Genomic DNA, 83,173 nt, shown 5'->3' with positions numbered 1-83,173 from the left:
CGGGACGGGAGAATGCCGGATCCATTGCGCTTCCTCTCGATGTCTTGCGCCCACAACGGCAGGTCGTCGGGCGTAGTCCCCAGCGCGGCGTGTTGCCGGTGGGCCTTCAGGCTGTGGCGGTTCATGCGGCTGCTGACCGCCAGGTAGCGCCGGGTGGTTTCGATCGACTCATGGCCCATCAGCACGCGAATGCGTTCGATGTCAGTTCCATCGTCGTAGAGCATCGTTGCGAACGTCACGCGGAACCGGTGCACACCCCACGTGCCCAGTCCGGCGCGGCGCGCCGTGCGGGTCACGGTGTTCTCCACTGCCCGCACGCCCAGCCCGGCACCCTTGCCGCCGCTGCGTGACAGGTTCACGAACACCGCGTCGGTGTGCAGCTCAGGCAAGCGGCTGCGCATGTCCAGCCACCGCAGCAGTTCCCGAACCACGGGCCCCTCGATCGGCACCGTGCGCTCCTTGGCGCCCTTGCCGAACACGTGCACCAGGCCCTTGCGATCGCTGGCCAGCTCCAGCTGGTCGACGCGCAGGGCGGACAGTTCCTCGCGCCGCAGGCCGGCGGTCAGCAGCACCAGCAGCATGGCCCGGTCGCGCTGGCGAACCTCCTCCGTGTCGCCCTCGTCGACCGCGGCAAACAGTGCACGCAGCTGTGCCGGCGTGTACTTCTTCGCCTGGCTGGTGACGCGCTTGGGCGCGGCATAGCCGCGGGTCACGTCCCTGCCCTCGCCGCGTGTGTCCAGGTAGCTGAACAGGCTGCGCACGGCCATCAGCGCCTGCCGCCGAGCAGAGGCGGACAGACGCCGCCGCACGTACAGCCACCGCTGCCAGCTGTCTAGGTCGCGCGTCTGCAGCTCGCGCCAGTTCAGCCCCTGCTCCTCGGTCCAGCTGACGAAACGCGCCACCGCCTCCACGTAGTCGGCCACGGTCGTCGCGCCCCGGAACCCGCGCACCACCACCAGGCACTGCACCCACAGCCAGCACGTGCACAACCACGTCGCATCACGCCACGCCCGAGCCTCCACGGCGCGCAGCGCACTCGCCAGCGGCCCGCCCTCGGCAAGGAGGGTCGCCCGCAGCTGCAGCTCCTGCGCCGGCAGGACCAGCCCGGCCGGGATCGGCGGCACCTCAGCCACGCAGCACCTCCCCCGCGCCCCCTCCGGCCAAAACCCGGGAGGCCTCCCATTTTTCGAGGGGCAAACAGGTAAGGCCCCCGGGGGCCGTGGGGCCTGCTTTCGGAGGGGGGTGTCCTGCCCCGACCCCAGCAGCACGCCCGCAGCCCGCACCACGCAAGGCTTTCGGGCCGTCGCCTTTCGGGTTCAGTCCAAACCCACGTAGCACCGAACCCTGAGTCGAGGGTGCAGCGGCTAGACCGCCACGGTTGAGGGCTTCCAGCCCTACCCCTGAGGTAAGTGTGGTGGTGGGTAGAACAACGGTAAGGCGAACCATCATGACGCGAGCCCCAGCAGACGCGCGGCCTTCGCCCGCGCAGCAGCCACCGCCGGCGGATCGGCGGCACCAGGTGGGATCCGCTTGCGCACCTCCGCCGGCAGCGACTTCGGCAGCGGCGCGCTCAAGTCAGCGCCCATCGCGTGCTGGTTCAGGGCCACGCGGTAGGCGCCATCGAACAGCTGCCGCACTCGGCTCGCACTCTCCGACCGCAAAGCCCAGGCGCTCACCGACCTTGCCGCGGCACCGATCGCCGGATGGCTGAACGTGAACTCGCCCTTCGTGTCCCTCGCCCAGTTGAGCGCCTCGCTCAACGCCGACTCGAGCGGCGGCGCATCCGGACTGCACAGCCGGATGAACTCCTCATCGCTCGGCGGCCAGCCGGTACCGACCTTCGACAGCATGGCCAGCCCGCGCTTGACCGCATCGGCCGTGATGCCAGCGGCGCGCAAGGATGCAAACCACACTGGCCGCGCCTGCGGATCCTCGAACTGCTCTCGCCAGCGATGGCCGTACTTGCGCTTGAACACGCAGAACAGCTCGGCCACGGCAACGCGCAGCGCCTCTTGGTCAGCCAACGCGAGCGAATTCGCGGCTGAGCTCGTCACCTCGCTCATTGCCACCTCCCGTTTGCTGGTTGGATCGGGGCTGTTCGCCGGACAGCACCTCGTCGACGAAGCACGCCAGGTAGCCGAGGTTGACCGGTGCCTGGCTGCCAGCCTTGGCTCGTGCTGCCTGTGCACGGCCGAGCGCATCGCCGAGCTGAGCGTCGGTGATGCCCTGGACGATCCAGTTGCTGAGGTTCCGGGCTTGGAACCGGCGAAGGCCGAATGTCGTGGGGATGCCGTGGGCCTCTGCCCACCCCCAGAACTCACCCGGATTAACGATCGCGCACCCGCGCTCGCGCACGGTGCGCGATGTATCTGACTTAAGCGAGGTGTTTGTATCTTGCCTAGAGCTATCGGAGAAAGAGCAGTTGCTCTGCTCTTTCTCCTCTGTGGTCGTTACTTCGCGTGACTCGTTACTCGTTACGCTCGTAACGCCGTTACGGGCGGGGCAGGCGGCGCCAGGAGCAGGCACTTGCCCCTCCGCCTTCTTGACCCTCTGGCGGTCCCGATAAGCCTGCTGGCGCGCGGCATTGGTGCGATCGTGCTTGACCGGCTGGAGGTCATCCCAGTTGGCGAGGTGGCCGTCCACGATGATCCCGCGCGCCTCGATCGCGGCCACGGTCGGCCGGATGATCGAGTCCAGCGACCACCCATAGAAGTCGCTGATCGCCTGGGCGTCGTAGCCGGCGACGGAGCCGCGAGGGCGTGCCTTGGAGGCGCACTCCTTGAGGGTCCACATGATCGCGGCGACGTGCCCAGGCGTTACGCTTGGGCCGGCCTCACGGGCGATGCCAAGCCAGCGCGGATCGCAGGCCTCACCGAAGTATTGGCGGCACCACTCCATCAGTGCTGCCCCGGCCATGAAAGCCGCGGGTCATGCACGCGCGCTGCACGTGCGCCAGCATCATCATGCGGCGTCTCGTGCCCTGCCAGGCCTTGTGCTGCAACGATTCCCACAATGACCCCCGTTCGGGGGTGGTGCGGTCGCTGAACCCGTCAAACTGTCTATTATGTAAAATCAAAGACGTGGCTGTTTCAGGCACGATCGGCATCCAGGCCGCCCCCTACTGCTGTCCCCTCAGTTGCCGCAGTTCTTCGGACTGGCGGTCACACAGGCTCTGAAGCCGATCGCGTTGCTGCAGCAGATCCGTGCGCAACGCATGGCTGTCCTGCAACTGGCTGTCCAGGGTTGCGCAGGCGTGTTCGGCCAGATCCCGCTCGGTTCTGGCCCGTGCGACCTCAGCGGCCGCTTCCTGCAATCGCGCTTTGCAGGAATCACGTTCCTGCGTCAGCTTTGCCGCGGAAGCCTCCAGCGCGGCACGCTCGCCCGCGAAGCGGTCGGTCAGCGCGCGCTCGGATTCCTCGATGGCCATTCGCCACAGCTCGGCCATGGCGTGGCTCACATGACCAGGCACCTCCGGTAAGGCGTTGACCTGACGCAACCGCCCCCCGACCTGGCTGCGCCACACGTCGAGCATACGGATGATCGTGTTGGGCGAGCCCGTACCCAGCGCCGCGCGGATCTTTTCGACCGTAGGGTTCTTGCCGGCGCCCAGAATCGCATCCGCCGCAGCATTGACCTGCTCTTGGGTGATGCCCCGGGGCATGCGCGTGTCTCCTGGGTCGGGCGGCCCTATCCGGCGTTTTCAGCCGCGATAAGTGATGATTATCGCGGGTATACGCCCCATTTCGTAGTATACATTACACGCTATGAAAGATATTTCCGCCCTTCCGACCCCTGCCCAACCCGCGGCCAGCTTGGCGCTTCCTGAGCAACTGGCCCAACAGGCCGCCGACGCGGTGCGTGAACTGCTCGCCGAAGCGGCTGCGGCCAACACCACCCGCAGCGGTGCCGGAAGCCACCGTGCTGCAGTTCGTGGTCGACCACGTGGTGCGCCGGTCGGCCGAGGGCGAATTGGCCTGGGAACTGCCGCCGGCGGTCGACCAAGCCTTGGTGGCCGCCGGCCTCAAGGCCAAACCCGGTCCGTGGACGCTGGCCACCGTGCGCCATCGGGTCGCCGTGCTCTCGACGGCTCACCGGCTCAAGCGGCTGCCGAACCCGTGCGAGCAGCCGGCGATCCGCACCGTGCTCAGCCGCGCCGCCCGCGCCGCGGTCAAACGCGGCGAGCGGCCGCGGAAGAAGACTGCGATCACCCTGGCGGAACTCGAGGCAATGCTGGCGACCTGCGACGATAGCCTGGAAGGAATCCGCGATCGCGCCCTGCTCTGCTTTGGCTTTGCCAGCGGTGGACGTCGGCGCAGCGAGATCGCCGCGGCGGATCTGCGCGACCTGCGCCGGATCGGCCCGCAGGCGTACATCTATCGCCTCGAGCACAGCAAGACCCAGCAAGGTGGCGTCACGGCCGGCTCGACGCCAGACAAGCCGGTGCTCAATCGGGCCGCCGCGGCGTTGGAAGCCTGGCTGAGCGCCGCCGGGATCACCGAGGGGGCGCTCTTTCGGCGGCTTTGGAAGGACCGCGTCGGCCCTCCCCTGTCCCCGGCGGCCGTGGGTGAGCTGGTGCAGCGCCGGGCCCGCCTGGCCGGACTGGAGGGCGACTTCGGCGGACACAGTCTGCGCTCGGGCTTCGTCACCGAGGCCAGCCGCCAGGGTGTGGCGCTGCCGGCGATCATGGCGATGACGGAGCACCGGGCCGTGTCCAGCGTGGTGGGGTATTTCCAGACAGGGAACGCTTCCGCGAATCCTGCCGCTCGTCTGCTCGAAGATAGCTAATGCTGCGCACGCGGTCGCTACGGGGTCGAGCATCGCGAGCCTATTGATTGGCCGCTCGATGACAGTCTTGAGCGACAGAAGTTGGGCCTATTCTGGGTACGATGCCAGAACTCTTCAGACGGTACGGATGTATGGGACAGGCGGTCATTGCCGACAACTGGTCATTGCAGATTGTGGCGGAGCTGCTAACCGAAGGGCTCGATCGCGATCAGTGTCAGTTGCTGCAGGTTACAGCCGACGGGGCGCCGCAGCTGAAGTCGGTGCCCGCGGCTGCCATCGCGCTGGAGTGCCTGTTTGACCTGCTCACAGACTTGGTGCTGCGCGACCAGATCCTGGTCGAGGCCGCCCACGTCGACGCGTGGCAGCGTGCCGGCCATCTGTTCGCTCCCGCCACGCAACAAGGTGCATTGCGCGGATACGACTTCCAGCCGCGCGACCCGGAGTTGGGTGCAGTGCGAGAGGCGTTTGTCGAGCGCTTGGCGTTCACTGCGCCGCTACGGGAACTTCATGAGCAATACAGGACCGCGTACCGTGAGCACGGGGTCAGCTCCCACCCGCTGGAATCACAGATCCTATGGGGCGGCGCCGGCATGCTGGCACGTGCGGTGAAGTTCGACACCCCTTATACGCCGCACCCGGCGCGCCGCCGCTTTTATCAGATCGCTGGCGTCGCACTCCCTGACGCCAGTGCAGCCGATCGCACCCTCGACATGGTGCGTACCAGCCGGACCAAGCTGCAGCGACGCGAGACGCGCAGCGAATCGCTGATGTCACTACGGCTGATGCTCGACCCGATTCCGTTACAGGTCATCCGTGAGGCCAGCAGCCCTGGGGCCCTGATTGCCGGTGCCGTGGCACTGCGCGATCGCTTCCGGTCGGTGCGCGACTGGCTCGGGTTATATCAGCAACACGTCAACAACCCGAGTGGCGGCCCTATCTCGACCTACGAGCGCACGCTGGTCGACATCGCCCGAGGAGTCGACGACGCTTTGGCTGGCGCCGGGCTCGCGCAGTCGTCGATGAGCGTGGGTTTTGATGGATTCAGCCTGTCATGGAATCCGGCCGCCAGTTGGCGCAAGTACCGCAATCGGCTCGGCGTGCGCGCGATGATCAACCAACTGGTGCTCGCGCCCGACGGCCGCGCTGAACTGAAGAAGCTGCTGGGCTGGTTCGATGCGCAAGGGACGGCGGTCGAGTTCGCCGTGTTCGAGCATTTCGGACACGCACACTAAGGGGCGTAACGAGGTCAGCGTCCATGGGTACGGAGCGTCCAGTTGCTCAGCCAAGGCTCGTCTAATCACCTTGGCGGGATGGCATAGATCCCCTTCGCCACCTTGCTCAGATGGCCACGCTTGTAGGCGACACCGCACGCAAGCGCGAAATCGCGCTGCCAGAGTTCCAGCGTCAAGCCCTGCGGTGGCAAATAGCGAACATAGAGCTCGGCCGCGATACGGCGTACCTCAAACGGTTTATGCGGCGGCAGCAAATTGATCAACGAATACATGAAGCCGACGGCGGCGTGATAGGCGACGCGGCCTCCGACAACCTGGCCACCTCCCACCAGATCATGGCCCCCATGGCGCTCGGCCAGCGACCACGCCGCGCCGGCGGCAAGCGATAGCGGCAACGACTTTTTCTCGGCCTCGCTCAGCGCCTTCGGGTCGGTCGCCATGACGAGGCGATCGAGTCTTTGAAGCTCAGGGACGGCTTGCGCAGGGAGTGGTGCCGGCCGTGCGTGGGCCTGGCTGCAGATGGAACAGGCCCTGGGCTCTTCTGGGGACAGCGGGTTAAGCCGGTGGGGCGTGACAAAGGCGCAGCGCGGACAAAGCCGCACGCTGTGCGGAGAGCCGCCGGGACTATCCGCCGCGACGTCGCGCACGGACGATGCCAGCCAAATGTCACGCAAGGAATCTTCGTGCCAATAGCAGATGGGCCACGAGTAGTAGGTCGCGAGATAGTCGATCCAGAACTGGGACAGATCCTCGTGTGCGACCATCAGCCAAGCTCCCCACTCGGGCAACCATGCGATCCGCGCGCTCCGCAAATCGAGCCATTTCAAATCGAAGTTCGCCTGCAGAATTTCGCCGGTATGGGCCCTCAGGCGCGCCGCCTCGGCTCGCGCGGTGTTGCCGGGCATGGCCAACAGCGTTTGCTGGAAAAGGCTGTCCACACCCTCAGCCCCTTTCACGCCCAACACTTCTGCGTCATACAATGCGATACATAGCGTCGTGGCACGGGAATACGCACAGAACAGCTCGGCATCGTCCATTTGTTCGGCGTGCAACACGATCACGACCGGCGCTTCCAACCCGCGGAAGCGTGAGACCGAGTAGAAGCGAACGGGTGCAGCTTGATCGCTCGCTGCAACCCATCCATATTTTTCCAACACCACAATGTCCGACGTCGGCACGCCCTTGTCCGCAAGCATGGCGAGGGTACGGTGCAGCGCCTCGGGCACGCCGACGACCAACACTTCTTGCAAGGTGTCTGACTCGATGTCGCGCGGCATAGTGAGCTGATAATCGGGTCGCCTAACCGCTCGGAGCCGCCGGTACACCGCGCTGGGTGCGCGAAGGGCGATCGTGAGGCCAAACGGCTGTGAGACGCCGAGGGATTGGCAAAGTTGCGGGACGGAGACGCGTTCTTCCTCGAAGGCGAACACTTGCGTTTCATCGCAGCACGCGACCAATTGGCGATCAGCATGCCAAGTGCTCAGCCAGTGGATCCATGCCGGCCGGAACGTTTGCGCCTCATCGATCAGGATGGCGTCGAAAGGTTCGAGGTCCCCATGCGCGGCGGCGTGCCGAATATCGTCGACACACCCCTGGTCCAGCCACGCGGTGTCTCGCTCCCCTCCCCCCTTCGGTCGCCCAGCAGCAGATCCGCAGAACGCGTGCCACGTGGCCACCTTGAGCCGCTTATGACGTCCGAGCTGCCTCTGAATGAACTGCGCAAGGAGCGCATTGAAGGTCAAGACCAACACCCTTTGGCCCTTCTGGAGCAGACGTCTGGCGCTACCAATCAGCAGGAGAGTTTTTCCGGTGCCTGGCCAGCCGGTGATCACCGTGGAATCGCCGCCCACAATGTCGTCGATCACGACGGATTGCTCGGGGGTCAGACGCAACCACGTTTTGTCGTCCCAGATCACCCGTGCGCCCCACGACGGAGTGCCATCGAAGGCCGGGCAGATGGCGTTGATCAATGCGCGCATCCGCTGCTCACCCAACGGCGGATTGCGCAGTGCCCCGCGCCAATAGGTCATGATCTCCACGATCCGCCGTCCCATATGCGGCAAACCGGGCCTGTCGATCACGATGGTTTGCGGAGGGTCTACGCTCAGATCCGTTAACCCCGGGCTCGTCACCTGACCCTCAAAGTCACTGTGCGGGAACGCCAGCGCGTAGCCCATCCGCAGGTAGATGCCAGGCTGGCCTCCCAGCCACCTCGCCAGGCCATGCGTACTCGCTCGGACTTGCTCGAGCGCCCGGGTTTGCGTCCCCGATTCGATGTGCACGAAGGCCACACCCTGCACGCTGTGCGCGCCGCCCTTCACCTCGATCGCGAGAACACCCAGGTCCGCGTGCACCACGAGAAAGTCGATTTCGCCGGTCACCGCTTTGACGTCGCTGATCTCGCGGACCGCGGCGCTCAGCCAAGGCAGGCTATGGATGACCGTGAAGTCATCTTGCAACTGATCCCGGATGAGGTAATAGACCTCCTGTTCCGCGTGGCTGGCCCTGGGAACCGGTCCACAGTTGGGAATCATCACCGCCACACTCGTTCTCCTGCGTCGTGCCAGAAGGAATGCACGTAAGGCAATCCCTCCTTCCATCGGATGCACTACCTCAGCGAAACAACGCGCCCTCATCACCGAAGAGCTTTGCAGTTGGCGCTCTTCCGCCACCGCCACCCACGGTGCGCGACAAAGGGGTCGAGGTTGCCGTGGCGGTGCGGCGTGTACGGGGGTGACGCTGCATGGGATCGGGTCAGCCGGCCTGATGGGCCAACTGAGGCACGTAGGGGATAAGGTCCTCGCGATTCACCAACACGATCTGCTGCTCCGTGGCAGGTAGCGCCGATGGCGTGGCCAGGCCCAGGCGCTTGAGAAGGTAGTAAGCCAGGGCCTGGCGTGTGGGAACAGTAAGCTGGTCGTCTTCCATGCCGTAGTCCAACGCAATGGCACGGCGGGGACCTTCGGCCAACGAAGGGTGCGGCGCAATCACCACATCCAGCATGCGATGCCAGGCTTCATCTTGGGCGAGGGTTCGGTCCGATCGGTCCCCGATCGTCATGCTCAGGATGCGAGCAAATACAAAGTCCCGGTACCCGTTGCGCAAGTGACAGTACCCACGCATGTGCCAGCGGTAGCCGTCGTAAGCAAAGACCGTAGGACTGACGACCCGCTCAGTCGGTTCCGGTCGGCTGACGGCTTGGTAGCTGATCACTAACTGGCGTCCCTCTCGTATGGCCATCAGCGCAAGCCGCAGATGGGGCGCGGCCACCGTTCGGGTCGGGTGCCGCACCACATCGGCCGGGGGTGCCGAGCCGATAAAGCTGACGTCAGGCAACAACACGCCGGTTGTCAGCGCATAGAGTTCGGCCAGGTAGCGCCCGCTGCTCGCATCGACAAAAAGCGGCCGAAAAGTCGGCAACGCCACGTAGGTCTTTTGAGAGAGGTCGTACTCAGTGTTGCCCGGGGCTAGCTCCATGTAGCGCGCCAGATCCAGCGATGCCTGGGGAATGGATATCCCGAAGAACTCGGTCAGGGCCGTTCGGTTCAGGCGTCCCTCCCAGGTAAGCCGGTGATCGATGAACTCCAGGCGCCTGTCCTGACCCCAGCGTCCCCTGCGGGCGGTCGGCTTGTCGATCGCTTTATTTTTCATTGGCTTATCGTGTGAACGTGATTTCACGTATAGTGACTATACGGATATAGAAATTAGCTGTATACTGGGCACACACCCTAGGGCCTGTCTCCCGGAAGGATCGCCAATGAGCGCCATGATCACCTTTTTCCCCGTCGGTTGTGGCGATATGGCGCTGGTCCGCCTCGCGGATGAGCCGGCCACTCACATCTTGATCGACGTGAACATCCGTGGCGCCGCGGATGATCCGGACGATCCCACCCGGGACGTGGCCGCGGATCTGCGCGCACGGCTCCCGCGTGATGGCCAGGGCCGGCCGTATGTGGATGCCTTTTTGCTCAGTCACCCGGACAAGGACCATTGCACTGGGCTGCAGAACCACTTCCATCTGGGCGCGATCGCGGATTACCCGGACGATAAGCTCCCCGATCACCTAAAGAAGATCGTCATCCGCGAAATCTGGTCCTCGCCGATGGTCTTCCGCCGCGCCTCGCGAACGCACACGTTGTGCGAGGACGCCAAGGCCTTCAACCGGGAAGCCAAGCGCCGTGTCCAGCGTTTCAAAGAGGGGCTGCCGCTGATCGATGGCGAGCGGGTGCTGATCCTGGGTGAGGACGAAAACGGCAAGACCGATGCGCTGACGGCAATTCTCGTGCGCACGGGCGACACCTTCAGGGCGGTCAACGGGAGGCCCAACAGCTTTTTCCAAGCGCAGTTGCTCGGGCCGCTGCCTCGGCAGCCGGAGGACGACGAAATACTCCTCTCGAAGAACCACTCCAGCACCGTACTCAACATGCGGCTGGCCTCGTCGCTGCTCCGGCAGGATAGCTGCCACTTCCTCACCGCCGGCGATGCCGAAGTGGCCATCTGGGAGCGCCTGTGGCGCCGCTATCAGGCCACTCCGGAGGTCCTCGCCTACGACGTCTTGTTGGCCCCCCATCATTGTTCATGGCATTCGCTGTCCTATGACAGCTGGTCGGCCTTGCGCGAACAGGCGAAGGTGGCCCCGGACGCCCGCTCGGCGCTGGCACAGGCCAAGTTTGGGGCGCTGATCATCGCCAGCGCCAAGCCCATCCAAGACGACGATTGCGACCCGCCGTGCATCCGCGCCAAGAGCGAATATCAGTCCATTTTGTCGCGCCCGGGTGGTCTGTTCCTATGTACCGGGGAAGAACCCAACCGGTCCGCCCCCGAACCGTTGGAGATCGAGATCACGGCGGCTGGCGCGAAGAAGAAGACCGCACGTGCGCGGGGCATCGCCGCCGTGGCCGCCGCCGCCGCCCCGCGAGCGGGGACGCATGTGCTTCGTTGAGTGGGGCGAGCTGATCCCGGGAGCGACCGCGGATCAGCGGCAAGAGCCGCAGCTGCAGGCTTTGCTGCGCGCCTGTGGCGAGCATCCCGATATGGAGGTGGTCGAGCTGCGGCGTGTGCCGGGCGATGCCCTCGGTCTCGCTATCGTGGTGGACGTCGGCGATGGCACGGTAGCGCCCGGCAACGCGGTCGGCATCCTGCGCCGCGAACGGCTGGCCTTGGTCTATCGACCGGCGGCCGCGATGCCATTCGAAGTGCGTCCGCTACGCCGCGACTTTCCTGAAACCTTGCACCAGCATTCGGTCGCTGCGGACGAGCCTCGCTCGCTCTGCCTGTATGACCAGCCATGGTCCGAGCTCGAGCGCTCCTGGACAGCGGGCAAGTTTCTGACCCGCGTGCTGCAGTGGCTTGAGCGAACGGCCGATGGCTCCCTCCATGCCGACGATCAAGCACTGGAACAGTTATTTTACGACGCCGGTGTCCACCTGGTTCTGCCCTCAGTCTTCCGTGGCGTGACCGCCCTTCCCAACCAACCCTTGCGGTTGCGCTTGGCCCATCAAGGGCCGCCGCACACGACTCTGATCGGGTCGTTTGGCTCGGACCCTGGACTTGCCTCGCCGGGGCTTCCGTTCGTACCGCTGCTCTGCGAGGTCCCGGGTGTTGCCCACCCGCCGATCCAATCCCCACCCCGTTCCCTGGGCGAGCTGCAGGCGCGGCTGGAACAAGCTGGCTCGTCCTTGTTTCCTGCCCTGACGGATGCTATCCGGCAGGCATCCAAGGGCGGACTCACGCCCGCCCGGGATAGCGCAAACGCACATGTACTGCTGCTCGTGCGTGTGCCCCGACTACGGGCGGGCGACGTGGAGCGCGTCGATGTGGTCGGGTTCCTGCTTCAAGGCGATATCGCCGGGCTGGGGCTTTGCTTGGGCGTCCTGCATCAGGTGCAGCCCGGGGGAGCGGCGTTTGCGTTCACGACGATGCAGTCCGAGCCGCAAGCGCCGGGAGCCACGGTCGAGGCTTGGCGATCGCTTGCCCTGGACCCCATCCATATCCGTTACCGCGTGGATAACCGAACGGCCCGCCTGTTGTCTGGCTTGGCCAGCTTGGACGAGGGGCCGCGGGGAGTGCTGGCTGGCCTTGGGGCCCTGGGGAGCGCGCTGGCCGAGCTCTGGGCCCGTGAAGGATGGGGACGCTGGGATCTGGTCGACCCTGACATCGTCGAGCCGCATAACGTGGTGCGCCACCTCGCCAGAGACCCGCACATCGGGTTGCCCAAAGTGGCCGTGGTCAAAGCCCTCACGCAGGACATCCTCGGGGAACCCTGCGATACCGAAGCCATTCAGGCGAGCGCCAACGCGCAAGACCACGCGGCCCTCCAGCGGGCCCTCGCAGGGGCCGATCTGCTCGTGGATGCCACCACCACACTGGACGTGCCACGGGATTGGTCAGCCACCGACATGCCACGTACTGCCTCGGTCTTCCTCACGCCTTCGGGGCGGGGATCGGTCTTGCTGCTGGAGGATCGCTTCCGTGCCATCCGTATGGCGGCCCTGGAAGCGCAGTATTACCGCGCCGTGCTGCGGGAACCCTGGGGCGCGGTACATCTGCGACCACAGGGCGCGGTGCGTGTCGGAGCGGGCTGCCGTGATCGTTCGTTCGTGATCTCTGCCGCGCAGATTGTCCTGCACGCGGCCTTGCTGGATCAGGCAATACAGCGCTCGGTAGCCAACGACGCGGCCAGCATCCACGCGTGGACGGTAGACCCGAACACCGGCGCGGTGGCATTCCACCAGGCGCCCGTGTTCGAGGTATGCCAGCAGACGCGGAGTGGATGGACCATCTACTGGGATCTGGGGTTGGAGTCGGATCTTGCGTCCATGCGCAACGGTGCCCTTCCGAGCGAAACAGGAGGCATCCTGTTGGGCGTGGTCGATCACAAGCTTCACACCATCCACTTGGTCGAGGCATGTCCTGCGCCCAGCGACAGCCAAGCCACCCCTCACGATTTCATTCGCGGCACGCAAGGCGTCGTTGAAACACGCCAGGCCTGCCTTGACCGCACCCAGGGGCAAGTCGACTACGTGGGCGAATGGCACTCCCATCCCCCAGGAGTTGGAGCTACCCCAAGTCCCACCGACGCCGAACTGCTCGGCCAGCTCGCTTGCGCGCTTGTGGCCGATGGCGTGCCCTCCGTCATGGTGATCGCTGGCGCGCATGGCGAGGTCAGCGTCTCCCTGGGCCAGGTGCTCTGATGCCGTGCCTGTGCGATGTCCAACCCTCTTTCGTGGGCAAGGTCTCCGTGAGACGTCTTGCCGGTTCAGAGGCGCTCGCCTCTACAGCAGCAGTATGAGACGGGACGATGACTTACGCTTTCGAAATCGATTTCCTCCCCGTCGGCGACGGTGAGCATTGTGGCGACGCGATCGCGATGCGATGGCGCGAGGGGGATATGCACCGCGTCTTGGTGTACGACGGCGGCACGGCGGAGTACGGCCGCAAGCTGGCTGAGCACATCGGCACGTACTACGGCACCGACCACATCGATTACCTGGTCAATTCCCATCCGGACAACGATCACGCCGCAGGGCTTGTCCACCTCGTGGAGAACCTCACCGTGGGCGAGGTTTGGATGCATCGCCCTTGGGAGTACTCCACGCAGATTCGGCAGTACTTCCACGATGGACGCATGACCGACACTAGCCTGCGAGAACGCCTGCAGAAGAAAATGAGCGCGGCGTACTGCTTGGAGTAGGCCGCGCTCAAGCGGAACATTCCCGTGTATGAGCCGTTCGCGGGCACCACGGTGGGAATCTTCAAGGTGCTATCGCCTGGCAGGGCCCGCTACATCCATGAGCTGGTGCCGGCATTTGAGAAAACGCCACAACGTAAGGTGGAAAGCGTGCTGGAGACGGCTGAACGCATCACCATGGAAGACCAGAACAGCGCCTGGGAATCGGAGTACCTGCCAAGCAACGTCAGCACGAGCGCAGAAAACGAGAGCAGCGCCATTCTCTACGCGCACTACGACCGACAGGGTTACCTCCTGACCGGAGACGCAGGGGTGGTATCACTCGCGGCCGCTGCGGATTTCGCGGCAGCGCAAGGCATCCAGTTGCCGGCGCAACTTACGTTTGTCCAGATCCCCCACCATGGTGGCCGCCATAACGTGTCGACCGATGTACTCAACCGCATTGTTGGCTACCCTGTGCCCGAGACTAGACAGCCCACCCGCATGGCCTTCGTGTCCGCGTCCAAGAAGGCACCCAAGCATCCGAAGCGCTCCGTGACCAACGCCTTCATCCGTCGCGGCTTCCAAGTCGCGCAAACGAAAGGCACCCACATACGATTCCGTGTTGGCATGCCTCCTCGTGAGGGCTACGGCGCGCTCAGATATGTGCCCTTCGCTCAGGAGGGTGACGAATGACTCCTCGCTTGCCCAGCAATTGGATGACCAAAGCCGCCCTGGTTCTCGATCCCTACGAGCGCCAGGCACGTCTGTCGCCGGCGTTCCTGTGCCTGGCGCCCGCCATGGTCATGGCCGTTTCCCTGTATTCAAGCCAGCTTTGGAGTCTTTGGAGCCTGGCCAGCCTCGCGGTAACCGTGGGCGTCATGTACCTGCTCGCGGATGTGGCGCGGAGCCTGGGCAAGGCGAAGGAAGAAAAATTGCGCGCGCGTTGGGGCGGTGTGCCAAGCACGCAGGTGCTGCGACACCGCAACGAGGTGTTCGACGCGATGACCAAGCGCCGCTATCACGCTTTTTTGGCGAAGAAAATCAAGGTCAACTTCCCCTCAGAAGCGGATGAGCGGGTCGACCCGACTGCTGCGGATGCTGTTTACGCGGCGGGCTGCACCTGGTTGAGGGAGGCAACACGAGACAAGAAGAAGTTTGCTCTTTTGTTTGGCGCCAACATCAACTACGGGTACCGCCGTAATGGTTACGGGTTGAGGTGGCTCGGGTTAGGAATCTGCGGCGCCGTCATTGCTTGGACCTTCCTTCGGCACGGTCTTGTGGCATTCGAACAGCGCGTTGCTGCGGCTCCCGATCTGGAATCCGTTCTGAGCGCCGGGGAAGTGGCGACTGTGCTCACCGCGGTGTGCATGGCCCTCCTCTGGCTGCTGTATTTCACCCAGGGCAGGGTACGGCAAGCGGCGTTCTTCTACGCTGAACGTCTCATTGTCGCGTGTGAAGTGCTTCCCGCCACAGCAAGAAAGGGGCTTGCTAGGAAGGCCAAACCGAAAACTATGGACGAGCGCGCCACAAGCAAAGGGAAGGACAGGTCCGTTTAGCCCGGACCTGCATAAAAGAACGGCCCTGCTGAGGAAGGGGCGCCACAAACCGCTGCCGCTGGGCGGTAGATTAGTGATGCCTCGAGAGCTCAACGGAGCATTTCCGATTGGAAACAGCACTACCTTCCCGCGTGCGAGGATTGCCAAAGTGCGGAACCGTTGCAATGGTGGCGGCTCGCCCTCGCTGGGACCTTGCCTGCCGGCCTATCTCTGTTCCGCACAAGTAAGTAGCGGAGACGCTTGATGAGCAAAATGAAGTCGGAGCGGCACCATTGGTGGCCGCAGTGCGTCTCTGAAAGATGGACCGACACAACAGGTGGTGTTCATTGGCTGCTCCCGACTGGAGAAGAGCGCCATGCGCGACCGGCATCGTTTGGCGTGATTGGCAATGGTCACTTCATAAAGCTTGGCCGGCAGCCAGGCCAATCCACGTCTTGGGACCAGAATTTTGAACCCGTCTTTCAACAGGCAGACGATCGATTTCCGGCTGTCATCGATTGGCTCGAATCTCTCGCGTTTGAGCCACGAATGGGGCAGCCCAAGCGAGAAAGGTATCTTCCACAAATCAGCTCGGACAAACTTTTCGGACATATGGTCGAATCTTTGACCTCACTGGCCGTTCGTAGCCCGATGACACGTGAAACATGTGTTTCCCTCGCGGAACACTTGCGCGGGCGCTTGCCCGAACGTGAGCGGAACAGCCTCATCGCATTAAACCTGCGAGACATTCATACCCGCGCCGTGAAGGCCTTTGGTGTAAGTGGCAAGGCTGCGGCCATCTTGTCTCCTGACCGTGAGTTCGTGTTTGGAGACGGCTTCTTTCACAACCTCAATTCGCTAACTGGCCCGCCAAGCCAGCCTCGCATCCTTGCGCCGCTCACCCCGCGGCTCGCAGTCCTTTACGCTATTCCTATGCGATATAGGGATGAGCCGCGCCTGTCGACGCTCCTCATCGACGCAGGCGAGGCCGACGTGCTCAATCAGGTAGTGCAGATCTACGCGCGCCAAGCTCTTTTTTACCGGTCCGAACGCCCTAGGGTAACGGACGAGTTTCGAGCCAGTCAGCATCGGCGATTTATTGCCCCGGGCCACGTTGTCGACGAGATGATTCACGCCATGCCCGGGGTCCCCGATCGTGACACGACCTTTGACCTATTCAGTTCGCCTGCATAAGACGTGCTCGAGCGATGTTGGCGGAGAGTGCCTTCTGGCGCTGCCCTCGGGCGGAATGGCGAAGTTCCTAGGCAACGGACATGTCCGCTTGGGTCTAAAGCAGACGCCCGCCCTACCCTCGATAACGCACCCTTATCGCCCTGCCCTGACGCCTGTTTTCGGCCGCCAGGAGAGATCCGGGGCCTCAGCGACATTAGTCTACTTGCAGTTCCCAGCCCTAAACCCTCATGAGTGCACGCAATTGATCGGGCGTTGCGCCTTATCTAAGTCATCAGGGCCGGCCAAAGTGTTCCGACGGAATTCACTAGTCCGCGTCCTGCAGCTGGTCCACTCGTGCGATAAACTCAATCATGTCCCGATGTGTACTTGCGGAATCCCACTCCTCCTGGCTCCGGGCTGCAGCCAGCGCATCCGCATCCTTTGCAAGCTGTTCCAGCTCATCCACTTCCTTATTCAACGTGCGCTGGTAGTAGCGCGCCCAACGCGCGAAACCCGCGATCCACAGCGACGTTGTCAGCGCGTCATACCATGCCGCCCAGTTGGTCGTGCTGGCAAGGGGTTGCTGGATGATGCGACGATTCTGACTCAAGATTCGTTCTATGCTGCGGAGATGGGCCTTCTGTCGTTCGGCGCTGCTTTGCGCAAAAAGCGCCGCGGCGACATTTGTCGTCTGACCCTCTCGAGACAGGTCGAAAAGGCGCGAGCTGCCGTCAGCCTTAGGGCCCAGCAAGGCAACTAGCTCCTGCATCCATATATTTCCCGCGGCATCTACGGATGCGCGACCGGTGCTGAGCAACGGGGCGATGACGTCATTAAACAGCCACGGCTCGACCCACGGCAGCGTTCGCATATGGCCACGCATAGCGTCGACCACGTCCCCTAGCCTCTTTGCAGGCACTTTGGGCGGCAGGGAATCCAGCAGCGTGGACACTAGACGGCGATATGCTTTGATCCCCTGCCGGTTTCCTGCTGCTCGTTGGACCATCCAGCCGAGGACTTGAGTACGCTTGCTTTCCGGCTCACTAGCAAGCCACTGAGTTACAGCCGCATCAGGATCCGGCGCATGCATCTCCTGCTCGGCCGCCTCCAAACCCATCCATTGGAACAAGCCGACAGAGCTTGCGAGCAGTCGGCGGCGCTGCGCGTTGTCGATCCCGATCGCGAGAGACAGGGCCATTTCGCTGAGAGACTGACTCAATATCGCGAGGGCCACATCACCCGCTACCGTCGATTGCGCATTCAGCGCCTCGATGTGTGCTTCAAGGACGTCGAGTAGGTCGGCCGGCGCACAGGTCCATAAGATCCGAATGGCGTAGTACTCCGGCCAAGTCAGCGACTTGTACTTGGTCGGGTAGTGATAGGTCTCACCTCGCTGTGCGCAGTGCAGTAGAGCGTCAAGCGTCTCTTGGAAAAGCTCCGCGGATACGGTCGGGCCGCGAGCATTGGAAGTATCGGGCGTACGGGCGAATGACGTTTGCAGGTACCGCTTCAGAAACGTCAGAAAACCCGCTTGCGTACTTAGCTCTTTAAAGGAGCTGTCGCCAGCTATTGAATGAGCGAGCAACTCGCCGAGCACCTCCCAACAGGCATCGAACGAACTAAAATCGCCACCGGGAGCCGCAAGCCACTTCTGGAGTCCGGACAAGTCCTCCAACTTCAGCGACCCGTCGCGGATCAGGCCTAGGGCGTGCATGCGATCGACCAGAGGCTCGCCGTGTAGCCCTTTTAAGGACGCCTCGTCCAGCCACCCGCTAAGCACGTCGCCGGCGCTTCCGTGCTTCAGGATGGCTAGGGGCTCATAAACAACCGATGCCTTTGGCACGATTGCCGAGTCATAGAGCAAACTGACTGGTGAAGCGGCGCTTTCAGGCGAATGGGTTGCGCACGCCTCTCTCATAAGATCCGCTTTGTACCGCTCGACCTCGAACAGCGTGTCGGCCGGAATCGGGGTAACCAGTAGCGGAAAGTTTTCCGAAGCCATCTGAAGTGAGTTGGAAAGGTTGTATCCGGCCACCGGCAGCCCGTCAGGCCCCATGATGAGAAGATAGCGGTCATGCAACCAGCCTTCTTTGAGGCCGTAAATGCGAAGGTTAAAATTATGGCCAAAGAGATGGGCATTGCTCTGGCAACTGGCCAGAAGAACCCTCAAGCGCTCTTGGCCCGCGCTATCGCCCTTGCGGCGCTGGGGTTTGCCCTTTGCAGGCTGCTTGGGCACGCTGGTGAAAACAAGGTAGTCTGCCGCATTGGGACGACCCAACAGCAGCAAGGCCAGCCCAGAGGCCTCGAAATAGGGATCGAAGATTGCGATCTGACTTTGTGGGTGTTTCGCTAAGACTGATCGCAGCCACTCGACGAACCTCAAGCGACCTTCGCCGTTGCTACAACCCCACCGGGGGAAGAAGCCGCCCGATGAGCTTGGCGGATCCAGTCGCCGTAGCAGCGCATCCAGATCGCGGTTGGCTGGTACCCATTGGTCAGTAATGCGGCCGCCGACACGGCTCGACAGCGCTTGGCCTCGGTTGAACGTCAATGCCTTCGCGGTACGCTCTGGCGCGACACCCCGCGTTGTCTTCTCGAGCCAGTCGAACCTGATGGGTGCGACGTTGCCAGGCGAAACATGGGTTTGAAAGCTAATCTCACGGACGTAGCCAATAGCCCATCGGCAACAGAGCTTGCTCGTACCCGGTGCATCATCCTGCTCGCCGAATATCTCGAGCTCCGCAGTGTCCGCGACGGCATACACGTACGAGCCCAACCGGAACTCGCACTCCGCACGCCCGCCCTCTGTCTGGTTCGTCGACGCAATGGCTGTATAAACCACTTCGCGGTCGTTTGTGATGCATAAACGAACCTGAAAGTGCGCGAACGCCGGAAGTTGCGCAGGATCAAAGCAGACCCGAATTCCATTGGATGCCGGGGTTCGCACCACCGAAAGTAAGTTGTGTTGGCCCTCGTCTAACGTCGGAAAGACTAGGCACTCTAGGTCGCCCAGCCGAGCGCTATCCGCGCCTCGAAAATCCATGCCAGTGTCTTCCTTGAGACGACGGCAGACCAACTGGGCCAACGTCCGCTCAAAGCACCCGTCGACACGCAGCAGTGCGATCTTATCCACCCGTGTGATCGATGCGCTCAGCGCACCCGCACTCTCATGCGGACTGGCCGGCGAATGCCGCCCCAGCGCCGCCCTATTCAGCAGATAGCTGACTGGGCGGAAGGCAATCACATCTGGAACTAGCGCTGTTGATCCGAAACGCTCTTCCAACGCAGGGGGAAGCATGAAGGCGAGCTCACGGCTGATCTCGGTGATCGTCCGTCCTGCGCTGAGCCCGCGGACGACATCGGCGCTACGCACCGCCGAGTGGTAGAGATTCAGGCGAACGACCTGGGCCTTGGCTTTGCCGACTGATTCAAAGCACTCTCGGTCGCTTGCTGACCACGCTTGGCTAGCATGGTTGTAAGGAAGAAGCCGCCCGTAGATCACCCGATTCTCTGTCGCCTGCTCCGCCTTGATCTGAAGGACCCAGAGTTGGAGTACACAAGCGCTGCCGCGATCGGAAAACAAGCGCGCCAATCGTTGATCGTCGAGCAGATCTTCTAGCACGGGTACTACGGCGGCAGTTACTTCGCGGGAAGCCATCTTGGTGAACCTTTTACGTTGTATCGGAATGCATAGCGAAAAGCTTGCGGTAGTGACCCGCTCTTTCAGCCACCTGCTTAGTGTGCCCGAGTTAAGTCGAAAGCAGACGCCCGTCTACCCCCGATAACTTGGCCTAATCGCCATCTCGACAAGCTCACCGACGGTATCGCTTTCTGGCCAAACAGAGACGGCCGCGCCCTAGATCAACGGGGACCAGCAGCCTAAGACCCCGTCGCGAGCCCCGAGCCATGGCCTCCCAAACATCGCCCGGCAGCTCCCGCACCGCTCGGCCTGACGCAATCGCTCCCCGACCGGCCACGCCACGGCATGCGGCGCTGGCGGGCAATACCTCTTCCGACGATCACATACCGGATGCCGGCAACGGTTCGCGGGCATAGCGTGCCGGCGGCATGCCGACGTGGCGGCTGAAGGCGACGCTGAACGTGCTTGCCGAGCCGTAGCCCACACGCTCGGCGACGTCGGTGATGGTGACGCCCCCCTTTCGCAGCAGTTTCTTGGCCAACGCCATGCGCCAGGCCAACAGGTACTCCATGGGCGTCAACCCCACGGCACGGCTGAAACGCTCGAAGAACGCCGAGCGCGACAGTGCGGCCTCTTTCGCCAGGTGGGCCACCGTCCACGGGTGTGTCGGCATCTCGTGCATGCGTCGTATCGCGACGGCAAGGCGTGCGTCGGCCAGGCCGCGCAGCAACCCAGGCGACGCAGCAGTGCCTGCGGTGGATCGCAGTGCCTCGATCAGCAGGACTTCCAGCAGACGCGTCAGGATCAGTTCGCGGGCGGGCCGCTGTCCACGCGATTCCTCGTTGACCAGTTGCACCAGCGTGGCGAGCCGCTGGTCGCCGCGTACGCACACCAGTTGCGGCAGCAGCGAAACCAGCATGGCGGCGTCCGGTGAGCCGAAGACGCAATAGCCGACCATCATGCGCACCTGTGGCGGCCCCTCCACCGTGCCGAGGCGAAATTCACCGCTGGGCAGGAGGGTGGGCGGGGCGTCCTGGCCGTCGTCCGGTGGATCGAGGCTCGAGGTTGCGAAGTGATGTGCCGCGGGGATCAACACGAAATCGTCGGCCTGGAGCATCAGCGGCTCGCGCCCTTCGACGGCAAGCCGGCAGGAGCCCTCGAGAACCACGCAGTAGAACGGCCGACCGGGCTCGGTACGGCGCACCCGCCACCGGCCGGCGCCGCTGACCAGCTTGGAAAAAGCCGCCCCGGGCTGGAGCAGCGTGACGACTTCGGAGAGCGGATCGGCCATGACTGGACTATCGCTAATTAAATATGGACTTTCCATGGTAGATCATCCTGTGGTTGGTGCCTATCGTGGGCACGTCATCCCACCCGTCCCAAGCAGGAGCTCTTCCATGAAAACCATCCTGATCACCGGTTGTTCGTCCGGTTTCGGCCTCGAGATCGCGCAGGACTTCCTCGGCCGCGGCTGGCAAGTCATCGCCACCATGCGCACCCCGCGCGAAAACCTGCTGCCACGCTCGGCACGCCTGCGCGTGCTGCCGCTCGACGTGACCGACCCGCGCAGCATCCGCGCACTCATCGATGCGGCCGGTCCGATCGATGCCCTGGTGAACAACGCCGGTATCGGCTTGCTCAACCCACTGGAAGGCACCTCGATGGATGCGGCTCGCGAAGTGTTCGCGACCAACACCCTGGGCACGATCGCGATGACCCAGGCGGTGCTGCCCCAATTCCGCGAGCGCAGGTCCGGCGTCATCGTCAATATCAGCTCGTCGGTCACCATGAAGCCACTGCACCTCCTGGCCGTCTACAGTGCGAGCAAGGCCGCGGTGAACGCGTTCACCGAATCGCTGGCGCTTGAGCTGGAACCGTTCCATATCCGGGTCCGGCTGGTGTTGCCGGGTCGGGCGCCGGAGACCCGTTTCGGCGAGAACGCGCGCTCCCGCATGCATGGCGAGATGCACGAGGCGTACACCGGGCTGGCGCGGAAAGTCTTCGAGGGTTGGGCGCAAGCGACCGGTCCGGTGACGCATACCGCCGACGTGATCGAAGCGGTCTGGCGGGCCATCGACGATCCGGCCAGCCCCGTACGCTTGCCGGCAGGTGCCGATGCCGTCGCCTTGGCCGCGGCGTAACGCCTCGCCACAAGCGAAATCATGGTCGCGTAAGGCGGACACAACGCCCTGCCCTGACATTCACCCGGTGTCAGGTTGCAGAAACGTTCGGCTACAGCCGCAAGGAGGGGGCGGCCGCTTAACCGGCAGCAGGAATCTACACAGGGGCGCGCATTGCGGACAACGCCCCTCGTAACGTCCACTTCGGTCGCAAGCAGACGGCTGCTCTACCATGAAGGTGTCCACGATCGGAGGCAACAGCTTCACGCCAGCGAACACGGTGGCGGAAATAGCGAGTACCCGCGGAGCAGCGACCGTTCACCGCCGCCTGGCGATCCGCCTCCTCCAGGCCCATGAGCAGCTTGCGGCAGGCAACCGCATAGCGTTCACCCGCTTCGCTCAGCTTGAACGAGGGCGCGCTGCAGCAGTGGCACCCCCACGTGCGCATCCAGGAACGCGATGGCCCTGCTCACCGCCGCGGCCGAGCGCTCGATCGACGGCTCGCGCCGGCCAGGCTGACCTCATCGAGCGCGGCAATAAAGACCTTCATCACATCGATGCGGACCACTGGGAAAGCCTCGCTCGGCCGGACTCGGGTGCGGAAATCTCACGCGTAAGGCAAGCCGGGTAGTCGCCCACGACCGCCAACCGACGTGCCGGTCAGGCCTTCGCCTGCGTGCGACGTGGCAGCACCCAGCCCGGGCGGACGAAATGACAGGTATACCCGTGCGGGATGCGTTCGAGGTAGTCCTGGTGCTCGGGCTCTGCTTCCCAGAAATCGCCGGCGGGTGCGAGTTCGGTCACCACCTTTCCGGGCCAAAGGCCCGAGGCCTCGACATCGGCGATGGTGTCCCGGGCCACGACCTCCTGCTCTTGGCTGGTGAAGAAAATCGCCGAGCGGTAGCTGGTGCCGCGGTCGTTGCCCTGGCGGTTGAGCGTGGTCGGGTCGTGGATCTGGAAAAAGAACTCGAGCAGGCGGCGGTAGGTGGTGCGGGCCGGATCGAAGATGATCTCGATGGCCTCTGCGTGGGTGCCGTGGTGGCGATAGGTCGCGTGCGGCACGTCGCCGCCGGTGTAGCCGACCCGGGTCGAAACGACCCCGGGAAGCTTGCGGATCAGGTCCTGCATGCCCCAGAAGCAACCGCCTGCGAGCACAGCGCGTTCGGTAGTCACTGGATGTCCTCCACTTGGTCGAGATAGGCGCCGTAGCCTTGTGCCTCCATCTCATCACGAGGCACGAAACGGAGCGAGGCGGAATTGATGCAGTAGCGCAGACCGCCCCTGTCGGGCGGGCCATCCGGAAACACGTGGCCGAGGTGGCTGTCGCCATGCATCGAGCGTACTTCCGTCCGGATCATTCCATGCGAGATATCGCGCAGTTCGGCGACGTGTGCGGGCTCGATCGGCTTGGTGAAGCTCGGCCAGCCGCAGCCGGACTCGAACTTGTCGGTCGACGCGAACAACGGCTCGCCCGATACGATGTCCACGTAGATGCCTGCTTCCTTGTTGTGCAGGTAAGCGCCGGTTCCCGGACGCTCCGTCGCACCCTGCTGGGTGACACTGAATTGTTCGGGCGAAAGCTTGGCGATCGCCTCCGGATTCTTGTGGTAAGCGGCCATCGGTCCTCCTTCGATCCTGCCGGATCGTCATGGGTGCATCCTGAGTTTCCGGACGGGCATCCGGCTCGTCCTCAAAGCGATTCGCTCTTCCGGGGGTATCGGTTACGTGGTGATGCCGATCGGCGGTCGAGGCCTGTGCGCGGACCCGTTCGGGGACGTTCCGTTGCCCCGCCATCGACACGGATGGTGACGACGGGTGGCGACCCGGGGCGGAAGGCATCCATGCAGCCTTGCGGCGAACGCGCCAGGCGCTTGATCGCGCCCCATGGCTTCAGCCGGGATGGTTGCGATCGACCCGCAGACATCGCAACTCCATGGGCGTGTCAGGCCGTCGTGGCCGGCGCGTCGATCGCGGGAAAATCCACTACCGTTCTTGCGACGTTGTTGAGAAGGTTGGTCATCAGGTACTGGGCGACACAGGCGACGATCTCCACGATGTTCGCATCGCTGTAGCCCGCCGCACGGATGCTGGCGATATCCTCGTCCGCAACCTGGCCCCGTGTCTGGACTACCCTCTGGGCAAATGCGGTAGCCATCGCGCGCCGGGGATCCGCCGAGCGACCCTCGCGATTGAGCGCGATCTCCTCTGACGACACGCTTGCCAAGGTGCTCGCAACGTAAGCGTGCGCAGCCAGGCAGTAATCGCAGCCGTTGGCTTGCGATATCGCCAGGGCGATGCTTTCGCGAGTCTTCAGGTCGAGCGTCTTGCCGAGATGGCCCGTGAGCCCGGACCACCCGGCCAGGACATGCGGGCTGACCGACATGAGCCGATGCAGGTTCGGGACGAAGCCGAGCTTCTTTTGCAGGCCGGCCAGGATGCCCTGGACCGTCGCCGGAGCCCCATCCGCGGTAGCGGGGAAATCGATGCGGTTCATGGATGCTCTCTGGTGCTTCGTTTCATCGCGGTGCGCCTGGTGGTGGTCCATGAAGACGAGCGCAAGCTTGCGCGTTGAGGGTGAAAGCAATCCACTCTTGCCCGCGATGCAATAGGCGGCGATGCCCTCGTGTTCGAGGGCAAGCGCAGTCTGGATGACACCGACATCGCCCGGGCGGACGATCGTGCCCGACACGGCTCTGCCGCCGAACAGGCCGGTGGCACCGAGTGTCGCTACGCCTGCTTGCGCGAGGAACTTCGGCCATCAACCCCTGGCTCGTTCATGAAGCTTGCTCTCTTTCTGGGGCTCTCTGGCCTTGGAAACCTGCTGCGCGGGCGCTCATCAAAGAGCGCACGTGTTGAAGAACAAGGACAGTGTGGTTCGCGCAAAGCCCCGTCGCCAGCGGCTTTCGCCGGCCCTGGCGAATTTCGGACGAGTCCGCACGACCGCTGGACGAAGCCGCACGCGCATGCCATTGCCCGCAGGCCGATAGCCGCGGGAGACTTATGTACGTCGAACAACCCGCCGGCCGGCTCGATGGCCCTCGGACGCGCGATCCGTGCGCAGCGCTTCGGCTCGAGCATGTAACGGTCCTTCGGTGCGCCACGAATATCACGATGCACCTTGAAGTCCGTCACCGTGGGAGCCGTGCCCGTTCATGGAGCTGTCTCGCGCCTGGGAGCACCCTGATCCCGGCGCGGAGGGAGTTCCCCCTGCCAGCCTCATGGGTGCGGGTTTGCTGCTTGGCGTCGCGTCTGCCAAGGGCATTTTCAGGAAGTGAGCGCGTCGACAGCCGGCAAGGCGCTGGCCTGCAGCATTTCCGCCAACGAGTCATGTGACCGAGGAGTACTCCCATGAAAGCGATCGTCGCGACAGACCAGACTGCCGGAACGGCCGGGATGCGTCTCTCGGAGCGCCCGGAGCCGCAAGCAGCGATAAACGACGTCGTCGTTCGCGTTCATGCGTCGGGATTCGTCCCGACGGAGCTGAGCTGGCCCTCGACCTGGACCGATCGTCGTGGCCATGAGCGGACACCGTCGATCCCCGGGCACGAGCTGGCCGGCGTGGTCTCTGCCATCGGCTATGGCACGACGGGCCTGTCAGTAGGACAGCGGGTGTTCGGCCTCGCGGACTGGTACCGCGACGGCACCCTGGCGGAGTTCGTCGCCATGGAGGCACGCAACCTCGCACCGCTGCCGGGTGACGTCGACTTCACGGTGGGCGCCAGCCTTCCGATTTCGGGCCTGACCGCGTGGCAGGGGCTGTTCCAGCACGGTCGCATTCAGGCAGGCCAGAGCGTCCTCGCGCACGGCGCGGCCGGCGCCGTCGGGTCGATGGTGACGCAGCTGGCGAGCGAGGCCGGCGCCTATGTCATCGGTACCGGGCGTGCCGCTGACCGCCAGAAAGCGCTCGACTTCGGGGCGAAGGAGTTCGTGGACCTCGAGAACGACAAGTTGGAAGACATCGGCGGAGTCGACCTGGTGTTCGATGTCATCGGCGGCGGCATCCAGAAGCGGTCAGCGGCCCTGATCCGCGCCGGAGGAACGCTGGTGACCGTGGTCGGGCCGGCGGAGGCGCGGCCCGCTGATGGCCTGGCGATCGACTTCGTTGTCGAGTCCGATCGCGCCCAACTGAATGAGATCGTCCAGCGGGTCCGCGATGGTCGACTGCGGACCAACATCGGCACTGTTTCCGCCCTCGAGGAGGCTGTTGCGACTTTCAACGCGACCGAACGACGTGCAGGGAAAACGGTTATCCGCGTTTGTCCCTGAGGCCTCGCACGCCTGGCGGCACCCTCTTCCCGGCCGCGGCAAGGGTACCGGCCCCTTCACCCGATTCTCCCGGTGGATCTTGATCAAACCGCTGCGTGATGCGCTCTCATGAAAACGTCCGATTTCGACGAAGTGTTCAGGCGGGAACCGGCCTCGTCGGCTTCGCCCTACCCGGCCGTGTCGCTGGCGGAGCGGCTCCTTGATTCCATGGATGTCCGTGCCGAGGCTTTCGCGATATGCCGGATTGCCCGGGATGCCGCGCTCGTCATCCCGGCCATCTCCGATCTGAAAATCATGTATGTGCTCAACGGCACGATGCACCTTACCGTCGACGGCAGCGAGCCGCTGGTGGCGCCGGCAGGCAGTATCGTCCTGCTGCCGAAGAACCTCGCGCGCACGCTGGCGGGCCAGGAGCCTGTCCACCGGACGTACAACGCGCAGGAGGTCGTCCACATGGGCAGCCACGACCTCATGTATCTCGATGCATTCGCGGGAGACGCACACGAAATCCGGGTACTTTGTGGCCGGATCCAGATCGGCGTGGCGAACGATTTCGACGTGTTCGACGGGCTCGTCCGCCCCATAAGCGCCAGGCCGGAGAACGACCTTCTGGTCAGGAGCGCGTTTGAAGCCATGCTCGATGAGAGCAGATTCCGCACGGCCGGCTCCCGGACCCTTGCGAACACCTTGATGAAGGCGTGCCTGGTCGAGCTGCTGCGCCACGACCTCGATCAATGGCACTTTCCCGGCAGCGCGCCGTCGATCCTTCTGAAGCCCGGCGTGGGCCGTGCGGTGATCGCCATCCTCTCGCAGCCGTCGGCGATGCACACGGTGGCCTCGTTGGCTAAAACCGCCTGCATGAGCCGGTCCGCTTTCGCCAAGGCGTTCGTGGAAACCACCGGCGTGACGCCGATCGATTTCCTGACGCGGGCGCGCCTGGCCAAGGCGCGCGACCTGCTTGCCGCGACGGAGGGTTCCATCGCATCCATTGCGCTTGCGGTGGGCTTCGCCAGCCGCAGCCATTTCAGCTTCCGGTTCCGCGAGCGCTATGACGAAGACCCGTCGGCTTTCCGCAAGCGCGCGCGGCAGGAGGCGGGCTCGGCTTCCGGCGGCCCTCCACGGGCGCGCGCTGCCGACCATCAAACGTGAATCGCCGGGGGCCATTGCTCCGAAAGGGCCCGCTTTCGCCGTTCCGTCATGGACGACCGTACCCATCGAGCCCGGAAGCACGGGCACGGCTGCTAGCCCCCCGCGACCAACCCGGCTCCCGCTGGCGTCCAGCGGCCCAGTCTCCTCACACATCGAGGTCGTCAGCATGAGCAAACATCCAGTGATCATTGAAGATACGGGACTCGGACTGTTCCAGGTGCAAGTGCGCGCCCAGGGTGCCTCGTTTCTGTCCGACGAGCCGATCTCGTCGGGTGGCCTGGCCTCCGGCCCGGGACCCTTCGACCTGCTCGGCGCCGCACTCGGCGCCTGCACGGTCATGACCGTGAAGCTCTATGCCCGGCGCAAGTCGATCGCCGTGACGCATGTGCAGGTCGTGGTCACGCACCAGCGCGACCCCGATTCGAGGCGCGATGTGTTCGAGCGTTCGATCTTCATCGACGGCGCGATAACCGGGGAGGAGATGAAACTACTGCTAGCAGCGGCGGACCGCTGTCCGGTGAGCAAGACCTTGAGCGCCGGGTCGGACATCGTCACCGCCCGAAGCCAGTATGCGATCCCCACCGCCCGGCGCGTCGAGGACGAGACTCACATCCGTGCCATGGAGCAGGCCTGCGAAGAGCCTGCTGGCGGCTGACATATGCTCGTTGTCCACCATCTGAGCCATTCGAGATCTCAGCGCATCCTGTGGCTCCTGGAAGAGCTGGGTGTGCCTTACCGGGTCCGGTTCTACGAGCGCGAAGCCAGAAGCCACCTGGCTCCGGAGGAACTTAAGGCGGTCCACCCGCTGGGCAAATCCCCGGTGATAACCGACGGCAGCCGCGCGGTGGCCGAGTCTGGCGCGATCATCGATTACATCGTCCGTCGCCACGGCAACGGCCAACTGGCGCCGTCCCCGGACAGCTGGCTCTACGACCAGTACATGCAGTGGCTCCACTACGCCGAAGGATCGGCCGCGCTGCCCCTGGTCATGAAAGGGCTGAGCTCGCACCTCGGCGATATGTGGCGTCCGCTCAAGCGGCGCGTCGACACCGAACTGGACACCCACTTGGGCTACATCAACCAGAGCCTGGAGGAACGCGACTACCTCGTGGGGAACGCGTTCTCCGCCGCGGACGTGCAGATGAGCTTCATCGGGGAACTGGCGGCGCTTCGGACCGACAGGAGCCGGTTCCCGAATCTCGAAGGATGGGTCCGCCGGTTCCAGCGCCGGCCCGCCTATCAGGCCGCAATCCGGCGCGGCGGCCCCTACGACCTCGGAAGCGGATGAGCGAACACCCTTCCCTTCCAGATGCCTTTCATACCCATGGCCGGCAACCGAGCGTTTCGGCCATCCAATCCGGAGACTTCCGATGCCCTCCAACATGTACGACTACACGGTGCCCGCATTGTTGAGGGGGCTTGGCGTGCTGCAGTCGTATCTGGACAAGATGCAGGCGGCCGTGGACGCCGGGCAATTTACCGCTGGAGAACTGCTTCAGGCGCGCCTGGCAGACGACATGCTGCCGCTTGGCCGTCAGTTCCAGATCGCCAGCGACAACGCGAAGAATGGCCCGGCCCGGTTGACCGGCCGGGAAGCGCCGTGGTTCGCCGACAACGAACAGTCGATAGGGGAATACCGCGACCGGATCGACCGCACGATTGCGTTCCTGCGGACGTTGAAGCCCGAAGCCTTCGAAGGCAGCCACGCGCGAATGATCGATCAGTCGTATCGACGCGTGGGTGCGGCCATGGCCGGGGACGACTATTTGCGCGCCTTGCTGCTGCCCAACTTCTACTTTCATGTCGCGGTCGCCCATTCGATTTTGCGCCACAAGGGCATCCGTCTCGGCAAGAGCGACTATCTGGGCGTACTGCTTGGCACGTCGCCCGCGACCCTGGGCTCGTCCAGGGAAGGCCACACGGCCCGGTTCCTGACCCAGGCCGAAAGCATCGATTGGCTTGCAGGGCGCGGCTTGCAGGAAGTGCCGGCGGCCGACGCGCCTGGCCGCAGCTCCTTCCAGTTTGATCTGCAGCCGCTTCCCGTAAGGCTGTCCGACCTGATCGGCTCGCTGCTGGAGGATCTCGGTGAATTCGAGGGTGCTGCTGCTCCTGAACGACTGGATCTGGGACGACGAATACGAGGGCGATCCGACGGCGCCGTATCGCCAGGCACAGAACGACGTCCGGCCACTGAACGAAGCACCCGGGCTGCTCCTGGACGCATCGGCGCGCGAGGATGCGGTCGCGCTGTTGGCCTTGCTCGTCGAACGCAAGTGGACGGGGCAATTCTATTTTTCGTCCGGCGCCGCGGTCCTGCGGATCGTCGAGGGCGACCGTGTACACGTTCACACCGCCAACCCGGAAGCGGAACGTCTTGTGCGGTATCGACTCGTCGTATCAGGCAGCGACGTCCTGCCTGTCTGAAGACCACGCTATCGCCCATCTCGCGAGGAAATTGCGGAGCACGCGCCAGCTTCAAATGGATGGACCCCGATGCGGGGCCCGTCGCCAAGCGGCAGCTGCAACGGAAAGGCAGTTGGCCGGCCACCACCAGACCAATCGGAAGCGACCATGAATCAGCCTGACCACGAAATCCTCGATGAAGCCTTCATTGCGCGCCAGCGTGAGCGGCTGCTCCGGCTGCGCGCCCAGCTCATAGCTGATGGAGATGCAGCCGGCTCGGAGGAAAGTACGCTGCAGACTGCCGCCGGTGATGAACCCCGCGATGCCGTCGACGACGGCGATCGCCTCGAGCAGCAAGCCAACGACGAGGCGCTACTGGCGCATGACCTGGACCGGATCGCGGCCATCGACCGGGCGCTGCAGAAAATCCAGGAACATACATATGGCTTGTCCGACGGCAATGGCGAACCCATCGGTCGTGCGCATCTGGAAGCCGTGCCCGAGGCCGTCTTCACGGTGGACGAGCTCAACGCAAAAGCGCGCCGGAGATGAAAAGCCAGGATGAGCCATCGGGGGTGACCCAGGCCGCCGTCGCCGAGGCGGCCGATATGCTGCTCGTCGCCGGCGAACGCCCCAGTCCCGATCGTGTACGGGCGTTGATCGGCACGGGTTCCCACGACGTCATCGCCGGACTGCTGGACGTCTGGTGGGAGGACCTGGGGCGCCGCATCATCGCCCCATCGGCTGATCCCTGGACGCCGCCGCCGGAGATTCAGCAGATTGCCGCGACGCTCTGGGTACGGTCGATGGCGCATGCGCGGGCCGTCCTCGAGGCTTCCCACAAGGAAGAACGCGAACGTCTGCTTGCAGCGATCACCCGACTGGAAGCGAAGCTGCCCGATGCGCCTTCCGGCAACTAGCGCCAGGCTATACGTCCAGGCCCCATGGCAAGTCCAGGAAACGCATAGCGGTGACGGCCGACATAGCCGATCCGATCATCCTGCTGCACAAAGGGCCGGAGGTGATCTTCGAAGAAGATTTCTCTGACCACCTCGAGGGCATGCTCCCGCACGAACGCCAGAAGTGGCTTGAAGACCGTTCCGGCTCGCACTCACCGCCAATGGCAGCACCGCGCTATCGCAGCCAGAGGGGAGCTGTGCGGTCATGACCGCTGGCAGCCCAGGTAACTCATCGAGAGGCGGGCAGGCCCCGCCAATAGCCGGCCCGTAGGCCGCGCCCTTCCCGCCGGGTCATGCGGGGCTGCGCCCATTTTTCGTGACGTGCATCACGCTCGCTTAATGTGACGCGCATCACGCAGTGACGATATCGGCGTTTTTCACGTTCCCTATACGTCGTTGTCTGGTTGAACGCGTCCATTACCGCTTCGCCGCTCCTAGCCCCCATTCGTGCGCCTGGGGCCGTTCTTTTGTGGTGGCCGTCGCAAAACCAGCCTGAGATCGCACGTTTCCGAGGTGTTCGCCCGGGCATGGCACTTCGCTTGCGACCGGGACGGCGAACGAAAGAAGACGGGTCCTGTGCGGCGCGGCTTTGCTCGTCGCCTCCCCTCCCCCGAGCGCGTGCGCGCGCAAGCATCAGGCCCCCATGTCCCCGGTTATCCAGGTTTTCAGATCAAGGCTGATCCGCAATGGCGTGCTGCTGGCGGCAGGCTGCCTGTTGAAGGTGGGCGTGGCCATGGGTATGCCGATGTCCGGCACCGCGGCGCCGAGTGGCACCATTTCCTTCTCGGGTGCGGTCCTCATGGCGACATGCGCCGCACCGACCGCGGGCGGAGTGCCCGCGGTCGGCAACTTGCCGTCGCGCGGCGCGTGCCGGTCCGGCGAAAGCTACGCGGGGTACCGGTTCAATGCACACCAGGTGGGCGACCAGCCGGCCGGCCGCCTGCTCGAGTACGCCAAGGACCGCTACGGGAAAGTATTGGTCCTGACTTACGTCTACGACTGAGCCTTGTCCAGACGGCTCATCGCGGAATCGACCGCTTTGGATGCGCCCCATTGACGCCCTTTCAGGGCGTTCTTTTTTGGCAGGGAGGCCTCACCTGCCGTTCGTCGAAAGCGTCTCGTCAACCAGCACGCGCCGGCGCGCTTCCCAGTCAGCGAGCCAATCGTCCATGCGCGCCCCGGGCATGGGCCTGGCGATGAAGTAGCCCTGTGCCATGTTGCAGCCAGCGGCCTGGAGAAGCTGCCAATCGGCCTGGTTCTCCACCCCCTCGGCGACGGTACGCAAGCCGAGTTCGCGGGCCAGGCCGAGGCTTGCGTCGAGGATGGCGCGCAGCGCGGGATCCCTGGCCGACCCGTGCACGAAACTCCGGTCGATCTTGAGCTCGTCGAACGGGAGATGGCGCAGCTGCGTCAGGCCGGAGTAACCAGTGCCGAAATCGTCGATCGAGAGCTTGACCTGCTTGAGCCGCAGCCGGGTAAGCACATCGAGCTGCACCTGCGGGTTGTCCATCAGGCGGCTTTCGGTGATCTCGAGGATGAGATGGCGCAGCGGTACCTTTGCTTGGTGCGCCTGCTCGGCGAGGAAGTCCGGGTAGTCGAGCGAGGAGACGCTCCCGAGGGACACGTTGACCGCCATGTCCAGCTGATACCCGGCGTCGAGCCAGCGCCGCAGGTCGCGCAATGCCTCGCGCATCACCTCAACCCCCAGATAGCCGACCAGGCCGTGCTCCTCGGACATCGGCACGAAATGGCAGGGCATCACCAGGCCATCGTGCGGGTGCTGCCATCGCACCAGGGCTTCGACCCCGACCACCCTGCCGGTCACCAGGTCCACCTTGGGCTGGTAGTGGTTCAGCAGCTCGCCGTGTTGCAGGGCCAGTTGCAGGTCCGCCGGCGTGTAGGTGGGCTCGGGCGGGCTCGTGCGCGGTGGTTTGGCGGCCGGAATAGTGGCGTCGAGCACTTGCAGCAGCGACTCCGGGCTGACCGGCTTTCCCAGCGTGCCCAGCACGTTGAGCCCATGGGCGCGAGCCAGCTGTTCGACCGCCTGCCGTGTGCGCGGCGTTTCCCCGCTGATCAGAACCAGGCCCCCGGCGTAGCCGAGCCGATCGAGGTGGCGAACGAATTCCACACCGTCCATCTCCGGCATCTGCAGGTCGCAGAAGACGAGCGTGATCCGCGGATCCTGTTCGAGGATTTCCAGCGCGGCCCGCCCACTCTGGCTGCAAACGACCTCGACGAAGCCGCGTCGCTCCAGCCCGAAGGCGCGGAGCTGGATGGAAAGCAGCTTCAGGGCGAATGGATCGTCATCGATCAGGAGGATTTTCATCGGTGTCCCTTCCAGGCAATGGTGGTCGCTTCCGCTCGCGTCGTCGGACGATCAATCTCCCTTTTCCAGGTGTTCCTTGAGCTGTGGCAACAGGTTTTCGACCGCGGCCTCGAAAGTGCCGACCGCAGCCATGGCCACAGCACTGTCGTTGAGGCGGGAACCGTTCTCCAGCTCGGCGCAGGCGTCACCGAGCGCGATCGCACCGACGCTGCGCGACGAGGATTTCAGGCGATGGGCGAGCGCGCCCACTTCGCCCAGGTCGCCGGTAGTCGCTGCAGCCCGGATGCTGGCCGTCATGCCAAGCAAGGCGTCGTGGAAATCTTCCAGCAGCACACGCAGCGATGCGGGATCGTCGCCGATCAATCCCCTGAGCACGTTGAGATTGAGGACCTCCCGCGCGAGCGCCGGCGTCGCCGGCGGCTGCGCCTCGCCCTCCGCGGGGGCGTCCTCGTCCGGAGCCGGCGGCAACCATTTCCGCAGGGCGTCACGCAGGGCCGGCAGTTGAAGCGGCTTGGTCAGGTAGTCGTCCATACCGGCTGCGAACGCCTGGTTCGCTTCGCCGCGGAGCGCATTCGCCGTCAGTGCGACGATGGGGAAATGTCCCTGCCCCGCCTCCTCGCGGCGGATGGCGGCAGTCAGGGCGTAGCCGTCCATCATCGGCATGTGCAGGTCGGTCAGCAGCATCGCGTAGGTGCCACGGCGCCACAGGTTCAGGGCCTCTTCGCCGTTGCTGGCCAGTTCGGCCGCGTAGCCCAGCAGATTGAGCTGCCGCAGCAGTACCTTCTGGTTGGTGCTGTCGTCCTCGGCAACCAGGATCAGTTGCCCGCGAGCGCGCGCCTGCGCAATGGTCGGCGCGGTCACCTCGACCTCGGGCTGGCTGGCCGAGCGCCACTGCTCGGTCGCCGGCGACGCCAGGCCTGCGGCTGCTGCGGCCGCATTGAGCAGCGAGCGCCGGCGCAGCGAATTGCCATCCACGGATATCACGCCGGCGCCCATCAATCGTCCCACGCGACGGCGTCCCCGCGATACCAGCAGGTGCCGCACGTGCGGCAAGGAGTCGAAGCGCGCCATCCATTCGTTCCTTCGCGATTCGTCGATGCCGCCGTGCACCACGATCGGTGCGTCCATCTGCGTGCAGATACCCACCGCTTCGTCGGCGTCGGCAGCCAAGGTCACCCGCGCTCCAGCATGCCCCAGGTAGGCACACAGGTCCTGCGCGCGAGCATTGGGGCCGCCGACGACCACGTAGTCCACGTCGGACAGGTCCGGCAGCGCCAGGGCACCGGCGGCCTCGACAGGCTCCAGGGGAACCTTCACGGTGAATGTCGTGCCCGAGCCCAGCGTGCTCTCGACCTCGATCTTGCCGTGCATCAGATCGACCAGGCGTTTGCAGATGGCCAGGCCCAGCCCTGTGCCACCGAAACGTCGCGTAGTGGAAATTTCCGCCTGGCGGAACGATTCGAACAGATGCGCGCGCGCTTCCGGGGAGATACCGATGCCGTTGTCGCGCACGATGAACGCGACCTGCAACGGATCCTCGCTCGCCAGTTCGACACGGACGTCGACGCGACCACGCTGCTCGGGGCGGTCGGCGCTGAACTTGATGGCGTTGCCCACCAGGTTGTAGAGGATCTGGCGCAGGCGCACCGGGTCACTCAACACCTGCGAGGGACCATCCGGGGAGACGAACACGAACAGGTCCACGCCTTTGCGATCGGCGAGCGCACTCAGCGTGTCGCATACGCCCTCGGCCACGTCCGAGAGGCTGACCGCCGTGCGTTCCAGCTCCAGCTTGCCGGCTTCGATCTTGGAGAAGTCGAGCAGGTCGTCGATCAGATGTAGCAAGGCGAAGGCCGAATCCTTGATCGTACGCAGCGCATCGGCCTGGTATTCGGACAGCTGCCCGTGCGCGAGCACATCGACCATGCCCACGATGCCGTTCATTGGCGTGCGTATCTCGTGGCTCATGGTCGCCAGGAAGGCGGACTTGGCCTCGTTGGCCGCCTCGGCCTGCTGCTTGGCGGCCGCCAGCTGGCGCTCGACGGTCTGGCGCTGGCGGATCTCCTCTTCCAGCCGGGCATTGGCCGCGCTCAGCGCATTGTTGGCCTCGCGCAGCTCTTCCTCCGACCGGCGCAGCTCGTCGTTGCGCTGGATGGCGGCCTCGTAGGTGGAGAGAAGCAGGTTGAGGATCTGCAGGCGGTCGGAGGTGATGAAATGGCTGCGCCCCTTGAAGGTGATCTCCACGCCCATTTCGGCGCGGTCGGTCTGGCGCAGGCGCCGGTGCAGCAGCACGAAGCTGACGCGATTGAGCAGGAACGGATCGTCGTACGGCTTGAGGATGAAGCTGTCAGCACCCGCCTCGAGCCCGCGCAGCACGTCCTCCGGATCGCTCAGCGTGGTCACCAGCAGGAACGGCACGTCGTTGAGGTCCGCATCGGACTTGAACGCACGGCACAGGCTGTAGCCGTCCATCTCCGGCATGACGATGTCGCTGATGACCAGCGTCGGCTTGCGCCGCTTTGCCTCGGCCAGCGCCAGGCGGCCGTTCTCGCACACGGTGACGCTGTAACCTTGCTGCTCCAACAGGTACTGCAGGCTCAAGGCCTGCGTGGAGCTGTCCTCGGCGACGAGGATCTGGACGGCTTCGCGGTCCCTCTGGCTGTTGTTCACGGTGTCGCCCCGGAGCCGGAATGGGGCTGGACTACGCGCAGCAGCGCGTCCGCGATCCGGTCCAGCGGCAGTACCTGGCTGGCGGCCCCCAGAGCCACCGCTTCGCCCGGCATCCCGTACACCACCGAGCTGGCCTTGTCCTGTACGAGCGTGGTCGCTCCCAATTCATGCATTGCCTGCAGCCCCCTTGCCCCGTCTCTACCCATCCCCGTCAGGAGAATACCCACTGAGTGGCGTCCGCAACATCTTGCGACGGAATGGAACAGATGGTCGACCGACGGTCGAACGCCGTGTTCCGGAACGCCACGTTCCAGCCGCAGGCGCCGCTTCTCGCCCACGGCGAGGTGGACATCGTCGGGCGCGAGATAGACATGCCCCGGGCGCGCCTCGATCCCGTGGGCGGCGATCTGTACCTGCAACGCAGTGGTCTGCCCCAGCCACTCCGAGAGGCCAGGCAGGAACCCGGCGCTGATGTGCTGGACCACCACGATCGGTACCGGAAAGTCCTTGTCCAGTCCTCCCAGCAGCGTCTGCAGCGCCGGAGGGCCTCCGGTGGAGGCCCCCACCGCCACGAACTCGATGCCATGCGGCGGCGTCGGCGGCTGCGGTGGTGCCTTGGACACCGGCCTGCGCGCCCAGCGCCGGACGACCTTGACCTCGGACATCAGGCGCAGGGTCTGCAGCAGTTCCTTCGCAAGGCGCGCGTGGTCCGGATGCTCACCGCCCACCGGCTTCTCCACCAGCGCGACCGCCCCCGCCTCGTAGACGCGGAAGGCGGTTGCCACGGCATGCACGTCCGTGACCGCCGAACACATCACGATGGGAACGGGGCGGCTCTCCATGATGTTGCGCGTGGCCTCGAAGCCATCCATGCCGTCCATGTGGATATCCATCAGCACGACGTCCGGCGGCGTGGCCTGCACGAAGGCGACGGCCTGGTCGCCGCGGCCCACGGCCCCAGCGACCTGCAGCGACGGATCCTGCTCGATCAGGTGCGCCAGCAGCATCCGGGTGACTTGCGAATCGTCCACGATCAGGACGCGGATCGGCCCTGGGCTCACATCGGCTCCCGCGTGATGGCGAGCCGGCGCACGGCTTCCAGCAGGTGGCGCTGGTCGAAGCTGCCCTTGGTGATGTAGGCGTTCGCGCCCACGTCGATACCCCGCTCGCGGTCCTCGCGCCGCGAGAGCGCGGTCACCAGGACCACCGGAAGATCCGCCAGCTTGCGATCGGCGCGCACGCGCGCGGTGAGGTCGAAACCATTCATCCGCGGCATCTCGATGTCGGAGACAAGCAGGTCGAACGCCTCGCTGCGCAGCGCGGTGAATGCCTCGACGCCATCGGCCACCGCCTTCACCTCGCAGCTGGCCGACTCCAGGATGCCCTTGAGCAGCAGCCGCGAGGTGATGGAATCCTCGGCAAGCAGCACCCGCAAAGCCAGCGGCTGTTCTTCCCCACCGCCGGCCGGGACGCTCGCTTCCTGCCGGCCCGCTCCCCTCGCCGACTTGATCAGGTCGGCCACGTTGAGGATGGGGACCGGCTTGCCGGAGGCCTGGACGGTCGCCCCGGCCACGTTGCGGATGCGCACCAGGGGCCGTTGCAGGCGCTTGACCAGCACTTCCTCGTCATGCAGCACCTCCTCCACGAGCAATGCCAGGCGTTGCTGCCCGCTGCCGACCAGCACGGCCGGCAACAACGCCCCCGGCGGTGCGCTGGCCGGTATTTCCAGCAGCTGGTGGAGGCGTGCCACTGGCAGCACGTGGCCGTCAATCGTGACCGTCTCGTGCCGCCCGACGGTCTTCAGGCCCGCCGGCGGGACCCGCGTCACCCTTTCGACGTGGGCGCTGGGTATGACGAAGGTGTGGCCGCCAGCCTCGACGAACAACCCACGCAGGGTCGTCATGCTTTGCGGAAGGACGATCGAAAAACACGCGCCCTGGGGCGCCCGGTTCTCCACCTCGATCCGTCCCCCCAGCTTCTCCACCTGTTCGCGCACAATCGCGAGGCCCAGGCCGCGCCCGGATATCTCGGTGATGATCGGGCTGGTGGAAACGTCCGAGCGGAACGCGAGTTCCAGCACCTGCCCCTCGTCCAGCTGGCCAGCGGAATCCTCGCCCAGTACGCCCGACTTGACGGCCGCCTGGCGAAGTCGCTGCGGATCCAGCCCGGCCCCGTCGTCGGCGACCTCGATGCCGACCAGGTTGCCATGCAGCAGCCGCGCCCGGATCGACAGGCTCGCCCGCTCAGGCTTGCCCGCAGCCTTGCGCCGCGCAGGAGTCTCGATGCCGTGATCGAGCGCGTTTCGCACCAAATGGATCAGCGGGTCGCGCAGGAGTTCGATCATCCGCTTGTCCAGCTGCACGTTCTCGCCGGACACCTCCAGATCGACCTTCTTTCCCTGGTCGCGCGCGAGATCGCGCACCAGCTTGGGGAGGGTCTCGGTCAGCGCCGAGAACGGCAACATAAGCAGCGATTTGGAATCTTCCAATAGCTCGTCGATCTGCCGGCTCGCAAGATGAGCGCCGCGTGCGGCCGAGCGCGCAAGCGCGCGCACGGCGCTCTCCAGCGAGCGCACGTAGCCATAGCTCCATTCGAGGAATTCCACGGTCCCGGCCGCCGGTACCGCGGCGGGTGAGGCAGTCGCGTCCTCCGCCGTGGCCAGGTTGCGCAACTGGCGCAGTGCCGGCTGCGCCGCCAGCCATCGCTTGGACCACAGGCCGAAGCGCGCTTCCAGTTGTTGCAGCTCGTCGGCCAACTCGCCCTGGGCCTGCTTGACGGTCAACAGCTCCTCCGCCGCCAGCAGCACGCGATCCAGGCGCGGCGTCTGCACGCGGACGGTTTCGGTGATCGCCGGCCGCGGCCCCGGTACGCCAACCTCGATTTCCGGCGTGGCGGCAGCTTCCCCTGCGGGCGGCAGTTGGCCTGCGTTCGCGGACGAAGGTTGCGGCGTCGCCGTCGCGGACTCCAACTCGACCCCTGGATCGCCACGGGTGATCGCCTGAAGTTCGCCCAGCACTGCCGCCCCCGCATCGGGGGATGCGCCCTGTTCCATGCGGCCGCCGGCGTCGACATAGCCTCCAACCAGGTCGAAGGCCCGGTGCAGTACATCGAAATGGGGCGCCGACAGCACCCTGCCGCGTCGCTTGCAGGTCGCGAAGATCTCTTCCACCGCCTGGCAAATCGCCTCGATGCGCGGAAAGCTGGCGGCACGGGCCGCGCCCTTGAGGCTGTGCGTGTGACGGAACACGACCTCGAGCTGGGTGCCGCGCTCGGCAAGCGACGCACCCTTCTCCAGGGCCAGCAGGCCCGTGCCGATGGCCAGCAGGTGGTCGCGCGCCTCCACCAGGAAGGCGGCGCGCAGGCGTTGCAGGAACTCGGCCTCGTGTCGACTCATCGTTACACGCGATAACCCACGGCGATCTGCCGGAGTTTCTCGCCCAGCAGTTTGATCCCGTGCGCCGCCGACTCCATCTGCTTGGCGCTATCCACGTTCTGGGCGCTGGCCAGCTTGATGCTCTCCATGGCCGTGGCCACCTGGTCCACGCCAACCAATTGCTGCTGGCTCGAGGCCGCGATCTGCACCGCCGCCTGCGATGCTTCGCCGACACTGCCGGCGAGCGCCTGGATGGACTGCCCAGCTTGCGTGGATTGCCGCACGCCTTCGGCGACGGCGTGGCTGCCCTGCTCGGTCGCCAGCACCGCGGCGCTGGTGGCCTGCTGGATGTCGCCCAGGATGCTGCGCACCTGCGCGGTGGCCTGGCGGGACTGCTCGGCCAGGCTCTTGACCTCCTGCGCGACGACCGCGAAGCCCTTGCCATGCTCGCCGGCCTTGGCCGCCTCGATCGACGCGTTCACGGCCAGCAGCTTCGATTGGCCGCTCAGGTCCTCGACGGTGGCCACAATCTGGCCGACTGCCTGGCTCTGCTCGCTCAGGCGCACCATGCTGTCGGCGATCAGTTCCATCTGCTGCTGGATGCGCGCCATGCCGGCCGCGGCATCGTCCGTGGCCCTGCGCCCCTCCTCGGACACGGAAGCGACGCGAAGCGCCGAATCGGACACCGCGCGCGCCTTCTCGCTGGACATCTGCGCGGTCTGGCGCACCTCTTCCACGGTGGTGGTGGTTTCGCTGATGGCCGCGGCTGTCTGCGTGGCGCTCGCAGCAAGCTCGCTGGTCGACGTGGAAATTTCGGTGGCCGACGTACTCAACACGCCGATGCCTTCGTGCAACTCGCGCGTCAGCGCCCGCAGGTTGTCCACCATCAGGGCAAACGCCTTGCCCAGCACGTCGCGTTCCGACTGGGGCTCGACCTGCACCCGCAGGTCGCCCTCGGCAATGCTGCCGGCCACCGTCGCCATCTGCCGCAACGAGCGCCCCATGCGCGCGAAGGCCTGATGGAGCAGGCCCACCTCGTCGCCGCGCGCCAGCACCGTTTCCTCTGGGGGCAGGTCACCGACCGCGATGCGCTCGGCGGCGGCAGTGAGCGAGCGCAGCGGGCCGGAGATCGCCCGGGTCAGCAGCCAGCCCATCAACAGGGCGACGATGACCGCCAGCACGCCCACCACGATGAACGTGGTGCGCGCGTTTCTGGCCTGGGCCGTGCCGATCGCCAGGGCCTGGTCGGACAGGCCGTGTGCGAGGGGCCGCAAGGCAAGGTAGCGCCGGTTCTGCTCGCCGAGCGAGACCTCGCGCGCCGCGTCGACCTGACCCTTGCGCAGCAGCGCCAGGGTCTGGCCATCACGGACCTGCGCGTACGCCCGGTACTGTTCGGCAAACTGCTCGATCAGCGTGCGCAGGGTCGGCTCGGTCTGCGCGATCGCCCGCATGTCGTTCAGATTGCCGGCCGCCTCGCGCCCGTTCGCCGCAGCCTCGTCGAACAGGCTGTTGCGCGCGGCCGCGTCCCCCGCGGAAAGCAGCGTCAGCACCACTGCGCGATCGGCGTTGAGCGACGACTCCAGCGACGTTGCCTCGACGGCGATGGCACGGCTCTGCACGATGGCCGCCATGGTGCGGTGCGCGGTGATCCACATCACCGCCATCAACAGCACCATCAGACCCAGGCCGAATACCAGCTTGGTAGCGGTCTTGAGATTGTTGAACCAGCTCATGGCAGTCCCCTCACGTGGCGCCCGTCGTTCATGAAATGACCTCCTCCTCGATGACCAGGCGCGGATCGCCCAGGATGGCGTCGGCGTCCAGTACCACCAGCCGGTCTGCCGTAACGCCCGTGATGTATTCGGCCGCGATGCCCGCGAGCGTGGCCGGTGGTGGCTGGATGCGGTGCGTACCCAGCGCGAAGACGCCTTCGATGGTATCGGCCAGCAGGCCGATTTCGACCTCGCCCTGACGCAGCAGCAGCACCCGGTGCAGGTCGGTGATGCCCCGCTCGGGCAGGCCGAAGAATCTCTTCAGGTCGATCACGGGAACCAGCCGGCCGCGGATGTTGACCAGGCCGCGCAGGAACGGCGGTGTGCAGGGCAGCGGGGTGAGTTCCCTGAGCGGCTGCACGTCGTGCACCTTGCTGGCCAGAAGCGCGTAGCGCTCCGACGCCAGTCCGAACTCGAGCACGTCGACCGTGGCTTCGGTGGCCTGGCTGTCTGGCGCCAGCGCAAGTCGCCGCGCACGGTCGCGCAGAATGGCGCGGGCGGCGTCGACCTTGTCGGGTGGATTCATGCCTGCTCCCCTTGGAGAAGATCCCTGACCAGCGCGGCCAGTTGCCGGGCCGTCACACCCTCGGCGTACTCGATGGTGGCGTCCGGTGGCAGCGCCTCGAGCGTCGCGAGGATGTTGCGGTAAAGCAGCGCCGCCCTGCCCTCGCGCCCGCGACCGCGCTCCAGGCCTGCCAGCGTGAGGCGGGCCATTACGCCATCAGGCGCGATGAACAAGCTGCGCTCGAAGGCGGCGCAGGCTGCCGACACGTCACCGGTTTCCGCGAGGATCATCCCGCGCAGGTAATGCGCATCCGGATCCAGTTTTGCGGCCTCGATCCAACGATCACACCACCCGAGGGCTTCGCCCATGCGGCGCTGGTCGGCCAGTTCACGCGCGCGCGCCGCCAGGGCCTGCGCCGACGCCGCTGCTTGGGGGTTCTTCGTCGCCAGCGCCACGGGCGCTGCCGGTCGACGCGGTGCAGGGGCCGCTGGTCTGGGAAGAGGCAATCTCGCGACGGTCGCGGATGGCGTCGGCGCCGCATGACCGGGGCCGGCAACCGACAGTCGCGGTTGCGGGCGGCCCTTGCGGTAGAAGATGGCGCCGTTGCAGTGTGCGGGCTGGAAGCGATGGAACAGCGACTGCGAAGCCTCGCATGGTGCGACCGCCAACCAGCCGTCCTCGTGCAGGGCGCGACGCAGGGTGGCGACCACTCTCGTCGCCTGCGCGGGTGTGAAATACATCAGTACGTTGCGGCACAGGATCAGGTCGAAGACGTCGTGGCGAACGCTGGCCTGCGTGCTTTCGTCGACCAGGTTCATGGCCGCGAAGGTCGCCATCCGTCGGATCGCCGGCAGCAGTGCGTAGCGGCCGCACGCCAGGCGGAGGAAATAGCGTTCGCGCACGTCCTCCGGGACGTTGCGGAACGACCATTGGCCGTACACGCCTTCGGCCGCCTTGCGCAGGAAGCGTGGGTTGACGTCGGTTCCGAGCAGGGTTACCTGCCAATCCGCGATGTCGGGCAGCAGCTGGTTGAGCAGGATCGCGATGGAATAGGTTTCCTCGCCCGTGCAGCAGGCCGCGCTCCAGATGCGCAATCGCAGTTCGCCCGCGCGACGGCGGGCCGCGATCAGTTCGGGGAGTATCCGCGTGGACAATGCGGCGAACGCGTCGCTGTCACGGAAGAAGTAGGTTTCGCCGATGGTGAGATGGCTGGCGAGGACTTCGCTGCTGGCCGCATCCAGCTTCCCGCTCAACAGCAGCTGGGCGCACGCCGAGGAGTCCGCGTGGCCTAGCTCGGCCGCGGCCCCTTTCAACGCCCGCTTCAGGTCGGGCAGTCGCCCCTCCCGCAGATGCAGTCCGAAGACCCTTTCCACGGCGTCGCTGACGCTGTTCCAAGGGATGCTCACGGCGCTTACCTGTCCATCCGGGAGTCCAGCGCATCGTCCAGCGCGCGCATGTCGTGCACGTCGAGGAACTGTTGCGGATCCTCGATCAGCAGCAGCCCCTGCGGGGTCTTCACCAGCCCCTGCACCCTGGCGAGCCCGCCGACGAGCGTGCCGGCCGGTACCAGGTCTTTCGGGTCGACTTCCTGCACGCCCTCGACCTCGTCCGCGGGCAGCGCGAACAGGTGGCGCGGCAGTTGCACCACGACGAACGCATCGGAAGGAACCACCGGGCGCGGCACGAGACCCAGCCGGCGTCGCAGGTCGACGACGGCAGCGATGCGCCCCTGCAGGTTGATCACGCCGGGCACGGCGGCCGGCGCGCCGGGCAAGGGCGTCACTTCGCATGCGTGCTCTACACGCTCGACCGCCGCTAGCGGCAGGCCCAGGCGTAGCGAATCCAGTTCGAACACCAGCAGGGAAAGAGTCGCCGTCATGCGAACAGGCCACCCTGACTGAAAGAACCAAACCCCATTACATGCCCTCGATCGCCTGTCCACCGTAGGTGCCAGCCGGGCCGAAGCAGCCGGGGACGATAACCAAGTTTTGCCTGCCTGCCTCCATGTATGTCCCTCCATGTCCCGAAATTGCGATGTACATCACGTCCTTCGTGAGGCCGTCGTCGGCGGCGCCCTTATGGCTCCGCGTATTTGCCGACCTTGGCGAGCAATACCTGCGGACTGATCGGCTTGGTGACGAAATCGACCGCGCCGGCGGCCAGGCTGCGGATGACGGTGTCGCGACTGCTCTGCCCCGTGAGCATGATCACGGGAATATCGTCCGATCCGGATTGCTTGAGCCTTCGCGTCGTCTCCACGCCGTCCTGGTCCGGGAGCATGTAGTCCATCAGGATCACCGACGGCTTGACCTTCCGCAGAAGATTCAGCGCCTCCGTTCCCGAGCCGGCGACGATCACTTCGTAGCCCTCCCGTTCCAGGATCCTTGCTACCACCTTCTGGCTGAATTCGTCGTCGTCGACGACCAGTACCCGTCGGGCGGACCCGCCCAACACCTTCAAGAGCGAGCGTGCCTGCTCCAGCTGCGCCGACGATTCCCGTTGCAGCTCGCTCGCCCACTGGCGCAGCGGCTCGGTTGCGATCCGGCCGGATTCGACCAATGGCCCAATCTGCTCGACCAGGGCACCGAACTCTTTCTCCAGCTTTTGCGCGTCGCGCACCGCCACCGCCTCTCCCAGGCCGCCGTGCGCGAGACGGTCGCGCAGATGCGTGATGGCTTCGCCGATGCGCTCCCCGTTGCGTGCCATCTGCGCAGCGGCCGACTCGGCCTGCACGCCGCCTTCGGCCAGGCGCCGGTCCAGCGTGCGCCCGAAATCGTCGAGCTTGCGTGCGTAGTCGCCCAGCTGCCGCTCGTTGAAGGACAGGCCACGGGCCTGCTTCAGTTCGCGCAATGCCACGTGGATCGACATCGGCAGCCGGCTGCCGTCGTACGGGGTCGGCCAGAACAGCACGTAGTCGTCGAAGTATTGCTTGCGACACAGGTCGAAGGCCTTCTTCACCTGCTCCTTGCCGCAGAACACGATGGTGCGATGGCTGTGCTGCTGAGCCGTCGACCCGAAGCGGTACAGTCCTAGGTAATAGCTTTGCGCGTCTTCGATCTTGTTGAAGACGAGCAACAGGACATCGGGTTGGAAACGCTCGAACTCCTCCACGTAGTGTTCGGGGTCGAAGGAAACCGTGATGTTTGGATAATCGGCAGCCAGCTGCGCCCGCAGGGCGTCTGCCTCTCCCCTCTGGTCGGAGGCGATCAGGATCTTGCCGGTGACGTCGATGCCGCTCATGCGCGTGTTCTTGCTACCTGGTTGAGCACCTGGAAGTCGACCGGCCAACGCTCCAGCCAGGACGAAATGGCCGCAGACGGCAGCGGCCGCGCAATGGCCCATCCTTGCGCATGGGTACAGCCGGCCTTGCGGACGAATGCCCAATCCTCGGGCGACTCCACGCCTTCGGCGACGCAGATCATTCCCAGGCTGGCCGCCATGCGCGCACTGGCGTCCACGATCGCTCCGTGCACCTGATCTGCGTAGGCGCCATGGACAAAGCTGCGATCGATCTTCAACTCGGCAAACGGCAGGTCGCGCAACTGGGCGAGGGAGGAATGCCCCACGCCGAAGTCATCGATCGAGATCGCGAACTTCTTCAGGTGCAATCTGCTGAGTGCAGTCAGGGTGGCGGTAAGGTCCCGCATGACGCGACTCTCGGTCACTTCCCAGACGATGTCCGCGGCCGTCAATCCACTCGCCTCGACCAGATCGTGCAGGCGTTCGACGACGGTCGGGTTCTGCAGCGTATCCATCGACAGGTTGATCGCAAGCGGCAGCTTGATGCCCTGCTGTCGCCACGACCGCAGCTGTTCGGTCGCGAGCAGGATGACCCGGTCGGTGAGCGCATCGATCAGCCCATAGTCCTCCACCAGCGGGACGAAGCGTTCGGGGTAGACCAGCCCCTCCTCCGGATGGCGCCACCGGACCAGGCATTCCATGCCCGACGGCTCGCCGTCGGCCATCCGGACCTGCGGCTGGTAGTGCAGGATCATCTGGCCCTGCTCGATCGCCTGGCTCAGCTCGGCCTCGCTGTACTTGTTGGTGGGCATCACGCCTGCTTCGCGGGCAGACCCGGCCACAATGTGCCGATGCCCCGCCAGAAGCTCCGCGAGCTTGCCCGGATCGACCGGCTTGGGCAGGCTCCCAAGGACATTGAGCCGCAACGCGCGGGCGAGTTTGGTGGCCGCCTGCAACAGGCGCGCGCCCTCGCCCGTTACCAGCAACAGGCCGCCTTTCCAGCGTGCCGATCCGAGTGCCTCGATGAACTGGATACCGTCCATTTCCGGCATCGCCAGGTCGCAAAGGATGAAGTCGGGCGCGTGTTCGGCCAATGCCTCCGAAAGCGCGTCGCGCGCATGCGCCAATCCCTTGGCGGCGAAGCCATGGCGCTGGAGCGCATCCAGCAGCAACTTGCGGCTGAACGCGTCGTCGTCGACGACGAGAACCTGCGGGGCGTGTCTATGAGGCGTCATGTTGTCGGATCGGCGCTATGGATGATTTCTTTGTCGACGAGCTGCCACTCCTCCTGCAACTCGATCAGCAGGGCGGATGCCTGTTCCCTTCCGGCGTCGGCGTCGGCGCACAGCCGCTCAAGCCGTTCGCAAAGGTGGCCCATCCGTTCGGCCCCCACGGATCGGGCCGACGACTTCAGACGATGGACGAGGCCCATGGCATCCCGCCAGGCATCGGTAGGTACCGTTGCATGCAAGGAGAGCATCAGGCGCGTGGCGCCCTGCCGGAACTCGTTGATGAAATCGGCGACCACGTCGGGCTCGTCGCCCACCAGTTGCTGCAACACGCGGATATCCACATGCCCGGCCGGCGGCAGCGTGCCGTCGGCGGCATTTGCCGAGTCGGCCGCATCGGGTTCCTCCGACGCCGACGGTGACGAGAGCAGCCAGCGGTTGAGCACCTCGCGCAATCGGTCCAGTTCGACCGGCTTGGTCACCACGTCGTCCATGCCCGCCTCGAAACAACGGACTTCGTCACCGATGATGGCGTTGGCGGTAAAGGCGATGATCGGAATCCGCGGCAAGCCCCTGCGGGCCTCTTCCTGGCGGATCGTCCGGGCCAGCGTATAGCCGTCCATGCGCGGCATGTGGAGATCGGCCAGGACCGCATCGTAGCCTCCACGGCGCCAGGCACTCAGCGCCTGCTCGCCATCTCCGGTGATCTCCCCGCGTATGCCCAGCCGATGCAGCTGGCGCTGGATGACCCGCTGGTTGATTTCATGGTCTTCTGCGATGAGCAGGCGTACGCCCTCGCATACCAGGCATGCCTGCATCGCGGCCGGCGCCGGCGCGTCGGCAACGCGTTGCCCCAGAACGGCTGCCATCGCCTGATCGAGTCCGAACGCGCTCAGTACCGTACGGCTGAGCGGAACGACCCCGGCGTCGATTGCCCCGGCCGCCTGGAGCTGGCCGGGGAACCAGGCCACCATCGGGACGTCCCGGTCGCAGGCCGCGGCGGCCATACGCCGCAGCTGTCGCCAGTCTTCCGCGCCGGGGCCGGCCAGCACAAAAGGCTTGGTGCCAGGGTCGAGCGTGCCACTCTCGTCGAGCTCGCCCTCCAGCCATCGCGCCATGTCTTCGCCACGGCCGAACACCTCGTACCGCACCTGCAGCGCCTGGAGGCAGGTCGACGCGTCGGCGAGGAATGCCCGGTCGTCCGAAACCATCAACGCATGCAGCGACCGCACGGCGCCGGCCGGTGGTGCAGGTGGCGTCCATGCCCCCTCCTGGAAGCGGAACGCGATGATGAATACGGTGCCTTCGCCCGGGAGGCTGTGACAGACGATCTCGCCCTCCATCAGTTCCACCAGGCGTTTGCAGATGGAAAGTCCCAGTCCCGTACCGCCGAAACGGCGGGTCGTGGTGCCTTCGCCCTGCGTGAACGGGCTGAACACCCGCCCGAGTACCTCCTGCGTCATGCCGATGCCGTTGTCCCGGATTTCGATCGTCACTTCCAGGGTTCGGCCGTGGCCGACACGGGCATCGACGCGCAGCTCCACCCGGCCGGTGATGCCCTCGCGCCCCGCGGAGAACTTGATCGCGTTGCCGACCAGGTTGTGCAGGATCTGGCGGACGCGAATCGGATCCGCCTCGACCGTCCGGGGCACCGAGGGCGAGACGTACGCGCGCATCTGGACACCTTTGACGTCGGCGACGGCCGCGTGCGTGGCGCACACGGCTTCGACCATCCGCTCCAGCTCGACCGGCTGGATTTCCAGATCGAGCTTGCCGGCCTCGATCTTGGAAAAGTCAAGGATGTCGTCGAGCAGGTCCAAAAGTGTCGAGGCCGACTGCTGGATCGTTTCGACCATCTCGCGATCGCTGCGTGGCAGGGGACTCTGCAGCAACAACTCCGACATGCCCAGCACGCCGTTCATCGGCGTCCGGATCTCATGGCTCATGGTCGCGAGGAACGCGGACTTCGCGCGGCTGGCCTGTTCGGCTTCCATCCGCGCCCGCATCAGTTCGTGCTTGGCCGCCAGCTCTTCGTGCACGTCTCGGATGATCGCCGCGTACTGGGGCTCGCCGTGCAACTGGTAGAAACCGACGGAAACTTCCAGCGAACGGGGTTCGCCATCGGCGGCCACGCCCTCGAAGGATCCCTTCAACAGCAGCGACTCGCCGGCTCCGTGATCGGCGCCATCCTTCCAGAGGTCGGCCCGGAAGATCTGCTCGAACAGACCCGGTATCAATTCCTTCAGGTCCCTGCCCACGGCGGCGCTCACCGGCATGCCGAAGACCGGCGTCACCGCGGCGTTCGCGCTGGTGATGATGCCGTCGCGATCGATCGTGATCACGCAACTGGGGATGTTCTCGACGATCGCGCGGATCTGCTCCTCCTTGTTGCGCAGCAGGAGATTGGTCGCGTAGAGCGCATCGGTGCGCTGCTCCACCCGCTCTTCCAACTCCGCATTGAGCTCCTCCAGCCGCAGGTGCGCCTCGCGGCGCTCGGTGATGTCGCGCGTCACGGCGACGTAGAACGGCGCCTGGCCGGCATGGTGGATATGCTGCACCGCGATTTCCACCGGCAGCCGCGAGCCATCCCGGCAGGCCAGCTCGGTCTCGAGCCGGTGTCCTTTTTCCGGGCGCGCCGCGGCCGACGCAAGCAGTTCCATCACCCGCGGTCGCATCTTGACACCCTGCAGGTCGAGCAGGGTCATCGAGAGCAGTTCGGAGCGCGTGTAGGCACTCTGCCGGGACGCGCCTTCGTTCACGTAGAAGATCTGCAGCGTGTCGGGATCGAAGCTGAAGGTCGCCTCCGCGATGGCATCCAGCGTACTCAGTGCCTGGTTGGCCGCGCCCTGGATGCGCCGCCGCTCCGAGGTGTCCTCGACGACCGTGAAGATACGCGGTGCGCTTTCGCCCTCGGCATCGATCACCGAATAGGTCACGTGCACCCAGAAGTCGCTGCCGTCCGCCCGCAGCAGGCGCTTGTCCAGGGAGCCGGCCGCGGCCTCCCGCTGCAGCAACCGCTGCAGCAACGCTTCGTCGCGCGCCCTGTCCTCCGGATGCGTCCATTCGGACCACGCTTGAGGCGCTTGTTCGGTGGCTGTGCGACCGACCATCTCCAGCAGCCGGCGATTCGGAAGCAGGGCCAGGCCACCTTCCAGGTGGGCCATGCCGACCGCCGCCTGTTCGAAGGTGACACGCAGCCGCGCTTCGCTTTCGCGGTATGCCGCCTCGGCGGCATACCGGTCGCTGACATCGATGATGCTTCCGATCAATTCGATCAGCCTGCCGTCTTCATCGCGAACCGCGTGCAGATGGTCGGCGACCCAGGCATAGCTGCCGTCCGCGCGGCGCAGGCGGTACTCGTACGACCAGCGATCGTGCGTGCCCAACTTGCCGTTGAACTCGGCGAGCACGCGTTCGGCATCGTCCGGGTGCACGTGCTCGGACCACCACGTGCTGCTCGGGAGCCCATCCTCGAAGCGGTGGCCGAACGGATCCACCCTGGAGGACAGCCATACCGGTTCGATGACGCTATCGGCCGTGGGCCGCAAGACATAGACGAATGCCGGCAACGATTGCAGCACCTCGCGCTGCCTCTGCTCGACGCAGGCCAGCTCGCGGGTTGCTGCCTTGACCTGGGTGAGGTCGGTCATGGTTCCGACCCAGCCCGGCTCATCGCCCTGGTCGACGGATGAGCGCAGCCTCACGGCCTGGATCAGCGCCTGGATCTCGCCTCCATCCGCATGACGCAGTCGGCATTCGGCAACGAAGCTGCCGCTGCTTTCCTGGGCATCGAACCAGGCCTGGCGGAACGGCTTGAAATCTTCCGGGTCGATCGCGTCCAGCCAGCCGTAACCCAGGTCCTTGGAGGCCTGCCTTCCAGTGAGCAAGTCCCAGTGGCTGCTGATGTAACAGCATGACCCTTCCCCATCGGTCTGGAAGATCACCACCGGCGCGGCCACGCACAGCGTTTCGAACAGGCGCCGGCTGCGATCGAGCGCGAACTGGATGTGCTTGTGCCGGGAAATGTCCTCGATGGCCACGACCATGCGCAGGTCGCTGCCGCTGCCGAAGCGCGTCGCCCGCATCTGCATCCAGAGCGGGTTCGGCTCGTCTTCCGCGGTGTAGACGTATTCCCGCTCGAAGGTTTCCGCGTGCTCCTGGACCACGGCGAGCAGGCCCGCATGGATCGCTGGCGCCTCGGGATGGGCAGACAGGGAGATCTTTTCCAGCCAGTTGGATCCCACCACGGCGCGCGGCCTGTCACGGGTGGCCGGATTGCCTTGCTCCCATGCGCGGTTCGTCGCCAGCACCTTGCCGGTGCGATCGAGGATTGCGATCCGGGAGGAAAGCGCGCCCAGCGCCGCGCGACTGAGCAGGTCGCTGTCGCGACGGGCCTGCTGGTCCTCGATCCGACGCGATTCGTCGCTGGCGAAGCCGACGTAGATTTCGCGTCCTTCGAACTGGACCGAGGTGAGAAACACGAACACTGGCAGCTCGCGGCCATCGCTGCGCCGCAGTTTCACGTGCAGTTGCTGCGGCCCCTGGGTCTGGATGACCTGCCGCAGCTGCGCCCAGCGCTCGGCACCCAGATCCGGATGGATGCGCGTGAGGTCCAGTTGCTCGAGTTGCTGGTTGCTGTAGCCGAGCAGCCGGGCGGTCGCCCGGTTGGCGCGCAGGCCAGCACCGTGTTCGTCCAGCCAGAACACCGAGACCAGCGATTCCTCGAGCGTGTGGTTGGCCAGCGTAAGCGAGCGCAGCATGTCGCGCCGCTCGGTCACGTCGGTGAGCATGGCGTCCACGCAGCCGGTATTCCGGCCACCGGAGCGCACCAAGCACAGGCGTTCGTGGATCCAACGGTGGTTGCCCCTGGCATCGAGGATGCGGTATTCGTGCTGGTGCACGCCCGTTTCGGACACCATCGCCCAGGCGGCGGCCACGCGGTCGCGGTCGTCCTCGTGCACGAAGCGCTCGAGGACATCGTTGGCCGACAGGATCGTCCCCGGTTCGATGCCAAGCAGCTGGCGAGCGCCATCGCTGACGAAGTACACCGGCCGGTCGTCAATCACCTGCCAGCGGTACGCCATGCCGTCGAGATTGGAGAGGATCGAGCGCAGCCGTGCCTCGTTGTCGCGAATCTCGGCGGTCTGTCGTTGCACCAGCTCGCCCATGCTGCTGGTGAGTCGCCGCAGCTCCTCTTCGGTCCGCACCTGTTCGCTGATGTCGCGCGAGGTGACCAGCGCGCACCGGATCGAACCATCGGCATCGCGCAATGGTGCGGCATATACGTCGCGCCAGCGTTGCTCGCCAGCGATGATCGCCGCGCCGCTGAAGCGGTTCGCGTGGCCTTCGGCCACGCTGGCGAGCGCCTGCTCGGCCAGCCCGCGGTAGGAGGGCAACCAACGCCTGAGCCAGTCCGTGCCGATGACCTCTTCGCGAGTCTTCGCTCCCTGCAGCTCCAGGCCGCTGGGCGAGACGTCGTGGATCCTGCCGTCCAGGCCGATTACGGTAATCGCGTCCGGACTCGAGTTGAACAGGCTGCGCGCGTAGGCCTCGCTCTCGCTCAATGCCAGGCGCGAAGTCTTCTGCACGTGGATGTCCTGATGCGTCCCCGCCACCACGCGCGGACTGCCATCCTGCCATCGCTGGATTACGTCGCCGAGCGAGAGCGTCCAGCGCCACTCCCCCGAGGAGTGGCGCAGGCGGTACTCGACACGCAAGCGCTTCGGCCCGGGCGACGCGAGGAAGGTCTGCAAGGCGGCCTCGGTACTCGGCAGGTCATCCGGGTGCACCAGCGATGCCCAGCCGGCGTAGCTCATCTCCACGTCGCCAGGCCCGTAGCCGAGCAGCGAGGGCCAGTCGTTTTCCGAATAGGCATGGCCCGTTCGCACGTCCCATTCCCACAGGCCGACGTTGGCCGCGCGTACGGCGCGCTCGACGCGACGCAGTTTCCGCGCGAGCGTGTCCCGCTCCGCCTTCATCGCGAGTGCATGGGCGAAGAGCTCCGCCACTTCGCGCATTCCGGACGCGTCGACCCCTTGCGGGGCCCACAGCCGTCCCGCCGTGGTGCCGTCTGGCATCGGCAGCGGACAGGCAACCCAGCGCGCGACCTCGTCCGCGTCCGGCGTAGGCAGTACCGCCACCGCTTCTCCCAATACGGCAACACGCGTGCCTTCCCAGTCAACCACCAGGCAGCGCGTGTTCAACCGCTGCAGCGCAAACCGCTCGAGGGGTGCCAGGGCACCCTGTTCTCTCCCCACGTCAGGGGGCATCGGGATCGGGTGAAGCATAGATAGCCGTGGCAGGAGGATGGGCACGCATGCCAGCGTGGGGCATCCGTTTTTTCAGAGGAAGCGGCAGAGCTTGATAGCTTGCACACAATATCGGCGCGGTCTGGTGAAGACTTGAACCCGCGTGCCGGGGACATGCGTAGACCACCTGTCGCTTCGCCCCCGTCTCAAGCTCCCCCCACCCTTGCCGATATACCACAAAGGTCTGGTTGCCCGAGCGCCGATGACGAGAACGACCAGCAACCCTATCCTCGAACTGTGCTACGCGAGCACTGATGCGCCGGTGATCGCACTCGCGGCCACATCGGATGGCCTCCACGTCGTTCGGGTCAATCCGGCATACGAGCGGTTTTTCGGCCGCAGTGCGGCGACGGCGGAAGGTGTCCGCTGGAACCTCGCGCTGGGCGGAGCGCCTTGGCTCGAAGACATCGAACCGGCCCTCAGTGGTAGCGACGTCGTCGAGCGCACCGGGCCCATCGACATCGATGGCGAGCCCCGGTGGTGCAAGCTCGTCGCCCGCCAGGTTATCGGCGCGGACAGGCGGTCCGCGCAGGTCGTCGTCACCCTCCACGATGTCGGCGACGCCGTTGCCGCCGAGCAAGCGCGCGCCTTCCTGGCCAGCCACGACGCGGTGTCCGGCCTGCTGCACCCCGGGCAGGTCAAGGACAACCTTGCCGCCGAACTGGTGCGCGCCGTCACTCAATGCCACCGGTTGTTCGTCTGCTACGTCGACATCGACAAGTTTGGTGCCTTCAACCAGACGGACGGCTTCGAGGCAGGCGACCGGTTGTTGCGGCTGATCGCCGATCGCCTGGTCGCCGGAGGGCGGGATGTTTCCCTGCTCAGCCGGATCGCCGGCGACGAGTTCATCGTCGGCGGCATCGACGCCACCGGCGACGCGGACATGCTCGACGTCGGCCAGCAACTGCTTGACGAGCTGAAGCAGCCCGTTTCGCTGGGCACCGTCCAGGTGCGCCTCGGCGCCAGCATCGGTATCGCCTGTTTCCCGGATACCGCAGCCAGCGCGGAGGACCTGCTCCAGCAATCGGCTCTGGCGGCGCGCACCGCCAAGGAGCGTGGTGGCCACCGCGTGCACGTGTTCAATGCCCGTCAGCGCGAGCTCCTGAAGGACCGCATGGATATGGGCGCGCACCTGCGCGGCGCGGTCGCCAGGGGCGAGCTCGAACTGGCCTACCAGCCGGTGGTGAACGCGGCCAAGCGGGAAATCACCGGCATGGAGGCACTGGTGCGCTGGTGCAGCCCGCAGCTCGGCCTGGTGACTCCGGACCGCTTCATTCCGCTGGCCGAGGACCTCGGGCTGATCGCGGACATCGGCCAGTGGGTGCTGGTGCAGGCATGCCAGCAGGCACGCCGCTGGCTCGATTGCGGCGTGGGCGACTTCGTCCTGTCGGTCAACGTATCGGGCTTGCAGATGCGCGGGCAGCAGGTCATCGAAGACGTAAGCCGCGCCCTCGATGGGGCTCGCCTTCCGGCGCGCTATCTGGAACTGGAGTTGACCGAGAAGGCCATCATGGGCGATCCCGACCACGTCGCGTCGCTCATGCGCGAGTTGCGCAAGATCGGCGTGAGCCTGTCGATGGACGATTTCGGCATCGGGCACTCCAGTCTCGGTCTGATGCAGCGCTTTCCGGTCAACCGGCTGAAGATCGACCGCACCTTCGTGTCTGCGGTGCCCAACGACATCGGGGCAGCCCGCATCTGTCGCGCGATCATCGGGCTGGCGCACGAATTCGGCTGCACGGTAGTCGCCGAGGGCGTGGAGACGGCGCTGCAATTGGGATTCCTCGAACGCAACGGCTGCGAGTTCGCGCAAGGCAACCATCTGGGCGAACCGGTCAGCGCGGATGCGATGCTGGCGCGGCTGCGCAATCCGTCGCTGCAGAACGCCGAGGGTGCACACCGGGGCGATGCGGGTTCGGTCCTGCTGGTGGACGACGAGCAGAACGTCCTGCGTGCGCTGGCGCGGTTGCTTCGCCGCGACGGCTACACGATCCACACGGCCGGTACCTTCCAGCAGGCGTTCGACATCCTCGGCACCGCGTCGGTCGACGTGGTGGTGTCCGATCACCGGATGCCCGAGGGGCGCGGGACCGAGTTCCTCGGCAAGGTGAAGGAAACGCATCCACGCACTATCCGCATGATTCTCAGTGGCTACGCGGATATCGGCGCAGTCACCGAGGCCATCAATGGCGGGGCCGTATACCGGTTCCTCACCAAGCCCTGGGTCGACGACGACCTGCGCAGGGTCATCCGCGATGCGGTTTCCGCTGCCCGCCGCGAACCGCAGGGTCACGCGACGAGCCATGCGGGAGACCCGCGCCCGTCGTGAACGGCGTGCACGCAACCGGCTAGAGATTGTCCTCGTCCAGGTAGATCGCGCCATGTTCATCGCGTTCCACGCGCGTGATGCCGGGACATTCGGCCTCCAGTTGGCGCAGCTCGGCTTCCTGGCGCGAAATCGTGCCCTGCTGGACACGCACCAGATCCGCCAGCCGCTGGTTCTCCCGGCCAAGCGCATAGACGTGAAGCGCCTGGATGACCGCAAGCTGCAGTTCGTCGTCGTCCCAGGGCTTGCCGACGAAGCGGAACACCTGGGCATCGTTGATCGCCGCGACCATCGTGGGGAGGTCGGCATGGCCGCTGATGATGATGCGCGCGATGTCCGGCTGGTGGCGGATCGCCTCGCGCAGGAAATCCAACCCGCTCATCGCGGGCATGCGGAAATCGGTAATGACCAGGTCGTATGACTCGCTCTGCAGACTGGCCAGCGCCAGCGATGCGTCCGTGAACGCACTGATCCGGCAGGGAGCGCCCAGCCGGGCCGCTCCAATACGGTTGATCACGCGGGTCAGCGCGCTGAGGATCGCCGGTTCGTCATCCAGGAGCAGCAATTTGTAAGTCATGGTTTCACTCGGTGAACGCTGGAGTGCTGCCGGCCTGCTTGACCGGGAGCGTGATCAGGAAAACGGTCCCTGCGCCGACGCGCGAACGAACCGTCAGGTCGCCGCCGTGTTTCTTGATGATGCCGTAGCTGATCGATAGTCCGAGGCCTGTGCCGCGGCCAACCTCCTTGGTCGTGAAAAACGGCTCGAAGATCCGCGGCAGGACGTGCTCCTCGATACCGCACCCGTTGTCCTTGATCTCGATCCATACATGGTGCGGTCCCCTACCGGTGTGGATCTCGATCAGGCCGTTCTGTCCGACAGCCTGGGTGGCATTGACCAGGATATTCATCAATACCTGGTTCAATTCGGTAGGGTTGCACTCCACCAGCGGCAGTTCTTCGAAATAGGTTGAAAAACCGATCGCGCTTCCGCTCAGGCTGCGCACGATGCCCAAGGTGGTTTCGATCGCCCGGTGTATGTCGAACAGGCGGAATCCTTCGGTGGCATCGATGCGGGAGAAGTCGCGCAGGTTCTGCACGATCTGGCGGATGCGTTCCACGCCCTCGCGCGATTCGGCCAACAACAGCGGCAAGTCCTCCACGATCATCGGAAAATCGATGGCCTGCTTGCGCGCGTCCAGGACGCTCAGCTTGCCCGGGGCCGCGGTTCCGTCGTCGCGGATGATTTCCTCGCATACCTCGACCAGGCCGAAGAGCTTGTTGACGTAGTCCTGCAGCGATCCCAGGTTCGACTGGACGTAGCAAATGGGATTGTTGATTTCGTGGGCCATGCCGGCGGCCAGCTGTCCCACGGTGGCGAGCTTTTCGGCGTGAACGAGGCTCTGCCGCTCCAGCAGCTGCTTTTCCTGTTCCGGACCGGCCATGGTTCCAGGTGGCTGGAGTGCGCTGGCCGGACGGATCGTGACGCTAGTCAGTTCGGACCCATCGGCGCAGGGCCTCCACTGGCGCACGATTCCGAGCGAGCCGCCGCCTTCGAGCGCGCACGCTCTGCGGTCTTCCCATCCGTCGCCCGCGGCCTGCGGTTGCGCCTGCACCTCCGGCGGCATTCCTTCCACCAGGCTGAGTAGTCCCTCGGTCACGGCGCCGTTCACCACCGAGGCGAGCCGACGCGCGGCCGCATTCGCGTGGCGGACCCTGCCCTGCTGATCCAGGAGGATCACCGACAGCGGGAGTGAGTCGAGGATGACCTGGGCGTCCAGCGATGTTGTGGCAAATGACATTGGCTTTTTCTGGGCGAGCGCGTCGAAAGGATGCGGCGCCCTATCGTGCGCAAGACGCGTGCCAGACAGCCGCACAAAGCGCGGAAAAACCCGGCGAGCCCCATGCCGTACCCTCGCTGTCGGCACTCGCACAGCGTTTTTGAGGCCGGCGGCCCATGCCGCAGGCGCGTTACCGGCATGCTGCGATGGGTCCGGCATCGACAGTGCGCTCGAAGCGTGATGGTGATCACACTTTACAAATGTGACGCGAATCACGTATGGCCCTTTTGTTAAAGCAGGACGTCTGCAAACCGTCAATTTGTTATTCCAGGCGTCAATAGATTGACCCTTGGCCATTCCGGCAATTGGCTGCGCATTCAGCGCGAAGATGCGACATCGATCACAACTACTGATCACCTGAGAGCGATTTCAATCGTCAAGCGGACTGCTGGCACATCGCTTGCCTCATCGACGGGGAACGAACAAACAAGGGGCCCGCATCGCGCAAGACCTTTTGCTCGTCGACATCCATTTGCCCGCGCCTTTGCGCGCTCTTTTTCAGGAAAACAGTCATATGAATAAGATTCTCAAGTCCGCCCTGGCCGCCACTACGCTCATTGCGCTTTCGGCGCTGGGCGGTACGGCCTATGCCGCCACCGCAACGTCCAACTTGGCGGTGTCCGCCAGCGTGACCGCCAATTGCACGATCGACGCCAGCGGCGGCCTTGCCTTCGGCGCGTATGACCCGGTCGTCACCAATGCCAGCACCGACCTGACCGGCTCGGGCACCATCAACACCACCTGCACCAACGGTGCCGCCGCGACCATTACGCTTGGCCAGGGCGCCAATGCCGACACCGGCTCTACCGACGCTGCGCCGGTCCGCCGCATGCTGAGCGGCGCGTCTGATTACCTGTCGTACCAGCTGTACTCCGATTCAGGCCGCACCACGGTGTGGGGCAACACCGCCGGCACCGGCGCCGCCGTCACCGGTACGGGTGCCGCCGTGAGCACCACGGTGTACGGCTCGGTCGCCGCGGGGCAGAATGTCGCCTCCGGCAGCTATTCGGACACCGTCGTTGCGACCGTCACTTTCTGAAATGAAGCGTTCACGCGTACGCCAGGCCGCTTGCGGCCTGGCGTTTCTTTTTATGGCTGTCGGCCACGCCTGGGCCGGCTCGTTCCAGGTCGGCCCGGTGAGCGCGACGCTCTCTGCCGACCAGCGGGTCGCGGCCCTCACGGTGCGCAACACCGGTGCCGATGCAGCGACCATCCAGCTCCAGGTGATGGCCTGGTCGCAAGCGGGCGGCAAGGATGTGTTCGCCCCGGCGGACGACATCCTGGCGACACCACCGATCTTCACCGTGCCTGCCGGTGGCTCGCAGGTCATACGCGTCGGTTCCCGCCGCGCGCCGGATGCGCAGAAGGAACGCACTTACCGGCTGTTCCTGCGCGAAGTGCCGCCGGCTCCGCGTGCCGGATTCCAGGGGCTGCACGTGGTGCTGGAGATCAGCCTGCCCGTCTTCGTCCAGCCCGCTGCGGCGATCGCCGCGGGCCTGCACTGGCGCGCCACTCGCATCGATGCGGGCCACCTGAAGATCACGGCCGACAACGCTGGCACCGAGCACGCACACCTGAGCCGTTTCGTGCTGTCGACTGAGGGCGGCAAGCGGCTGCCGATGTCGGACAAGCCCGTGTACATCCTTTCCGGCAGCAACCATGAATGGGTGGTCGATGCCGCGGTGGCGGAGGGTGACCACCTCAAGCTGGCCATGGACGCCGACAACCAGGCGCTGCAAACCGACTTGGCGGTCTCCGGTCCATAACCCGAGTGCGACGACGATCCGCCAACGGCAGGAGCGCAAGGCGGTGCGGGCTATCGCCCAAGGCATTGGCCACGCTCTGCGACTCCCGCCTCCCGTGGTCGCCGATGGATGATCTGTCCTCAGCGCACATCATCCCTCCCCCGCGCTACCGCCGTGCAGCCTGCGCAACCCTCCTGCTGCTGGCTGCATCGCCAGGACAGTTGCTGGCAGCGGTGCATGTACAGGCCGTGCGTGTCGGCATGGATCCGGACCATACCCGCGTGGTGCTGGAGTCCGACCGACCGATCCGGGCCCACCTCACGGGCGGCGGAAGCAGCGGCTCGCTGCAGATGGATCTCGACGACGTCGATGCCGGCCGGGTCCTTGCCGGGCTGAAACGCACCATCGGCGCGAACAACCCCTTCCTTCTCGACGCCATCGTCGAGGACAGCGCCACGGGCGTACGCCTGGTGCTGCCGACACGACGGCCCGTGCGCACGCGGCTGTTCAACCTCAAGGCGGGCGGTGGCTTTGGAGATCGGCTGGTATTGGATGTGTTTCCGGCGCATCCGCAAACCAGCGAAGCAACCACGGCGCCTCCGGCTGCGTCGGCGCCAGCGCGGATTGCCGTCAGCTCCGACAGGTTGACGCCATTTGCGCAACGGGGGGATACCGGCGGCAGCGCTCGCGTCGTGGACACGCGGGTGGGCATCGCCGCCGACCGCGTGCGGCTGGTGCTCGAATCCGATCGTCCCATCGCGGCTCGCGTAGTGCGCCCTACCGCGCCGGGTGCGCTGTCCATCGAGCTGGGCGACGTACGCGTGGATGAGGCGTTGCGCGACCTGCCCGGAAAGATCCGTCCCAACCCCTACCTGACGACGGTGCGGCTCGAGCACGATGCGTCGGGCACGCGGATGGAACTGCTGGCACCGGCTGCCGTCGAGCCGCAGCTTTTCAACCTGGGGCCCGGCGATGGTCATGGCCATCGTCTCGTGGTCGACGTGTTCCCCGAACAGGCACTGCCCGCGACCACGCCCCCGAAAGCGGCCCGGCAGCCTGTCCCGGTGGTGAAAGCGGCGCCGGCGCCCGCCACTCCCGCGCCTCCCCCCGTACCGCCTCCCGTGGCGACGCAGGCGGCCCTGGCCGAGGCGTGGCTGGAGGTACATGTAAACGGCACGCCACAAGACACCACGCTGGTCCTGAAGGGAAGCGACGGCACGATCTACGTGCAACCCGATGATCTCGAGCGCTGGCATCTGGACGTTGGCTGCGCCAAACAGATCCAGCATGGCGGGGACAGCTATTGCCCGCTTCCCGCGATCAAGGGCCTGACCTACCAGGTCGACGAGTCGGGCGGCACGCTTTCGATCAATGTGCCGGTGACCTCGCTCGCCGAAAACCGCCTGAGCGGCATGTCCCTGGGCCCCGACCAGCCGATGCCCTCCCCGCCGGGGGCGTACCTCAACTACGACGTCTTCGCTGGCCGTGGCGCCCATGGTCCCGCCACGACCAGCGCCCTGTTCGAGACCGGCGTATTCGGACGGCTGGGCAGCGGCACCAACACTCTGTTGTCCCGCCAGGGCGGCGGCGATCCGCGGACGATCCGGCTGGACACCAGCTTCACCCACGACGAACCCGACCGCATGGCCACCCTTCGGCTGGGCGACACGATCAGCAGTGGCAGCGCATGGGGGCGTGCGGTGCGCATGGGTGGCGTGCAATGGGCGACCAATTTCGCCACGCGTCCGACGTTCATCACCTTCCCGCTGCCTACAGTGGATGGCGTCGCGGCTGCCCCCTCCACCGTCGATTACTACGTCAACGACGCGCTGCGGCTGCGGCGCGAAGTGCCCAGCGGCCCCTTCACCATCCAGGATCTCCCGGTCGTCACCGGCGCCGGCGAGATCCGCATGGTGGTACGCGACCTGCTGGGGCGTGAGCAGGTGGTCTCGCAACCGTTCTACGCAAGCAGCGGCATTCTCGCCAAGGGGCTTCGCGACTATTCCTACGAACTGGGCTTCGAGCGCAGGAACTACGGCCTGTCGAGCAACGACTACGGCAAGCCGATGGCCGTGGCGACCGAACGGCGTGGCCTGACCGACCACCTGACCGGGGAAGTGCACGCCGAGATGCTGGCCGACCAGCAGACGCTGGGCCTGAGCGGCGACCTCCTGGTGGGCAACCTGGGCGTGTTGAGCCTCTCGGCCGCCGGGAGCCACGACCGTGGCGGCCAGGGCGGCCTGATCGGACTGGGCTTCCAGCGCCAATCGACCTACTTCAGCTGGGGCGCACGTTCCCAGTTCACCACGCCCCGCTTCTCGCAATTGGGCTACGAACTCCCGGCTCGTCCCCCGAGACAGATGTCGTCCGCGTACTTCAGCGTAGGCAGGCGCGGGCTCGGCTCGTTCGGAATGAGCTACACGCATCAGGACTACCGCGAGCGGGAAGACGTCGAGTTGCTTGGCGCAAGCTACAGTCGTGCGGTGGGCGAACTTGGCTATGTGAGCCTGTCGGCGTTGCGTTTCCTGGGAGGCGACGATTCCACCCTGGTGTCGATGACGTTCACCGCCCCACTGGGCCTGGTCGACAGCGTCAGTGTCAATGCCCAGGCACACACCGGATCGGCCGGCGGCGCCCTGCAGTACCAGCACAACCTTCCCGCAGGCAGCGGTGCCGGATGGCGCCTGCAAAAGGGCCTCTCGCCCGCCGATCCCAGCCTGGCCGAGCTCTCCCTCCAGAACGACGTGGGCACGTACACCCTCGGCGCCGCGCAAAGCCGGGGGCAGCGCGCCTACCAGGCGTCCGTGCGGGGCGGTCTCGCGCTGCTTGCCAACCGCGTGTATCCGAGCCGCCATATCGATGACAGCTTCGCCGTGGTGCAGGTGCCGGGCTTTTCGGGCGTGCGGATCTATGCGGACAACCAGCCGGTAGCCGTGACCGACGAAAAGGGCTACGCCCTGGTACCCCGGCTACGCCCCTACCAGCGCAACCCGATCCGCATCGAACAGGCCGATCTCCCGCTGGATGCGGACATCCAGGGGCTGCAGCTGGACGCGGTGCCATACAGCCGCAGCGCTGTCGCGCTGACCTTCCCGGTGACGGCCTCCCGCGGGGCGATGGTCGTGGTGAAGCTCGAGGACGGCAGCTTCCTCCCCGCTGGCGCTACCATCACCCTGGAGGGCAGCACCACGTCTTTTCCGGTCGGCTACCGGGGCGAGGCCTACCTGACCGGGCTCGATGCCGCCAACCGGCTGCACGCGAGCTGGCGCGGCCAATCCTGCACGATGACCGTGGCGTTTCCACCCACGGATGATCCGCTACCCCGTATCGGTCCCCTAATCTGCAGAGGCGTGCGCCCATGAGACGCTCCACCGACATCCAGCGTCGTACCGCCACTCGTGTCGGCAGGTGGATTCTCGGAGCAACCGCCGTGCTGGCAGCCGCACCACTGGCCGCCGCCACCTGCGGACTCAACACCCAGGGCGTGAATTTCGGCAGTTACGATTTCCAGAGCAGCCAGAACCTGGACAGCGTGGGACACGTCACGGTGACCTGTGATGTCAGCACGCCCTACACCATCGTGTTGAGCCCCGGGCTTACCGGGACGTTCACGTCGCGCATCATGCAGAGCGGTGCGCACCAGCTGGTCTACAACCTTTACACCGACCTCGCCCATTCCAGCGTGTGGGGCGACGGCACCGGCAACAGCGTGACCGTGGGAGGAGCCGGTACCAATACCGACTATGCCGTGTATGGCAGTGCCCCGGCAGGCCAGAATCCCTATATAGGCACCTACAGCGACGTGGTCACGGTGACGCTCAACTTTTGAGCACGGTTCCTTTTTTCTTATTCGCCCAAAGAATCGCGTGCTCGGCCCCCTGCCTTCATGAAACCGAGCACCTAGGACCATCCATGTCGCGGATGGGACAAGGCGTCGGATGCGCTAGGGCTACGCGGTTGACTGGTACCAACCGGCCCCGGCCCGGTGACCTTCAAGCTGTGCGCGGCGAGCTATGCCGGGCGCCCTGGTAACGCCACTAATGCGAGCACCGTGCTTCCATCGCTTCAGCGACGCCTCGCCCAGTCGCTGGCCGTCCGCTTCGAGGAAACGGGCATGCACGTCCAGCCCCGGCACGAACCGCAGGCTGCCGCGGTCCTCCGGGAACACGCGCAGGTGCACCATGCCGGCCGGAGCGTCCTGCCACTGCGGCGCGCCGCCCTGCAGCGTCCATGCGCCCTCCGCGGGCGAGATGGCCGCCACCAGCCGGAAGTCACCGGCGTCACGCTGCGCGCAAGGCAAGGGAGTGCCGCCAGCAACATCCACCCCAACCACCTCATGGTTGTTTCCCGCGAAGAGACTGGAAAGGCCTTTTACGGGCGACCACGTCCGTCGCGGGTGAAAGCACACGGGGCTGTTCGACCAGCAAGCGAAGGCGACCACAATAGTCAGATGTGCGCTCGCTACTTCGGCGCGGAGGGAACGCAGCGGCACGCAAAAGCAGGGCCCGCAAGGTGCTTTCCCACCCTGCGGCCAGGGAAAGGAAGGGGAAAGATCGCCCCGCTAGCGTCACTCCCAGCCTGACTACCCGTGCGACTCGATGAGCGCGACCGGCTGGACCATTCTTTGTGATTTCGACGGTACCGTTTCCGTCGAGGACGTCATCGATTCCCTTCTCGACCGCTTCGGCCGCCCGGGCTGGGAGCAGCTCGAGCGCGACTGGCGGGCCGGGCGCATCGGCTCGGGCGCCTGCATGCGTGGCCAGGTGGCGCTGCTGGACATGAGCCGCGGGGAGCTGGATGCACACCTGGAGGAGCTGTCCATCGACCACGGCTTCGCCCGCTTCGTGGCAATCGCCCGCGAGCGCGGGCTTCCGCTGCGGATCGTCAGCGACGGCCTGGACTACGCGATCGGGCAGCTTCTTCGCCGCCAGGGCCTGGACGGGCTGCCGGTCGCGGCCAACCGGCTTTTCCCGGCCACGCCACCGCAGCGCTGGCAGCTGGAGTCGCCTTTCGGTGCGCCGGGCTGCGCGAGCGGCACCTGCAAGTGCGCCTGCGCCGAGGCGGCCTCCGCCGGTGGCACGCGCAAGGTCCTGCTGATCGGCGATGGCGCCTCGGATTTCTGCGTAGCCGACCGCGTGGACTTCGTCTTCGCCAAGCACCGGCTGATCGAGCACTGCCGCGCCGCCGGCATTCCGTACGCCCCCATCACCGGCTTCGACGAGGCCCTCGCCCTGCTGCCCGCGCTGCTCGACGGCAGCCTCGCCGAGCCGCCCGCCCTGCCCGCGCCCTCTCCCCTGCCTGCCTGACCTTCCGGAACCCCGATGACCGCTTTCGACAAGCTCGCCTCCCTGGTGATCGACGACGCGCAACTGCTGGCCGACGAGGCGCGCTACAGCTCCTTCGGCGACACGGTCCATTACGTCGACCCGCCCAAGATCTTCCGCCGCTGCGAAGGCAGCTACATGTACGACAGCGCCGAGGTGCCGTTCCTCGACCTGCAGATGTGGTACTCGGCGGTCAACTTCGGCTACGCCAACCCGCGCCTCAACGGCGTGCTCAAGCAGCAGATCGACCTGCTGCCGCAGGTGGCCAGCCAGTACCTGCACCAGACGCGCATCGAGCTGGCCAAGGCGATCGCGCTGGACGTGGAAGGCAAGTTCGGGCGCCGGGGCCGCGTGCACTTCAACGTGGGTGGTGCGCAGGCGATCGAGGATTCGCTCAAGATCGTGCGCAACGCCAGCAACGGCAAGAGCCTGATGTTCGCCTTCGAGGGCGGCTACCACGGCCGCACGCTGGGCGCCTCCTCGATCACCTCCAGCTACCGCTACCGCCGCCGCTTCGGCCACTTCGGCGAGCGCGCGATGTTCATCCCGTTCCCCTACCCGTTCCGCCGGCCCCGGGGCATGACCGCGGACGAATATTCGGACGCCTGCGTGCGCCAGTTCGCGCGGCTGTTCGAGACCGAGTACAACGGCGTGTGGGATCCGAAGGTCAACCAGGCCGAGTACGCGGCCTTCTACGTCGAACCGATCCAGGGCACCGGCGGTTACGTGATCCCGCCGATGAACTTCTTCCGCGACCTCAAGAAGGTGCTGGACCAGTACGGCATCCTGCTGGTGGTCGACGAGATCCAGATGGGTTTCTGGCGCACCGGCAAGCTGTGGTCGATCGAGCATTTCGGCGTGACGCCGGACGTGCTGGTGTTCGGCAAGGCGCTGACCAACGGCCTCAACCCGCTCTCGGGCCTGTGGGCGCGCGAGGAGCTGATCAACCCGACCGTGTTCCCGCCGGGCTCCACCCATTCGACCTTCAACTCCAACCCGCTCGGCACCTCGCTGGGCCTGGAGGTGCTCCGGATGGGCTATGAACTCGACTACGAGACCACCGTGCCGGCCAAGGGCGCGCACTTCCTCGACGGCCTGCGCGAGCTGCAGAAGCGGCACAAGGAGATCGGCGACGTCGACGGCCTCGGCCTGGCGCTGCGCGCGGAGATATGCACCGAGGACGGCTTCACCCCGAACAAGGCCCTGCTCGACCGCATGGTCGACATCGGCCTGGCCGGCGACCTGCGCCACGACGGCAAGCCGATCGGCCTCGTCCTGGACGTGGGCGGCTGGTACAAGAACGTGATCACGCTCGCCCCGTCGCTGGACATCACCCATGCCGAGATCGACCTGGCCATCGCCCTGCTCGACCAGCTCCTGACCCGCGCCAAGCGGGCCTGACCGCCACCACCGCTTTCCAAACGGAGGCCGCCATGAACAGCCCTCTTTCCGACGAAACCATCCGCCAGCAGGTGTACGACATCATCGCCAAGGAGGCACACGTCGAAGCGCCCGCGCTCCGCCCGGATGCGACCTTGAAGGATCTCGGTGTCGGTTCGCTCGAGGCGATCGAACTGATCTTCGACCTCGAGGAGCACTTCGACATCACCTTCCCCGAATCGCAGGCGAGCTTCGATACCGACACCGTGCAGAACCTGCTGGACGCGATCCGGTCGGCGTTGGACGAAAAGTCCGGCGGTGCCGAGGCGGCCGCGTGAACGGATCGGTGCGGCGCGTCGCCATCACCGGCATGGGCGCGGTCAGCGCCTTCGGCGAAGGGGCGCACGTGTTGTGGCAAGGGTTGCGTTCCGGTGCCAGCGCGATCCGTCCGTTGCGTCACGAGCGTGCCGCGGACGTCCGCGTCCGGGTCGCGGCGCAGGTGCCGGAGTCTTTTGACCCGACAGCGCATTTCGACGAGCGTACCCTGCCGCTGCTCGACCGGACGGCCCAGTTCGCGCTGCTGGCCGCGCGCGAGGCGGTGGCGCAGTCGGGTATGGCGTGGGACAGCGACGCGGCGAAGCGGCGGGCGGCCGTGGTGATCGGTACCGGCGTCGGTGGCGAGAACACGCAGAACGAGCAGGCGCGCCGCCTGTATGCGGACAACGCCACCCGGCTGAACCCGCTGACGATCGTGCGCGTGATGCCCAACGCGCCGGCGAGCCAGGTCAGCATCGCCTACGGGTTGCGCGGGCCGGCGTTCGGCGTCGTCAGCGCCTGTGCCTCCTCCAACCATGCGATCGCGCAGGCGGCCCTGCTGATCCGCGCGGGACTGGCGGACGTGGCGATCGCGGGCGGCACCGAGGCCTGCTTCACCTACGGTGCCTTGCGCGCGTGGGAGGCCATGCGCGTGCTTGCGGACGACACCTGCCGCCCGTTCAGCGCGAACCGGCGCGGGCTGGTGCTGGGCGAAGGCGCCGGGGTGTTCGTGCTGGAGGCGATGGAGCATGCGCAGGCACGCGGCGCGGTGCTCCTGGCCGAACTGGCCGGGCTGGGCATGAGCGCGGATGCCGGCGACATCGTGGCGCCCGACCCTGCCGGGGCCGCCGCCGCGATGGCGCAGGCGCTGGACGATGCCGGACTCGCTCCCGGGGACGTCGATTACGTCAATGCGCACGGCACCGGCACGCTGGCCAACGATCCCGGCGAGACCCGCGCGATCCGCCAGGTGTTCGGGCCGCATGCGGACCGGCTGGCGGTGTCCTCGACCAAGTCCATGCACGGGCACGCGCTGGGCGCCTCCGGTGCGCTCGAACTGGTCGGCGTGCTCGGCGCCCTGCGCGAAGGCGTGGTCCCGCCGACCGCCAATTTCACCACGCCCGACCCGGCCTGCGACCTGGACTACGTGCCCAACACTGCACGGGAAATGCCGGTGCGCGCGGCACTCAGCAATTCGTTCGCCTTCGGTGGCCTCAACGCGGTACTGGCGCTCAAGCGGGCCTGAGGCGCGGTTCCCATGCCGTACTCCACCGCCCTGGAGCCTGATGCGCTGGTCGGCCACTTCCTGGCGCATCCGCCACGCGGCTTCTCGGTAGGCTGCACGGCGTCGGGCCTGCCCTCGTTCCTGGCCCCGTTCGACCTGCTGACCACCGCGGACGACGCCTTGCGCCGGCGGGTCTGCCACCTGCCCTTCTATGCCCGGTGGGGACGCCTGTTGCGCTGGCGCACGCGCTTCGTCGGCTGCACCGTCAGCGAGTATGCGCCGCTGCCGGCGCAGGCCTCGCCCGAGGCCCTCGCGCGCGAGCTGCTCGACGCCTACGGCCGCGAGCGCGCCCTGCTGATCGTCAAGGACCTGCCGCAGGACTCGCCCTTGCTCGAGCCCGCCGCCAACGCCCAGGCCGACGCGTTCGCCACGGCGCTGGCGGCCCGCGGCTTCGTGCTGCTGGAGGGCATGCCGCTGGCCTGGGTGCCGATCGACTTCGCATCCACCGACGACTACCTCGCACGGCTCCCGGCCGCGCGCCGCAAGGACATCCGCCGCAAGCTGCGCGCCCGCGCGAATCTCGATGTCGAGGCGCTGCCCACCGGCGCGCCCTGCTTCGCGGACGCGGAGGTGATCGCGCAGTACTACGCGCTGTACCTCAACGTGCACGCGCAGAGCACGATCCATTTCGACCTGCTCGAACAGGCGTTCTTCGCCCGCCTGCTGCAGGACGCAGCCAGCGGCGGCCTGGTGTTCGCCTACCGCCATGGCGGGCGGCTGATCGGCTGGAACCTCTGCTACGTCCATGCCGGCAAGCTGGTGGACAAGTTCGTCGGCTTCGCCTATCCCGACGCGCGCGAACACAACCTCTACGCGGTCAGCTGGATGCACAACCTCGACTACGCACGCACGCACGGGCTCAGCCACTACGTGGCGGGCTGGACCGATCCGCAGGTCAAGGCCTACCTGGGCGCGCAGCTCAGCCTCACCCGGCATGCGGTGTACCTGCGCAACCCGCTGCTGCGCGCTCTGTTCCGCCGCCTGGCAAGGCACTTCCAGGGCGAGGCGACCAGCCCCGCGGAAGCGCGCGCATGAACCGTCCGCTCGTGCTCGACATCGACCAGTCGGTCGGGCCGCTCGCGGAGCGGCTGGTGATTCCCCTTTCGCACTGGCAGGAGTCGCTGCGGTTCGGCTGCTCGCTGGGCACGCTGGCGCGGTTCCGGCGTGGCCTGGACGAGGCATGGCCCACCGGGACCGCCACTGCCATGCTCGGCAGCGGCGACTTCCACCACCTGAGCTGGCCGCTCATCGAACGCGTGCCTGCAAGCGGCCCGTTCCAGGTGGTGGTGCTGGACAACCATCCGGACAACATGCGCTTCCCCTTCGGCGTGCACTGCGGTTCCTGGGTGCGGCGCGTGGCCGGGCTGCCGCAGGTCGAGCACGTGCACGTGGTCGGCATCAGTTCGCGCGACATCGGTATCGCCCACGCGTGGGAAAACTACCTGGCGCCGTTGCGCCGGGGCCGGCTGAGCTACTGGAGCGTCGGCGTGGACGTCTCCTGGGCGGCACGGATCGGCCTGGCCGGCGCCTTCCACGGCTTCGATTCGGTGGCTGCCCTGGTCGAGGCCTTCGGCAACCTGCAACGCGCGCAGCCGCGGCCGACCTACCTGTCGATCGACAAGGACGTGTTCGCGCCCGAGGTGGCCAGGACGAACTGGGACCAGGGGCAGCTGCAACTGGACGACGCGCTGGCCATCATCGCCAGCCTGCGCGGCGGGCTGGTGGGCAGCGACATCACCGGCGAGATCTCCGCCTACCGCTACCGCAGCTGGTGGAAGCGCCGGCTGTCCGCGCTGGACGACCAGCCGGCGGTGGACGGGCGCGAGCTCGGACGCTGGCAGGCGCAACAGCACGCACTCAACGAGCGGCTGCTGGATGCCATCGCCCGGCGCATCGAGCCCGACCCGCCGGGCGACGCGAAGGCGGAACTCAGCTGACCGCGCGCTCGATCACCGTGGCAATGCGCTCGAATGTCGCCGCGTCCAGCCAGGGACTGTTGCCTATCGTCAGCGTCCGCTGCGCGAACGCGCGTGCGTTCGGCACCGGCGCCGGCGGCACGCGATCGGCGAGGTAGGCGTAGTCGGGCAACGCATGGATGAACAGCCGGCTGACCCCGAGACCACGGGTCCACAGCTGGGCCAGCACCCGGTCGCGGCAGCGTTCGTCCGGGAGCTGCAGCAGCAGGCAGGGCCAGCTGCCCTGCGTGTCCGGTGCGTCGTCGAAGACTTCCACGCCCGCAATGGCGCGCAGCCGCGCCAGCCGCGCCTTGGCCTGCCGCTCCAGCGTGGCGAGGAATCCGGGCAGGCGTCCGGCCGCGTTCGCGCCGACCGCTTGCCGCCAGCGGCCGACCCGGTGCAGCGGGATGCCCGCCGGGAAGGCATCCCCCACCGCGGCGACGGGATCGCCCCGGCGAAGCGCGCGGCGCAGCGGACGGCCGTAGGCGAACGCCAGCCCGCGCGGCCGGTACAGCGCGGCCAGCCCCAGCAGTTCGACACTCCGCCGGGCCTCCCAGGCGCGACGATGGGGGACCTGTTGCTCGGCCGCCTCGCGCAAGGCCTCCCGCAGCGATGCATCGCGCGACACCAGCAGCCCGCCCTCGAAGATCGACAAGCCCTTGCCGGCGGCGAGACTGAAGAAGCCCACGTCCCCACGCAGCCCGACGCTTGTCCCGCCGCTGCGGGCGCCGAGCGCCTGCGCGGCATCCTCGATCACGAAGGCTTCGGACCGTGCGGCGACCGCCAGGGCCGTGCCCACGTCAGCCACGCGCCCGGCCAGGTGGGTGGGCAGCACGGCCAGCGTGTCCTCGCCGCAGGCCGCGGCAAGCGCCTGCGGGTCCATGTCGAAGTGGCCCGGGCGCAGGTCGCACAGCCGCAGCTGCAAGCCGGCCTGATGCACGGCGATCGCCACCAGTGGACAGGTGTAGGCGGGCACCACCACCACCGACCGGCCTGGCTGGCGCGCGTGCAGCACGCGCAGCGCGAGCAGCAGCGCCGCGGTGCCCGAGCAGGTCAACTGCAGCGGGGGCGTCTGCAACTGCCCAGCGAGGATGGCCGCGAGGTCGGCGCGGCTCGGCCGCAGGTCCGCCAGCCGCAGCGGCAGCCCGGCGGTCGGCGGCAGTTCGCGCGGCAGGCCACGCATGCTCAACCCGTGCGTGGCAGCGGCCGCTCGTCGAGGACGTCGACCTCGGTGACCCGTGCCTCGGCCAGGCCCAGGCACACGATGCCCGCCACGATGGCGCAGGCGCCGACGACGCGCGGGATCGTCAGCGGCTCGTGGAACAGCCACACCGACAGCAGCATCACGCTGACCACTTCCAGGTGCGAGGCCGCGAACGCCGGGCCGAGCGGCGCGTGTCTGAGCAGGCTCATCCAGGTGAAGAAGGCCCCGAGGTAGCCCACCAGCGCGCCGTAAATCCAAGGTCCGTCGAGCAGCCGCGCCACCCAGGCCAGGTTGGCCGCCACCGGCAGCGCGTGCGCGCCGGCCAGCTTGAAGGAGAGCTGCGAGAGCGTGTCGAACGCCATCAGCAGCAGGAACCCGGGCAGGTAGGCGCGCCTCATGCGCCGGCCCCCACGATCGCCACGCCCAGGCTGACCAGCGCAATGCCCAGCAGGCGCAGCCGGGTGAGTTTCTCGGCGAAGAACCAGCGGCCGGCGAGCATGATCGCGACGATGTTGATCGAGCCGAGCAGTACGCCCTCGGACAGCGGCAGCAGCGACAGGAAGGCGACCCAGACCAGGAACTCGAGCACGTAACAGCCGACCCCGAGCCACAGCCACGGCCGCGTCGCCATCCGGCGCCAGCGTGCCAGCCCTTCCCCCGCCTGCGGGTCGGCCGCCGCCGCCTTGAAGGCAAGCTGGCCGGTGCTGTCCAGCACGATGTTCGCCATCCACAGGGCCAGCACGAGCGGGGTCATGCCGACACGGGCTCGGCGTGGCGCTGCTCGGCCACGGCACGGAAGAATCGGGCGGACCGCTCGATCAGCGTGCGCCGCTGCTTGTCGATGGTGATCATGTGGTAGCTGTCCTCCAGCAGCAGCAGCTCGGACGGCGCGCTCACCCCACGCAACACCAGCTCGGCGTTGCGCACGCTCGCCACGTCGTCGTCGCTGGCGTGCGCCACCAGGCAGGGCGAGGTGACCTGGTGCAGCTGCCGGCGCACGCGCTGCGACAGCAGGTACAGGTCGGCCAGCGAGTGCCAGGGATTGCCGAGCAGGCCGGCGATGGTGCTGTCGCCGCTGCGCATGGCGGCACTGACCTGTTCGCGCAGGCGTTCGTCGCGCAGGCCGTAGGGGGGCTGCTCGAGGAAGACCCGGTCGCGGCCGAGCCCCATCTTCTTGGCGAACGGCAGCAGGAAGGACAGCCGCGCCAGCCACGGAATGCTCCAGCCGTCGTAGCGGAAGGTCGCGCCGTAGACGCCCACGCCGGCGACCTGGCCGGGCCGGTCGGCGGCGAGCTTGAGCGCCAGCAGCGCACCCATCGACAGGCCGCCGACGAACAGGTGGTCGACCTTGCCGCGCAGCGCGTCGGCCGCCGCCTGCACGCTCGCGTACCAGTCGCGCCAGCCGGTGGCCAGCAGGTCCTCGGTATCGCCGCAATGGCCGGCAAGCTGCATGCCGTGCACGGTGAAGCCGGCGCCGTTGAGTCCCTTGCCGAGCAGGCGCATCTCCATCGGCGTGCCGGTCAGGCCGTGGATCAGCAGGACGCCGAGTGGGCCGCCCTCCAGGTAGAAGTCGGTCTTGCGGATCACGTCGCCTGCTCGGGAAAGTCCAGGGAAGAGCCTTGCACGGGCCCGTTTCAGCGGGCTTTCGCGGCCGCCGGCGCCGGCGCGCCGAAGCGCACCATCACCCGCTGGCCCACGCGCAGTGGCGTCGGCACGTCGAAGGCCAGCACGCATTCCACCGTGCGCGAATTGATCCGCTGCTGCGGGTCGTCCTCGAGCGCGGATGGGCCGACCAGCTGCCCGACACGCAGCACGTGCGCACGCCAGGGGCCGCCCTGCGGGTCGCCGTCGGCGGTGACCTGCGCGGCCATGCCGGGCTTGACCGCATCCATGTAGGCCTCGCTCAGGTCGGCCCGCACCAGGCGCGGCACATGCGGCAACAGCACGAAGAGCGGACCGGACTGGGCGGTCGCCAGCATGCCCGGCTGCGCGGCGACGTGGATCACGTCGGCGTCCAGCGGCGCACGCAGCGTGTGCTGCTCCAGCTCGAAACGCGCCGAGGCCAGTTTCTGCCCGGCGACGCTCACGGCCGCGTGCGCGGCCTGCTGTTGCGCGGCCAGCTCGTCCGCGGCCGCCCTGGCGTCGTCCGCGCTCTGCCCGTCGCCGGCGCCGGCGCGGGCTGCGGCCGCCAGGCGCCGGGCGCGCAGCCGTGCGGCAGCGAGCCGGGCGCCGATCAGCGAGACCTGCGCACGCGCCTGGTCCTGCTCCGCCTGCGCCGTGGCGACGGCGAGCCGCGCGGGCTGGGCGTCCAGCGCGGCCAGCACCTGGCCCCGGCGCACCGATTGCCCTTCGTGCACGTCGACCTCGGCCAGCCGGCCTTCGCGCGGCATGCCCAGGTTGAGCAGGCCGCCCTCGACGTCGATGCGCCCTCGCGCGACGGCGGCATAGGCGGGCGTCGGTGCCGCGGGGGATGGATCGTCGTGCTGGGTACAGGCCGCCAGCAGCAGGCAGGCCGGCAGCGCCAGGGCGCACAGCCGCCGGTGGTTCCAGCCGGTCATGGTCCGACTCCGTGCAGGGCGTGCGGCGGCGACAGGCGTCGGTCGCTGAGGATGCGGCCGTCTTCCATGGCCAGCACGCGGTCGGCGTGGCCGATCAGGCGGGGGTCGTGGCTGACGCACAGCACGGTGGTGCCGTGGTCGTGCGCGATGCGGTGGAGGATGTCGATGATCATTTGTCCGTTGCTGGCATCGAGCGCGCTGGTCGGCTCGTCGGCGAACAGCAGCTGCGGCTGCTTGGCCAGGGCGCGGGCGATCGCCACGCGTTGCTTTTCCCCGCCGGATAGCTCCGCAGGCTTGAGTTTCATGCGATGCGACAAGCCCACCTCCTCCAGCGAGCGTTCCGCCTGCTCACGCGCCTGCCGGCGGGAGAGGCCCAGGTAGTCCAGCGGCAGTTCGACCTGCTCGAGCGCGGTAAGTGCCGGGAAAAGGTTGAATCCCTGGAACACGAAGCCGGTGTGTTGCAGGCGGAAGTGTTCCAGCGCAGCACCGTCCAGGCCGCTCAGCTCGGTGCCGAGCGCGAAGACGCGCCCGGCATCGACCGGCTGCAGGCCGCTCAGGATCGCCAGCAGGGTGCTCTTGCCGCAGCCGGAGGGGCCCGAGATCAGGGTCAGTTCGCCCGCATGGATCGACAGCGACAGGCCGTCGAGCACCTGGGTGCGCGTGGCACCGGAGGCGAAGGCCTTGGCAATCGCCTCGGCGCGCAACGCAGGAAGAGTGGCGGTGGGCGCGTTCATCGCAGCAGGCTCGCCGGATCGGTGCGGCGCAGGCTGCGGATCGCGGCCAGTCCAGAGACCGCCGCGAGGCCGAGGGCGAGCACGACGCAGGCCAGCGTGACCGGCAGGTTCAGCACTACCGGCACGTCCTGCTCCCGCGCCAGCGCGAGCAGCGCGGCGCCGAGCACGGTCGCCCCGGCGAGGCCGAGCGCCCCCACCCAGAGCGCCTGCTCCAGCACCACCCAGCGCAGCGCGCCCACGCCTACGCCCAGCGCGTTGAGCGTGGCGTATTCCCGCATCGAACCGGCCACCGCCGCGACCAGCGTCTGGCTGGTGATGACGGCGCCGACCAGGAACACGATGCCGGCCAGGAACAGCACCCCTGCCCCGGCGCCGGTGTCGAACATCCAGTACAGCACCGAGCGCCGGGCGAACGCCTGCGCGGTCCACACCTGGTAGGGCCCGAAGGCGCCGTCGCCGCGCAGCCGCCGGGCCACCGCACCGGCCTGCGCCGGATCGCGCAGCCCGGCGACCAGGTAGGTGGGCTGGCCGTTGTCGCCCGGGTCGGTATCCAGTTCCCGCGCGGTCGCCAGCGAGCTGAGCACGTTGACGCCACCGAGCGCGCGCAAGCCGCTGCTCACCCCGACCACCCGCACGGTATGCCCGTTGATCGCGGCGGTACCGCCGATCGCCACGCCGAGCTTGTCGATGTCGGCGCGGTCGACGATCACCGCGTCCGGTTCGTAGAGCCGCGCGCGCAAGGTCGGCGACAGCGCACGCGCGAACAGCAGCCCGTCCGGGCGCGGGTCGATGCCGGAGACGAACACCGATTCGCCGCCGGTGTCGGTCGCGCCGCGCCAGTCCGCGTCCAGCCAGATGAACGGTTCCACCCGGGTGACGGCCGGATCCATCAGCAGCCGGGCCTGGATGTTCGGATCGATCGCGCGCCCCAGGTTGACGCTCTGCGTGCCCGGATAGCCGACCCACAGGTCGCCGTTCGAGCCGGTGATGTACACGCTGGCGCTGCCGAAGATGCCGAGCACGAGCGCGGCCTGCAGCAACTGCAGCAGGCCGGCGAAGCCGACCGCGAGCATCGCCGGCAGGAAGCGCCGCCACTCGTGCAACAGGGTCTTGCGGGCCAGGGCGACCATCAGTCGCGGTGCTCCGGTCGGGCGGCCAGTTCCGTGGCCGGCGGCGGTGCGCCGCCCAGGGCCTTGAACAGCGCGACGAACGCCAGGTCACGCCGGGCCCGGGCCTGGATCGATGCCTGCGCGGCCTGCCCGCGGGCGATCCGGCTTTCCTCGCGGTCGAGCGGACTGGCGAGCTTGAGGTCCACCCGCCTGGCCACGACCGCATCGGCGTGCGTGAGGGCGGCCAGGGCGTCGGCGCACCTGCGCTCGTCGTCGGTGCGTGCCTGCAGTCCGCCCAGCGCCGTTTCCGTCGCGGCGACCGCCTGCAACACCGATTGGCGATAGGCCAGCACACTGGCCTGGAGCTCGTGTCGCCTGGCGTGGTCCTGGGCGGCACGCATGCCCCAGTCGAACAGCGGGATGTCGATGATCGGGCCGGTGGAAAACAGGGCGTTGTCGTTGGTCCGGCGGTGCGTCTGGAGGTTGGTCGACCACACCAGCGAGCCGCCCAGCGCGAGGCTGGGGAAACGGTTGGCGTGGGCCAGGCCCGCTTCCCCGGCCGCGCGCAACACTTCGGCTTCCGCGCGCAGGATGTCCGGGCGCGCGCGCAACAGGTCGGCCGGGACCGCGCCGGCGCGCCAGTCACCGAGCGAGGGCAGCGGGTGGGGCTGGAGCCAGTCCGTGTCGGGTTCGGGGCGCCCGAGCAGCACGGCCAGTTGCTGCGCGCTTGCATCCACCGCTTCGCCCGGCTCGACCAGCGCCGACTCGGCCTGGTCGAGCGCCGCCCTCGCCCGCTCCACCTCGTCCAGCCCCGCCAGCTTCAGGCGCTGGCGGACCTGCAGCAGGGCGTACTCCTGCCTGCGTGCATCGCGGATCGTGCGCAACACGCCCAGCTGTTGCTGCGCCGCGCGCAGGTCGATCCAGTCGCGCACCACCTCGCCCACCAGCGAGAGGCGCGCGGCGCGCAGGTCCGCATCGGCGGTGGCGACATCGGCGCGCGCCAGGCGCTGCGTGGCCTGGCCCCGACCGAACAGGTTCAGCTCCCAGCTCGCGTCGAACCCCGCGACGAAGAAGGAAGCGCTGGCGTCCGGGTCGATGGCGTCGATCGTGGTGGCACGCAACTGCGGGCGGAAGCGTGCCTCGCTTGCCTTGTGCATGGCGCGGGCGGCGCGGACATGCTCGAGCGCCTGCGCGACATCCAGGTTGCCCGCCAGGGCCTGGTCGACCAGGGCATCCAGCTGCCGGTCCCCGAACGCGTGCCACCAATGGTGCAGATCGGTCGGCACCGCGGCGCCCGACCCGACGGTCGAGTGTCGCCAGTGGTCGGGCAACGGTGGCTGCAACGGCGGCACCTTGACGGCGGCGCAGCCCGCCACAGCGGTGGCCAGCACGGCGTGCGCCAGCCAGCGCAGGCCCCTCGTCCGGCCATGCGGGAGGCATCGTGTCATGGGTGGAAGGCTCCCCGGGGAGTGGTGGCCGGAAACAGGATCGCCACGCACAGGCCATGCGGCGTGGCGCGTTGATAGCTCACCCGCGCCCCGTGGCGCTCGGCGATGCGCTGGACGATCGCCAGGCCCAGCCCGGTGCCCTCCTGCGCGGTTCCAGGTACCCGGAAGAAGCGCTCCCCCAGGCGCGGGAGCAGTTCGTCGGGCACGCCGGGGCCATCGTCTTCGACGTGCAGTCGTACGCCCCCCGGGGTGGCGGTGAGGCCTACCGTGAGGTTCCTGCCGCGCCCGGCATAGCGCAGTCCGTTGTCGATCAGGTTGTCGAGCATCTCGTGCAGCGCGCCAGCATCGCCCATCACGAACAGCGGCACATGCTCGCCCTGGAAGCCGAGGTCCACGCCCGCGGCCAGGGCATCGCGAAGGCGCAGGCCGATGACCTCGGGCACCAGGCGGGCCATGTCCACCACCGCCCACGCCGTGGGCGCGCCCAGCGGCGACTGGGCACGCGTGAGTGCCAGCAGCTGGGCCGACGTGCGCGCCGTGCGCAGCGTGAGCTGGCGGATGTGGCCAAGCGCCTCCTTCACGGCCTGCGGCGTGCCTTCGGCCAGGGCGCTCTCCACGTTCAGGCTGAGCCCGGCCAGCGGGGTGCGCAGCTGGTGCGCGGCATCGGCGATGAAGCGCTCCTGCACTTCGAGGACGCATCGCAGCCGGGCGAACAGGCCATCGATCGTCCGCGTCAGCGGCAGGATCTCGCGTGGCACGTCGGTCTCGCCGATCGGCGTGATCTCGTGTTCGCGGGCGGCCAGGCGCGCGGTGAGCGGATTGAGCACGCGCAGGCCGTAATCCACGCCGAACCACACCAGCGACAACACCCCGAGGATCAACAGCGTCTGCAGCGGCACGGCCATCAGGAGGATCTCGCGCGCACGGCGGTGCCGGTCGCTGAGCGTCTCGGCCACGCTGACGGTCAGCGTGTCCGACGGGTCGGCACCCGGATGGAGGCTCACCACGGCCGCGCGCAGCGGACGCGTCCCCAGCGCGGTGTCGAACAGCAGGGGCGCGCCGCCCGCCGCGGGTGCCGGCGGCTGACGGTACCGCGCGTTGTCCGCGAGCATGCCGCGGCGCCGGCTGCGCACGCTGAAATAGGCGCGGCCGTCCGGGTCGTATTCGAGCAGGAAGCGGGCCTGCCGCGTGAGCCCGTCCTCCAGGTGGCCGGTGCGCAACATCTGCGCGAGCGCCAGCGCATCGTCGCCTAGGTCGCGGTCATGAACGCGGTTGGAGTAGGCCAGCGCCACGCCGTAGGTCAGCATGGCATCGAGCACCAGCAGCAGCCCGACGGGAATCAGCAGGAAGGCGAGCAGGCGCCGGCGCAGGCTGGGTTGCCACCGGGCGGCGGCCAGCGCCTGCTCAGTCACAAGCCTCCTCCTCCAGCATGTAGCCCAGCCCGCGGATCGTGCGCACGCCGGTGCCACAACCGCGCAGCTTGCGGCGCAGCCGGTGGATGGCGATATCCAGCCCGTTGTCGGTGAGGTCCTGGTCCCAGCTGCACAGGGAATCGACGAGCTGGGCGCGGCTGGTCAGTCGGCCGACGCGCACGGCCAGCGCGGCCAGCACGCCGAATTCGCGGGCGGTCAGCTCCAGTGCTTCCTCGTCGATCCAGGCGCGATGCCCCGGCAGGTCCACGCGCAACCGCCCTACCCGCAGCTCCGGCGTGCCCTTGCTGGTCATCCGCCGCAACAGCGCACGTACCCGGGCGTTGAACTCGTCGAGCGCGAACGGCTTGATCAGGTAATCGTCCGCACCGAGGTCGAGCACACGCACGCGTTCGCGCAGTCCTTCCCGCGCGGTGATGACCAGCACCGGCATTTCGCCGCCTCGCCCGCGCAGTCGCTGGAGCACATCGGCGCCGTCCATCCTCGGCAAGCCCAGGTCCAGCACCAGCATGTCGTAGGGGGCGTCGTGCAGGGCCGAGTCGGCGCGTGTCCCGTCATCGACGGTATCGACGGCATGGCCACCGTGGCGCAGCGCTGCCGCCACGCCTGCAGCGATGGCCACGTCGTCTTCCGCAATGAGGATGCGCATGGTCGTTTCCGGAAAAGCAATCAGGCCACATGACCCGATTCTCAGGGGGACTGCCTTCCACCACGGTTCCATCGAATGACGCGCGCTTACGTTCCCAATCGTGAGCGGCGGCGTCTTCAAATGTCCTTACGACGCCGTTGGTTTTCCGTTCGGCGCACTCGCTTTCACGCGGGTGCGCTCGCGAGGATCTTCCGCGCCGTTGCTTAGCCTGGACTTACACCCGGCAGCGCCATGCGCCGGGTCTTGCGTGCCGCGGCTCAAGGCTTGAAATGGTGGACGTAGCCCACGCTGAAGCCGCCGGGCAGCCAGCCGACGATCAGCGGGGAGTCGCGGTGCGACGCCCAGATGCCGATGCCGGTGCCGATGGCGGCACCGACCAGCACGTCGCTTTGCCAGTGCCCGTGGACCTTCACGCGGGCGACCGCATCGTAGGCTGGCAGCAGCGCCAGTGCGTAGACGGCCGGATGGTCGTCGCCATACCGGACCATGAAAGGCGTCACCGCCGCGGAGATCGCCGCGACCTCGCCGCTGGGAAAGCTCTGCCCGTGCTTGAAGAAGCGGTTGGGATCGTTCGTCTGCGAGGGGCGCTCGCGACCGAAGGCGTACTTGAGCGCCTGCGTCCCGACGCCGCTCACCACCATGGCGTCGACCGAGCGCCAGAAGGTATCGCCCAGCTCGTCGTGGTCCCCGAAGGCGAGCGCGCCCGCTCCCACCGTGATGATGGTGCCGTAGATGAGCGCCTTCTGGTTGCTGCGCTTCCAGATGCCGCTGTTGTCGTAGTGCAGGCGGTGGTCGATACCCAGGGGACCTCCGCTCGCGAGGGAGGTCCCGACGGGCGCAAGAGCAAGCACGAGCATCAGGAAAAAGCGCATCGCCGAATGCCTTCAGGCTGGAATGCCCCGGAGCGTAGGAACCCGCTCTTTCGGCTTCCTTTCGGGAGCCCCCATCAAAGCTCCTGCCAGCCCCAGTGGTCGAAAATCCAGGGCCCCGGCAGCTTCGAATGCAGCTTCACGAAGCAGGGTCGGGCGACGGGCAGCCGCAGGCCCAGGCACCCGCCCTCCCCGTGCGCGATGGGCGCGTCCCGCCACCGCCATTCTTCCGCACCGTTCGGGGTGGCCAGCAGCAGCCGCAGGGTGGACGCCAGCGGCCGGCGGATGCGCCAGGGCAAGTCGCCGCTGCCGCCGGACGCCGGATAGACGCAGAAGCGTTCTTCTCGCCGCACGTAGCGGAGCAGGCGCCTGCCACTCAGGGCCATCTGGGTCCGATGGCAGCGGATGGCCACTTCCTTGTTGACCTGCAGGCCGGCCATCGGGGGCCACGCAACCCAGCATGTGCCAGGACGTGGACGGCCATGGATGAGGTAGCCGAGCAGATGGTGCGGCTGCCCCCAGCGCGCGAGCGCCAGGCGCACGAGCACATGGCCTGCCCCGTGGTCCGGATGGCGGTCCGCCAGGTCCGGCACGATGACCAGGCCGGGCCGGAAGCCGGCCAGCTCGGCCTCCAGGGTCGCCAGCATGGTCGGCGCGTCGGACCTCAACGCGTCGGTCATGCCCAGGTCGGGCCATCCGAGCGACCTCCAGTCCTGCTCGGCCAGCCCGAGCGCCGCGAGCGCGAGCGACAGCTCCTGCCGTCGGCGCGCCGCCCAGCGTGCCCGCTCCCGCGGCCCGACGCGCAGGCGTCGTTCGAGCCAGCGCTGCGGCCAGGGATTGTTGTCGCCGCCGGTCAACACCAGCACGCGAACGCTGCCACCGGCACGGCGCACCCGCTGGATGAGCTGGCCGGTGGCGATCGTCTCGTCGTCCGGATGCGGCGCGATCACGAGCAGGCGGGTCTGCCGGTCGATCGGCGGGAGCTGCGACGGCATCAAGCCGGCTTCCCGGATGGCAGCCTCGGTCTCCAGCCACATGCCCATGCCTTGCTCCAGATCAGGAAGAGATCGCGTCCCGTCGGCACCACCAGCCAGTGCGGGCCGGCGCCGAGCATCCATCGGGAGGCCGGAACGCCGCCGTCCACGCTTCCCTGGCGCGGATGCACGCCGTCGCTCAGCGCGTAGACGCCCGGAAGCCGGATGGTGATCCGATGCCTGGTTCCACTGGCCGGCAGCCACATGCCCGCCATGTAGACGCCCGCGGTCCCGGGCAGATAGTTGCGTGCGGCAAAGGCCTGGTCCGGCAGGGGCAGGCGCTCGGGAATGAGCACCTTGGTGTCGTGCGCCACCAGAGCCGCCGCGATCCGGTCGGGGGCGAGACCATGCTCGAGGCGCCGCAGCTCCAGACTCTCCAGCACCGGGTAATACGGGCGTGGGCGGAAGATGGCGCCGCTCTTGGCGTCCATCACCGAGTCCGAAGGCGCCGTGCAGCGGAGCACCACGGCCAGGCGCGAGCGCTCGCCCGCGAGCGCGTCCCGCCAGGGCGGCGCGTGATGCAGGAGCCACCCGAACTCCAGTCCCGCCAGCAGCACGACCCATGCGGATGAACTCTGCGCGCCCAGCCACCCCATGGACGGCCGAGCTGCCGCTCCCACCAGGACCAGCGTCGCGGTCGGGATGACCGGCAGGAAGTCCTGGGGCGTGGACAAGGGCCAGGCCACCCAGATCAGCAGCATGTACAGCAAGGCCTGCAGGCCAAGGAAGGCGCGCCAGCGCGATGCCTCCTCGGCCACGCGATCCCGCCGCAGCCGGACGATTGCCGCGCCCACGATGGACGCCGCCACCAGCGCGTAGGTGACCTGGCGCCACAGGTGGCTGGGACCACCGGTGGGCTCCAGCCCGTAGGCCACCATGTCATAGTACGCCGGACCGAGATCATGCCGGCCGGCCAGCCAGGCCATCATCGCCAACGGAACCACCAGGCCGCCGGCGATCGCGGCCAGCGCAGGTCCGCGCCTGCCCGCCGGCGCCACTGGCCGGGCAACACCCGCAGCCACCCCGGCGACGAGCGCCGTCGCGAGCAGCGGCAGGGTCTTCTGCGAAACCGCCAGCGCCGCGCCGATGCACAGGCCCGCGACGAACCCGCGCCGGACGGACCGGTGCGCTCCCACCACCAGGGCCAGTGCCGCAAGCCAGAGCGCGGTCCACATGTCATCGGTGCGGAACTCGCCCATCTTCACGAAGAAGATCTGCATCAGCGCGGCGAGCAGCACCCCGGCAGCCGCGACGCGGGCCGTGTAGAGCCGTCGCGCCATCACCCAACTGGACCACAGCGCGAGGGCATACCAGGGAATCACCGCCAGCCGCAGCCACCACAGGATGTCCGCCCGCGGTCCCAGCCAGCGCATGTAATGCGCATACAGCAGGCCGAACAGGGGGCCGTGGTTGTCGAACGCATCGCGATACGGAGTGCCACCGATTGCGAGATTCCACGCGACATGCGCGTGCTGGGGCTCGTCCGAGTTGACCGGATAGGCGCCCAGCCACAGCACGCGCAGGGCGATCAGGAGGGCGAATCCGGCCCACCAGGGAAGCCAGGCCGCAGGTCGTGCGTGTGGGTGCATGCGGCGAACATAGAGTCGATGGTTTTCGCCTGGCTTTCCGCTCCGGTCGCCTTCGTGCGGCGCCACCGAGGCCATCAACTCATCCGGCAGGCCCGGCTGCGGACCTCGGTCGCATCGATCGTCAACTCATCCGTCCGGCGGTCGACTTGATGTGCTGGTATGCCATGCGACTTTGCGCGAGCGTGGCCACTACCACCACCTCGCTCAACCCTGTGGGCTTTGCGCCATCGGCCCGCAGTATTCGCGCAAATCCTCCGGTACGTCGTCCGGACACACGCCGCACTGCCGGTTGCCCGGCACGGCGTAGTCGATGAACTTCGGATACGGCAGATTCAGCCCGGCCATGATCGCCCTGAATTCCTCCAGCGTGCGATCGCCTCCCAGGCGCGGGTTGCGCCCCTGTTCCTGGGCGACCGAGGAGACGCGGCGGCCCTGGTAGTCATGGGCCGGGTAGACCAGCGTCTCGCCCGGCAGTGTGAACAGCTTTTCGCGCACGCTGCGGTAGAGCGCATCGGCATCGCCGTTCTGGAAATCGGTGCGGCCGCAGCCATCGATCAGCAGTGCGTCGCCGGTGAACACGCGGTCGTCCTGGCGGTAGGCAAAATGGCCGTCCGTATGGCCGGGCGTGTGCAGCGGGTGTAACTGGACGCTGCCCACCTCGAACGGGCGGCCCTCCTCCAGCCCGAGGTCGGCGCACGGCAGGCGGTCGGGCGCCGGCGCGGCGATGCGGCTGCCGGCGCGCTGCTTGAGTTCGCGCGCCGCGGTGATGTGGTCGGCGTGAATGTGGGTGTCCACGCTCCAGGCCAGCGTGAGCCCGAGGCGGTGCACCTCGCCCAGGTCGCGCTCGATCATCGTGATGACCGGGTCGATCAGCACCGCCTGGCCGGTGCGCTCGCAGCCGAGCAGGTAGGTGTAGGTACTGGATAGCGGTTCGAACAACTGACGGAACAGCATGGCTTCTCTCGCCTCCCCTGCGCTCAACCGCGCAGCGACTCGTAGAGCATGAACAGCGCCACCACGACGATGACGCCCGCGAACACCAGGTTGAGGGCGCCGCGTGTGCGGGCCAACCGCCGCGCGCCCAGCGCGCCCAGCCACCCGCCGACCACGCCGCCGCCGATGAACTCCACCGCTACGCGCCAGTCGACCAAGCCCGAGGCGGCATAGTTGATGGTGGTCGTGAGACCGAACGCACCGACCGAGAACAGCGACGTACCGATGGCGTGGATGATCTCCATGCCGCTGGCGAACATCAGCCCCGGCACGATCAGGAACCCGCCGCCGATGCCGAAGAAGCCCGCCAGGCCACCCGCCCCCAACCCGACCGCACCCAGCCGTGGCCACATGTGCGGCAGCGGGTAGCGGTCCGCGCCGCCCCGGCCACGTCCGCGCACCATCAGCGCGGCGACCACCAGCATGAGCAGTGCGAACAGCACCAGCAGGTGCCTGCCGTTGATCGCCTTGCCCAGGCTCGAGCCCAGGAACGCGCCGACCACACCGCTGGCCGCGAACACGAAGGCCACCTTCCAGCGCACGTTGCCGGCGCGCGCATGCGGCACGAGGTTGGCGAACGCGTTGGCGGCCACCGCCAGCGCACTGGTGCCGATCGCCACGTGTGGATCGCGCACGCCGACGACGTAAAGCAGCAGCGGCGTGGCGAGAATGGAACCACCGCCGCCGATCAGTGCCAGCGAGAAGCCCACGGCCGAACCGCACAACACGGCCAGCAGCCCGCCCGCCTCGGGCATCAGGACCATGCCGGCGTCCGGCGGTGGCGCCAGCGGCACGTGATCATCAGCTCAGGCATGCTGCCGCATCCCCCGCAACCGCGGGGCGATCGCGGCCAGGTCATAACCCGCGTCAGCGGCGATCCGCAGCAGCACGTCCGGTTCGGTCGCCGGGGCCGCCTGCAGCGCCCAGAGCGAGGTTGAACGGGTGCCGGTGCGGCAGAAGGCAAGCACCGGCGCGGGCAGCTCTTCGAGTGCCCGAGTCATGGCCTCGATGACCGCCGGTCCGTACTGGCC

At 66.8% G+C, this 83,173-nt stretch carries 68 protein-coding genes and 1 pseudogene; 28 read left to right on the top strand and 41 right to left on the bottom strand.

Annotated features, from left to right (window positions below):
• The 4 genes from VFH59_RS01020 to VFH59_RS01005 form a co-directional block, all read right to left on the bottom strand.
• Positions 1-1,133: tyrosine-type recombinase/integrase (locus VFH59_RS01020; RefSeq protein ID WP_325163024.1), on the bottom strand; the 1,133-nt coding region annotated here is incomplete at its 3' end.
• Positions 1,134-1,445: 312 nt separating this feature from the next.
• Positions 1,446-2,063 (bottom strand): hypothetical protein, encoded by a 618-nt coding sequence (locus VFH59_RS01015; RefSeq protein ID WP_325163023.1) that lies wholly within the window; start codon positions 2,061-2,063, stop codon positions 1,446-1,448.
• Entirely contained in the window at positions 2,017-2,916 is a 900-nt protein-coding gene (locus VFH59_RS01010) for a hypothetical protein (protein ID WP_325163022.1), read from the bottom strand. The genes VFH59_RS01015 and VFH59_RS01010 overlap by 47 nt, the downstream gene beginning before the upstream one ends.
• Before the next feature lie 202 nt (positions 2,917-3,118).
• A complete protein-coding gene (locus VFH59_RS01005; RefSeq protein ID WP_325163021.1) occupies positions 3,119-3,661 on the bottom strand; it encodes a DNA-binding protein in 543 nt (180 codons plus the stop codon).
• A 103-nt stretch (positions 3,662-3,764) separates the two neighbouring features.
• Here VFH59_RS01005 and VFH59_RS01000 point away from each other — a divergent pair.
• Both VFH59_RS01000 and VFH59_RS00995 read left to right on the top strand, forming a co-directional pair.
• A pseudogene (locus tag VFH59_RS01000) lies at positions 3,765-4,785 on the top strand (site-specific integrase).
• A gap of 131 nt (positions 4,786-4,916) precedes the next feature.
• Positions 4,917-6,017, top strand: a complete 1,101-nt coding sequence (locus tag VFH59_RS00995; protein WP_325163020.1) for a hypothetical protein — start codon at positions 4,917-4,919, stop codon at positions 6,015-6,017.
• A gap of 65 nt (positions 6,018-6,082) precedes the next feature.
• Here the strand turns inward: VFH59_RS00995 and VFH59_RS00990 are convergent, their stop codons facing one another.
• Together VFH59_RS00990 and VFH59_RS00985 are read right to left on the bottom strand one after the other, a co-directional pair.
• Entirely contained in the window at positions 6,083-8,551 is a 2,469-nt protein-coding gene (locus VFH59_RS00990) for an NERD domain-containing protein/DEAD/DEAH box helicase (protein ID WP_325163026.1), read from the bottom strand.
• Between the two features lie 220 nt (positions 8,552-8,771).
• Positions 8,772-9,668 carry a helix-turn-helix transcriptional regulator gene (locus tag VFH59_RS00985; protein WP_325163019.1) on the bottom strand — a complete coding sequence of 299 codons (897 nt, stop codon included), beginning with the start codon at positions 9,666-9,668 and terminating at the stop codon, positions 8,772-8,774.
• A gap of 106 nt (positions 9,669-9,774) precedes the next feature.
• Here VFH59_RS00985 and VFH59_RS00980 point away from each other — a divergent pair, with 106 nt between their 5' ends.
• From VFH59_RS00980 to VFH59_RS00955, 6 genes are all read left to right on the top strand, one after another.
• On the top strand, positions 9,775-10,959 hold the full coding sequence (locus VFH59_RS00980; RefSeq protein ID WP_325163018.1) for a metallohydrolase: 1,185 nt from the start codon (positions 9,775-9,777) through the stop codon (positions 10,957-10,959).
• The gene (locus tag VFH59_RS00975) at positions 10,946-13,210 is read left to right on the top strand and encodes a ThiF family adenylyltransferase (protein ID WP_325163017.1); all 2,265 of its coding nucleotides are present in this window, start codon (positions 10,946-10,948) and stop codon (positions 13,208-13,210) included. The genes VFH59_RS00980 and VFH59_RS00975 overlap by 14 nt, the downstream gene beginning before the upstream one ends.
• A 107-nt stretch (positions 13,211-13,317) precedes the next feature.
• Positions 13,318-13,710: an MBL fold metallo-hydrolase gene (locus VFH59_RS00970; protein WP_325163016.1), complete on the top strand. Its 393-nt coding sequence runs from the start codon at positions 13,318-13,320 to the stop codon at positions 13,708-13,710.
• Between the two features lie 24 nt (positions 13,711-13,734).
• On the top strand, positions 13,735-14,382 hold the full coding sequence (locus VFH59_RS00965; RefSeq protein WP_325163015.1) for a hypothetical protein: 648 nt from the start codon (positions 13,735-13,737) through the stop codon (positions 14,380-14,382).
• Positions 14,383-14,405: 23 nt separating this feature from the next.
• A complete protein-coding gene (locus tag VFH59_RS00960) occupies positions 14,406-15,245 on the top strand; it encodes a hypothetical protein (protein ID WP_325163014.1) in 840 nt (279 codons plus the stop codon).
• Between the two features lie 243 nt (positions 15,246-15,488).
• Positions 15,489-16,418: a hypothetical protein gene (locus tag VFH59_RS00955; protein WP_325163013.1), complete on the top strand. Its 930-nt coding sequence runs from the start codon at positions 15,489-15,491 to the stop codon at positions 16,416-16,418.
• A 304-nt stretch (positions 16,419-16,722) separates the two neighbouring features.
• Here the strand turns inward: VFH59_RS00955 and VFH59_RS00950 are convergent, their stop codons facing one another.
• Both VFH59_RS00950 and VFH59_RS00945 read right to left on the bottom strand, forming a co-directional pair.
• Positions 16,723-20,055 (bottom strand): VPA1262 family protein, encoded by a 3,333-nt coding sequence (locus VFH59_RS00950; RefSeq protein ID WP_325163012.1) that lies wholly within the window; start codon positions 20,053-20,055, stop codon positions 16,723-16,725.
• Between the two features lie 361 nt (positions 20,056-20,416).
• Entirely contained in the window at positions 20,417-21,328 is a 912-nt protein-coding gene (locus tag VFH59_RS00945) for an AraC family transcriptional regulator (protein WP_325163011.1), read from the bottom strand.
• A 106-nt stretch (positions 21,329-21,434) separates the two neighbouring features.
• Here VFH59_RS00945 and VFH59_RS00940 point away from each other — a divergent pair, with 106 nt between their 5' ends.
• Complete coding sequence (locus tag VFH59_RS00940) at positions 21,435-22,178, top strand: SDR family oxidoreductase (RefSeq protein ID WP_325163010.1); 744 nt, start codon at positions 21,435-21,437, stop codon at positions 22,176-22,178.
• Positions 22,179-22,817: 639 nt separating this feature from the next.
• On the opposite strand, the gene msrA is transcribed toward VFH59_RS00940, so the two are convergent.
• The 3 genes from msrA to VFH59_RS00925 all read right to left on the bottom strand — a co-directional run bounded on the left by msrA (position 22,818) and on the right by VFH59_RS00925 (position 24,846).
• The gene (msrA, locus tag VFH59_RS00935; RefSeq protein ID WP_325163009.1) at positions 22,818-23,330 is read right to left on the bottom strand and encodes a peptide-methionine (S)-S-oxide reductase MsrA; all 513 of its coding nucleotides are present in this window, start codon (positions 23,328-23,330) and stop codon (positions 22,818-22,820) included.
• Positions 23,327-23,776 (bottom strand): peptide-methionine (R)-S-oxide reductase MsrB, encoded by a 450-nt coding sequence (gene msrB, locus VFH59_RS00930; protein ID WP_325163008.1) that lies wholly within the window; start codon positions 23,774-23,776, stop codon positions 23,327-23,329. The genes msrA and msrB overlap by 4 nt, the downstream gene beginning before the upstream one ends.
• Before the next feature lie 323 nt (positions 23,777-24,099).
• Entirely contained in the window at positions 24,100-24,846 is a 747-nt protein-coding gene (locus VFH59_RS00925) for a carboxymuconolactone decarboxylase family protein (protein ID WP_325163007.1), read from the bottom strand.
• 659 nt (positions 24,847-25,505) lie between these two features.
• Here VFH59_RS00925 and VFH59_RS00920 point away from each other — a divergent pair.
• From VFH59_RS00920 to VFH59_RS00885, 8 genes are all read left to right on the top strand, one after another.
• Positions 25,506-26,423, top strand: coding sequence for an NADP-dependent oxidoreductase (locus tag VFH59_RS00920; protein WP_325163006.1), 918 nt, complete (start codon positions 25,506-25,508; stop codon positions 26,421-26,423).
• Between the two features lie 108 nt (positions 26,424-26,531).
• On the top strand, positions 26,532-27,572 hold the full coding sequence (locus VFH59_RS00915) for an AraC family transcriptional regulator (protein ID WP_325163005.1): 1,041 nt from the start codon (positions 26,532-26,534) through the stop codon (positions 27,570-27,572).
• Between the two features lie 166 nt (positions 27,573-27,738).
• The gene (locus VFH59_RS00910) at positions 27,739-28,227 is read left to right on the top strand and encodes an OsmC family protein (RefSeq protein WP_325163004.1); all 489 of its coding nucleotides are present in this window, start codon (positions 27,739-27,741) and stop codon (positions 28,225-28,227) included.
• 3 nt (positions 28,228-28,230) lie between these two features.
• Entirely contained in the window at positions 28,231-28,860 is a 630-nt protein-coding gene (locus tag VFH59_RS00905) for a glutathione S-transferase (RefSeq protein ID WP_325163003.1), read from the top strand.
• Between the two features lie 82 nt (positions 28,861-28,942).
• A complete protein-coding gene (locus tag VFH59_RS00900) occupies positions 28,943-30,157 on the top strand; it encodes a DUF1993 domain-containing protein (RefSeq protein ID WP_325163002.1) in 1,215 nt (404 codons plus the stop codon).
• Positions 30,144-30,527, top strand: a complete 384-nt coding sequence (locus VFH59_RS00895; RefSeq protein ID WP_325163001.1) for a TraR/DksA family transcriptional regulator — start codon at positions 30,144-30,146, stop codon at positions 30,525-30,527. Before VFH59_RS00900 ends, VFH59_RS00895 begins: the two co-directional genes overlap by 14 nt.
• Entirely contained in the window at positions 30,524-30,895 is a 372-nt protein-coding gene (locus VFH59_RS00890; RefSeq protein ID WP_325163000.1) for a DNA-binding protein, read from the top strand. Before VFH59_RS00895 ends, VFH59_RS00890 begins: the two co-directional genes overlap by 4 nt.
• A 682-nt stretch (positions 30,896-31,577) precedes the next feature.
• Positions 31,578-31,937: a hypothetical protein gene (locus VFH59_RS00885; protein WP_325162999.1), complete on the top strand. Its 360-nt coding sequence runs from the start codon at positions 31,578-31,580 to the stop codon at positions 31,935-31,937.
• A gap of 90 nt (positions 31,938-32,027) precedes the next feature.
• Here the strand turns inward: VFH59_RS00885 and VFH59_RS00880 are convergent, their stop codons facing one another.
• From VFH59_RS00880 to VFH59_RS00830, 11 genes are all read right to left on the bottom strand, one after another.
• Entirely contained in the window at positions 32,028-33,260 is a 1,233-nt protein-coding gene (locus tag VFH59_RS00880; RefSeq protein WP_325162998.1) for an EAL domain-containing response regulator, read from the bottom strand.
• A gap of 51 nt (positions 33,261-33,311) precedes the next feature.
• On the bottom strand, positions 33,312-35,930 hold the full coding sequence (locus VFH59_RS00875; protein ID WP_325162997.1) for a response regulator: 2,619 nt from the start codon (positions 35,928-35,930) through the stop codon (positions 33,312-33,314).
• Positions 35,927-36,991, bottom strand: a complete 1,065-nt coding sequence (cheB, locus tag VFH59_RS00870; protein WP_325162996.1) for a chemotaxis-specific protein-glutamate methyltransferase CheB — start codon at positions 36,989-36,991, stop codon at positions 35,927-35,929. Before cheB ends, VFH59_RS00875 begins: the two co-directional genes overlap by 4 nt.
• Entirely contained in the window at positions 36,988-39,324 is a 2,337-nt protein-coding gene (locus VFH59_RS00865) for a hybrid sensor histidine kinase/response regulator (protein WP_325162995.1), read from the bottom strand. The genes cheB and VFH59_RS00865 overlap by 4 nt, the downstream gene beginning before the upstream one ends.
• Before the next feature lie 2 nt (positions 39,325-39,326).
• Positions 39,327-41,036 (bottom strand): methyl-accepting chemotaxis protein, encoded by a 1,710-nt coding sequence (locus tag VFH59_RS00860; RefSeq protein ID WP_325162994.1) that lies wholly within the window; start codon positions 41,034-41,036, stop codon positions 39,327-39,329.
• A gap of 28 nt (positions 41,037-41,064) precedes the next feature.
• Entirely contained in the window at positions 41,065-41,601 is a 537-nt protein-coding gene (locus tag VFH59_RS00855) for a chemotaxis protein CheW (RefSeq protein WP_325162993.1), read from the bottom strand.
• Positions 41,598-42,986 (bottom strand): CheR family methyltransferase, encoded by a 1,389-nt coding sequence (locus VFH59_RS00850; protein ID WP_325162992.1) that lies wholly within the window; start codon positions 42,984-42,986, stop codon positions 41,598-41,600. Before VFH59_RS00850 ends, VFH59_RS00855 begins: the two co-directional genes overlap by 4 nt.
• A 5-nt stretch (positions 42,987-42,991) precedes the next feature.
• Positions 42,992-43,459 (bottom strand): chemotaxis protein CheW, encoded by a 468-nt coding sequence (locus tag VFH59_RS00845; protein ID WP_325162991.1) that lies wholly within the window; start codon positions 43,457-43,459, stop codon positions 42,992-42,994.
• 197 nt (positions 43,460-43,656) lie between these two features.
• Positions 43,657-44,820: a response regulator gene (locus tag VFH59_RS00840; protein WP_325162990.1), complete on the bottom strand. Its 1,164-nt coding sequence runs from the start codon at positions 44,818-44,820 to the stop codon at positions 43,657-43,659.
• A complete protein-coding gene (locus VFH59_RS00835) occupies positions 44,817-46,055 on the bottom strand; it encodes an EAL domain-containing response regulator (RefSeq protein WP_325162989.1) in 1,239 nt (412 codons plus the stop codon). The genes VFH59_RS00840 and VFH59_RS00835 overlap by 4 nt, the downstream gene beginning before the upstream one ends.
• Entirely contained in the window at positions 46,052-52,318 is a 6,267-nt protein-coding gene (locus VFH59_RS00830; RefSeq protein ID WP_325162988.1) for a PAS domain S-box protein, read from the bottom strand. Before VFH59_RS00830 ends, VFH59_RS00835 begins: the two co-directional genes overlap by 4 nt.
• A gap of 301 nt (positions 52,319-52,619) precedes the next feature.
• Between VFH59_RS00830 and VFH59_RS00825 the strand changes: the two genes are divergently transcribed.
• Positions 52,620-54,686 (top strand): EAL domain-containing protein, encoded by a 2,067-nt coding sequence (locus VFH59_RS00825; RefSeq protein ID WP_325162987.1) that lies wholly within the window; start codon positions 52,620-52,622, stop codon positions 54,684-54,686.
• Positions 54,687-54,705: 19 nt separating this feature from the next.
• Here VFH59_RS00825 and VFH59_RS00820 read toward each other — a convergent pair whose 3' ends face one another.
• Both VFH59_RS00820 and VFH59_RS00815 read right to left on the bottom strand, forming a co-directional pair.
• The gene (locus VFH59_RS00820; protein WP_325162986.1) at positions 54,706-55,260 is read right to left on the bottom strand and encodes a response regulator; all 555 of its coding nucleotides are present in this window, start codon (positions 55,258-55,260) and stop codon (positions 54,706-54,708) included.
• A 4-nt stretch (positions 55,261-55,264) separates the two neighbouring features.
• Complete coding sequence (locus VFH59_RS00815) at positions 55,265-56,482, bottom strand: ATP-binding protein (protein WP_325162985.1); 1,218 nt, start codon at positions 56,480-56,482, stop codon at positions 55,265-55,267.
• Between the two features lie 553 nt (positions 56,483-57,035).
• On the opposite strand from VFH59_RS00815, the gene VFH59_RS00810 reads away from it, so the two are divergent.
• The 4 genes from VFH59_RS00810 (at position 57,036) to VFH59_RS00795 (ending at position 62,095) form a co-directional block, all read left to right on the top strand.
• Entirely contained in the window at positions 57,036-57,560 is a 525-nt protein-coding gene (locus VFH59_RS00810; protein ID WP_325162984.1) for a spore coat U domain-containing protein, read from the top strand.
• A gap of 52 nt (positions 57,561-57,612) precedes the next feature.
• On the top strand, positions 57,613-58,287 hold the full coding sequence (locus tag VFH59_RS00805) for a fimbrial biogenesis chaperone (RefSeq protein ID WP_325162983.1): 675 nt from the start codon (positions 57,613-57,615) through the stop codon (positions 58,285-58,287).
• A 104-nt stretch (positions 58,288-58,391) separates the two neighbouring features.
• Positions 58,392-61,628: a fimbria/pilus outer membrane usher protein gene (locus VFH59_RS00800; RefSeq protein ID WP_325162982.1), complete on the top strand. Its 3,237-nt coding sequence runs from the start codon at positions 58,392-58,394 to the stop codon at positions 61,626-61,628.
• Positions 61,625-62,095 carry a spore coat U domain-containing protein gene (locus VFH59_RS00795; protein WP_325162981.1) on the top strand — a complete coding sequence of 157 codons (471 nt, stop codon included), beginning with the start codon at positions 61,625-61,627 and terminating at the stop codon, positions 62,093-62,095. The genes VFH59_RS00800 and VFH59_RS00795 overlap by 4 nt, the downstream gene beginning before the upstream one ends.
• Before the next feature lie 120 nt (positions 62,096-62,215).
• Here the strand turns inward: VFH59_RS00795 and VFH59_RS00790 are convergent, their stop codons facing one another.
• Complete coding sequence (locus tag VFH59_RS00790; protein WP_325162980.1) at positions 62,216-62,566, bottom strand: hypothetical protein; 351 nt, start codon at positions 62,564-62,566, stop codon at positions 62,216-62,218.
• 298 nt (positions 62,567-62,864) lie between these two features.
• Between VFH59_RS00790 and VFH59_RS00785 the strand changes: the two genes are divergently transcribed.
• From VFH59_RS00785 to VFH59_RS00760, 6 genes are read left to right on the top strand one after another with little or no spacing between them, the layout of a single operon-like run.
• On the top strand, positions 62,865-63,572 hold the full coding sequence (locus VFH59_RS00785) for an MtnX-like HAD-IB family phosphatase (protein WP_325162979.1): 708 nt from the start codon (positions 62,865-62,867) through the stop codon (positions 63,570-63,572).
• 15 nt (positions 63,573-63,587) lie between these two features.
• On the top strand, positions 63,588-64,991 hold the full coding sequence (locus VFH59_RS00780) for an aspartate aminotransferase family protein (protein ID WP_325162978.1): 1,404 nt from the start codon (positions 63,588-63,590) through the stop codon (positions 64,989-64,991).
• Positions 64,992-65,023: 32 nt separating this feature from the next.
• Positions 65,024-65,308, top strand: coding sequence for an acyl carrier protein (locus tag VFH59_RS00775; RefSeq protein WP_325162977.1), 285 nt, complete (start codon positions 65,024-65,026; stop codon positions 65,306-65,308).
• Complete coding sequence (locus VFH59_RS00770; protein WP_325162976.1) at positions 65,305-66,531, top strand: beta-ketoacyl-[acyl-carrier-protein] synthase family protein; 1,227 nt, start codon at positions 65,305-65,307, stop codon at positions 66,529-66,531. The genes VFH59_RS00775 and VFH59_RS00770 overlap by 4 nt, the downstream gene beginning before the upstream one ends.
• 12 nt (positions 66,532-66,543) lie before the next feature.
• Complete coding sequence (locus tag VFH59_RS00765; protein WP_325162975.1) at positions 66,544-67,605, top strand: GNAT family N-acetyltransferase; 1,062 nt, start codon at positions 66,544-66,546, stop codon at positions 67,603-67,605.
• Entirely contained in the window at positions 67,602-68,507 is a 906-nt protein-coding gene (locus tag VFH59_RS00760; RefSeq protein WP_325162974.1) for an arginase family protein, read from the top strand. Before VFH59_RS00765 ends, VFH59_RS00760 begins: the two co-directional genes overlap by 4 nt.
• Here the strand turns inward: VFH59_RS00760 and VFH59_RS00755 are convergent.
• The 16 genes from VFH59_RS00755 to VFH59_RS00680 form a co-directional block, all read right to left on the bottom strand.
• Complete coding sequence (locus VFH59_RS00755; RefSeq protein ID WP_325162973.1) at positions 68,500-69,708, bottom strand: DegT/DnrJ/EryC1/StrS family aminotransferase; 1,209 nt, start codon at positions 69,706-69,708, stop codon at positions 68,500-68,502. The genes VFH59_RS00760 and VFH59_RS00755 overlap by 8 nt on opposite strands.
• 2 nt (positions 69,709-69,710) lie before the next feature.
• Positions 69,711-70,127, bottom strand: a complete 417-nt coding sequence (locus VFH59_RS00750; RefSeq protein ID WP_325162972.1) for a DMT family transporter — start codon at positions 70,125-70,127, stop codon at positions 69,711-69,713.
• On the bottom strand, positions 70,124-70,483 hold the full coding sequence (locus tag VFH59_RS00745; protein ID WP_325162971.1) for an EamA family transporter: 360 nt from the start codon (positions 70,481-70,483) through the stop codon (positions 70,124-70,126). Before VFH59_RS00745 ends, VFH59_RS00750 begins: the two co-directional genes overlap by 4 nt.
• The gene (locus VFH59_RS00740) at positions 70,480-71,316 is read right to left on the bottom strand and encodes an alpha/beta hydrolase (RefSeq protein ID WP_325162970.1); all 837 of its coding nucleotides are present in this window, start codon (positions 71,314-71,316) and stop codon (positions 70,480-70,482) included. Before VFH59_RS00740 ends, VFH59_RS00745 begins: the two co-directional genes overlap by 4 nt.
• 47 nt (positions 71,317-71,363) lie before the next feature.
• Entirely contained in the window at positions 71,364-72,287 is a 924-nt protein-coding gene (locus VFH59_RS00735) for an HlyD family secretion protein (RefSeq protein ID WP_325162969.1), read from the bottom strand.
• Positions 72,284-73,021 (bottom strand): ABC transporter ATP-binding protein, encoded by a 738-nt coding sequence (locus tag VFH59_RS00730; protein ID WP_325162968.1) that lies wholly within the window; start codon positions 73,019-73,021, stop codon positions 72,284-72,286. The genes VFH59_RS00735 and VFH59_RS00730 overlap by 4 nt, the downstream gene beginning before the upstream one ends.
• The gene (locus VFH59_RS00725; protein ID WP_325162967.1) at positions 73,018-74,151 is read right to left on the bottom strand and encodes an ABC transporter permease; all 1,134 of its coding nucleotides are present in this window, start codon (positions 74,149-74,151) and stop codon (positions 73,018-73,020) included. Before VFH59_RS00725 ends, VFH59_RS00730 begins: the two co-directional genes overlap by 4 nt.
• On the bottom strand, positions 74,151-75,578 hold the full coding sequence (locus VFH59_RS00720) for an efflux transporter outer membrane subunit (protein WP_325162966.1): 1,428 nt from the start codon (positions 75,576-75,578) through the stop codon (positions 74,151-74,153). Before VFH59_RS00720 ends, VFH59_RS00725 begins: the two co-directional genes overlap by 1 nt.
• On the bottom strand, positions 75,575-76,990 hold the full coding sequence (locus VFH59_RS00715) for a sensor histidine kinase (RefSeq protein ID WP_325162965.1): 1,416 nt from the start codon (positions 76,988-76,990) through the stop codon (positions 75,575-75,577). Before VFH59_RS00715 ends, VFH59_RS00720 begins: the two co-directional genes overlap by 4 nt.
• Entirely contained in the window at positions 76,983-77,657 is a 675-nt protein-coding gene (locus VFH59_RS00710) for a response regulator (RefSeq protein ID WP_325162964.1), read from the bottom strand. Before VFH59_RS00710 ends, VFH59_RS00715 begins: the two co-directional genes overlap by 8 nt.
• Before the next feature lie 257 nt (positions 77,658-77,914).
• Positions 77,915-78,529 carry a phosphatase PAP2 family protein gene (locus tag VFH59_RS00705; protein WP_414655838.1) on the bottom strand — a complete coding sequence of 205 codons (615 nt, stop codon included), beginning with the start codon at positions 78,527-78,529 and terminating at the stop codon, positions 77,915-77,917.
• 74 nt (positions 78,530-78,603) lie between these two features.
• A complete protein-coding gene (locus tag VFH59_RS00700) occupies positions 78,604-79,521 on the bottom strand; it encodes a PIG-L deacetylase family protein (protein ID WP_325162963.1) in 918 nt (305 codons plus the stop codon).
• Entirely contained in the window at positions 79,521-81,224 is a 1,704-nt protein-coding gene (locus VFH59_RS00695; RefSeq protein ID WP_325162962.1) for a glycosyltransferase family 39 protein, read from the bottom strand. The genes VFH59_RS00700 and VFH59_RS00695 overlap by 1 nt, the downstream gene beginning before the upstream one ends.
• Positions 81,225-81,353: 129 nt before the next feature.
• Positions 81,354-82,103, bottom strand: coding sequence for an MBL fold metallo-hydrolase (locus tag VFH59_RS00690; RefSeq protein ID WP_325162961.1), 750 nt, complete (start codon positions 82,101-82,103; stop codon positions 81,354-81,356).
• A gap of 23 nt (positions 82,104-82,126) precedes the next feature.
• A complete protein-coding gene (locus VFH59_RS00685; RefSeq protein WP_325162960.1) occupies positions 82,127-82,906 on the bottom strand; it encodes a sulfite exporter TauE/SafE family protein in 780 nt (259 codons plus the stop codon).
• Positions 82,907-82,948: 42 nt separating this feature from the next.
• The coding region (locus tag VFH59_RS00680; RefSeq protein WP_325162959.1) for a beta-lactamase hydrolase domain-containing protein at positions 82,949-83,173 on the bottom strand (225 nt) is incomplete at its 5' end.

Source organism: Frateuria sp. (assembly GCF_035695185.1).
Lineage (GTDB): Bacteria > Pseudomonadota > Gammaproteobacteria > Xanthomonadales > Rhodanobacteraceae > Frateuria_A.
This window is presented reverse-complemented; position numbering and strand designations above follow the sequence as displayed.

Excerpts from the sequence above, each read along its gene's own strand:
- VFH59_RS01015 (WP_325163023.1), bottom strand. The coding sequence starts at position 2,063 with ATGAGCGAGGTGACGAGCTCAGCCGCGAATTCGCTCGCGTTGGCTGAC.
- VFH59_RS01010 (WP_325163022.1), bottom strand. The coding sequence starts at position 2,916 with ATGGCCGGGGCAGCACTGATGGAGTGGTGCCGCCAATACTTCGGTGAG.
- VFH59_RS01005 (WP_325163021.1), bottom strand. The coding sequence starts at position 3,661 with ATGCCCCGGGGCATCACCCAAGAGCAGGTCAATGCTGCGGCGGATGCG.
- VFH59_RS00995 (WP_325163020.1), top strand. The coding sequence starts at position 4,917 with ATGGGACAGGCGGTCATTGCCGACAACTGGTCATTGCAGATTGTGGCG.
- VFH59_RS00990 (WP_325163026.1), bottom strand. The coding sequence starts at position 8,551 with ATGATTCCCAACTGTGGACCGGTTCCCAGGGCCAGCCACGCGGAACAG.
- VFH59_RS00985 (WP_325163019.1), bottom strand. The coding sequence starts at position 9,668 with ATGAAAAATAAAGCGATCGACAAGCCGACCGCCCGCAGGGGACGCTGG.
- VFH59_RS00980 (WP_325163018.1), top strand. The coding sequence starts at position 9,775 with ATGAGCGCCATGATCACCTTTTTCCCCGTCGGTTGTGGCGATATGGCG.
- VFH59_RS00975 (WP_325163017.1), top strand. The coding sequence starts at position 10,946 with ATGTGCTTCGTTGAGTGGGGCGAGCTGATCCCGGGAGCGACCGCGGAT.
- VFH59_RS00970 (WP_325163016.1), top strand. The coding sequence starts at position 13,318 with ATGACTTACGCTTTCGAAATCGATTTCCTCCCCGTCGGCGACGGTGAG.
- VFH59_RS00960 (WP_325163014.1), top strand. The coding sequence starts at position 14,406 with ATGACCAAAGCCGCCCTGGTTCTCGATCCCTACGAGCGCCAGGCACGT.
- VFH59_RS00955 (WP_325163013.1), top strand. The coding sequence starts at position 15,489 with ATGAGCAAAATGAAGTCGGAGCGGCACCATTGGTGGCCGCAGTGCGTC.
- VFH59_RS00950 (WP_325163012.1), bottom strand. The coding sequence starts at position 20,055 with ATGGCTTCCCGCGAAGTAACTGCCGCCGTAGTACCCGTGCTAGAAGAT.
- VFH59_RS00945 (WP_325163011.1), bottom strand. The coding sequence starts at position 21,328 with ATGGCCGATCCGCTCTCCGAAGTCGTCACGCTGCTCCAGCCCGGGGCG.
- VFH59_RS00940 (WP_325163010.1), top strand. The coding sequence starts at position 21,435 with ATGAAAACCATCCTGATCACCGGTTGTTCGTCCGGTTTCGGCCTCGAG.
- msrB (WP_325163008.1), bottom strand. The coding sequence starts at position 23,776 with ATGGCCGCTTACCACAAGAATCCGGAGGCGATCGCCAAGCTTTCGCCC.
- VFH59_RS00920 (WP_325163006.1), top strand. The coding sequence starts at position 25,506 with ATGAAAGCGATCGTCGCGACAGACCAGACTGCCGGAACGGCCGGGATG.
- VFH59_RS00915 (WP_325163005.1), top strand. The coding sequence starts at position 26,532 with ATGAAAACGTCCGATTTCGACGAAGTGTTCAGGCGGGAACCGGCCTCG.
- VFH59_RS00910 (WP_325163004.1), top strand. The coding sequence starts at position 27,739 with ATGAGCAAACATCCAGTGATCATTGAAGATACGGGACTCGGACTGTTC.
- VFH59_RS00905 (WP_325163003.1), top strand. The coding sequence starts at position 28,231 with ATGCTCGTTGTCCACCATCTGAGCCATTCGAGATCTCAGCGCATCCTG.
- VFH59_RS00900 (WP_325163002.1), top strand. The coding sequence starts at position 28,943 with ATGCCCTCCAACATGTACGACTACACGGTGCCCGCATTGTTGAGGGGG.
- VFH59_RS00895 (WP_325163001.1), top strand. The coding sequence starts at position 30,144 with ATGAATCAGCCTGACCACGAAATCCTCGATGAAGCCTTCATTGCGCGC.
- VFH59_RS00890 (WP_325163000.1), top strand. The coding sequence starts at position 30,524 with ATGAAAAGCCAGGATGAGCCATCGGGGGTGACCCAGGCCGCCGTCGCC.
- VFH59_RS00885 (WP_325162999.1), top strand. The coding sequence starts at position 31,578 with ATGTCCCCGGTTATCCAGGTTTTCAGATCAAGGCTGATCCGCAATGGC.
- VFH59_RS00880 (WP_325162998.1), bottom strand. The coding sequence starts at position 33,260 with ATGAAAATCCTCCTGATCGATGACGATCCATTCGCCCTGAAGCTGCTT.
- VFH59_RS00865 (WP_325162995.1), bottom strand. The coding sequence starts at position 39,324 with ATGAGTCGACACGAGGCCGAGTTCCTGCAACGCCTGCGCGCCGCCTTC.
- VFH59_RS00860 (WP_325162994.1), bottom strand. The coding sequence starts at position 41,036 with ATGAGCTGGTTCAACAATCTCAAGACCGCTACCAAGCTGGTATTCGGC.
- VFH59_RS00855 (WP_325162993.1), bottom strand. The coding sequence starts at position 41,601 with ATGAATCCACCCGACAAGGTCGACGCCGCCCGCGCCATTCTGCGCGAC.
- VFH59_RS00845 (WP_325162991.1), bottom strand. The coding sequence starts at position 43,459 with ATGACGGCGACTCTTTCCCTGCTGGTGTTCGAACTGGATTCGCTACGC.
- VFH59_RS00840 (WP_325162990.1), bottom strand. The coding sequence starts at position 44,820 with ATGAGCGGCATCGACGTCACCGGCAAGATCCTGATCGCCTCCGACCAG.
- VFH59_RS00835 (WP_325162989.1), bottom strand. The coding sequence starts at position 46,055 with ATGACGCCTCATAGACACGCCCCGCAGGTTCTCGTCGTCGACGACGAC.
- VFH59_RS00830 (WP_325162988.1), bottom strand. The coding sequence starts at position 52,318 with ATGCCCCCTGACGTGGGGAGAGAACAGGGTGCCCTGGCACCCCTCGAG.
- VFH59_RS00820 (WP_325162986.1), bottom strand. The coding sequence starts at position 55,260 with ATGACTTACAAATTGCTGCTCCTGGATGACGAACCGGCGATCCTCAGC.
- VFH59_RS00815 (WP_325162985.1), bottom strand. The coding sequence starts at position 56,482 with ATGTCATTTGCCACAACATCGCTGGACGCCCAGGTCATCCTCGACTCA.
- VFH59_RS00810 (WP_325162984.1), top strand. The coding sequence starts at position 57,036 with ATGAATAAGATTCTCAAGTCCGCCCTGGCCGCCACTACGCTCATTGCG.
- VFH59_RS00805 (WP_325162983.1), top strand. The coding sequence starts at position 57,613 with ATGGCTGTCGGCCACGCCTGGGCCGGCTCGTTCCAGGTCGGCCCGGTG.
- VFH59_RS00800 (WP_325162982.1), top strand. The coding sequence starts at position 58,392 with ATGGATGATCTGTCCTCAGCGCACATCATCCCTCCCCCGCGCTACCGC.
- VFH59_RS00795 (WP_325162981.1), top strand. The coding sequence starts at position 61,625 with ATGAGACGCTCCACCGACATCCAGCGTCGTACCGCCACTCGTGTCGGC.
- VFH59_RS00785 (WP_325162979.1), top strand. The coding sequence starts at position 62,865 with ATGAGCGCGACCGGCTGGACCATTCTTTGTGATTTCGACGGTACCGTT.
- VFH59_RS00780 (WP_325162978.1), top strand. The coding sequence starts at position 63,588 with ATGACCGCTTTCGACAAGCTCGCCTCCCTGGTGATCGACGACGCGCAA.
- VFH59_RS00775 (WP_325162977.1), top strand. The coding sequence starts at position 65,024 with ATGAACAGCCCTCTTTCCGACGAAACCATCCGCCAGCAGGTGTACGAC.
- VFH59_RS00765 (WP_325162975.1), top strand. The coding sequence starts at position 66,544 with ATGCCGTACTCCACCGCCCTGGAGCCTGATGCGCTGGTCGGCCACTTC.
- VFH59_RS00760 (WP_325162974.1), top strand. The coding sequence starts at position 67,602 with ATGAACCGTCCGCTCGTGCTCGACATCGACCAGTCGGTCGGGCCGCTC.
- VFH59_RS00755 (WP_325162973.1), bottom strand. The coding sequence starts at position 69,708 with ATGCGTGGCCTGCCGCGCGAACTGCCGCCGACCGCCGGGCTGCCGCTG.
- VFH59_RS00750 (WP_325162972.1), bottom strand. The coding sequence starts at position 70,127 with ATGAGGCGCGCCTACCTGCCCGGGTTCCTGCTGCTGATGGCGTTCGAC.
- VFH59_RS00745 (WP_325162971.1), bottom strand. The coding sequence starts at position 70,483 with ATGACCCCGCTCGTGCTGGCCCTGTGGATGGCGAACATCGTGCTGGAC.
- VFH59_RS00735 (WP_325162969.1), bottom strand. The coding sequence starts at position 72,287 with ATGACCGGCTGGAACCACCGGCGGCTGTGCGCCCTGGCGCTGCCGGCC.
- VFH59_RS00730 (WP_325162968.1), bottom strand. The coding sequence starts at position 73,021 with ATGAACGCGCCCACCGCCACTCTTCCTGCGTTGCGCGCCGAGGCGATT.
- VFH59_RS00725 (WP_325162967.1), bottom strand. The coding sequence starts at position 74,151 with ATGGTCGCCCTGGCCCGCAAGACCCTGTTGCACGAGTGGCGGCGCTTC.
- VFH59_RS00720 (WP_325162966.1), bottom strand. The coding sequence starts at position 75,578 with ATGACACGATGCCTCCCGCATGGCCGGACGAGGGGCCTGCGCTGGCTG.
- VFH59_RS00710 (WP_325162964.1), bottom strand. The coding sequence starts at position 77,657 with ATGCGCATCCTCATTGCGGAAGACGACGTGGCCATCGCTGCAGGCGTG.
- VFH59_RS00705 (WP_414655838.1), bottom strand. The coding sequence starts at position 78,529 with ATGCGCTTTTTCCTGATGCTCGTGCTTGCTCTTGCGCCCGTCGGGACC.
- VFH59_RS00700 (WP_325162963.1), bottom strand. The coding sequence starts at position 79,521 with ATGCCGTCGCAGCTCCCGCCGATCGACCGGCAGACCCGCCTGCTCGTG.
- VFH59_RS00695 (WP_325162962.1), bottom strand. The coding sequence starts at position 81,224 with ATGGCCTCGGTGGCGCCGCACGAAGGCGACCGGAGCGGAAAGCCAGGC.
- VFH59_RS00690 (WP_325162961.1), bottom strand. The coding sequence starts at position 82,103 with ATGCTGTTCCGTCAGTTGTTCGAACCGCTATCCAGTACCTACACCTAC.
- VFH59_RS00685 (WP_325162960.1), bottom strand. The coding sequence starts at position 82,906 with ATGGTCCTGATGCCCGAGGCGGGCGGGCTGCTGGCCGTGTTGTGCGGT.